Origin of the sequence: Actinomadura kijaniata NBRC 14229 (genome assembly GCF_001552175.1) — a bacterium.
Taxonomy (GTDB): Bacteria; Actinomycetota; Actinomycetes; order Streptosporangiales; family Streptosporangiaceae; genus Spirillospora; species Spirillospora kijaniata.
Map to the genome: position 1 here is coordinate 1 of NZ_BCQR01000031.1, position 83,433 is coordinate 83,433.

The window sequence follows — 83,433 nt, forward strand, 5'->3', positions numbered from 1 at the left end:
GTTCCCGGCGGTGGCCCGCGCCCGGCGGCCCGTGCCGCCCGGGGTCGAGGCGGCACGGGCCGGTCTGGCGGACTACTGAACGGCGGGATCCTGAACGGCGGGGTGGAGCTCCGCCTCGACGTTCCAGGCGTCCTGCCGGACCTCGACGTGCGGGGAACGCCGCAGCTCCTCCAGCAGCTCGCGCCAGCCGCCGTCCCAGCCCGCCGCCGCGCCGTAGGAGCCGACCAGGTTCACCGCCAGCAGGTGGGACGCCAGGTCGCCGCGCCGGACGAGCCTGCGGGCGGCGGGCCGCACCAGCGCCGGGGCGGAGCCGACCTCACGCCGGTACGGCTTGTGCCGCAGCCTGTCGCCGGTACGGGAGGCCAGCACGGGGCGGTCGCGCAGGAGGACGGCGATCGCCTCCACCTCGTCGGCGAGCTCCCCGGCGTCCGGTTCGTCGTCGAGGTACCGGTCGAGGCGGGCGGCGGCCAGGTCCACCGCTTCCTCCAGATGGAGCGGGTCGGCGGCCAGCACGGCCACCGCGCGGCGGAACAGCTCGTCGCGGCCCGGCACCGTCACGAGCACGGAACGGATGCTCCGCGCCACCCCGCCGACGCGCCGGTGGGTGCGGGGGTCGCGTTCGGCGGCCAGGAGCCGGGCCAGGACGTCGCAGACCTCCACCCCGACGACGCCCGCCCGCAGCAGCGCCCCCAGCAGCAGGGACTCCACCTCGCCCTCGGCCGCCGCCGGGTCGGCGACGGCGGCGAGCATGTCAGCGAAGCCGTCCTCGTACCAGCGCGCCCAGCTCCCGAACGCCTTGTTCACCCGGAACCGGACGCCCGGCCCCTCCGCCGCCACGACCAGCCGCCGCATCAGGGCCGCGTACCGGGGCCGGTCCCGCGGCGCGTACTCGGCCGGTGTCGCCTGGCAGAGCGCGCGCAGCATCGGCTCGCTCGCGTAGGGTCCGGCGGCCTCGCCGAGGGCGTCCCAGACGCGGGGGTCCTCGGACATGCGGCGCAGCGCGCCCGCCACGGCGATCCGGACGTCGCGGTGCAGATCCGGGTCGTTCCAGGCGCGCAGCAGCGCGTCGGCCGCGCCGGGCGGGCGGTGGCGCTCCAGCAGCCGCGCGACCTGCTTGCGGACGGTCACCTTGCCCGCAGGTCCGGTCAGCAGCCCGTCGAGCAGGCCGCCCAGCCGGGACGGCGGCAGCGCCGCGCAGCAGCCCGCGAGGGCCGCCACGGCGACGCGGGAGGCGTCACCACGGGCGCGGTCCAGCAGGACCGGCACCGCGCCGTCCGGATGGTCGACGCCGCCCAGCGCCTCCATCGCGGCCTCGGCGAGCACGACCTCGACGTGGCCGGTCCACGGCCGCAGCGCGTCCAGGCCGCCGGGCAGGCGTCCCAGGGACGTGAGCGCGGTGGCACGGGCGGCCACCGGGCGGGTCTCGTCGGCGGCGTCGGCGAGCAGCCGGTCGCGGACCAGGCGCCGCTGCGCCGGGGTCCAGCGTCCGGCGGCCCCGCCCTCGACCGGCGGTGACCAGAGGCGGGCCGCGTCCGCGAGGTTGCCCGCGGCGGGATCGGTGAGCACGCTGTCGAGCAGGCCTGTGTCGAGCAGGCCCGTGTCGAGCAGGTCGGTGCGGCGCGCGGCGACCGCCCGCCACACCTCGGGCAGCACGACGGTGGACGGGTCGGCCGCCACCAGGTCGGCCGGGTCGCCGGACCACAACGCGGCGGCCGCGCGGGCGACCGGCTCGGGAGCGGTCAGGACCGCCGCGCGCAGGTCGTCCTGGAGCTCGCCGAACGCGGCGGCGCGGCGGCCGAGGAACCGCGCGACCGCCACGGCCAACGTGAGGTCGCGTCTCTCCCGCGCGGCGCGCAGGGCCGGGAGCAGCGCCCCGAACAGGTCGCGTTCGCGCTCCCGGGGCACCGCGGGATCCCGCCGGTCCGGCCGTGGGCCTCGCCGCCGTCTCCGGCGGTAGGGATCCGGCTCGGGGTCGGGTGGGGCGAACGCCTCCGCGCCGAAGCGGACCGCCAGCCTCCCGTGGACGCCGACCGCCCAGTCGGCGAGCGCCCCGGACGGGTGGTGGCGCAGCACGCGGCCCGCCAGGGCGAGCAGTGCCCGCACGGTCGTCGGCGAGGTGTCGCGCGCCTCGGCGACGGCGGCGGCGAGGCGTTCCAGCGGTTCGGCGCACGCGTCGTCCAGCAGTCCGGGCGGGACCTTCGCGAGCACGGTGAGCAGTTCGCCCCGCAGCGGGTCCTGCTCGTTGCGGGTGCGGTCGACCAGGTCGGCCAGCAGGGCGCGCAGCCGTCCGGCGTCCCCGGTCCGCGCGGCGCACCGCACGAGCAGGGAGCGGGCGAGCCCGCGGCGGCGCGGGTCCCCGCCGAACGCCGCCGCGGCGAGCGTCCCCTCCGCCTCCTCGTACGGCAGGTGCGAGGCGAGGATCAGGGGCAGGTTCGGGTCGTCCAGCCGGGAGCGGGACGAGTGCCAGACCGAGGCGTGCCAGTCCAGGATCCGGCGCGCCTCGGCCGCCGCCCGGTCGGTGGGCAGCACGTCCAGCAGCCACCGCGCCCCGTCCCCGGCGAACCTGCCCGGGGCGCGCTCGCGCAGCCGGTCCACGACCCCCGCCCGCCGGGACGGCGGCAGCGCCGCGATCGCGGGCCGCGCGCTGTGGGGCTCGGCCGGGAGGGCCGCGCCCAGCGCCTCGTCCGGGCAGGCCCGCAGATGCCGGAGGAACGCGGACGGAACATCCCAGCGGCGGGTCCCGGGGGTGAGCGCCAGGCGCATCGTCCGCACCGGGTCCGCACCGGCCAGCGCCGTGACGGCCGCGGCGGGGAAGGCCCGCGCGCAGGCGCCGAGACGGTGGCGCTCGGCGACCTCCAGGGCCCGTTCGGGTTCGGCGCGGGCGGCCCACGCGAAGCCGTTTCCGCGTCGCCGCCACCACCGGAGGGGGTATCCGGCGCCGGTCAGCTCCCGTCCGGCCTGGTCGAGGAACGCGCCCGGGTGCCGCGCCCCGACCGCGCGCCACGCGGTGACGGCGTGGGCGAGTCCGGGCAGCTCGCGGGCGACGGCCTCGGGGCCGCACGCGGGCAGCAGCGCGGCGGCCTCGCGGTCGCCCCAGCGTTCCCGCACCAGCGGCAGCAGCCGGTCGGCGAGCGCGGAGCGGCCGCCGTGCCGCAGCGCCTTGTAGAACGCGCGGCGCAGGCCGGACGGCGCGTCGTCGAGGACGCGCGCCACCGCGTCGTCGGGGATGGGCAGGGTGCGCACCGCGCGCAGGGCGGCGCGGCGCAGGTCCATGTCGGGGCCGGACAGCACGCCCGCGACGTACGGCAGGTCGCGGGCGGCCATGGCCAGGTGGAGCGCGGTGCGGCGTTCGTAGGGGCCGCCCGCCGACAGCTCGCCGAGCAGGGCGCTCAGGTACGGGGTCCCGGCGTGCGTCCGGGCGTGCAGGGCCAGCTCCCGCATGCGTCGCGGGTGAGGCAGGGGTTCGACGTGCGCGAGAAGCGCGCTCGCAGCCGGTTCCCAGACCGGCGGGGTGGGGCTCAACGGCCCGGGCGGTGACCGCCCTTCCTGAAGATCATGCCGACGATGATGACGGATCGTCCGGCTCCCGGCAACCCCGGACGGCGCGGACGGTCCCCGCGCGTAGACTCCCGCGCATGTTCGTCGGGATCGACATCGGCACCTCGGTGGTCAAGGCCGCGGCCTTCGACCGGGACGGGCGGATCCTCGCCGTCGAACGCGCCAGGGCGCCCCTGGTCGCCGAGGGCGACCGGGTGGAGCAGGACTTCGAGGAGGTCTTCGCGGCCGTGGCCCGGGTCGCGCGGGCCGTGTGCGGCGGCCACGCGCCCGCGCTGGCCGGGATCACCGCGCAGGGCGACGGGGCGTGGCCGGTGGACGCCGCGGGGCGGCCGGTGCGGCGCGGGATCTCCTGGATGGACGGGCGGGCGGCCGGGATCGTCGGGGAGTGGATCGCCGACGGCACCGCCGAGGCGGTCTACCGGGCGACCGGCAACACCGTCTTCCCCGGCTGCGCGGCCCCGCTGCTGGCCTGGCTGGACCGGAACGAGCCCGCCGTGCTGGACGCCGCCGCGACCGCCGCCTACGTCAAGGACGTGGTGTTCCAGCGGCTCACCGGGGTGCGGGCGACCGACGTCAGCGACGCCTCGGTGCCGTTCCTCGACCCGCGCGGCCGGGACTACTCCCCCGCCGTGCTGGAGGCGTGCGGGCTCGGGCACCGCGCGGGGCTGTTCGCGCCGGTCCACGACCCGCTGCCGGGCGCGGCGGCGGTCGCCGGCGCGGTGCTGCCGGCCGGGACGCCGGTGGCCGCCGGGCCGACGGACGTGACGGCCGCGGCGATCGGCGGCGGCGTCGCCGAGCCCGGCGACGGGCTGCTCAACATCGGCACGAGCCTGGTGTGCGACGTGGTCACCGACGTGCTCGACCTGTCCGGGGAGCCGTCGGGGTTCCACTTCGCGACGGCGGAGCCGGACCGGTGGCTGCGGGTGATGGCCGCGATGGTCGGGACCGCCGGGCTGGACTGGGTCCTGGAGACCACCGGCACCTCCCACGGCGAGCTGGACGCGATCCTGGACGGCACCGCGCCCGGCGCCGGGGGCGTGGCGGTGCTGCCGTTCTTCGCGCCCTCCGGGGAGCGGTCGCCGTTCGTCGAGCCGTCCGCGCGCGCCGAGTTCACCGGCGTCAGCCTGCGCACGACCCGCGCCGAGCTGGTGCGCGCCGTCTGCGAGGGGATCGCCTACGCGGCCCGGCACCTGCTGGAGGCGGCGGGCCTGCGCGGCTCGGTGACGGTGTGCGGCGGCGGGACGGGCAGCGCGGCGTGGCTGCGGATGTTCGCCGACGTGCTGGGGCGGCCCGTGCGCGTCGCGGCGGGCCCGGAGACCGGGGCGCGCGGCGCGGTGCTCGCGGCGGCGGCCCGGCACGGCATCGACCTCGACACGGCCGCCTGGACGCGGCCGTCGGCGACGGTCGAGCCCGACCCCGGGCGCGCGGCGTTCCACGAGCGCGGCTACGCCGACCACCTGGACCGGGTGGGGCGCGCCCGGGACCGCTGGGCGGCGCGGGCGCGTCCCTGAGCCCCACGCGCGTCGGCCGGTCGCGGCGCTACCCGACGCGTTCGGCGTTGGAGTCGTAGCCTCCCCCGCCCGGGTAGACCCAGGCTCCGGTGAGGGTGCGGCCGTCGGGGCTGAAGGTGCCCCGGTAGTAGGCGGGGGATCCGCGGTCGCCGGCCCAGATGGTGAGGGTGTCGCCGTCGAGTTCGTAGGTGTAGTCGAGGGTGCTGCCGTCGTCGCCGTAGTAGCGGGACCTGATGTCGGCGCCGGGCTCGGCCGTCAGCGGACGCTCCCGTCCGATGATCTCGAAGCCGTGGGTGTCGCCCAACCGCACGTCCTGATGGAGGAAGAAGTCGTTCAGCCACCGGTAGGTCACCGTGCCCTGGTGCCCGCCGGTGATCTTCCAGGTGCCGACCAGCCGGTCCAGGGCCCGCAGCGCCGGGTCGTGGGTCATCGCCGTCTCCTTCCGGGAGGATCCCGCTTCCGCCGTCCCGCGTCGATGGGGAGAATCATCGCTCTCCCCGACCCGACGGACCAGGCCGGAGCGCCGCCGGTCCGTGGCCGCCCTGTGCCACGGACCGGCGGCGCGCGTCAGTCGGTCACCGCCAGGTCGTGGGCGGCGGCGACGATGGCGTCGGCGTCGAGTCCGGCGGCCCTGAGCTCCTGCTCGGGCGTCGCCGACCCCGGCATGGTCCGCACCGCGAGACGCGTCATGCGGGGCACCGGGCGTCCGTCGGCGAAGGCGTCCATGACCGCGTCGCCGATGCCGCCCTCGGGCCAGTGGTCCTCCACCGTGACGAACCGCCCGGTCGCGTCGGCGGCCTCGTGCAGCGTCGCGGCGTCCACCGGCTTCACCGAGTACAGGTCGACGACGCGGGCGGGCACCCCGGCGGCGGCGAGCCGGTCGGCGGCCTTCAGGGCCTCGTGCACCGTCACCCCGGCCGCGACGATGGTGACCTTGTCCTCGCCGGAGGAGCGCAGCACCCGGCTGCCGCCGATGACGAACTCCTCGTCCGGCCCGTAGACGACCGGGGTCTCGCCGCGGCTGGTGCGCAGGTAGCGGACGCCCTCGGCGTCGGCCATCGCGGCGACCAGCCGGGCGGCCTGGTTGGCGTCGCACGGGTACAGCACGGTGCTGCCGTGCACGGCGCGGAACGCCGCCAGGTCCTCCAGCCCCATCTGCGACGGGCCGTCCTCGCCGATCGCGACGCCCGCGTGCGAGCCGACCAGGTTGAGGTCGGCGCGGCTGACGGCGGCCATCCGCACGAAGTCGTAGGCGCGGGACAGGAACGCCGCGAACGACGACACGTACGGCCGCCAGCCGCGCGCCTGCATCCCGACCGCCGCCGCGACCAGCTGCTGCTCGGCGATGTACATCTCGAAGAACCGGTCGGGGTGCTCCTCGGCGAAGTGCCGGGCCTTGGTGGAGTCGCCGACCTCGCCGTCCAGCGCGACCACGTCGGCGCGGGCGCGGCCCAGGGCCGCCACGGCCCTCCCGTAGGCCTCGCGGGTGGCGACCTGGTCGCCCACGTCGAAGCGCGGCAGCTCCAGGGCACCCGGCTCGGGGCGGGCGGGGTGGTCCTTGGTGTCGGGCAGGCGGGGCTCGACCCGCAGGTTCCGGCGGCCGCCGAGCTCGGCGACCGCCTCCTCGGCGTCCGGCAGCGGCTTGCCGTGCTTGCCCTCCCGGTCCTCCACCGCGCCAACGCCCCGGCCCTTCCTGGTGCGCGCGAGGATCGCGGTGGGGCGGCCGGTGGTCTCGCGCGCCTCCCGGAAGGCGGCGTCGATCGCGGCGACGTCGTGGCCGTCGATCTCGATGGTGTGCCAGCCGAACGCCCCGACGCGCCGGGCGTAGGCGGCGGTGTCCCACCCGTGGCGGGTGGGGCCGCGCTGCCCGAGCCGGTTCACGTCGACGACGGCGGTGAGGTTGTCCAGGCCCTCGTGCCCGGCGTGCTCGAACGCCTCCCACATCGACCCCTCCGCCAGCTCGCTGTCGCCGCACAGCACCCAGATCCGGGCGGGGGTGCGGTCCAGGCGGCGGGCGGCCAGCGCCATCCCGACGCCGACCGGCAGCCCCTGGCCGAGCGAGCCGGTGGCGACCTTCACCCACGGCAGCCGGGGCGTGGGGTGGCCCTCCAGGCGGCTGCCCTCCTTGCGGAAGGTCAGCAGCTCCTCGTCGTCGATCAGCCCGGCGGCGGCGTAGAGGGCGTACAGCAGCGGCGAGGCGTGGCCCTTGGAGAACACCAGCTCGTCGTTGCCGGGGTCGTCGGGGGTCGCGGGGTTCCACCGCAGGTGCCCGGCCAGCAGCACCGCCATCAGGTCGGCCGCCGACATCGACGACGTGGGGTGCCCGGATCCCGCGGCGTCGGCGGCGCGGACCGCGTCGACCCGCAGTTGCTGTCCCAGCTCGCGGAGACGGTCGTAGTCCATGTCCCTCCTCCTCGTGTCGGCACGGACGGACCGTCCCTGCCTACCCGTCCTCGGCGGAGGGATACCCGATCGGCCTGATCAGTGGACGTGGTCGAGCACGGGCGCGCCCGGGTCGTCGATCAGCCGTTCGACGCGTTCGCGGTCCTCCCGCGACACCGGGTGGTAGACGACCATGCGGGCGCCGGGGGTGCCGGACACGTCGAAGGCGGTGGCGCGGGTGGCGACCTCCCCCACCGCCGCGTGCCGGAACACCTTCAGTCGCGTCCCCGTCTCGGCGACGTCCTGCCGGGCCCACAGCCGCGCGAACTCGGGGCTGGCCGCGCACAGCCGCCGCACGAAGTCCCGCCAGCCCGGCTCGCCCAGGTGGCGGCTGTAGCGGTGCCGGAAGGCGGCGACGAACAGCGGTCCCTCCTCGGCGAGGTTGACGAAGGGGTTGCAGCACGGCGGGAGGGTGAAGGTCATCCACAGCGTGTTGCGCTCGGCCTCGGGCGCGTTCACCAGGAACGGGAACAGGGCGGCGTAGCCCTTGTTCCAGGCGAGCACGTCGCTGCGGGCGTTGGTGACGCAGGCGGGCATCGGGTCCAGCCCGGCGAGGATGGCCGGCAGGTCCTCCGGCAGCCCGGCGGCGGGGGCGGGGCGCGGGAGCTCGGGCGTCTCGGCGAGGCGGTACAGGTGGGCGCGTTCGGCGCCGTCGAGGCGCAGCGTGCGGGCGACCGCGTCCAGGACCTGGGGGCTGGCGTTGATCGGGCGGCCCTGCTCCAGCCACGTGTACCAGGTGACGCCGACCCCGGCCAGCTGCGCGACCTCCTCGCGGCGCAGGCCGGGGGTGCGGCGGCGCGGGCCGGGCGGCATGCCCACGTCCTCGGGCGTGATGCGGGCGCGGCGGCTGCGCAGGAACGCCGCCAGCTCGGTGCGCCTGCGGTCCGGCCTGGCCGTCCGGGTCATCGTGCTCACCCCACCACCCTCGGGGATCGGCCCGGCGTGTGCCAGGTGCTGTCGGTACCAGTATCGCGGGGCTCTCGTTACGGGTACCGGAGCGCCCCGACGCTGGAGCCATGACAACGATGACCGACCGGTCGGCGTCCTCTCCTGCGGCGGCGGCCCGGCGGCCCGGCGGGGCGCTGCTCGCGGTGCTGCTGACCGGGCAGTTCATGTCCCTTCTCGACGTCAACATCGTCAACGTGGCGCTGCCGACGCTCCGCGCCGATCTCGGCGCCTCCGGCGCGGGCCTGCAACTGGTGGTCGCCGGATACGTGATCGCCTACGCGGTGCTGCTGGTCACCGGGGCGCGGCTGGGCGCCCTGGCCGGTCCGGGCCGGATGTTCCGGATCGGGGTGACCGCGTTCACCGCGGCGTCGCTGGCGTGCGGGCTCGCGCCCGACACCTGGACGCTGGTGGCGTTCCGGTTCGCGCAGGGCGCGGCGGCGGCGCTGATGCTGCCGCAGGTGATGAGCCTGATCCAGCGCGAGTACACCGGGGCGGCGCGGGCCCGCGCGCTCGGGGTCTTCTCGGCCGTGGTGTCCGGCGGGATCGTCGCCGGGCAGGTCGCGGGAGGGCTGCTGGTGGGCGCGGACGTGCTGGGCGGGTGGCGGCCGGTGTTCCTCGTGAACGTGCCGGTCGGCCTGGCGCTGATGCTCGCCGCGCCGCGCGTGCTGCCGCGCCGGGAGGAGCGCGGGGACGGCGGGCTGGACCTGCCGGGCCTGCTGCTGCTGACCCCGGCCGTGCTGGCGCTGGTGGTGCCGCTGATCCTCGGGCACGAGCTGGGCTGGCCGGTGTGGGGGTGGGTGTCGCTGGCGGCGAGCCCGGTCCTGGTGGCGCTGCTGGTCGTGGTGGAGCGGCGGGTCGCGGCGCGCGGCGGGCGCCCGCTGGTGAACCTGCGGGTGCTGCGCGCGCCGGGAGTGCCGTCCGCCGCCGCGGGGGTGCTGCTGGGACCGTGCACGTGGGCGGCGTTCCTGTTCACCACCACCCTGCACCTCCAGGGCGACCTGGGGTACGGGCCGCTGGCCTCGGGGCTGGCGTTCGTGCCGTGCGTGACGGCGTTCGCGCTGGTGTCGACGCGCTGGCAGCGGCTGCCCGAGCGCTGGCACCGGCCGCTGGTGCCGATCGGGTACGGGGTGGCGGCGCTGGGCTACCTGTTCGTCGGCCCACTGGCCGGGGGCGGCCCGGCCCACCTGCTGCTGACCGTGGTGATCGGGGCGGGCCTCGGCGTGATGCCGATCGCGATGAACGCGACGCTGGCGCACGTCCCCGCCGGGGACGCCGCCGACGGCAGCGGCCTGCTGCTGACGCTCACGCAGCTCGGCCAGGTGATCGGCATCGCGACCGTCGGGACGCTGTTCCTGACCTCGGCCGCCGGGCCGGGGTCCACCCGGCACGCCGAGTACGCGACCGGATGGGCCCTGGCGGCGGTGGCGCTGCTGACCGTGGTGTGCACGCTGCCGCCGGCGCTGCGCCGGAGGGGGCCGCGCATCACGGCTCCAGCAGGATCTTGATCGCGCCGTCCTGCTTCTTCTGGAAGATCTCGTAGGCGTGCGGGGCCCGGTCCAGCGGCAGCCGGTGGGTGGCCAGGTCCGCCACGCCGAGCGGGTCGGCGTCGTCGAGGACCAGCGGCATCAGGTCGTCGATCCAGCGTCTGACGTGCGCCTGCCCCATCCGGAGCGTGACGCCCTTGTCGAACAGCTGGAGCATCGGCATCGGGTCGGCCATGCCGCCGTAGACGCCGGACAGCGAGATGGTGCCGCCGCGCCGCACGATCTCGATGGCCTGGGTGAGGGCGGCCAGCCGGTCCACCCCGGCGCGCGTCATCAGCGGGGCGGCGGCACGGTCGGGCAGCAGCCCGGTGAGCGTCTGGGCGAGCTTGCCGACCGGTGAGCCGTGCGCCTCCATGCCGACCGCGTCGATCACCGAGTCGGTGCCGCGGCCCTGGGTGAGCTGCCGGACCGCGCCGGGGACGTCGTCGGTGACGGCGGCGTCCACGACCTCGGCCCCGTGGCGGCGGGCCATCTCCAGGCGCTCGGGCACCAGGTCCACGCCGATGACGCGGTACCCCAGGTGGCGGGCGACGCGGCAGGACATCTGCCCGATCGGCCCGAGGCCGAGGACGGTGACCGAGCCGCCGTCGGGGACGTCGGCCCACGCCACGGCCTGCCAGGCGGTGGGCAGCACGTCCGACAGGTACACGAACCGCTCGTCGGGCGGCCCCTCGGGCACCTTGACGGGCCCGAACTGGGCCTGCGGGACGCGCAGGTACTCGGCCTGGCCGCCGGGCACCTGCCCGTACAGCTTGGTGTAGCCGAGCAGGGACGCGCCGGTGCCGTGCTCGCGGTTCTGGGTGGTCTCGCACTGGGCGTACAGCTCCAGCCCGCACATGTGGCAGTGCCCGCAGGAGACGTTGAACGGGATGACCACCCGGTCACCAGGCCGGATGTGCGACACCTCCGACCCGACCTCCTCCACGATCCCCATGGGCTCGTGGCCGAGGATGTCGCCCTCCCCCATGAACGGCCCGAGCACCTCGTACAGGTGCAGGTCCGAACCGCAGATCGCGGTCGTGGTGATCTTGACGATGGCGTCGGTGGGCTCCTTGATGGCCGGGTCGGGAACGGTGTCCACGCGCACGTCGCGCCGGCCGTGCCAGGTGACCGCCTTCACGGGCTCCCCCTCTCCTCCGGGATACCGGACGAGGATCGCCCTACCCCCTGCACAACGGCGAAACGCCGCATCCGGACACCCCGGATCCGGAGACCGGGGTGTCCGGCCGCTCCTGGCGGGCAGGAGGGCCGGAGATCACTGGAAGGAGTCCGCATGACCACCTCGTCCCCGCCCCGTCCCGGGCTCGGGCTGCCGGGGGTCGTCCTCGGCGTCGGCCTGGGCGGCTTCGTCGACGGCATCATGCTCCACCAGGTCCTCCAGTGGCACCACATGCTGACCAGCGCCGGCGAGGACCGGCTGGGCCTGCGCCCCTACCCCGCCACGACGGTGTCCGGGCTGGAGATGAACACGCTGTGGGACGGGTTCTTCCACGTCTTCACCTGGGTGGCGGTGCTGACCGGGCTGGCGCTGCTGTACTCCCGGCTGAACCGTGCCGACCGCCCGGTGTGGCGCAGCCGGGCGCTGTGGGGCTGGCTGGCGGTCGGCTGGGGCCTGTTCAACCTGGTGGAGGGCGTGATCGACCACCACCTCCTCGGCGTCCACCACGTGCGCGCCGGCCCGAACCAGACCTGGTGGGACCTGGGCTTCCTGGCGCTGGGCGCGCTGCTGGTCGCCGGCGGCTGGCTGCTCCAGCGCAGGGGTGGGGCGCGGTGACCGTGGCGCACGGCGGCCACGCCCCGGCGGCCGCGCTGCTGCCGCTGGCGGCGGTCGCGCTGGTGCTCGTCGCCTACCTGGCCGCCGCGCTGCGGGAGCAGCGGCACGGCTCGCGCGGCTGGAGCGCGTGGCGCACCGCGGGCTTCTCGGCCGGCGCGGTCCTGCTGATGGTCGCGCTGGCCCCGCCGGTGGCGGCGTTCGCGCACGAGGACTTCCGGGGCCACATGCTGCAACACCTGCTGCTCGGCATGTACGCGCCGCTCGGGCTGGTGCTGGGCGCGCCGGTGACGCTGGCGCTGCGCGCGACCAGCGGGCGCGGCGGCCACCGCCTCGGACGCCTCCTCAACCGGCCCCTGGTCCACGCGCTGACGCACCCGGTGACCGCGCTGGCGCTGAACGCGGGCGGCCTGTACGTCCTGTACGCCACGCCCCTGTACCGGGCGACGACGGCCGACCCGCTGCTGCACGAGCTGGTCCACCTGCACTTCCTGGTGTCGGGCTGCGTGTTCGCCTGGGTGGTCGCCGGGCCCGACCCCGCGCCGCGCCGTCCGTCGGTGCCGTTCCGCCTGGTCGTCCTGGGTGTCGCCGTCGCCGCCCACGCCACCCTCGCGCAACTGCTGTACGCGGGGCTGCTCCCCGTCGCCGCCCCCGCCGAGCAGGTGCGCGGCGGCGCCGAGCTGATGTACTACGGCGGCGACCTCGCCGAGATCCTGCTGGCCCTGGCGCTGATGGCGACCTGGCGCCCGCGCCGGGTCGCGGCCGACCCGGCGCGGGCCGCCTAGGCCCGCCGGTGGCGGGGTGTCAGCGCCTCGCGGGCCGGGGCAGCTTGCAGCCGCGGTCGAGGCGCACGTCGTTGCCGCGGGTCAGGCAGCGCGCCAGCAGGTAGGTCTGCTGGCCGTAGCCGATGCCGCGGCGGACGGTGACCTTTCCGTTCCGGTCGACCTCGCACGGGTTGTTGAGGGTGCACCGCTCGCCGTCGGTGTTGCCGGTGTTGTTGACGCCGACCACGCGCTTGGAACGGGTGTCCACGATCGGGGAGCCGGAGGTGCCGCCGATGATGTCGCACTCGGGCGTGTAGCGGATGGAGTCCTTCCAGGTCCAGCCCGCCTCCTTCATCCGGTACGCGAAACCGTCGATCTTGCAGGTCCACGTGCGCCGCCAGTAGCCGCTGGGGATGGCGATGCGGGTGCCGGCGTGCGGGCGGGCCAGCGAAAGCTTCAGGGCGGAAACGCCGTACCGCTGCCGGATGGTCCGGTAGGTGGTGTTCAGCCGGTAGACCGTGACGTCGGTGTCGGTCATCGTGGCGTACTCGATCCGGGTCGCCCGGAGCTTGCCCAGCACGTTCCTGCCGGTGCGGTCCAGCAGGTCGAACGTGCGGCCGGACGGCCGGTCCACGATCACCTCGCCCGCCTTCGGCATGCCGGTCTCCAGGCAGTGGCCGTTGGTCATCACCAGGGCGGCGTCGGTGTCGCGGCTGAGCGGGCCGCGCACGATCGAGCCCGAGCAGTTGCTGAGGGCGACGATCCCGGTGAAGTCGACCTCGCCCTTCGTGGCGGAGGCGTGGGCGGGGGCGGCGGCCAGCAGGCCGCCGCCGGCGGTGACGGCGGCCAGCGCCGCGCCGAGCAGACGTCGGGTCATGTGACGGGAGATCCTCTCCGGTCGAGGTCAGGAGCACGGCGATGCTAGATGATCATCAGGGTCGGGGAAAGCCTCCGGGCCGTTAGGATCGGACGGTGAGTGACACACCGATCCGCTGGGGAATCCTGGGCACCGGGGGCATCGCCTCCGTCTTCACCGAGGACCTGCTGCGCCTTCCCGGGCACCGGGTCGTCGCCGTCGGGTCGAGGAGCGAGGCGACGGCCGCGGAGTTCGCCGCGCGCCACGGCGTCGCGCGGGCCCACGGCTCCTACGCCGACCTGGCCGCCGACGCGGAGGTGGACGTCGTGTACGTCGCCACGCCGCACCCCATGCACTACGAACCGGCCCGGCTCTGCCTGGAGGGCGGCCGTGCGGTGCTGGTGGAGAAGCCCTTCACCACCTCGGCCGCCGACGCCGAGGCGCTGGCGGCGCTCGCCCGCGACCGCGGCCTGTTCGCGATGGAGGGCATGTGGACGCGGTTCAGCCCCCTGGTGCGCAGGCTCGGCGAGCTGGTCGCCGACGGGGCGATCGGCGAGGTGTCGGCCGTCTACGCGGACTTCTCCATCGCCCCGGCCTACGACCCGGCCGGCCGCCTGTGGTCCGCCGAGCTCGGCGGCGGCGCGCTGCTGGACCTCGGCTGCTACCCGCTGTCGTTCACCTGGCCGCTGCTCGGCCCGCCCGACACCGTCCAGGCCACCGCCGCGCCGGCGCCCACCGGCGTGGACGCCAACACCGGCATCCTGCTCGGCTACCGGTCGGGGGCGGTGGCACTGCTGCACTGCGGGCTGATGGGCGACTCGCCGCACGCGGCGACCGTGGTGGGGTCCAAGGGCCGGATCGAGGTGGCCGGGCCGTTCTACCGGCCGGTGTCGATGACGCTGTACCGGACCGGGGCCGAGCCGGAGACGATGACCGCCGAGCTGGCCGGGCACGGCTACACCTACCAGGCCGAGGAGGTCGCTCGCTGCCTGCGCGCCGGGCTGACCGAGTCGCCGCTGCTGCCGCTGGCCGAGTCGGTGGAGGTCATGCGGGTCATCGACCGGGTACGGGAGCGCCTGGCCTCCGGGTGAGCGCGCGTGACCGGGCGTCCGGCCGCGCACGGCGGTACGGGTGACCGCGCGCGGCCGGACGGGCCGGGTCAGTCGACGTCGACCCAGCCGAAGGTGCGTTCGACGGCCTTGCGCCAGCCCGCGTAACCCTTCTCTCGCTTGTCCTCGTCCCACTGGGGGCGCCAGCGCCTGTCCTCGTTCCAGTTCTGGCGCAGCTCGTCGGTGTTGCGCCAGAACCCCACGGCCAGGCCCGCCGCGTACGCCGCGCCCAGCGCCGTGGTCTCGGCCACCACGGGACGGGACACCGGGACGCCGAGGATGTCGGCCTGCAACTGCATGCACAGCTCGTTGGCGGTGACGCCGCCGTCCACCTTCAGGACGTCCAGGGACACCCCGGAGTCCTCGCGCATCGCCTCCACCACGTCGCGGGACTGGTAGCAGATCGCCTCCAGCGTCGCGCGGGCCAGGTGGGCGTTGGTGTTGTACCGCGACAGCCCGACGATCGCGCCGCGCGCGTCGCTGCGCCAGTAGGGGGCGAACAGGCCGGAGAACGCGGGCACGAAGTACACCCCGCCGTTGTCCTCCACCTGCGCGGCGAGCGCCTCGCTCTGCGACGCGCCGGAGATGATGCCGAGCTGGTCGCGCAGCCACTGCACGGCCGAGCCGGTCACCGCGATGGAGCCTTCCAGCGCGTAGACGGGGGCCTGGTCGCCGAACTTGTAGCAGACGGTGGTGAGCATGCCCGCCTTGGAGCGGACCAGCTCGCCGCCGGTGTTGAGCAGCAGGAAGTTGCCGGTGCCGTAGGTGTTCTTGGCCTCGCCCGGGGAGAAGCAGACCTGCCCGACGGTGGCGGCCTGCTGGTCGCCGAGGTCGCCGCTCAGCGGCACCTCGCCGCCGAACGGCCCGTCGGCGCGGGTCACGCCGTAGGGGTCGGGCGCCGACGACGGCCTGATCTCCGGCAGCATCGCGCGCGGGATCCCGAAGAACGACAGCAGCTGGTCGTCCCAGTCCAGGGTCTCCAGGTCCATCAGCATCGTGCGGCTGGCGTTGGTCGGGTCGGTGACGTGCACGCCGCCGTCGGGGCCGCCGGTGAGGTTCCACAGCACCCAGGTGTCGATGTTGCCGAACACGGCCTCGCCGTTCTCGGCCGCCTCGCGGACGCCGTCGACGTTCTCCAGGATCCACTGGATCTTGCCGCCGGAGAAGTAGGTCGCCGGGGGCAGCCCCGCGCGGTGCCGGATCGTCTCGCCGCGCCCGTCGCGCTCCAGCGCCGAGGCGATCCGGTCGGTGCGGGTGTCCTGCCACACGATGGCGTTGTAGTAGGGGCGGCCGGTGCGGCGGTTCCACACGACGGTCGTCTCGCGCTGGTTGGTGACGCCCACCGCGGCCAGGTCGGACGCCTGGAGGTTCGCCTTGTTCAGGGTGGACTGCACGGTGGCGCGGGTGCGCTCCCAGATCTCGATCGGATCGTGCTCCACCCAGCCGGCCCGGGGCAGGATCTGCTCGTGTTCGAGCTGGTGGCGGGCGACCTCGTTGCCACCGTGGTCGAAGATCATGAATCGGGTGCTGGTGGTGCCCTGGTCCAGCGCACCGACGAAGTCGGCCATCCGACTCTCGCTTTCTGGGGTCGAGGGGATGAGGGGGGTCGGTCAGGGTTTCACGTCGTACTGGGGCTCGGGCCGGGTGGGGTCGGGCCGGGCCGGCTCGGGCAGGTTCCGCCCGACGAGCAGGCCGTACAGCCCGGCGCCGAGCACGCCGCCGACCAGCGGGCCGACGATCGGCACCCAGAAGTACAGGTCACCGTACTGGTCGCGCCACGCGCCGCCGTAACCGGTCAGGAACTGGGCGAGCCTCGGTCCGAAGTCGCGGGCCGGGTTGATGGCGTACCCGGCGTCGGTGCCCCACGCCATGCCGATCGCCACGACCAGGAACCCGATCACCACGGGGGCGAGGTTGGCCAGCGGGGGCTGGTTGCGCAGGTCGGTGAGGGCGACCACGACGAACAGCAGGATCGCGGTGCCGATGATCTGGTCGCGCAGCGCGCCCCAGGTGCTCACCGGCAGGGTGCCGTTGCCGGGCAGGGTGGAGAACACGCCCTGCGACTTGATGGTGTGGCCGGGGTCGAACCGGGCGAGCACCTCGGTGTAGTTCCACCGCACGACCAGCGCCGCGACGAACGCGCCCAGCGTCTGCGCCAGCATGTAGGGCGCGACCTTGCGCCACGGGAAGCCCTTGAACACCGCCAGCGCGAACGTCACGGCCGGGTTGAGGTGCCCGCCGCTGATGGTGGCCGCCACGTACACGCCGAGCGTCACGCCGATGCCCCACGCCCAGGCGATGCTGTCGTGGTCGCCGATGCCGCCCGCGACGACCTGGGCGACCACCCCCACGCCGAACAGGATCAGGATCATCGTTCCGGCGAACTCGGCGGCCATCTCCCGGCCCAGTGGGGGCAGTCTCAGCCGTTCCGCCATGTCTCCTCCTCGGGGCGGTGTGACGTGAGGCACAACTGCCGCGACGGTAAGTAGGGCACGCGAAAACGGTCAACCTGCAAGCGGTGACAACAAAACGCCAATTCGCTGGCACGCTCCAAAGGCTTGGGCCGCGCCGGAACGGGGTACTGACGGGTAGCCGTTTCCGCGGCCGGGCCGATGGCCGGTTCAGCAGCCGGTCCGGCGCCCGGTTCAGTGGCCGCGGAACGCCTCCTCCAGCCACCACGCCGGGCGTTCCCGGGTGACCTTGGCGTCCACCACCAGCGGCCGGTCGCGCGGCCCGGCCAGCCAGTCGGCGACGGCCGACAGGTCCTCGGGGCGCCGCACGGTCGCGGCGGCGCAGCCGTAGCCCCGGCCGACGGCGGCGATGTCCACGGGCGGGAACGTGACGGCGTCCAGGGCGTGCCCGCCGGGCCCGAAGTGGTGGACCTCCGCGCCGTAGGCCTCGTCGTCGTAGACGACGACCAGCAGGCCCGCGCCGAGCAGGGGGCCGAGCCGGACGGCGGTCTCCAGCTCGACGGCCGACATCAGCGCGCCGCCGTCGCCGAGCGCGGCGACCGTCAGCCGGTCGGGGCGGGCCAGCGCCGCGCCGACCGCGGTGGCCAGGCCGAGCCCGACCGACTGGAACGCCTGGGTGAACACCAGCCCGTCGGCGTCGGGGACGTCCAGGTACATGGCGGGGTAGCCCATGAAGTTGCCCGAGTCGACGGCGACGGTGCGCTCGCGCGGCAGCATCTCGTCGAGGGCGATCGACAGCACGCGCGGGTCGATGCGGCCGTCGGCGGGGTCGTCCTCGGGCGGGTGGTCGCGCCAGCGGGACTCGCGGGCCAGGCGTCCGGCCAGCTCGGGCGAGCGGTATCCGGCGGCGGCGTGGCCGCGCGCGGTCAGCTCGGCGAGGACGGCGCGGGCGGTCTCGGCGGCGTCGCCGACCACGCCGAGGTCGAGGGGGTGGTGCGCGCCGAGCGCGGCGGCGTCCAGGTCGACCTGCGCGACGGCCGCGCCCTCGCCGACCAGCGCGCCGTGCCGCAGCGTCCACATGTTCAGCGAGCAGCCCCACCCGACGATGAGGTCGGCGCCCCGGATCAGTTCGGCGGCGGCGGGGGTGGCGAAGCCGCCGCTGACGTCCAGGTCGAACGGGTCGCCGCGGAACAGGCCGCGCGCGACGGCGGAGGTGGCCAGCAGCGCGCCGCAGCGTTCGGCCAGGGCGCGCAGCGGTTCCCCGGCGCGGGCGAGGCGCGCGCCGCGCCCGGCCAGGAACACCGGCCGTTCGGCGTCGGCGAGCAGGTCGGCCAGGCGGCCGACCGCGTGCGGCGGGGGCGGCGGCAGCAACGGCACCGGCGCGCCGTACGCCAGCGACCGGTCGGTGGTGTCGGGCCCGGTGTACTCGGCGGCCTGCACGTCCAGCGGCAGCCCGAGCAGGACCGTGCGGCGCTGGGTGAGGGCGGTGCGGCAGGCGCGGGCGACGTCGGCCAGCGCCGACTGCGGGGAGTGGACGCGTTCGGGGACCGCGCCGACGGCGGTGGCGAGCGCGGCCTGGTCGATCCGGAAGTTGGAGCGGACCGCCGACGCGGCCACCTCGCCCGCCAGCACCAGCAGCGGGGTGCGGCTCTTGGCGGCCTCGGTGACGCCGGTGAGCGCGTTGGTCAGGCCGGGTCCCTGGTGGACCGACACCACGCCGAGCCCGCCGGTCAGCCGGGCGTGGGCGTCGGCCATGGTGGCGGCCCCGCCCTCGTGGCGGGCGGCCACGAACCGCGCGCCGTGGGCGACCAGGGCGTTGGTGACGTGGAAGTTGCCGCTGCCCACCACGCCGAACACGGTGTCGGCGCCGAGCCGGGCCAGCGCCGCCCCGACCGCCTCGGCGACGATCATCGTTCGACCAGCGCCAGCACGCGGGCCGGGCTGCCGGAGCCGCCGACGATCGGCAGCGGCGCGGCGACCAGCACGGCCCCGCGCGCCGGGAGGCGGTCCAGGTTCCGTAGCTGGGTGAGGCCGTACTTGTCCGCGCCGAGCAGGTAGGAGTGGCACGGGAACGGCGGCTCGAAGCCGTGCGCGGCCCCCGCGTCGGTGCCGACGGTCTCCACGCCGATCCCCTGGATCGGGGTCTCCTCGGCCAGCCACCGGGCGCACTCGGCGGAGATCCCGGGGCTGTGGGGGCCGGTCTCGTCGGCGTTGAGGAACGCCGCCTGGTCGCCCGCGCGGGCGTCCCAGCCGGTCCGGTACAGCAGCCAGCCGCCCTCGGGCAGCGGGCCGTGCGCCTTCTCCCAGTCGCGGACGTGGTCGACCTCCAGCAGGAAGTCGGGGTCGTCCGCGGCGTGCGCGGCGGCGTCCAGCACGACGGCGGGGCCGACCAGGCGGCGCGGCGCGACCTGGGAGACGTCCTCGCCGTCGCGGCCGGTGATCCAGTGCACCGGCGCGTCGAAGTGGGTGCCGACGTGCTCTCCGGTGATCACGTCGTTCCAGTACCAGGCGGGGCCCCGGTCGTCGTAGCGGCTGATCTCCCTGAGCTGGAACCGGACGGTGTTGGCGAACGGCTCGGGCAGCTGGAGGATCGGTGTGGCCGACGACAGCGGGGCCGTCAGGTCGACCACCTCGACGCTTCCGTCGGTGAGCGCGGCGAGCAGGGCGTCCAGCACGGACATGGTTCCTCCCGGGGGCGCACGGTGCACCGAACGTACCGACTCGCTCCCCGGGGGTAAAGGTCAGCCGACGAGCCCGCCGAGCCTTCCCTCCAGCAGGAGGAGCAGCTCGCTGAGGCCCCGCGCCATCGCGTCGCGGCGCTCGTCCGGCAGGTCCGACAGCAGCGACGCCTCGTGGGCGAGCTGGGCGGGCAGCAGCCGGTCCACCAGGGCGCGGCCCTCGCCGGTCAGCGCCAGGTGCTGGACGCGGCGGTCGCGGTCGTCGGCGCGGCGCTCGACGAGGCCGCGTCCGGCCAGGGCGCGGACGCGCTTGGTGACGGCGGCGCCGGAGGAGAACGTCTCGCGCGCCAGGCGGCCCGGCGTCACGCCCGGCCCCAGGCGTCGCAGCGCGATGAGGGCGTCGAACTCGGCGCGGGTCAGGCCCGCCCCGGCCAGCGGCGCGTCGGCGGCCTGCTGGAGCAGCGCGGCGCAGCGGTTGATCCGGCCGATCACGGCTATCGGGGCGGTGTCGAGCCCCGGATCGATCTCCCGCCACCGCCGGATGACCCCGGCGACGATGTCGCGCTCCCCTGGGCCGCGCTGCACCGCGCCAGGCTCCACGAGGTCACGCTCCACAGGATCGCGTTCCGCGCGGTCGTGCTCTCCGGGAGTACGTTTCGCCGGATCGTGTTCGGTCACCCGTTGTTCCCCTCCGCCGTGTCCGGCACCGGCTGCGCACGCTCGTAGGGGCGAGGGCGACCGGCGCGCGGTGGCCCTCGCGTTCGGCCCGTTCGACGCGTGCGGCGGTGTGCGTCGCCCAAAAGGTTAGCAAGTATTTCACCAGTAAATTAATGTGGAGCCGGAACCATCTCCCCCGGTGGCAAGTTAGGCTTACCTAAGTACTTTCGAACGAGGGGGACGCATGGCGACACCGACCGAGCGCAGGGCTCCACGGCTCCACGTGGGCACGGTGCTGCGCACCGAGCAGATCACCCCGCACATGATCCGTGTGGTGCTCGGCGGCGAGGGACTGGCGGAGTTCGCCGCCGGCGAGTTCACCGACCACTACGTGAAGCTGCTGTTCCCCCAGCCCGGCGTCGTCTACCCCGAGCCGTTCGACATGGCGCGGATCCGCGAGGAGATGCCGCGCGAGCAGTGGCCGGTGACCCGCACCTACACCGTGCGGGCCTGGGACCCCGGCACGCGCGAGCTGGCCGTCGACTTCGTGTACCACGGCGAGGAGGGCCTGGCCGGGCCGTGGGCCCGGGGCGCCAAGCCCGGCGACCGGATCCGCTTCCTCGGCCCCGGCGGGGCGTACGCGCCCGCCGCCGAGGCCGACTGGCACCTGCTGGTCGGGGACGAGAGCGCGCTGCCCGCCATCGCCGCCTCCCTGGAGCGCCTCCCCGGCGGCGCCCCCGCCCGCGTCTTCCTGGAGGTGGAGGACCCGCTGGAGGAGCAGGACCTGAAGGCCCCCGGCGGCGCGGAGATCGTATGGCTGCACCGGGGCGCGGGCCGGGTCGGCGAGGCGCTGGTGGCGGCCGTGCGGGAGCTGGAGTTCCCGGCGGGACGCGTCCACGCCTTCGTGCACGGCGAGGCCGGGTTCGTCAAGGAGCTGCGCCGCTTCCTGCGGGTGGACCGGGGGCTGCCGCTGGAGCAGCTGTCGATCTCCGGCTACTGGCGCCTCGGCCGCGACGAGGACGGCTGGCAGGCCGGCAAGCGCGAGTGGAACCAGCGGATCGAGGAAGAGGAGGCCAGGGCCCTGACCTCCGCCTAGATCCCGCTCAGGCGGTCTCCTCGCCGCCCTCCTGCCCGGTCTCCTCCGGGTCGTCGGCGAAGCCCGGCAGCCACCGGACCGCCTCGGCCCGGTAGTTCCCCTCGGCCTCCAGCTGGCACAGCACCCCGCCGCAGCTGGCCAGGGCCCGGCTGACCGCCATGTACTGCGGCGGCAGCCGCAGGTGCCGGGCCAGCGCGCCGGGCCGCATGTCGGTCGCCACCCCCATGCCCCGGGTGGTCTCGCGCCGCAGCCACTCCCGGCTGTAGCGGAACCGCTCCCGCGTGAACGGCGTGACGTGCGGGGAGACGATCGCCGCGACCTGCTCGGGGTCCACCTCCCCCTCGGGGGCGAGGAACCCCTCCGCGCGGGCCGCCGCGACCATCTCCTCGCCACTGCCGAGGGTGCCGATGCGCAGCAGCCGCCCGATCGACCACTGCAGCTCGGTCGGGACGTGGGCCGCGCCGCCGAAGTCCATGACGCCGAGGCGGCCGTCGTCCAGCAGCCGGAAGTTGCCGGGGTGCGGATCGATGTGGATCATCTGGCAGCGGGCCGGGCCCGACAGGATGAACCGGAACAGCAGCAGCCCGGCGCGGTCGCGCTCCTCCCGCGTCCCCTCGGCGATGACCCTGGCCAGCGGCGTCCCGTCGAGCCACTCGGTGACCAGCACGTGGCCGGACTGGGCGACGACGGCCGGGACCACGAAGTCGGGGTCGCCCGCGTACGCCTCGTGGAACGCGGTCTGCGCGCGGGCCTCGTCGTCGTAGTCGAGCTCCTTCTCCAGCCGCCGCTTCAGGTCGGCGACCAGCGGCTTGACCTCGACGCCGGGGAACAGCGGGGTGATCAGCCGGCTCAGCCGGGCGATCTGGTTGAAGTCGCTCATCAGCGCCTTGCCCGCGCCGGGGTACTGCACCTTCACCGCGACGGTGCGGCCGTCGTGCCAGACGGCCTTGTGGACCTGGCCGATGGAGGCCGCCGCGGCGGGCCGGTCGTCGAACTCGGCGAACAGGTCCCGCCAGTCCGGGCCGAGCCCCTCGGCCAGCACCCGGTGGGTGGTGGCGGCGGGCATCGGCGGCGCGGACTCCTGGAGCCGGGTGAGGCTGGCGCGGAACGGCCCGGCGACCTCCTCCGGCAGCCCCGCCTCGAAGATCGACAGCAGTTGGCCGACCTTCATCGCGCCGCCCTTGAGCTCCCCGAGCACCGAGAACAGCTGGTCGGCGGTGCGGCGCTGGACCTCCAGCGCCACGGCCTCGGCGGGCCTGCCGATCGTGCGCTTGCCGAACCCGAGGGCGGTGCGCCCGGCGAAGCCGAGGGGCAGCGAGGCCAGTTTCGCGGTGCGCGTCACCGCGCGGCGGGGGATGTCACTCACGATCGTTTCCTTCCCTGCGGCGCTCGGCGCACTCCGCCCTGACCGGACGAACCATAACCTTTCCGCTCACCCCTTGACGCTTTCCCACCGTGAGACAAACATGGCGGATGTCTTGTGAGACACATCACTTGAGTGTCTCGGAGCCGACACTGTGGAGGAGGTCGGCGCCATGAGCCCGACGGTGACGGCTCTAGTGGCGGTCGTGCTCTACTACGTGGGGGCGGCGCTGTTCAAGCGGGCCGGGGCGGGGATGCCGCCGCTGCACGGCAGCCGTCCCGGGCTCCTGCTCCGCACGGTGCTGCGCGACCCGATCTGGCTCACCGGCCTGTTCGTCTTCACGATCGGCATGGAGCTGCAGATCGTCGCGTTCGCCGAACTGCCGCTGGGCATCGCCCAGCCGCTGTTCGCCTCGACCCTGCTGGTGCTGGTGTGGACGGGGACCGCCTTCTTCGGCGAGTGGCTCACCGTCCGCGAGTGGTGCGGCCTCGGACTGTTCGCGCTGTCGACGCTGCTGGTCTGGGCGTCGGTGCGGCCCGAGCAGGCCGGGATCGGCTCGCTGCCGCCGCTGTCCCCGCTGCTCGCGACCACCGCGGCCGCCGTGCTGGTCTCGGTCGCGCTGTTCGTGCTGAACGGCCTGTGCCCCGCCGGGCGGCACGCCCGCCCCTCCACGGGCGTGGCCTACGGCCTGGCCAGCGGGATCGCCCTCGGCGCCGGAGAGGTCGCGATCAAGGGGCTGGCCATCGTCAACGCCGAGCAGGGCACGGGCCCGCACCTGCTGGCCACGCCCTACCCCTACCTGATCGGGCTGACGGTCCCGGTCGGGCTCGCCCAGGCGATGATCGCGATGCAGCGGTGCCGGATGGTGGTGTGCATATCGGTCTGCACGATCGCCGCCAAGACCTACCTGCTGCTGGCCGGGACGCTGCTGTACGGCGGCGACTGGCCCGAGGACCCGCTGTGGGGGGTCCTGCGGATCGGCGCGGCGGCCCTGGCGGTCGGCGCGGTGCTGCTGTTCCCCCGCTACGAGCCCGAGCTGCCGGACGACTCGGACGCCGGGCCGGGCCGCAGCAGCAGCCCGATCACCTCCAGGGCGGTGTCGATCTCCGGGCGGGTGCCGCCCAGGTAGTGGGCGTACATGAACGAGTCGGCGATCCGCACGATCGCCTGCGCCAGCGTCTCGGTGGGGACCGTCACCCGGAGCGCGCCCCGGTCGATCTCCCGTTGCAGCTCCCGGAGCAGCACGGCCTTGGCGCGTTCCTCGACCGGTCCCGGCGCGGCGGCCAGCCGGACGAACAGCCCCGGCTCCCGCGCGGTCAGCGCCTTCAGCGGGGCGGCCTCCACCACCGCGCGCATGAAGCGCTCCAGGGCGTCCAGGATCCGGTCCGCGCCGGTCCCGGTGACCTCCCGCATCACCCGCCGGTAGGTGCGCTCGGTCATCTCGGCGAGGATGGCGCCGAGCAGGCGCTCCCGGCTGCCGACCCAGCGGTACAGCGTCGCCCGGCCCACGCCGAGCTCGGCGGCCAGCGCCGACATCTCGATCGGCTCGCCCGCCAGGTAGTGGGCGGTGGCGGCGGCGACCGCGGCGGCGGGTCCGTCCGCCCGGCCGTTCCCCGTGCCGTCCCCGGCTCGTGGCTGCCCGTTCACGCGCCCAGCATCGCACAGCCCGCTCAGCGGCCCGGGCGCACCAGCGGGAACGCGATCGTCTCGCGGATGGAACGGCCGGTGAGCGCGATCAGCAGCCGGTCCACGCCCATGCCCATGCCGCCCGCCGGGGGCATGCCGTACTCCAGGGCGCGCAGGAAGTCCTCGTCCAGCTCCATCGCCTCGGGGTCGCCGCCCGCCGCAAGCAACGACTGCTCGGTGAGCCGCCGCCGCTGGAGGATCGGGTCGATGAGCTCCGAGTAGGCGGTGCCCAGCTCCATGCCGAACACGATCAGGTCCCACTTCTCGGCCAGCCGCGGGTCGTCGCGGTGCGGCCGGGTCAGCGGGGAGGTCTCGGCCGGGTAGTCGCGCACGAACGTCGGCCATCGCAGCTCGTCCTCGACCAGCGCCTCGTACAGCTCCTGCACCAGGCGGCCCTGGCCCCACTCGGGGACGTCCGCCACGCCGGCGCGGGCGGCGTGGCGGGCCACCGTCGCGCGCGGGGTGTCCGGGGTGATCTCCTCGCCGAGCGCCTCCGACACCGACCCGTACACGGTGATCGCGTGCCAGGGCTCGGCCAGGTCGTACTCGACGCCGTCGCGCGCCACGACCGTGGTGCCGAGCGCGGCGCGGGTCCCGGCCAGGACCAGGTCGCGGGTCAGCGCGGCCATGGTGTCGTAGTCGCCGTAGGGCTCGTACGCCTCCAGCATCGTGAACTCGGGGTTGTGGGTGGCGTCCACGCCCTCGTTGCGGAAGTCGCGGCCCATCTCGAAGACCTTGCCCAGCCCGCCGACCAGCAGCCGCTTGAGGTACAGCTCCGGGGCGATCCGCAGGTACATCCGCATGTTGTAGGCGTTGATGCGGGTGGTGAACGGCCGGGCCGCCGCGCCGCCGTGGACGGGCTGCAGGATCGGGGTCTCGACCTCCAGGTAGCCGCGGTCGCGCAGCACGTCGCGGACGGCCGCCACCGCGTCGCCGCGCATCCGCAGCATCCGCCGGGACTCGTCGTTGACGATCAGGTCGACGGCGCGCAGCCGCACCCGGGCCTCGGGGTCCGACAGCCCGGAGCGCTTGTCGGGCAGCGGGTGCAGCGACTTGGCGGTCAGCGTCCAGGAGTCGGCCAGCACCGACAGCTCGCCCTTGCGGGAGGTGACGACCTCGCCGGCCACGCCGACCTGGTCGCCGAGGTCGACCAGCGACCGCCAGGTGCGCAGGCTCTCCGGCCCCAGCCGGTCGGCGGTCAGCATCACCTGGATGTCGGCGCTCTCGTCGCGCAGGGTCGCGAAGACCAGCCGGCCGTGCTCGCGGGCCAGCATGATCCGCCCGGCGACGGCGGCGCGCTCGCCGGTGTGGGTGTCGGCGGCCAGCCCGGCGTGCCGGGCGCGCAGGTCGGCGGCGAGGGCGGTGCGGTCGAAGCCGAGCGGGTAGGGCTCCATCCCCGCCGCCTCGATCCTGGCGAGCTTGGCGTGCCGGACGCGTTCCTGCTCCGACAGGCGGCGGCGCGGGGCGCGCAGCGCCTCGGCGCTGTCCTCGATCTCCCTGATCCGCGCGACGAGCCCGGCGGAGGGCACCGCACCCGCGGCCTGCTCCAGCCGGCGGCGGCCGAAGCTCGGCAGGAAGCCCTCGGCGACCGCGTAGGCGACGCCGACGCGGATCAGGCCGGTGCTGCCGTGCGGGAAGCAGATGAAGCGCGGCACCCACTCGGGGTGGTACTTGGCGTTGGCCAGGTACAGCGACTCCAGCTGCCAGAAGCGGGAGGCCAGCGACAGCCACCGGTAGGCGAGCCGGACGACGGGCCCGGCGCCGATCTGCTGGCCGCGTTCGAACACCGCCCGCAGCATGGCGAAGTTCAGCGAGACCCGGCGCACGCCGATGGCGCCCGCGCCCTCGGCGAGCTTGGCGACCATGAACTCGTTCAGGCCGTTCTCGGCGGCCCGGTCGCGGCGCATCAGGTCCAGCGACAGCCCGGTGCGGCCCCACGGCACGAAGCTGAGCAGCCCGCGCAGCTCGCCCTGGGCGTCGAACGCCTCCACCATCACGCAGCGCCCGTCGGTGGGGTCGCCGAGCCGGCCGAGGGCCATGGAGAAACCGCGTTCGGTCTCGCCCTCGCGCCAGTGGTCGGCGCGCTGCACGATCGCGGCCATCTCGGCGGCCGGGATCTGCGAGTGGCGGCGGACGCGGACGGTGTACCCGGCGCGCTCGACGCGGCGCACCGCCTGGCGCACCGGCCGCATCTCCCGGCCGTCCAGGTTGAACTCCGACAGGTCGAGGATCGCCTCGTCGCCGAGCTCCAGGACGTTCAGGCCGTGCCTGCGGTACTCGACGGCGGCGCGCTCGCCGGCGCTGACCGCGCCGGGCGTCCAGGAGTGGGCGCGGCACTCGGCCAGCCAGGCCTCGATCGCCTGCCCCCACGACTCGGGATCGCCGAGGGGGTCGCCGCTGGCCAGGCAGACCGAGCCCTGGGCGCGGTAGGCGATGGCGGCCCTGCCGTTGGGCGCGACGATGACGTCCTTGTCGCGGCGCAGCGCGAAGTAGCCGAGGGAGTCGTCCTCGCCGTACTCGGCCAGCAGCCGCCGCGCCGGGAGCTCCTCCTCGGCCGACAGCTGCGCCGGCCGACGGGCGGGCCGGAACAGCGCCCACATGGTCAGCACCAGCAGGCCCGCGCCGACCACGCCGAGGATGAAGTCCACCCAGGCGGGGACCGCGACGTAGACGGTGCTGCCGGTGACGCCCGCGCCCAGCACCGTCTGGAGCACCACGTAGACCGGCTGGGTCCAGAACCCGCCCCGGGGGTCGGTGTCGGTCAGGTGCACCAGCGTCACCCCGACCACGCCGCTGACCAGCACCAGCGCGCCGAAGACGACCAGCGCCAGCCGCCGGTTGGCCCGGTCGGGCAGCGCGGAGAACTCGCGGCGGGCGGCCAGCAGCAGCGTCAGCACCAGCCCGTAGGCGACGGCCGCGATCCACTCGCCCCCGCCGGTCCGCAGCTCCGGGTCCTGCGGCGGTTCCACCGCGTTGAGCAGCACGGTCAGCACCAGCAGCGCGAAGTACGCGCCGATCACCAGGGAGGTGATCCGCCACGCCGACTTCTTGTGCCGCCGGACCCCGGCCGACAGCAGGAGCATCATCAGGCCCCAGGGCAGGCTGGCCCACCAGCCGAAGTACCCGATCCAGCGCAGCACCCACACGCTCGCCAGATCGTCGAACCAGGTGGCCGACAACCGGGCCGACACCCATGCCACGATCGAGACGATCCCCGACACCAGCAGGTACCAGGAGACGATCTCCGGTACCCGCTCGATCACCCTTCCGACGCGCATCTGTCCCCCGGCCCCCGCGTGCCCGGCACGGTCCTCCCCGCTGCCGCACCTGGTCAGGGTACCCGTGGCGTGATCAGCGATAACACCGACGAAAGTCGCGGCGGCGCCCGACCTTGGTCGGGCGCCGCCGCGCCGGAGGTCGCCTCGCGGTCAGGTGCGGGCCGCCGCCGGGACGGGCTCGTCCCCGGTCGCGCCGGGCAGGGCGTGCCGCAGCTTCTCGCCCTCGACGTCGACGTCGGGCAGCAGCCGGTCCAGCCAGCGCGGCAGCCACCACGCCGACCGGCCGAGCAGCGCCATCACGGCCGGGACGATGGTCATGCGGACCACGAACGCGTCGAACGCGACGCCCGCGGCCAGCGCGAACCCGATCATCGTGATCATCGTCTCGTCGGAGGCGACGAACCCGGCGAACACCGCGATCATGATGGCGGCGGCGGCGGTGACGACCCGCGCGCCGTGCCGGAACCCGGCGACCACGGCCTCGCGCGGCGCCGCGCCGTGCACGTACGCCTCGCGCATGCCGGTGACCAGGAACACCTGGTAGTCCATGGCGAGGCCGAACACCACGCCGATCAGCAGGATCGGCAGCAGACTCATGATCGGCCCGGTCTCCGGGACGCCGAACACGTCGGCCAGCCAGCCCCACTGGAACACCGCCACGACCGCGCCGAAGGTGGCGGCGACGGTGAGCAGGAAGCCCGCGGTGGCCTTCAGCGGCACCAGCAGCGACCGGAACACCAGGGTCAGCAGCAGGAACGCCAGCCCGACCACGACCAGCAGGTAGGGGGCGAGGGCGTCCGACAGCTTGGCCGAGATGTCGATGTTCATGGCGGTCGAGCCGGTGACCATGGCGCGCGCGCCGGTGGTCTCGCGCAGGTCGCCGCTCCGGTCGCGGATGGCGGAGACCAGGTCCTCGGTGGCCTTGTCGCTGGGGCCGCTCTTCGGCACGACGGTCAGCAGCGCGGTGTTCCCGGCGGGGTTGGGCGCGGGCGGGGTCACCACGGCCACGTCCCTCATGCGCTGGAGCTCCCCGGCGAAGCGCTGCGCGGGCTCCTGCACGCCGCCGCCGGAGCCGGACTCCACGACGACCATCAGCGGGCCGTTGACTCCCGGGCCGAAGCCCTCGGCGATCAGGTCGTAGGCTTTGCGCTGGGTGGTGTCGGGCGCGGCGACCTCGTCGCCGGGCAGGCCCAGGCGCAGGTCGGTGGCCGGGTAGGCGACCGCGCCCATGGCGGCGACGGCCAGCAGCAGCACCGGCAGCGGGCGCCGCACGACGAACCGGGCCCAGCGCTCGCCCAGCGGAGCCCTCCCCTCGGCGGGGCCGCCGCGCAGGCCGGGGATGCGGCCGCCCAGCACCCGGCGCCCGGCCATGCCGAGCAGGGCGGGCAGCAGGCTGAGCGCGATGAGGACGGCGACGACCACGGCGAACGCGGCGGCCAGCCCCATCTCGGTGAGGATCGGGATGTTCACCACCATCAGCCCGGCCAGCGCGATCACCACGGTGAGGCCGGCGAACACCACGGCCGACCCGGCGGTGCCGACGGCGCGGCCGGCGGCCTCCTCGGGCGCGCGGCCCTCGCGCAGCTCGGCGCGGTAGCGGGAGACGATGAACAGCGAGTAGTCGATGGCCACCGCCAGGCCCAGCATCAGCGCCAGGGTGGAGGTGGTGGAGCTCATCTCGACCAGGCCGGTGGCGGCGGTGATCGTCGCCATCGCGATGCCGACGCCCAGCAGCGCGTTCAGCAGCGGCAGCCCGGCGGCGATCAGCGAGCCGAACGTGATGACCAGCACCAGGGCGGCGACCGCCACACCGATGATCTCGGTGGCGCTCTGCTCGGGGATGCCCTGGGTGGCGCTGCCGCCGTACTCGACGGTCAGCCCGGCGGCGCGGCCCTGCTCGGCCGCGGCCCTCAGGGCGTCGCGGTCGGCGCCGGTGACGTCGATCGGCGACACCTTGTAGGCCACCTGGGCGTAGGCGGTGCGCCCGTCGGGCGAGACGGCCCTGGTCTGGAACGGGTCGGCGACGGAGGCGACCTTCGGGACGGTCCGCAGCCTCGCGACCACCCCGTCCACGGCCGCCTTCGACGCCAGGGCGGTGATCTTCTCACCGCCGGGCGCGCGGAAGACCACGCGGGCGGTCGCGCCGTCGGCGTTGGCCTGCGGCATCCGGTCCTTCAGCAGGTCCATGGCCTGCTGGGACTCGGTGCCGGGCATCGAGAAGTCGTTGGCGGTGGGGCCCTTCAGGGTGGCGGCGCCGACGCCCGCCAGGACGAGCAGGCCCGCCCACAGCGCGGCGACCAGCCATCGCCGCCGGAACGAGAACCGGCCGAGCCGGTACAGGAACGTGGCCACGGGTGTCTTCCCCTCGATGGTTGCCGGACATGCTTGCCTCGCCCGGTGGCGGACCGGCCGCCGGGCCTTCAGGGGTGGGATGGGCCGCCGGGTGCCGTCTCCGGGCCGTGAGGCGGCCGTCCGGCCCGGCGGTCGGGGGTCTAGGCGGGCGCGGTCCCCGCGCCCTCCGGTGGGGCCTCCTCCGCGGACCCGTGGGGGGTGGGCAGCCCGGAGCGAAGCCACAGGAAGGCCTCGTCGACCAGCGTGCCGGGGTCGGCGCCGTCGGGGCCCTCGGCCCACATCGCCATCGCGGTGCGCAGCGCCAGCCCCGCCGCGCCCGCCATCAGGTGCGGGTACACGTCGCGCGCGGGGTCGGTGCCGGAGCGTTCGGCGATCAGCTCGGTGGCGCGCCGCAGCATCTCGTCGAGCCCGGACAGCTCCCGGGCGATCAGGACGGGCTCGGCGAGGACCACGCGGACCAGGGCGAGGGTCTCGGCGCGGTCGCCGAACGAGGCCAGGGCGACCCTGGCGACGTTGTGCAGGGTGTCCCAGAGGGGCTCGTCCGCCGGGCGGGACGCCAGGGTGTCGAGACCGGTCCGCGCCCCGTCGAGGAGCGGGGCGACGATCGCCTCCTCCTTGCCCGGGAAGTAGTTGTGGAAGGTGCGCGCCGACACCCCGGCGGCCTCGGCGACCGCCTCGACCGTCACCCCGGCGACGCCGTGCTCCAGCGCCAGCCGCACGGCGGCGCGGCTGAGCGCCTGCCGGGTCGCGGCCTTCTTGCGTTCACGGAGTCCATGCACGGTCATGCGGACCACGCTAGGACAAACCTGCGTGGTCCGCAAAATTTCCGGATATGCAAAGTTGCGTGATGTGCATCTCAGTGCACATCGGCCCGGGCCACGGGCTACTTCAGGGGCAACCCCGCGTAGTTCTCGGCCAGGGAGGTCATCGCGGCCTGGGAGGAGACGACGTACTCCAGGTGCGAGCGCTGGAGGCGGTGCTCGAACGGGGTGGCCCCGGGGTCGGTGTGCAGCAGCGTCGTCATCCAGTAGGAGAAGTGCTCGGCCCGCCAGACGCGCCTGAGGCAGCGTTCGGAGTAGCCGTCGAGCAGGGTCTCCGAGCCGGAGGCGTAGCGCTCGGTGAGCGCCTCGGCCAGGACCGTCACGTCGGCGACGGCCAGGTTGAGGCCCTTGGCCCCGGTGGGCGGCACGATGTGCGCGGCGTCCCCGGCCAGGAACAGCCTGTCGTGGCGCATCGGCTCGGCGACGAAGCTGCGCATCGGGGTGATCGCCCGGTCGGTGATGGGGCCCTCGCGCAGTTCCCAGCCGTCGTCGGTGGCGAACCGGGCGGCCAGCTCGTCCCAGATCCGGGCGTCGGACCAGGCGCCGAGGTCCTCGTCGGGCGCGACCTGGAGGTACAGGCGGCTGACCTTGGGCGAGCGCAGGCTGTGCAGGGCGAAGCCGCGCTCGTGGCTCGCGTAGATCAGTTCGTCGGTGGACGGCGGGACGTCGGCGAGGATGCCGAGCCAGGCGAACGGGTACTCGCGGGAGAACGTCCGCACGTCCGGGACGGCGGGGCGGCTGACGCCGTGGAAGCCGTCGCACCCGGCGATGTAGTCGCACTCCAGGACGTGCTCGGCGCCGTCCTGGCGGAAGGTGACGCTGGGCGCGGCCGGGTCGACGGCCAGGACCTCGGCCTCGAAGCGGACGTCGCCGCCGTCGGCGAGCCGCCGTTCGACCAGGTCCTTGACGATCTCGGTCTGCGCGTAGATCGTCACGGTGCGGCCGGTCAGGTCGGTGATCGGGACGCGGTGCCCGGCGCCGCCGAACCGCAGCTCCAGGCCGTGGTGGACCAGGCCCTCGCGGTCCAGGCGCCCGCCGACGCCGGTGTCGCGCAGCACGTCGGTGGTGTTCTGCTCCAGCATCCCGGCGCGCTGGCGGCGTTCGACGTAGGCGCGGTCGCGGCTCTCCAGCACCACCGAGTCGATGCCCTGCCGGTGCAGCAGATGGGACAGCAGCAGTCCGGCGGGCCCTGCGCCGATGATCGCGACCTGGGTGCGCATGAGGATCTCCTTGGGTGGGGTCGGGGGTGGGGCGCCGTGGCTCAGGCGGGGGTCGGGCCTGGGTCGGGCGGGGAGCCGGCGGGGGTCGGGCGGAGGGTCAGGCGCTGTCGCGCCGGGCGGCGGGGTCGCCGCGCCAGTGCACGGCCACGTCGCGGGACAGGGCGCGCGCGGCGGTGGTCAGGGGCGGCAGCAGCCGCCGCAGGTCGGCGCTGCGGGTGCGGGCGACCAGCGACAGCGCGGCCACGACGGTACCGTCGGCGGCCCGGACGGGGGCGGCGACCGAGGCCGCGCCGATGGTCATCTCGTCGCGGGTGACGGCGTAGCCGTCGCGGCGGACCTCGGCCAGGCAGTGCCGCAGCCGCTCGGGGTCGGTGATGGTGCGGGGCGTGAGCGCGGGCAGCCCGGCGGCCAGCACCGCCTCGCGTTCCCGTTCGGGCGCGAAGGCCAGCAGCACCTTGCCGACGCCGGTGGCGTGCAGCGGCAGCGCCGCCCCGACGTGGGTCACGATCGGCACCGAGCGGGTGCCACGCAGCCGTTCCAGGTACAGGGCGCTGCCGTCGCGCAGGACGGCGAGCTGGACGTTGTCGTGCGTGGCCTCGTAGAGGTCCTCCATGTGGGGCAGCGCCAGCTCGCGCAGCCCGGTGACGGCCCCGGCCCGGGTCCCGATCCGCCACAGCCGGGTGCCGACGCGGTAGGTGCCGTCGGGGGCGCGTTCCAGGAAGTCGCCCGCCGCCAGCTCGCCGACCAGGCGGTGCCCGGTGGCGGGCGGCAGCCCCGCGCGGCGGCAGATCTCGCTGAGGGTGAGGCGGACCCCGCCGTCGGCGAACGCGTCCAGGATCGCCATCACCTTGCCCGCGACGCTCGGCGGGCGTGTCCGCTCGGCCACTTCGATCACTCCGGTCGTTCCTCGAGCACCCGCTGCGCGACGGCGAAGGCCGCGTTGGCGGCGGGAACCCCACAGTAGACGGCCGTCTGGAGGAGGACCTCCTTGATCTCCTCGGGGGTCAGGCCGTTGCGCAGCGCGGCCCGCACGTGCATCGCCAGCTCCTCCAGGTGGCCGCCGGCGACCAGGGCGGTGAGGGTGACGCAGCTGCGGGTGCGGCGGTCCAGCCCGGGCCGGGTCCAGATCTCGCCCCAGGCGTAGCGGGTGATGAGGTCCTGGAAGTCGGCGGTGAGGTCGCTGGTGCGGGCGACGGCGCGGTCCACGTGGGCGTCGCCGAGCACCTCGCGGCGGACCCTCATGCCCGCGGCGTGCCGCCGCGCGTCGTCCATCGTGCTGTCGTCCGTCGTGCCGCCGTCCATCGTGTCACCGTCCATCGCGGGCTCCCTCCAGATGCTTGATGATCGCTTCGGTGACGGGGCCGGGGCGCTCGGCGTTCGCCAGGTGCCCGGCGGCCTCGACGACCGTGTGGGCCGCGCCGGGAATGCCCTCGGCCAGGACCCGGCCGTGCCCGGCGGGCGGGGTCGGCAGGTCCTCGGCCCCGGAGATCACCAGCGTGGGCGTGGTGATCTCGCCGAGGCGGGCGGTCGCGTCGAACGCGGCCAGCGCGTCGCAGCAGGCCGCGTACCCCTCGGGGTCGGTGGCGCGCAGCATCGCCGCGTAGGGCCCGGCGCCGGTGAAGCCCGGGGTGAACCAGCGGCCCGGCGCGGAGTCGGCGACCGGGCCGACGCCCTCGCGGCGGACCAGCGCGGCCCGGTCCCGCCACGCCCGCGGGTCGCCGAAGCGCGGCGAGGTGCAGCACAGCACGAGGGCGGTGAGGCGTTCGGGGGCGCGCAGCGCCAGGGCCGTGCCGACGGCCCCGCCGAGGGAGACCCCGGCGTAGGCGGCGCGGTCGACGCCGAGCCCGTCCAGGAGCGTCACGACGGCGTCGGCGAGGTCGTCGACGGTGAAGCCGGTCGCGGCCGGGGATGCGCCGTGGCCCGGCAGGTCGTAGCGCACGACCCGGTACCGGGCGGTGAACGCCTCCAGTTGCGGCCGCCACAGGTCGGCGGTGGTGCCCAGGGAGGGGCCGAGGACCAGCGGCGGCGCGTCCGCCGGGCCGTCGACGCGGTGGTGCAGGATCATGCGGGGCTCTTCCGGTAGGTCGCCAGCGCCCGGTCGACCAGCGCGGACGCCGCGCCGGTGTCGGCGGGCCCGCCGTGGTCGGCCAGGACGGTCAGCAGGCCGTCGAGGTTGGCGCGCATCCGGTCGGGGCGGACCTCCAGGCCGGGCAGCAGCTCGGCGGCGGTCGCGGCGGCGCCGCCGGCCAGCCGCAGGCACTCGCGCAGCGGCTGCCACTCGGCGTGCCACTCCCCCGCCGGGCGTTCCAGCGGCGCCGCCTGGGCGGCCAGCAGGATCTGCGCCTGCGCGGGGACCTGGAGCGCGGCCGACCGGATCAGGACGGCCAGGGCGGGGTTGCGCTTGTGCGGCATCGCCGAGGAGCCGCCGCGGCCGGGCCCGGCGGCCTCGGCGACCTCGTCGATCTCGCTCTGCGCCAGCACCGCCACATCGGTGGCGATCTTGCCGAGGGCCCCGGCGACCAGCGCCAGGGCCGCGCCGAGCTCGGCGACCGGGGTGCGGCGGGTGTGCCAGGGCAGGTCGGACCGGGCCAGGCCGGTCTCGGCGGCGAACGCGGCCGTCAGGTCCAGCGCCCGGTCGCCGTAGGCGTCGAGCGTTCCGGCCGCGCCGCCGAGCTGGGCCGGCAGCGCCACGGCGGCCAGGCGGTCGCGGGCCTCCAGCAGGCCGAGCAGCCAGCCCGCCGCCTTCAGCCCGAACGTCACCGGCAGCGCCTGGCGGCCCAGGGTGCGGCCCGCCAGGGGCGTGTCGCGGTGCCGTTCGGCGTGACCGGCCAGCGCGTCCAGTGCCGTTTTCAGGTCGGCGAGGATGACGCGCCTGGTCCGGTCCGCCACCAGCATCGCGGCGGTGTCCACGATGTCCTGGCTGGTCGCGCCCCGGTGGACGTGCTCGCCCGCCGCTCCGGCGAGCGCGCGCAGGTCCTTCACCAGCGGGACGACGGGGTTCCCGGCGCCGCGGGCGCGGCGGGCCAGCGCGGGCAGGTCGATCCGGTCGGCGTCCGCGACGGCGGCGATGGCCTCGGCGGCCTCGGCGGGGATGATCCCGAGGCGGGCCTGGGCGCGGGCCAGCGCCGCCTCGGCGTCCAGCATCGCCTGGAGCCAGGCCCGGTCGCCGGTCGCCGCCTCGGCCCGCGTTCCGGCGCGGACCGGGGACAGCAGGCCGGCGTCGAGGCCGGCGTCGAGGCCGGAAGGGTCAGAAGGCAAAGAAGACCGTCTCCTGTTCGCCCTGCATGTGGATGTCGAAACGGTACGTCCGCTCCCCCTCGGCCGCGGCGACCAGGGTGGCGCGGCGGTCGGCGGGGACCTCGTTCAGCACCGGGTCGGCGGCGTGGGCGGCGGTGTCCTCGGGGAAGTACAGGCGGGTGAACACCTGCCGCAGCAGCCCCCGCATGAACACCTGCACGGCGATGTAGGGCGCCGAGCCGTCGCCGACCGCGCCGGGCCGGACGGTGGTGAAGTGGTAGCGGCCGTCGAGGTCGGTGGGGCAGCGGCCGAAGCCGGAGAACGCGTCGTCCTCGCGGCGCAGCGCGCCCTGCCGGCGGGGGATCCCGCCGTCGCCGTCGGGCTGCCAGATCTCCACGATCGCGTCGGGGACCGGGTCGCCCGCGCCGTCCAGGACGCGGCCGTGCAGCCTGATCGCGTCGGTCCGCCAGCCGGGGACCAGGTCGGGTCCGCCGTCGTAGGGCAGGGCGTAGCCGAAGAAGGGGCCGACGGTCTGCGAGGGGGTGGTCATGCGTCCTCCGTCGGGGTCTGGCCGAGCACGATGTCGAACTGGTAGCCCAGGGCCCACTCCGGCACGGTGGTGTCCAGGTCGAAGCGGGAGACCAGGCGCCGGCGGGCCTTCTCGTCGGGGATCGACTGGAAGATCGGGTCGTGGGCGAACAGCGGGTCGCCCGGGAAGTACATCTGGGTGACGAGCCGCTGGGTGAACGCCGTGCCGAACACCGAGAAGTGGATGTGGGCGGGCCGCCAGGCGTTGTCGTGGTTGCGCCACGGGTAGGCGCCCGGCTTGATCGTCACGAACTCGTAGCGGCCCTGGGCGTCGGTGAGGGCGCGGCCGGCGCCGGTGAAGTTGGGGTCCAGCGGCGCCGGGTGCTGGTCGCGCAGGTGGGCGTAGCGGCCGGCGGCGTTGGCCTGCCAGACCTCGACCAGCGCGCCCGGGACCGGGCGTCCGGTGGAGTCCAGCAGGCGCCCGGTGACGATGATGCGCTCGCCGAGCGGCTCGCCGGAGTGCTGCTTGGTCAGGTCGTTGTCCAGCGCGCCGAGTTCGGCGTGCCCGAACACCGGGGAGGTCAGCTCCACGCTGTCGGGGCCGAGCTTGGGCAGCACCAGCTCCCGCGAGGGGGCCCGCAGGACGGTGCTCTTGTAGGCCGGGGACAGGTACGGGGGGTGGGTCACGGGTGGACCGCCTCCTTCAACGGGGGTTCGGTGGCGGCGCGGATCTCGTCGGGGGTGACGCCGGGTGCGGTCTCCACCAGCACCAGGCCGTCGTCGGTGACGTCCAGCACGCCGAGGTCGGTGATGACGCGGTCGACGCAGCGCGCGCCGGTGAGCGGCAGCGCGCACTCGTTGACGATCTTGGGTGAGCCGTCGCGGGCGGTGTGGTTCATCACCACGATCACCTTGCGGGCGCCGTGCACCAGGTCCATCGCGCCGCCCATCCCCTTGATCATCTTTCCGGGGACCGACCAGTTGGCCAGGTCGCCGCGGGCCGAGACCTGCATGGCGCCGAGCACGGCGATGTCGATGTGGCCGCCGCGGATCATGCCGAACGACAGCGAGGAGTCGAACGCGGCCGCGCCGGGCAGCAGGGTGACGGTCTCCTTGCCCGCGTTGATGAGGTCGGGGTCGACCTCGTCCTCGGTCGGGTAGGGGCCGACGCCGAGGACGCCGTTCTCGGCGTGCAGCACCACCTGGCGCCCCTCGGGCAGGAAGCCGGGGATCAGGGTGGGCAGGCCGATGCCGAGGTTGACGTAGGCGCCGTCGGGGAGTTCGGCGGCGGCGCGGGCGGCGATCTGTTCGCGGGTCCAGGGCATCAGCGCGTCGTCCTCTTCTCGATGGGCTTGTCGGCGGCCTGCTCGGGGGTGAGCGGGAGGACGCGCTGCACGAACACGCCCGGCAGGTGCACGGCGTCGGGGTCGAGGTCGCCGGGCTCGACCAGCTCCTCCACCTCGGCGACCGTGATCCGCCCGGCCATCGCGGCGAGAGGGTTGAAGTTGCGGGCGGCCTGGTGGAACACGAGGTTGCCGTGCCGGTCGCCCCGGGCCGCGCGCACCAGGGCGAAGTCGGTGGTGATGGCCTCCTCCAGCACGTAGGGGCGGCCGCCGAACTCGCGGACCTCCTTGGGCGGGGAGGCGACCGCCACGGTGCCGTCGGCGTGGTAGCGCCAGGGCAGCCCGCCCTCGGCGACCAGGGTGCCGACCCCGGCGGGGGTGTAGAACGCCGGGATGCCCGAGCCCCCGGCGCGCAGCCGTTCGGCGAGGGTGCCCTGCGGCATCAGCTCGACCTCGATCTCGCCGGCCAGGTACTGGCGGGCGAACTCCTTGTTCTCGCCCACGTAGGAGCCCATGGCGCGGGCGATCCGCCCGGCGGCCAGCAGCTGCCCGAGGCCCCGGCCGTCCAGGCCGCAGTTGTTGGACACGACCCGCAGGCCGGTCGAGCCCCGGTCGTACAGGGCGCCGATGAGGACCGCGGGCACGCCGCACAGCCCGAAGCCGCCGACCGCCAGCGACGCCCCGTCGCCGATGTCGGCGACGGCCTGCTCTGCCGAGGCCACGACCTTGTCGAGTGTCACGCCGAGGTGCCCCCTTCCGCTGAGTGGAACAACACCGCCCTCACCTTCCCAGGTTCCCCGGGTGGTGTGGACGGGCGCTTTCCGCTCAGCGGAAAAGGGCGGCTATCCGGCGGGGAGCGCCTCCGGGAGGCCGAAGTAGGGGAACAGCGTGGTGTCGAGGAACGCCGCCACGTGCGAGATCCGCCCGCCCGCGATGGTGACGACCTCCAGCTGGAACGGGTGGTAGGCGCCGTCCGGGCCGCGCCGGTACATCCCGAACGCGGGCTGCCCGTTGGCCGCGGTCGGCACCATGCGCAGCTCGCCGGGCGACGGGGCGCACTGGGCGGCGATGAGCCGGGCGATGTGGTCAATGCCGGAGAACCACTGTGGGAAAGGCGGCATCTCCCAGGTCGCGTCCTGCTTGAACAGCTCGACCAGGGCCGCGATGTCGGCGTCCTCGAACGCCCTGGCGTAGCGCTCCAGCAGGGCGCGCTGCTCGGGGTCGGTGGGCTCGGCCAGCTCGTCGCGTTCGGGGGCGGCCTGCTCCAGCTGGGCGCGGGCGCGCTGCAGGGCGCTGTTGACCGAGGCGACCGAGGTGTCGAACAGCTCGGCGACCTCGGCGGCCTTCCACTTGAGGACGTCCCGCAGGATCAGCACGACCCGCTGCCTGGCGGGCAGGTGCTGGAGCGCGGCGATGAACGCCAGCCGGGTGCTCTCGCGGGCCGCCACGATCGTCGCCGGGTCGGAGGGGTCGGCGTCCAGCACGGTGTCGGGCACCGGCTCCAGCCAGGGCACCTCGGGCGAGGCGAAGACCGGCCGCTCCGGCTCGTCGGTGGGCGCGCCCAGCCCGGACGGCATGGGACGTCTGCCCCGCTGCTCGATGGCGGTCAGGCACGCGTTGGTGGCGATCCGGTACAGCCAGGTCCGCAGCGAGGAGCGCCCCTCGAAGTCGTCGTAGGACCGCCAGGCCCGCAGGTAGGTCTCCTGGAGCAGGTCCTCGGCGTCGTGGATGGAGCCGAGCATCCGGTAGCAGTGCGCCAGCAGCTCGCGCCGGTAGGGGTCGACGAGTTCCTGGAAGGCCCGGTCCTGCTCGATCGTGCTGTTGCCCATGGTCGTCACCTCGGTCTGCTGCACAGCGGCAATGCCCTGTCTCCGACGTTAGGACACCCCACCGACAAAACAGAGGGGAACGACGGCAACCACGGTGGCCTCCCGTGGCCTCAGCGCCGGGAGTGACCAGAATCGAAAAAGCGTTCGAAGTCATGCCGAAGAGCCCCCGGCTTCGCGCCGCCCCCAACCGTGTTCCACGAAGATCACGGCGGAGGGGACGTCACGACACTACGATCTTGCCGGTCTCCCGCCCCCGGTGAAAGAGGCCATCAGTGCTCACCCACTCCGAACTCGTCCGCGTCTTCGGTCCGGACAGCGTCGTCACGCTCGACCGCGATCAGATGGAGGGGCACGGCTTCCGGCCGGAGGACGCCGGGCTGCTGTGCGAGGTCGGCCTGCCGGTCACCGCCGGCATCCTCTTCACAATGCGCGTGGACGGCCCGTTCGACGCCCTGTCGGTCTTCGAGGCCGAGACGCCGGAACGCCCCGCGCGTTTCATGGTCCTCGGCAAGGGCCGTACCGACGACCGGATCCGCTACGCCATGGAGCTGGAGAGCGGCAACGTCCTCCTCCTCGCGCTGGAGGACGGCGTGCCCGCCCCCGAGCCCGAGACCATCAACACCTCGCTCGGCGCGTTCGTGGAGTTCCTGTACCGGGTCGAGCTGTGCGGGCGGGAGATGGGCGGGGCGTCCCTCGAAGCGACGCGCCCCTACGTCGAGAAGCTCATCACCGACCTGAGGGCGTCTGATGAGCGCGCTCTCGCGCCGGACACGTTCTGGAGCGGGCTGATGGACGCCTACCTTCACGGTGGCGTCCCCCGGCCGCGCGAGGGCAGCCGAGCGGCGATCATCGCCGCGCTGGAGGCGCACCTCCCCGAGGACGAACCGCTGCGCTGGGCGACCGGCACCCCGCTGGGCCAAGGCGTCCAGGAGCTGAGCGCGCACCGCGCGGACGGCTACTGGCTGCTCGTCACCTGGGGCTTCAGCGACCTGGACGGCCTGCTCGACGCCGAATCCGAACCGGGCGTCAGCGGCCTCGGCTTCGAGCTGACGATGCGCGTCCCGCGTGACGAGGGCGACGAGCTGCCGCCCGGCTGGGCGCTGGGGACGCTGCGGAGCCTCGGCGAGTACGTGTTCGGCGAGGGTTACCCGTTCGCCGACGGGCACCGGATGGGCGTGGCCGGGCGGCTCGGTCCCGAGACCAGCAGGCTCGACGCGCTGGTCTTCGTCACGGACCCGCACCTGGGCGCGATCGACACCCCGGACGGCGAGGTCGCGTTCATCACCGCCGTGGGCGTCACCCGGGAGGAACTCGCCGAGGCGAAGGCCACCGGCAACGACGCGCTGCTCGTCCGCCTCAACGGAGCGAACGGCGTCCCCGTCACCGACGTCACCCGGTGAACGTCACCACGACGGGCGTAACGCGGAAGGAGCCTGTTCCGGTCGCCGACTGAGCATGGACGCGCGGGCCTCGCGCCGTCACGATTGAGACGGGCGATACGAGGCGGGGTCATGGGCGTTTTCGAGGCCGAGCGGGACGACTCTCCCATGTCCGCCGACGCGGCGGCCTCCCTGGTCGAGGCCGACCGGAGCTCCTGCGCCCCCGAGCAGCGCGCGCTGTTCCGCTACGAGCTGGCGCGGGCGATCGGGGCCGGTTACGGGCGGGTGCTGCTGTTGCGGATCGCGCGGCCGGTACCCGTCCGCGGGGCGGTGCGCGGGCCCGCCGTCCGGGCGTTCCTGCGGCTGGCGGCCCTCGGGGCGTGGCCCTACGCGGTGACCACGGCCATCGGTGCGAACATGACCGTGCGGTCCCACCTGTACGGCGCGCTGCTGTCGGTGGTCTGCACGCTGATGCTGGCGATGGCGTGGGCCGGGTGGCGGTACGCCGAGCGCAGCGCCGCCCCCGTGGGCGAGATGCTGTGCACCTCCCCCGACGCCGAGGCGTTCGTCTCCTGGCTGGGGCGGACGCAGCGCCTCGCGCCGCAGCTCGCGTGCTCGCTGGCGGGGCTGGGCCTCGGCGTGTGCTCGGCGTACGCGAACTTCTCGCGTCCCGGCGGCACCGGCACCTCCGCGCTGGTGTCGTACCTGCCCGCCGCGTGGGCGGGCTTCCTCGGCGGCGGCGTCCTGTACTGGATCTTCGTGCTCGCGCGGGTGCCGCTGCGGCTGCGCCGCGCCGCGCACCTGCGGCTGTCGTGGCTGGACCCGGCGCACACCCCCGGCATCGCGCGGCTGTGCACCTGCTACGTCCTGGTCTCCACGGGTCTCGGGGCGGGGGTCGTCATGATCGAGGCGGCGGGGGTGGCGATCGCGACCGGGCGGTCGCCGAGGCTGCTCGACGCGTTCGTGTTCGGATTCCCGGTCTTCGCCGCGGCGCTCGCCCTGTACGCGGGGGTGCAGCCGTTCTGGACGATGTCGCGGATCGTGCGCTCCTACCAGCAGGAGGCGTTCGGCCCGCTGCTGACTCAGGTGGCGCGCCCCCCGCACGCCCTGCTCTTCGACCCGGCGCTGCGGGAGGCGCTGGAGACCTACCGGAGCCTGCGCGCGCTGCGCACCCTGCCGGTCCGCACGTGGGCGATCCTGCAGTACGTCACCGGCATCCTCGCCTCCCTGATCATCTTCTTCCTCCAGGAGATCCTCAAGTAATTCTCATCTTGAGAAAACTCTGGTCCCCGGTTATCGTCCAAGTGACGACAACAGAGGGGGTCCCGATGGCGGACATCCAGCGGCGGCCGTTCCTGAGCCACCTGCGCGGCGCGCCCACCAGCTACGTGCGGCACCTGCGCGGCGGACGGGTCGCGCACGAGGGCACGGGGATCTCGTTCTGGTTCCGGCCGCTGTCGGCGGCGATCAGCGAGGTTCCGGTGGACGACCGGGAACTGCCGATGCTGTTCCACGCCCGCACCGCCGACTTCCAGGACGTCGCCGTGCAGGCGACCGTCACCTACCGGATCGGCGACCCGGCGCTGGCGGCGCGGCGGCTGGACTTCGCGATCGACCCCGGCACCGGGCGGTGGCGGTCGGCGCCGCTGGACCAGGTCGCCGCGATGCTCACCGAGATCGCCCAGCAGCACGCGCTGACCCGGCTGGCGCGCATCCCGCTGCGGGAGGCGATCACCGACGGTCCCGCCGCCGTCCGCGACGACGTGGCGGCGGGACTGGACGGCGACGCGCGCCTCACCGACACCGGCGTCACCGTGGTCGGCGTGCGGGTCGTCGCGGTGCGGCCCGAGGCCGAGGTGGAGCGGGCGTTGCAGACGCCCGCCCGCGAGCGGGTGCAGCAGGAGGCCGACCGCGCCACCTACGAGCGCCGCGCGCTGGCCGTCGAACGCGAGCGCGCCATCGCCGAGAACGAGATGCAGAACCAGATCGAGCTGGCCGCCCGCGAGCAGGCCCTGGTCGCCCGGCGCGGCGCCAACGACCGGCGCCGCGCCGAGGAGGAGGCCGCGGCCGCGTGGATCGAGGCCGAGGCCCGCGCCGAACGCGACAAGCTCGCCGCCGCCGCGCAGGCCGAGGCCCGGCGCGTGGTGGGCACGGCCGAGGCCGACGCGCAGGCCGCGCAGCTGGCCGCCTACCGCGACGCCGACCCGGCCGTCCTGCTGGCGCTGGCCGCCCGCGCGGTCGCCGAGCACCTGCCGGAGATCGGGCAGCTCCACGTGTCGCCCGACGTGGTGGCCACCGCGCTGGCCAGGCTCGGCGGATCCCGGTGACGCTCGCACCCCGCGCGGTGGTGGTGCACCGCCGCACCGAGTACGACGAGCTGCTGGCCCGGCACGGCACGCGCGGCCAGGCCGCTTTCCACCTGCGCACGCGGGGCCGCGACATCGCCGAGGTGGAAGCGGCCCACACCCGGGTGACGCGGGCGCGGGCCGAGGTCGCCGCGGCCGTTCCACCCCGCTGGCGGCGCGGCGCGGTGGAACGCGCCGACCTGGACCGGTTCCTGTTCGCGCCGGACGACCTGGTGGTGGTCGTCGGCCAGGACGGCCTGGTCGCCAACACCGCCAAGTACCTGGACGGCCAGCCGGTGATCGGCCTGAACCCCGATCCCGGCCGCAACCCCGGCGTGCTCATCCCGCACCCGGTCGCGGCCTGCGCCGACCTGCTGCGGGACGCGGCGGCGGGCCGCGCCGCGACCGAGGACCGGGTGATGGCGGCGGCCGTCACCGACGACCGGCGCTCGCTGACCGCCCTCAACGAGATCTACGTCGGCCACCCCTCCCACCAGTCCGCGCGCTACCGCCTGGCCGGGGAGCGCCAGTCGTCCTCGGGCGTGCTGGTGGCGACCGGCACGGGCGCGACGGGGTGGGCGCGTTCGGTGTGGCGGGAGCGCGGCGGCCCGCCGCTGCCGGAACCGACCGAACGGGGCCTGGCCTGGTTCGTCCGCGAGGCGTGGCCCTCCCCCGCGACCGGGACGGCGTTCACCGAGGGCCGCCTCGGCCCCGGCGAGTCGCTGTCGCTGGTCTGCGAGACCGACGGCCTCGTCGTGTTCGGCGACGGCGTGGAGTCCGACCGCCTCGTCCTGTCCTGGGGCCAGCAGGTGGAGGTCACCCTGGCGTCCCGCACGCTCCGGCTGGTGCGCTAGAACGCGAAGCCGCCGGGACGCCCGTTGCGGTCGGCCAGCAGACCCGCCAGGGTCGCGACCGCGATCTCGGCGGGGGTGCGGGACCCGATGTTGAGCCCGACCGGGCGATGCACACGAGCGATGGCGTCCTCGGAAACGCCCAGGGCGCGCAGCGCCGGAACATGCGGGGCGGGGTGGCGGGGATTGCCCATGACACCGACCCAGCGGACCGGCTGGGCCAGGACGTCCCGCAGCACCTCCCCCAGCTCGGGACGGTGATGGTCGGTGACCACCACATCAGCGGTGCCATCGAGCTCCGGCACGCGCGCCAGAGCGTCCCCGCCCTTGCCCGCAGGATCCACCAGCAGGCAGGTAAAACCCAGGTCGGACCCGTACCGCAGCAGATACTCCGCCACAGGCGAGGCGAACACGGCGACCAGCGTGCGCTCTCCGGCAGAGCCGCCGACACGACCATGCGCCACATCGCACGCGGGATCGTCCTCACGAGAAAGCCCCATGCGAAACAGTCTCCCAAACCAGCCCCCGGACCGGCTTCCCGCCGCCCGCCACTGTGACCGTGTGCGATCGTGGCGGATTCCGACCATCTGACCAGCACCTCAGCGGACCCGCGCAGCAGCGGTCAGGGTCGGGCAAGAGCGGGCGGCATCAACGTCCTGATGGGCGACCTCACCGCCTGCCGTGACGCGGTGGCCGTTCTGGAGGCGCGCGCATCCTTCCTGACCGCGCGGGGACGGCGCGTCGGGGACGCCGACTCCATCGCCCGACGCGCACCGCCGAACGGCACGCGCAGGTGCAGCCCTGTCTGGATGATGTCGCGCGCACGGCGATCGTGGAAGCACAGGCGGGGATCTCCCTGCCCTTCGGTGAGCCGACCACCGCGCCCCCCAACGCAGAGCCGCACAGCGTTCCCGACGACGTTCCATGGACGCTGCTGACCGGCGTGCCGGACGAGGGCATCCCTGTCACCCACCTCGCCGACGCCGACCGCGTCACTCAGGTCTCCCGAGGCCGCTGGCGCGCGATGCCCGAACACGTTCGGTGACTTGTCTACGTCTATGTCTACGCGCGCGCCTGCACGTATGGCGGACAGGCGAGCCGTAGACGAAGACGAAGACAATCACGCAACGTAACGAAAGGATAGTGATGCCAGACGCCGGAACTCGATGACAACGACCGCAAGTGGGCGCATCGCCAAGCCGCCCGCGCACCGAAGCGGACCGACGCGAAATGGCAGCGGATCAACTCGATCGTTCAGGCACCGAGAAGACGCAAGGAGCGGGGACCCTCGGCTGAGGGCCCCCGCTCGCTTTCCAGATCCGGTCAGTCCGCCGGACGCCACAGCGGTTCGAGACGATCGGGGTTCCACCGCGCTCGGCCGTTCGCAGGGTGGAGCAGCACTGAGATCAGCGCCTCCTCGATGTAGGCCCACCGCTCGGGAAGTGTGAGGTTCGGCCACTCCTCACGCAGCCGGACGGGCCGCGCCGCCGCCCCGCACGTGCGGGAGATCCGCTGTGGCCTCGCCCGCCGTGCCGCCGTGAAGTCAGCGATGTTGGCCCGGACCTGAGCCAACTCGGCTTCACGCGACCACGGTTCCGGCTCCTCGTCCCCGCCCCGCCGCCGTGCCCTCCTCCTCGTATTTGGTGATCATCGTTTCCGTGAGTACCGCGTCCACCTTGGGACCGGGGATGCTGATGCCCCCGCAGCCACCTGGGCTTCTGGCAGGGCACGCGTGGTAGAGGGAGGCCGGGAGCCTTCGTCCGGATGGCGTGGGCCTTCACCGCGCGCAGCTTCGCGCCGCAGCCCGGCTTGCCGTAGCGCAGCGTTCCCGTGAACAGGTACTTCCTGCTGTTCCCTCAGCATCCCGATCGGATCACCTGCGCGGTCTGAAGACAGACCACACGGTGTCATCACGATGCGCCACGGAGGCAGCTCCGCGGTGGTCAGCGCAGGTCGCGGCGGAGGAGGAGCATGAGACCGGTACTCTCAAGCCGCAGGGCTCGTTCGTGGCCTATCGGCCGGATGCCATCAACGGCATCGTGCTCGACCGGCGGCGTTACCTCGCCCCGCTCCAGTGGGGACCGGTCGTGGGTGGCCGTAACGTCTTCCAAGGTGAGATTGAGCGCGCCTACCGCGAGGTGGGGATGGAGGTGGACCACATCGACGACTACACCATCCACCACTCCATGGGCGGCGAAATCCACTGCGGGACCAACGCCGTCCGGATGGTCGCGGAACCGTGGTGGAGGAAGTGAGACGCCCCGGTCGTCGCGGTTGACGGCGCGGCACCGATTCCGGGTGAACGACGTCGGGCGCCACCGCCACGGCCGCTGGCACGGCCATCGCCACTGCCGCCATCGCCGCCGCCCCTGCCCGCCCGCAGGCGGTCCAGGTCGCCCCCGACGGTGACGATTCCCATGCCTATTACGAGAACGTCCTGGGAGCTATGCCGACGGCGACGCCTGCTCTAGGCGGTGACACTCCGCCACCCTGGGCGCCCGCCAACGCGGCGTTGGCGGGCGACTTTCTTGACCACTTCTGTGTCGATCCCGGGGTTTTGCACCTGCCGTCACACGGAAGGTAACTCTGCGCAATAAGCAGTTACCTTCTGTATGCGAGGTGTTTCGTGAAAAGTCTCAACGCCGTGGCCCTCACCGCATCGGCACTCCTGTCGGCCGGATTGTTCACCGCCACCGCCAGCGTCACCGCCTCGCCGGCGGCCGCCAGCCCGCAGGCGCCAATCCGCTGCGCCCTGTACACCGCCCACGCCAAGCACACCTCGGTGGCGCATTGCAGCAGATCACGCGCCTACCAGCACTGGGTCAGGTGTCAGGACCCGCGCGGTAAGACCACCGTCGAGATCACCCGCAAGTTCACCGGCACCCGCAGCAAACTGCCCTGCCCCCACACCTACCGACTCCTCAACCACTCCATCGGAGTCTGACCGGCACATTCATCCCAGACGCCATTCACAAATGGAATGAGCCGCAAGTCCGGGCCGCCGATGCAGGGTACGGAGCGTACGACGCCATCCAGCGACCGGGACCGGCCCGAAGAGGCCGTATGCCCGGTCGCCGCGTCCGGCGGCGTGGCGGTGTCGGGGGTCATCGTGCAGGGACTCGTGGGCCTCGCGCGGGCGCGCGCCGCGTCCACAGTGTCGCTGTCGGCTTCGCGTAGCGACCGGGCGGCCTTGGAGGTGGTCAGATGGCGTCGGACCGGGCGGCTCCGAACGGACCGCCCGCGCCCGGGGCATGGTCGAGGCGATCTCGTCCGACACCGATGATGCGGGCGGTTCGGCGCCCTCCGGATGCTGGGCGAGGTCACCGTGCCCGCAGTGCTGCATCCCGAGCTGACCCGCATGGAGATCGTCGGAGGGTTCTTGGGACAGATTCCACCTCTACGACCGCTTGCGCGCCCGAGGGTGCTTCCGGCCGCGGACAAGACAAGATCTCCACTCCCTATGATCACCTATGGCATTGAAGTGCATACATATAGTGATGAAGCCGAGATGGAAGTGCATCCCACCGAAGGAGGAAGTCATGGAAGACATCTGGACCGACAGGACCGGACCGCTGGAGGAGCTGGTGCCGGCCGAGCCGCTGGCGCTGGACCGGCGACCGGGCGGCAACAGCGGCCGCACCTGCAACCTCTCATCCGACGATGAGGCGGCCGAAGAGCCGGCGGAACAGCCGATGAAGGACCCGACAGGGCAACCGGCGGAGCGGCCGGCGCCTCGCCCGGTGACGGAGCCGCAAGAGTAGCTTCCCGGTGACGGTCGAGTTGTGGAGGACAGAGCATCCGGCGATGCACGCCCTGCTGGCGCGCACCAGCCAGGTCGATGTGCTGTGGCGGCGGCTTTTGGACGGCGATCCGGGCCGGGGTCTGGTGCGGGCGGTGGTGGCATGGTCGGCCGGGGCCGCTCTGTCCGACGCCGAGCTGCGCCGGCAGATGGTGCGGGCCCAGCGCGACGCCGCAGACGTCGGTCTGCGGGAACGCAGCCTGGTGCACGCGTTCCATCTGTGCGCCCATCGGCACCACCGCGCCGCCGCCACCCATCTGGCCCGGCACCTGGACCGCTTTGCGGCCGATCCGCTGGCGGTGCCGCTGCTGGGTGCGTTCGAGCAGGCCGAGGACACCGGCCTGATCGAGCAGGGGCGCGCATTGATCGCCCGGCAACACACACTGGCCGGGCCCGACCAGGACTGGGCGTGGGCGGCGGCGCTGGCGGCGGTCCGGGCCGAGCAGCACCGCCTGGACGAAGCCGAACGGCTGGCCCGGCACGCCTTGCGGGTCCAGCCGCGTTCAGGCCCGGCCGCGCACGCCCTGGCGCACGTGATGCACCTGCGCGGCGCCGCAGGCGACTACGTGGCGTTCATCGACGCCTGGCTGCTGGCCGACCCGCATGTTCCCCAGCGTCCGCACCTGCAATGGCACGCCGCCCTGCAATGCCTGGCCGACGGGGATGTACAGCAGGCCCGCCACCGCGCCGACACCGAGCTGGCCGCCGGCGACGTGGGTATGCGCTCGCAGGTCAACTGGCGGCTCCTGTTGACCGGGCACACGCCAGCCCGCACAGTCGAGGCCGACCACGCCCGGCGCCTGCTGACCGAACCCGGCGGCATGGTCAGCATCTTCCACACCTTCCAGCTCGCCCTGGCCTTGGCGGTCGCCGGGGACACCCCGGCACTGGACCGCCTGGCCCGCACCACCGCCGCCGACCCTCGCCCCGCCTGGCGGCAGGTCCTGACCCCGGTGGTGCAGGCACTGGCCGCCATGACCAACGGGCACCCCGGGCGAGCCGCGCTGCTGCTGGAACCGCTCCGCCAGCAGATCACCGAGCTGGGCGGAGTCACCATCGAACGCGAGGTCATCAACGACACCCTCGCCCGCTCGCTGTTGCTGTCCGGCCGCCCCGACCAGGCCGCGGACCTGCTGCACCACCGCCGGACCACCCGCACCCATCACCACTACGAAGATCTCCTGCTCAACTCCGTCACCCGATCCACCCGGTCCGACGGTCAGACCGGCGACGTGTGCGGTGCGGCCGACCACATGCACGCAGCCGTAGACGCAGCGCAAAACAGGGTCGCGCGCATGTCGGCGCCCGGGCCCGAGTTCTGAAGGCCAAGGCGGTAGCGACCGCCCGAGGCCTTGGTGGTCCAATACCCGATGATCACCAAGGTCTTGGCCGACGCCTCCTACCACTCCAAGGTCACCGACCACACCACAGTTCTGGGCACCGATGTGGAGCTGGTGAGGTCAGCTCAGCGTCATTGAGTTGTTGGCGTCGCCGACGAGCAGGTAGCTGCTTCTCCTTCGGCCAGCAGCAGGTTGGCGCCGATGGTGGCGGCGGCATTGCGCTGCCAGGTGCCGGTGAAGGGCTTGCGGGGTGAAGCGGTGATGTCGACGGTGTGGGAGGTGCCGTCGCAGTCGGGGGTGGTGGTGCCCGCGCCGATGCGCTCGTATTTGGGGGTGGTCCTGGTGCGCGGCGGTCGTGCCGCCACCGCCGCCAGGTGGGTGCCTTTGGTGCAGGTTTAGGTGAGATTGACGGTCAGCTGGCGGCCATCGGATCCCACGGTGGCGGTGTTGGCTTTCACACCGCACTCAGGCCACCAGGACGAGTACGCCCTGACCGCGTGATCAACCTTCTCCTTCAGAAGGAACCGCACCCATCCTCTTGCACTGGTCATCGGACAGCTCAGGACGTCGGGTCATGCTGGGCTTGTGCCCGCATGACCCGAGGTCCACCAGAGAGCACCTGGTACTGCCCCGCCCCGTTCCCGCCATCACAAGGTGACCGGCGTCCAGCCCAACCGCATGAGACCTGGCTGGAATCCCGGAATCTTCCAACAATCTACTCACAAAGAGTCATTGAAGTATTTCAGAGGGTAGTTGATGGAGTGCTTGCGGCAACCCGCCGTAGCCCGACCGGCGGATCGACACCTCACCAGATCGTGACGCCGCCGGTGACCGCGCCATCCGCCTGGGTCGGTCTTCCCGCCCGAAAGGAAACCGGCAATGATCACCACCGCTCTGGCCGCCACCGCGCTGGCGGCGCTGCTGGCGGGCGTGCCCGGCACCGCGCCGCCGCCATGCAAGCCCATGGTCAAAGACCGCAAGGCCAGCCTAAAGGTCAACACCGCCACGGTAGGGGCCGATGGCCGACAACTGATCATCAACCTCACCTACACCTGCACCAAAGGCACCAACCTGGCAGCGGTGGCGGCACAACCACCCCGAACCGGAACCACCCCCAAATACGATCGCATCGGCGCAGGCACCATCACTCCCAACTGCGACGGCGCCTCCCACACCAGTGACGTCACCGCCCAACCCCAAAAGCCCTTCACCGGCACCTGGCAGCGCAACACCGCCGCCACCGTCGGCGCCAATCTGCTGCTGGTCGAAGGACAATGCAGCTACCTGCTCATCGCCGACGTCAACAACGCGATGACACTGAGCTGACCCCACCACCCACCGCCAGGTGGTGAGTCGATGTTCGACTCGCCCAGTGATCGCAGCACGCTGCGCTCGAGAAGCGCAGGCCTCAGTTCTTGGTTTCGACTGGCATGACTCCTCATGCCGGCGATCAAGCCGTAGGCGACAGAACAGCCGACGGTACGCCTCAGCGGCACCGAACGGTCAGTTGCTCGATCATCCGGGCTGACCCGCGTTGACACGACATGCTGGAGAGATAGCCCTCAGGGCTTCATACGGCAGAACTGGATCCGGCGCCCGCCCAGGAGGCTGTTATCCATCTGCATGATCATGAAAGGGGTGGAAAACAGCCTCCTGGCAAGGCTTGAGAAGCAGCCCGTCTTGTTCTCAGCGCCACACCTGATGCACACCTTCCCTCCAGCTGGGGTCTGGATTGATACGCGTCATGCACCGAAAGCCAAAAGTGATCTGCCATGGCTTGGAAATCATGAAACTTGATCAGCGGTAGTCGTCACCGGAAGGCGGGCAGGGGCCTGGATAGTCAAGATCGGTCGCCCGTCGAGGGCGCTGCCCGTCAAGAGGTTCCAGTGATCGCTGCCACCATCACCGCTGTATTCGTGACCTTGACAACCGCACCTCCGGCCGCGACAGCATCAGGACTCGCAGCCCGCGCTACGGGAGTGGGCCGGTGAAGCTGCCGCACACAGCCAACGAGCAGAGCTCAGGCTCGCGCGAGAGCATCTGTGCAAGCGGCCGAAACGACCAGGGCACCGCTAAGCGGCGACCGGTTACGACATGGCGAGGTGTCGAACTGTGAAGGCGGAAGAGTTCTTGCTCGCATCACCGCGCGGCACGCTGAGAGCAGCCGGGATGGCGGTCGCAGTTCCACCTCGGGCCGAGCACGGAGGCGCGGAAAAAGTCGCAGTGGGCCTGGAGGATCTCCCCGAACGAGTCGACGGCGTACTGAGTGCTGCGCTGGCGTCCGGGCGCTCAGCGCCGATCGTGGTGGGAGCGATTCCGTTCGCTGGCGATACGCATCCGTACCTGTTTGTCCCCCAATACGTGCGCTATGGCCCTGCGCCGGAACCGGGCCGCAATGGCAGTGGGGCGGACTTCGGCAGCACTCCCCATCCGACTTGCGGCACGGTCACTGGTGCGCTGTCCGGTGCCGAGCCCGCTCCGCCGGACTGGCGGGCGGTACCTTCGCCTCACGGTTACCTTGAGGCGGTCCGCCAGGCCGTGGGCCGGATGCGCGCCGGCGAGCTGGACAAAGTGGTACTGGCCCGTTCGTTGAGCGTCCCGTTCACCGGTGAAGTGGCCCCACTGCTGCAGGCCCTGTCCGAACGCAATCCCCACGCCTACACCTTCGCCGCGCCGCTGCCCGGTGGTCGTATTCTGCTGGGCGCCAGCCCTGAGCTGCTGGTGTCACGCTCGGGACGCAGGGTGGTCGCCAATCCGCTGGCCGGTTCGCTACCGCGCGACCATGATCCGGCCACCCTGATGACCTCGGCCAAGGACCGTTATGAGCACTCCGTCGTCGTGGACGCGGTCGCCAGGAGGCTTCGTCCCTACTGCGCTCGGTTGTCGGTGCCACCGCACCCCACCCCGGTGGCGGCCGGATCCGTGTGGCATCTGTCCACCCAGATCACCGGCGAGCTGACCGATCCGGCCACGACATCCCTGCACCTGGCCGCCGCCCTCCACCCCACCCCGGCCGTCTGCGGCACACCTACCAGCGCGGCCCGGCGGCTGATCGCTGATCTGGAGCCGTTCGACCGCGGTTTCTATACCGGTCTGGTCGGTTGGCAGGATGCCGTCGGCGACGGCGCATGGGTGATTGCCTTGCGTTGTGCTGTCGCCGGGGACCAGGCCCTCACGTTCTACGCTGGCGCGGGCATCGTCGCCGACAGCGACCCGCACGCCGAACTGGCCGAGACTTGCGCCAAGTTCCGCACCGCCCTGAGCGCCCTGAGCCCAGCCGCAGCGAACCTGGCCGCACAGCCGTCCACTTCCCGGCCTTCAGCCCGCCACACGGCCACCAGATAGAGGCCACCGGACAACACTTATGCAGCAGGCCGCTGGAGACGGACCGGCCATACTCCCCCGAGAACTACTATCAGTAGTTATCCAATCACGTTAAAGAGACCGTGGAGGCAGCCGATGCTGGAGGTCATTGGAGTGGGGTTCGGCCGGACCGGCACGGTGTCCCTGACGGCCGCCGTCGAGGAGCTGGGGTTCGGCCCTTGCTATCACCTGAGAAAGATGTTCGAGCGTCCCGAACAGGTCCAGATATGGCGACGGGCGGGCCGAGGCGAACCGGTGAACTGGAACCAGGTCTTCGACGGCTACGGATCCAGCGTGGGCTGGCCGGGGACCCGGTTCTGGCGTGAGCTGGTCCACTGGTTCCCTCAGGCCAAGGTGGTGCTGACCACCCGCGATCCCGATCTCTGGTACGACAGCGCCAAGCACACCATCTTCGATGCCGACCTGGTTCCTCCCCCCGGGACGGTGGAGTCCCACCTGGCTCCGATGATGAGCCTGGTGGAGGAACTCATCTTCGATGCGGTGTTCGACGGGCGGCTGGACGATCCCGATCGCGCCATCGCCGCGTTCAACCGTCACAACGACGCCGTCCGCCAGCTAGTGCCCGCCGAACGGCTATTGGAGTTCGATGTCACCCAAGGGTGGGAGCCACTTTGCCACTTCCTGGATGTACCGGTTCCCGACCGCCCCTTCCCGCGGCGCAACGACCGCAAGCAGTTCGCTACGTTCATCCAGGCCAAACGTCGGCAACTCTCTGCGGACGACATCGCGCACCGAACCTCAGCACCACCCAGAAACGACGGCATCGCCTGATACGCCCATCGCATCCCGCATCGCAGCGATCAACCACCGATGCACGCAGGGCGATCCCGCTGTTCGACGGGCAAGGATGCCGGTTCATGCTCAGCTGTCGAGCAATATCGCGGAGACCGTCAAGCCAACGCCACGGCAGACGACCACCTCACCACCGTGTGCATCTATATGCTCACCTCTCGTGAGGATGATCAACGGAAACCGGAAGACATCTGACCTCGACGCCGCCACCGAGGTGTTCTGCCTGCTGGGCGGCTTCAAGATCTCTCAAGCGTTGTACGTGGTCGCGCGGCTGGGCGTGGCCGACCATCTTCTGAACGGCCCTCGTAGGGTGGCCGACCTCAGCGACGAGGTCGGCGCCCGGCCCGACATGTTGCGCCGGCTGCTGCGTGTCCTGACCGCCGAGGGGATCTTCCTGCTGGAACAGGACACCGACCGGGTGGCCTTGGGCCCCCTGGGTGGGCCGCTGGCCTCCAGCACACACAACTCGCTACGCAACCTGGCGATGATGTGGATGGAGACGCACTACGCCTCCTTCGCAGACCTGTGGAAGACCGTCCATGACGGCCGTCCCGCCATGGAGCATCACCACGGTGTCCCCTTCTTCGACTGGCTCGGCCAGCGGCCAGACCAGGTCACCCAGTTCTCCCGTGCCATGAACGACACCCTGCGCGTATTCCGCATGGACACGCTGCGCCGTATCGACCTGTCCGGTGTGGACACCGTGGTCGACGTCGGTGGCGCTGACGGAGCGGTGTTGGCCGAACTCGCCACTTTGCATCCACACCTGCGCGGCGTTGTCTTCGACCTCCCAGAAGTCGTCGTCGATGCCACCCGACGACTGTCGCTGGCCGGTGTGTCCGACCGCATCACCACCGCAGCAGGTGACTTCTTCGAGGCGGTGCCCGCTGGAGCGGATCTCTACCTTGCCTGCATGATCCTGCACGACTGGAACGACGAACAAGCCACCCGCATCCTGCGCGCCATTCACACCGCCGCCCCGCCGGGCGCCCGCCTGCAGTTGATGGACATCGTCCTGCCCGAGAAGGAGATCTCACGCCCTGTCTGCTTGATGGACCTGACCATGATGGGCACTGTCGGCGGCCGCGAACGCACCGAGCACGACTGGCGCACCCTGCTGACCGCGGCCGGCTTCACACTGAACCGCATTCTGCGGTCACCCACGCCGTTCACCCTGCTGGAGGCCACCCGCACCAGTTCCTCAGAAATGCCCCACCCCGCCCCGCACACCAGCCAGCCAACGACAAGCCCCACCCACAGAACCCGAGCAACCGAATGAGCGGGACTCCGCGCTCAGATCGCGTGCTGGAAGCGTGTTGAGGGTCGATCGCCATGCTTGCTCCCCGATGATCAATACCCTCCTCGATCCGCATGCGCTGCTCGCACAGATCAATCGGAACGATCTGCGACACGCGTGTTCAACGTGCGTCTGCTCCCGGCTACGGCCCTGCAATGCCCCCGAGGTCGTCCCGATGGTGGAGGGCGTGCTGCGGCACCGCACCGACGCCACCATCGACCGCTAGGGCGTGTCCCGTGATCTTTGATGGCGGTTTGTTGTAGATGATCCGTGTGGATGAGGAGCGTCTGAAGCGTCATGACCTGACGGACGAGGAGTGGGCGCGGCTGGCGCCGCTGCTCCCTATGCAGAACGTGCACGGGGCTAGGTGGAGCGATCATCGGATGGTGATCAACGGGGTGTTCTTCCGGACCCGGGCGAGCTGCGCCTGGCGGGACCTGCCGCCGTGTTACGGCAGGTGGAAGACGGTCTACAACCGGCATCGCCGGTGGTCGCTGGACGGGACGTGGGAGCGGATCCTCGACGGGCTGCGCGCCGGGTGCGACGAAGCCGAGGGCGAGGACTGGACGGTCAGCGCCGACTCCACGATCGTGCGGGCGCACCAGCACGCGGCCGGGGCGCGGCACGCCCCGGCCGTCGACATCACCCAAAAGGGGCCAGTAAAGATCACGAGCGGGTGACGAACGGCGGTCGCGAAGCGCTTGGCCGGTCCCGGGGTGGTCTGACCACGAAGATTCACCTGGTCGCCGATCGGCGGTGCCGTCCGATCGCCCGGCTCACCTCGCCCGGACAGCACGCCGACTGCCCGAAGTTCATCGCGCTGATGGAGTCCATCCGCATCCCGCGCCGCGGCGTTGGCCGTCCTCGCAAGAAGCCGGCACCCGCCTTGGCTGACAAGGCGTATTCCTCCCGCGCCAACCGTCGCTACCTGCGGCGACGCGGTATCAAGGCCGTTATCCCGGTCAAGAAAGACCAGGCCGCCCATCGCGCCGGCCGCGGCTCTAAGGGCGGACGGCCGCCGGTCTTCGACCGTGACGCCTACAAAGAACGCAACACCGTCGAACGCTGCGTCAACAAGCTCCGCCAGCACCGCGCCGTCGCCACCCGCTACGACAAGAGAGAACGCATCTACCAGGGCACCATCGACGTCGCCTCGATCCGCATCTGGCTCCGCCACCCCGCCAAATGATCAAGGGGCAGTCCCTAGTGGAGGCGTGCCAGCAAGTGGGCGTCGAGGAAGCCCCGTTCGGAGGCCGGATCGTGGAGCAGCCTGGCGAACGTGACAAGCCCGACCCCGGCCAGCAACTCGGCGAGCCGGTCCACCGGCCAGCTATAGGCGGGCGTCACCTTGTGGTCGAAGCGGACCGGCTCCGGTCCGTTGGTCGCGAAGAACGAGACCAGGAGCAGGCCCCCTGGGGCCAGGACACGTGCCTGCTCGGCGAGGAGCGCGGGCATTTCCCCAGGAGGGGTGTGGATCATCGAGTAGTGGGCCAGCACGCCGCCGAGAGCGCCGTCCTCGACCGGCAAGGCCTCCATCCGCGCCTCGTCAAACCGCAGCGCCGGATGGGCCCTCCGGGCGTGTTCGACCATGCCCGGGGAGAGGTCGAGCCCGAAGGCGTCCAGCTCCAGATCGTGCAGCATGGCCGTCAGATGTCCTGGCCCGCACCCGACGTCGGCTACCCGCGGCTTCCCGATCCCGCGCACCAACTCAGCGAAGGTGCCGATCATGTTCCGCGAGAACGGCTGATCCTCCAACCGATCGGCGAACATCGACGCATACAGCTCGACGACCCCGTCATAGGCCGCTCTGGTCTCGTCCTGGTACTCCGTCACGGGAAGGGAAACTAACACCCGCGCACCTCCGCACCTTCTCCGGGCCCTATGCCGACCCCGCCCCTGGAGCCTGACCGTCCCAACACATGATCACGGGACAGGCCCTAGGGCCGAAAGGTCCACCGAACGGCCTTGAGCGCTCGACAGCTGTCAGGAAGGGTTGTGCCGTCGGGAGGCGGCTTTCAACCCCGACACTGTCGCAGCAACTGAGCTGGCATGCGCCGGTGGAGTTCCGCTTGGAACGGCGCGTCCCGGCTACGGGCGCACCCGCTCTCCACCGGAACGACGCCGCGGGATTCGCCGACGTGGTCGCCGAACTGTGCCGCGAGCTGGGGATCGACCGGCTCACCGCCGCGGTGGACCAGTCGGCTGGCGGCCCCACCGCCATCGCGCTCGCCGCCCACCACCCCGACCTGGTCGAACGGCTCCTTCTACAGAGCGCCGTGGATTTTGAGCCCTGGTCCGTCGAGCACCTGAGATCGCGTTGCGGTTGCTGATGCGCGACCTGACGCTCCGTTCAGCAGGGGGCGTTCGTCGCCAGGCTCACCTCCGAGCGCCTCGCTCTGCGGCTGAGGCTGTTCGCGCAACTGCGCTCGGGCACCGGTTTCGCCGCCGACCTGAAGCACACGACCGCGGCCCCCCTCGCCCATGCCCAGGCATGGGCCGCCGCGATCCCGCGCGCTCGGCTGGTCACCAGCTCCGCAACCGGTCACTTCATCTGGCTCGGTGACGACCACCCCGCGACCGCCGAACCATCCTCGGGCTCCTTGCCCCTGATACCGCCCGTCGCTGAAGGGCGCGGCGCCGGTCACGTTCCGATCAGGTTCCGCACGACGAGCACGTACAGTCCCCAGACCGAGACGGCGGCGATGAGCGCGTACTCCCGCCAGGCGAGCCCGGGCCGCGCCTGGATGGCGAACGACATGAGCTTGACCGGCGGGAAGGGGCTCCGGGGCGACTTGTCCTCCGGGAGGGGTGGATGAAGCGGTGGAAGTACACCTGGATGAGGCTCATCCCAACGAAGAGTCCGGTGAGGAAACTGAGATGGTGCGCCCCGCTCGCGAACAGCAGGCGACCAGGAGGATCTGGACGGCCAGGGTGACGTCGTCGTAGACGGCGATGACCTTGTGGTCCTTGGCGTGGTTCCGCTCCATCTGCCGGATCCGCTTGTCGTAGGGCAGCAGGAAGTGGATCGCGAACCGGACGAGCGCCTGCACGCAGTAGAGGACCAGAAGGATCTTCAGCGCCAGCTCCATCGTCAGCCTTCTCTCTCTCGCCGGGGTGGGTCGAACCAGGCGTGGAGAGCGGACGGATCGACGATGTGGATCGACCCGGGGGCGACGCCGAGGATCCGTTCCAGGGCGACCGTATAGGCGGCGACCGTCCGATCGACGGTACTCAGGTCGGCACGTCCCTCCTCGCGGGCGGAGAACAGATCGCCGAGACGTTCGTTGAGGTCCTGGACCAGGGACACCAGGACCTGCCCGAACCCGACGGCGGTCGGCAGGGTGAAGACGCCGTCCCGCACACCCTGCTCGACCACCCGCTCGAACAGCGGCGCGAGCCGCTCGGCGATGCCGACACGGGTCCTGTGCCGCATCAACGCGTTGCCGTCGGAGTTCCAGACGCGCAGCAGGGCGACCAGCCGATCGCGGTGCTCCGCCTTCCAGCCCGCGAGCGCCTGGAAGATCTGGTTGAGCTTGCCAAGGGCGTCGGAGCCCGGGGCTTCGGCCGCCTCGGTGAGACGCTCTTCGATCTGGTCCGCCGTCCGGTCGACGATGCCGGCCAGCAGTGCCTGCTTCGAGCCGAAGTAGTGGTAGAGCGCGCCTTTGGATATACCCAGCTCATCCAGGACGTCCTGCACGCTCATCTGCTCGTAGCCGCGGGCCTCCACCAGTCGCTGGGCGACGTCGAGGATCTGTCGCCGCCGCATCGCGTGCGCCGCCTGGTCGACCGTCCGGGCCATCTCCACTCCTCTATTATTAAACCGACCGTCGGTTTAATAATAGAGGCGGACGTGCCCGCATGCTGTCACCGCGGCATCGAGCCAGCCCTCCGGACCGGCCCGATGCCGCGGGTCAGGTCATCGCTGGGCGGGTTCGGCTTCGGTTTCGCGGGGGCGGTCGCGGAAGTAGTCGCGGGTCTCGCGGTAGACCAGCGGGGACAGGATGAGCAGGCCGACGAGGTTGGGCAGGGCCATCAGGCCGTTCATGACGTCGGAGAAGGTCCACACGGTGGTGAGGGTGGTGGTGGAGCCGACGTAAACCACCGCGATGAACAGCAGCCGGTAGGGCAGGACCGAGCGGCGGCCGAACAGGTACACCATGCAGCGTTCGCCGTAGTAGGACCAGCCGAGGACGGTGGAATAGGCGAAGAAGATCACGCTGATGGTGACGATCACGCTTCCCCACTCGCCGGGCAGGCCCTCGTCGAAGGCGCGGCCGGTGAACTTGGCGGCGTCCTCCTTGCCCGCCTCCTTCCACACGCCGGTGACGATGATGGTCAGGGCGGTGAAGGAGACGACCACCAGGGTGTCGATGAAGGTCTGGGTCATCGAGACCAGGGCCTGGCGGACGGGGTGGGTGGTCTTGGCCGCGGCGGCGGCGATGCCGCCGGTGCCGAGGCCCGACTCGTTGGAGAAGATGCCGCGTGCCACGCCGTAGCGGATGGCGGCGGCGACGGCGGCGCCGGTGAAGCCGCCGGTGGCGGCGGTGCCGGTGAAGGCGTCGGTGAAGATCAGGCCCAGGGCGGCGGGCACCTCGCCGATGTTGAACGCCAGGACGGCGGCGGCGCCGAGCACGTACAGAACGATCATCACGGGGACGAAGGCGGCGGTGACGCGACCGATGTTCTTGATGCCGCCCAGGATGACGGCGGCGGTCAGCAGGGTGATGATGGCGCCGGTGCCCCAGGTGGGCACGCCCCACTCGTCGTGGACGTTGGCGGCCACGGTGTTGGCCTGGGTCATGTTGCCGATGCCGAAGGCGGCGATGGCGCCGGCGATGGCGAAGAAGCCGCCGAGGAAGACGCCGAGGGGGCCCTTGATGCCGTGGCGCAGGTAGTACATGGGGCCGCCGCTCTGCTCGCCGACGGCGTCGGCGCGGCGGAAGCGGACGCCCAGGAACGCCTCGCTGTACTTGGTGGCCATGCCGAGCATGCCGGTGACCCACATCCACAGCACCGCGCCGGGGCCGCCCAGGGCGATGGCGGTGGCGACACCGGCGATGTTGCCGACGCCGACGGTGGCGGCGAGCGCCGTGGCCAGGGCCTGGTAGTGGGAGATGTCACCGGCGGCGCCGCCGTCGCTGCGCTTGATGAAGGCGAGCCAGAAGGCGAGGCGGAAGCGGCGGATCTGGAGAGCGCGGAGCAGGACGGTGAGGTAGAGGCCGGTGAGCAGTAGCAGGGGGATGAGCAGCCAGGGGCCTCAGACGAAGTCGCTTGCGTTGGTGAGGATGTCGTTGACGGTATCCACGTCACCACCGTTGGCAGAGGGAGCGGGCTGGTCACCAAGGAAACTAAGGAGACGGTCGGTGACTTGGAAGACCTGGGACGAAGAGTTACGAAATCATGTTGGTTCGACGTCGGAAAAATCGGCGACGGGCGCTGTCACGTTCGAGGCGGACCGGGTTCGCTCAGCAGGTCGCCCCGGATGATGCGATGCGGCCCCCGGTCGTCGGAGAGTTCTCCCCGAGCGTCGGGATGGGCGTGGTAGTAGCGCAGGGCGTGCCACAGCAGCGCCGGATCGACGTTGAGCGTCTGGGCGTGAAGCTCGATGCGCGAGCGTGGGAGGAATCTCCGGGGACCGGACTCCTCTGAAAGGAGCAAGACGATGAACTGCGTGTTGTTCGCCCCTTGAGCGGTGATCTCTCGGATCTTCTGCCAGGGCACGGCACGCGGATCGGGTTTTCGCTCCAGGACGACGGCGGCCGGGGTCAGGATCACTCGGCGTGTGCGCCGCGGTCGGCCGGTGGCGAGGCGGGCCGACAGAACCACGCCGACGCCGAGGAAGACCAATGCGATGGCGACGAGTAGGGGATCGCCACGGGTTCCGGAGGTGGTGGAGAACGCCAGGGCTCCCGCCGCCGTTCCCGTCCCCAGCGTGTAAAGGACGCTCGTCGGGCCCCCGGTTCCCGCCCGGTAGGGGAAGACGACGCCCGTCCCGTCGTGGCGGACCGCCGTGCGGTCGCGTGCGAGGACCGTCAGCCGTGCGGCGGTCAGGCACATCAGGCCGAAGACGGTGGTCGCGGTGGCGAGTGCGGGATCGAAGGACGAGTCGCCGCCGGCGGCCGGCGCCCCCGCCGCAAGGCAGAGCACACCGAACACGGTGACGACGGCGGCGCGAGGCCGTCCGGCCGCTTTCGGCAGGGACCAGGCCAGGGGCCAGGGAAGTCCGGACGGGCTCAGGCGGTCGCGTGTCATCGGGTCACCGGACCCGGTGGTTGCCGTTGGAGGGGAGGGCGGCGGCGCGTTCGATGGCCTGCTCGACGGACCCCACCCGGTCAGCGAGCAGATGGATCGCGCGGGCCACCGAGTCGTCGTCGCCGAGAGCCTGCGCGCGCTGGTGGGCGGCCTTCACCTCGGCCCAGCGGCGCTGCTGGACGGCGGTCATCAGGCCGCGCAGCCCGGCGAGCTTGAGCAGGTTCGCCTCGGCGTCGGAGGTGAGGGTCTGGGCTTCGGCCTGGTAGTGGTCGGTGATCGTGTTTTCCAGTTCGTCGTCGTTCATCACCGGGACGATGCGTTCGGCCAGCTTGTTCATGTCGCGGTAGGAGCCCTGGAGCCGGAAGGGCGGTTCGGTGCGGGAGGCGTCGGTCTGGGCCGCCGAGGCGATGTAGGCGCGGTTGACGGTCAGGACCGTTCTCTGGACGCGCAGGAGCTTGTCCAGGACCGCGAGGATCTGGCCCAGTTCGGCCTGCTGGTAGGGGTGTGTCAGGCGGTCGGGGCGGACGGTGTCGTCGCCCGCGGCCATGCGGACCAGCAGGTCGATGTCGCCACGGTCACGCGTCGACAGCGGGGCCAGGACCGGGTTGGAGGTCAGGGCGTTCTCAACGTAGCTGAGGGCGAACAGGTCCTCCCTGCCCGACAGCACGTCGCCGAGGTTCCACACGTCGGCGCGGTTGGCGAGCATGTCGGGGACGTGGAAGCGGGTGCCCGACCCGGTGTAGGGGTTGCCCGCCATGCAGACCGCGAAGCGCCTGCCCCGCAGGTCGAACGTGCGGGGCTCTCCGTCGCGGACGCCCTCGATCCGGCGCTGCGCGTCGCACAGCGGGATGAAGCGTTGGAGCAGTTCGGGTGAGGTGTGCTGGATGTCGTCCAGGTAGAGCAGGACGTTGTCGCCTAGCTCCAGCGCGAAGTTGATCTTCTCGACCTCGCGGCGGGCGGCGGCGTCGGGGGCTCGGGCGGGATCGAGGGAGGTGACGCCGTGGCCGAGGGCGGGGCCGTCCACCTTGAGCAGGAGCAGCCCCAGGCGGTCGGCGACGTACTCCATCAGCATGGTCTTGCCGTAGCCGGGCGGGGAGAGCTGCAGAAGCAGGCCCATCCGGTCGGTGCGCCTGTCGTTTCCCGCCGCGCCGAGCTGCTTGGCGAGGTTGTCGCCGACGAGGGGCAGGTAGACCTCGTCGATCAGCCGGTTGCGGACGAAGGAGCTCATCACCTTCGGCTTGTACTCGGCCAGGCGCAGGCGTCTGCTCTCGGCGGCGACCAGGGCGTTGCGGCGCTTCTGGTAGGCGCGGAACGCCGGGACCCGCTCGGTGCGGAAGCGGTGGACGCGGGACAGCACCTCGTCCAGGCGGAGGTCCAGGACACGATCGGTGACGCGGGGGTGCGTGCCCAGCAGGTCGGCGACGGTCGCGGTGAGGACGGCTTCGGAGTCGTGGCGCGGGAACGCTTCCCCGCACAGCGTCACCGCGACCGCCTCGGGCAGATCGGCCGGGTTCCCGAACGAGGCCAGCCACGCCTCGGCGAGCTGGCGGCGGGCTTCCAGGTCGTCGCCGAGAGCGTTCAGATCCTTGTGGAAGTCGGCGCGGGCCTCCCCCATCGCCTCGTCGAAGTCGCGCAGCAGTGTTCGCGCCCCCACGCTGGTGACGAAACCGACAGGGGTGCTGGCCAGCTCTTCGACCAGGTATTCGGCGGCCAGCGAGGCGTGTGGACCGCCGATGGCGGCGGCCAGTTCGCCGACCAGGTCGGTCACGGGTCCGGTGCGGCCGAACGCCTGGCGCGCCCTGACCAGGGACGCGGCGCGTGTCGCCCACCTCGCGCGGGCGGACTCGTCGAGGTCGAACGCCCAGAACAGCTGAGCGGCGGCTCGCGCGTGGGTGGAATAACGCAGCAGCCCCGCGTCCTGCCGCAGACGGAGCAGCGCTTCCAGGATCCTGGCGGCGTCGTGGTCGTGGACGCCGCGTTCGTAACCCTCGTCATAGCGCGCGGCGGCGGCGGTGCGGACCAGGTGGAGGAGATCGTCGCCGGGCGCGGCTTCGTCGAGCAGGGTGACGGCCAGGTATTCGGCCCGGTACACCTCGGCGTTCTCCGACGGCAGCGTCTGGGTGCAGAACTCCCGCGTCTCCGCGAACGCCGCGTCCCGCACGGGCGACCGGTAGCCGGTCCCGGTCACGGTGAACGCCATCGCGTCGCCGTCCGGGACCAGCGTCAGCTCGATCGGCTGGGTGTTGACGGCGAACCGGTGCCGCCCCAGGCGGATGGTGTCGCCGCCGTCGCCGTACAGGTCGAGCCGGTCGCGCAGGGACCGTCCGGCCTCCTGCCGGGCCCCCTTGACGCGGCCGTCCAGCTCCTCGGCGCGGGCCTGGTCGCCGAGGCCGCGCAGCTCGTCGGCGACGGTGCGCAGCCGCGTGACCATCGCGTCGGTGGCGAAGAAGGCGTTGATCTCCTCCAGGGAGGCCAGCATGGCCGCACGCCGCCGTACGCCCGCCAGGATGCGGTCGGCCGACTCGGTCAGCCGGGCCGCCTGCCGGGCGCGGTCGTCCAGCAACGACTGCTTGCGCGCCGAGAACGCCTCGTAGAGGTCGGTGCGCTTGCTCTCCAGCTCCGCCAGGAAGTCGTCGAAGTCGGCGAAGCGCGACTCCAGCGACTCGATCTGGAGCAGCAGCCGTCCCAATTGTTCGTCGCAGCGCCCGGGGGTGTCGGCGGTGGCCAGCGCCCCGGCGATCGCCTGCTCCAGCAGCGCGAACTCCGCTCCGAACGCCGCCCGTCCCTCGACGTCGAGGAGTTCGCGGCGGCGGTTGTCCAGCACGGCCCAGGCCCGGTTGACGCCTCCCAGGACCTCCCCGACGCGTTCGAGGATGGCGGTGCGGACGGTCGCGTCGGCGATGTCGAGGGAGCCGACGACCTCGGTGACGACCTCCAGGCCCTCGGTCTGCGCCGCGAGCCGTTCGGCGACCGGCGTCGCCTCGGCGGCGGTCGTGATGGCGGCGGCGTCGGCGGTGAGGCGTTCGATGGCGGCGTGGTAACCGGTGAACGCGTCCGCGCCCCGCAGGAACTCCACCGCGTCGCGTCCGGCGGCCTCCAACGCGCTGGTCAGCGACGCCACGAGCTCGTCGATGCGCCCGGTGTCGGCGTACCGGATGTCGCGCAGCGTCTCCACGCGGCCCTGTTCCCGCCGGAGCTCGGCCAGCAACGCCACCCAGCCGTCGGCGCTGTCGGGAGCCTCGCCCGCCGCGCGCCGTATCAGTGCTCCGACCGCGTCGGCGGCCTCGTTCACGGCGGTCTCGGCCTGCGCGGTCAGTGCCCGGACCTTCTCGTACTCGTCGAGCGCCAGCGCGGCGGTCCGGCGGACCTGTTCCATGGGGGCGCGCAGGTCGTCCAGTTCGGTGTCGCCGAGCCAGTGGTGCCGGTCGGCGGCCCGCGCGCACGCGGCGATCAGCGCCTGGAACACCTCGGCGGAGGGTTCCATGTCCCGGACCATGCGGGTGATCGCCAGGCTGTCGGCGATGCCGCGTACCAGGTCGGCGTTGCCGACGCGCTCCAGCGGGCCGGTCCCGGCGGACTGGGCGGCGGCATGGGCGTCCGAGACGAACGGCGTCGTCCACACCTGCATCGGATGCACGCGGGTCGGTTCGTCGCCGAACGCCCGCAGCGCCACCAGCGTGCCGTCGTCGAACAGCGCGAAACCGTGGCAGACGATCGGGCTGGCGACCTGTTCGCGGACGGTGTTGTAGGGCAGGAGCAGGCAACGGCCGTCGTCGCGGGAGTGGAAGACGTACAGGACGTCCTCACCGTTGGGAGAGCGCACGGCCCGCTCGTACTCCAGGCCCGTGACGTCGGTGTCGAAGGTCTTGGCGGCGCCGGTGTCCAGGTAGTAGCCGCCGGGGAAGATGACGCCCCGGTCGTCGGGGAGCCTGCGGCACGCCTGCTCGATCCCATCGAGCCGGACGACCTGCCCGGCACGGGTGTTGAAGACCAGGTGCCGCCAGGCGGTCTCGTTGTAGGGGCGGATCCGCAGCAGGATCAGCGCACCGACGCGGGCGTGCAGCACGTCGGCGTCGGCGAGGCTCTGCAACGGCTCGTCCACCGGCTCGGCGTAGACGCCCGCGTCCGACTCGGTGTCGTTCTCGGTCTTGACGGTGAGGGTGCCGCCGAGGGTGTCGACGAACACCTCGCCGCCGATCGAGATGTGCGGGAAGCGGCCCGGCACGTGGTCGTCGCGGGTGGTCTCGGTCCAGGTGAAGTCGTGCGGGTCGGGGAGGACGTGGTCGCGTTCGCCCCGGTTGTCCTCGTAGGCGATGGTGCCGTCGGCGCCGGTCCGCCAGCGCAGCACCCGGATGTCGGTCAGCCGCGGGCCGGTCTGGAAGACCGCCAGCAACCGCCCCTCGACGCGCCGCAGCCGCAACAGCCGCGCCTGCCGGTAGTACCGGTACATCTCGGCGAAGTCGCGGCGGAAGCCGGGATCGTCCAGCAGCCCCGGCACCGCCTCCGGCGCGACCTCGGCGAACACGGTCCGCCCGCCGTCTCCGCGTGTATGGCGATGCAACGCGAACACGTCGGCGACCTCGGTCTCGGTTCTCACGCCAAGGGAGGGGTTGGAGCCGAACAGCATCAGCCCGCCGACGGCGACGACGTCGCGGGGCACGCAGTCGTGGTCGGTGCGGACGCGCTCGGTGTCGACCAGGCGCAGCTCGGTGCCGCCGAACGTGGCCAGGCGGCGCGCGTTCAACGTCTCGGCGCGTTCGGCCAGCTCGGCGGCGTGGCCCGCCAGGCGGGAGCGCAGCACCTCGTAGGTGCCGTGATCGAGCCCGGCCTCGCCGGTGGGAACCGTCTCCCGGCTCACGTCTCCTCCTCGCGACGGGGCGGCGGCGTCCCGGTCCGCGGAACGCCGCCGTGTCAGGGGTCGTCAGTTCTGGGCGGGGACGGCGCCGTTGGCCGCGGTGGCGGTCGGCGGGGCGGCGTTCAGCGGGGCGTCGGCGACGCCCAGCTCGCGCGCGGTGTCCAGCAGCTCCCGGAGACGTCCGGTCTCGGGGCCGCCCGCCTTGATCAGCCGCAGCAGCAGCGCCGACAGGGTCAGGTCCCGAACGCCCGAGGCGTCCAGCGATCCCAGCAGCCTGCCCAGGTCGTCGGTGAGGCTGCCGGTGCCGTCCAGCCACGGCCCGGCCACCCCCTGGACGACCTGCGAGCCGTTCACGAACCCGTCCACGCTCTTGCCGAGCGCGATCGAGCCGACGAGCCGGTCGAAGAACACACTGTCGCCGCCGACGATGTCGATGTCGGCCTTCTCCAGCCCGGTCGCCACGATCCTGGCCTGCGCCTCGGCGACCCGCCGCTGGGTCTCCAGCCCGGCCAGCCGCAGGTCCTTCTCCGCCTCCAGCCGCAGCCGGTACTCCTCGTGCTGGCGGGTGGCGTCGTCGAGCGCGGCCATCGCGGCGGCCTTGTCGGTCAGCCCCTCGGCCTCGGCCTTGAGCTTGGCGCGGATCGCCTCGGCCTCGGCCAGCGCGAGCTCCTGCGCGGCGGCGGCGTTGGCGCGGCCGACCTTCTCGATCGCCTCGGCGTCACGCTCGCGCACCCGCACCTCGGCCAGGCCGGGCGCGGCGGCCTCGGCCTGGACGCCCTCGGCCAGGGTCCTCTTGGCGGTGGCCTCCAGCTCGGCGGTCTGCTGCCGCGCCTCGGCCAGCACCAGCCGCTCGCGCGCCCGGTGCCGGGCGGCGGCCTCGGCCGCCTCGGCGGCCTTGATGTCCTTGACCAGGTTCTCCTGCGCCTCGGCCTCGGCACGGATGATGATCTGCTGGCGTTCGCGCTCGGCCTCCTCGGTGGCGCGCAGCCGCTTGATGGACTCCTCCTGCTCGGCCACGGTCCGCTCCACCGCGATCCGCTCCCGGACCACGTCGGCGATCTCCCGCTTCTCGCCCTCGATCTCCTTGTCGGCGGCGATCCGGGTCAGGCCGGTCTCACGTTCGCGGGCGATGACCTCCAGCAGCCGGTCCTTCGCGATCCGCTCCGACTCGATGGCGATGACGCGTTCGCGGTTCTTCTCGGCGACGGCGATCTCACGGTTCTTGTTCTCGGTCTGCACGCCGAGCTGCTCGTCGGTGCGGATGTGCGCGGTCTGGGCGCGCAGCCGCTCCTCGGCCTGGACGCGTTCGATCTCGGCCTGCTCGCGGGCCCGCACCGTCTCGACCTCGCGCCGCTGGCGGATCTCGGCGTCGGCCTGGCGGCGCTCCAGCTCCAGGATCGCCTCGCGCGCCTCGACGTTCTGCCGGGTGATCTCCTTCTCCTCGGTGCGGGCGTGCTCGTTGGTCGCCACATGCTGGATCGCGGTCAGCTCGGTGATCTTCCGGATGCCCTGGGCGTCGAGGATGTTGTTCTTGTCCAGCGACAGCAGCGGCGTCTGCTCCAGGTGGTCGATCGCCGCGTCCTCCAGGCTGTAGCCGTTCAGGTCGGTACCGATGACCTCGATGATGTGGTCACGGAACTCGTTGCGCCGGGTGTAGAGGTCCTCGAAGTCCAGGTGCTTGCCGACGGTCTTCAGCGCCTCGGAGAACTTGGCGGCGAACAGCTCCTGCAACGTCTCCTGGTTGCTGGCTCGCTGTGCGCCGATCGCCTGGGCGACCTTGATGACGTCCTCGGCGGTCTTGTTGACCCGCACGAAGAACGTGATGCGGATGTCGGCGCGGATGTTGTCCTTGCAGATCAGGCCGTCGCGGCCGGTGCGCTCGATCTCGATCGTCTTCACCGAGATGTCCATCACCTCGGCCTTGTGCAGCACCGGCAGCACCACCGCGCCGGTGAACGTCACGTCCACCGACCGCGTCTTGGAGATGATCAGCGCCTGGCCCTGCGGCACCTTGCGGAACAACCGCGTCACCACCAGCACCAGGCCGAGCGCCACCAGCAGCGCCAACGCCACCAGCACGCCGATCCCTATGGTCAGGGCATCCATCGAAAAGTCCCGTCTGTGAGGGGAAAGGAGAGGACGCGGGGAGGTCAGCGGCCCGGGTCGAGCGCCGTGTCGTACGGCATGACCAGGAAGACCTCGCCGATCGCGTCGTAGTCGAAGATCAGAGCGGTGGCGCCGGACAGGAGCGCCACCGCGTCGCCGTCAGGTACGCGGATCTGCACCACGGCCGTCGAACCGTCGGCGGCGGTGACCTCGGCCTGCCCGAAGCCGGCCGTCACCCGTCCGGTCCGGACGACGCAGAGGCGGCCGACGAAGTCGCGGCGCGACGGCGCGACGTCCGCGGGGAACACCCTGCGCAACGGCCGCACCAGCGCCCGCGTCACGAGCCAGGCCCCGGCCACCGCCGCCACCAGCACCGGCACCGTCACCCAGGCATGCGCAACGCCCACCAGCACCTGGCCCACCAGGCTGAGGAACCAGGCCAGCGCCACCAGCAGCGACAGCGCGACCGTCACCGGCACACCGCCGAGCCCGGCCCAGGCCATCAGGTCGCCGAGACCGCCGCCCTCGCCGCCGTCGCCAGCCCCCGCATCGGCGTCGACGTCGAGGGCGTCGGTCCCCAACGCCCCGAACAACACCAGCACCCAGTACCCGGCCACGACCATCAGCACGAAGCTGAAAAGAACGGCCGGAAAACCGAGCGCGGCGTCCAGGAATTCACCCATGACAAACACGCTCTTCCGCATTTATGGCAGCAGTCGTCGAGCCAATGGCGACCGCAGGGAATGCGGCTACCCGGCTTGTGAGAAAGACAGCGGAGTCTTCAGAGCAAGAGTCCGCGGCCGAACGCGGTCACGGACTATCAGGGAAGGCGCGCGCCAACAGCACGCAGCGCATGAGTGAGGTTCGAGATGAAGGTGCCATCAGGTCCCCGTCGGCCGTGGACGCACCCCAACAGCACGTCTCCCAATGCCGACCAGACTTCCCGGCTCACCTGACGGTGATATTAGCGCATCCTTTACAGGGACGAAAGAGGGTTGCGCGCAGTTCCGCCCATAAGGACGCCTCGTGCGGGCAGCACGTTCGCCACAAGGACGGATGCCACCTGCTCGTCGCGCCACTCCTCCCGCACCAGGATGAGGCGATTGCGGAGATACGTAGCAGATAAAGCCACAGATGGTGAGGAACTTCCTGGGGAAACCATGGAAGCTTGAGACCCCAAGGACCGGCGGTCGCTCTCCACGCCAAAGAGCCGTCGATCACGAGAGGACTTCATATCATCACTCTATGTGACCGCCGGAGGCGTACCTCTGCGCGACTGCCCAGCGTGCCGGTGGGCACGAACTGCAAGGGATCATGGCGGATGATGCACCCACGAGACGTCTGACCTGCGGAAGCAGGAACACGGGATACGACAGAACATCTCATAACACGCAGGATGCGGCACTGCTAATGCGGTGTGGTTTCACGCCCATCGAGGATTCAGATCCCTCATCCTCCACTACTACCAGCGCCTCGCTGAGGATCATCCCCTCGGCGAGGCGTTTGTGGTCTCTGGCGTGGCCATCGCGGCGATGGGCACCACGGACGCCACCGCCAGGGCGTCGTGGAAGTAGGCGACCATCTTGGGCTCGGCCTCCGAGCCGGAGGAGCCAGGATCCGGGCGGCCCCGTCGGGGCCGGGCGGGGACGAAGTCGCGGCCGTCGGCGCCGGCCAGGTCCGTCCAGGGCACGCCGTCCGGCGGAGGGTCCTGCGGCCCGGCGGCGCCCCGGCCGACCGGGAACGGCAACGCCACCGCGCCCGCGGCCGCCGCCCCCGGCTCGGCGACGACCGCGTCCCGGCCGTTGGGCAGCTGGACGCCGACGCCCAGCCGCCGCAGTCCCGCCGCGGCGGCCCGGACCAGCCGGTCCAGCTCGGCGCAGGTGAGCGTCCCGTCTCGCCGACGACCGCGACGCGGCCGGGATCGGCGCAGCGGTGCGCCCGGAACCGGGCGTACAGATCCGGGTCGGGGCAGACGCCCTCGGCCGCCAATGGTTCGTCACCGAGCCGCGCCGACCTGGCCCTCGTCCTGGCCCTCGTCCTGGCCCGCATCTCCGGCGCGCCACCCGCCAGGACCGTCCTGTCGGTGCTGCTCGTCCCCACGTCGGCACCGCGCGCACTGTGAACACGATGCGGTCGTTGGCGTTGCCGCCGGTCACCACCAGTGCCGATGGTCGGTCGCGCCCATCGCAGGCCAGGTGAAGTTCGCTGGTCAGCCCACCTTGTGATCGTCCGAGCGCGTGGTGGCGGCACCTGCTTCTGGTGCTCCGGCGGCGCCTTGGTGGGCTCGCGCGATGGTGAAGTCCACCGCCATTGGCCAGGCGACAGCCGCTACCGCGACACCGGCCCCTGGACCTCGACGCCCCGGTGCGGGTGACGATTGCAGCCAACGGCATCAGGGGCCGCCGTCCGTTGCTCCCGTTCCCGGCTCTGCCACCCCACCCCCGGCACTGCGCGATGTGACATGAGGACGGGGCATACCCTTCGCCCCGTTCCGCACCCCGAAAGGCCGCACCCAGCGAAAGCGCAGGAAGGAAAGCGCGCGACCACGCCCTGGCCCCGCCGTACCGGACGGTATCCCAAGCCGATCGTCTCCGACCGCGGCAAGATCCGCAGCCGCGGCGTCACCGGAGTGACCGTCCGGCAGCAGAAGCAGCCGGCCAGGGCCATCAGGAACGCCCGTGCGATGGCGCTGCCCCCTCCTACGCTCCGGGCCCGCGACAAAGCCGGTGACCTGAGCTCCACCGTTCCGTCCGGCTCACGGCATCTCGGCCGACACGAAAGCGCTCGCCGCCGTCCGCCGCGGCGGATCGGACCCGCACGCAGCGATCCGCCCAAGAACCAGTCGACAGGCTCGTGTCGTCGTGCGTCATCCCCTCCGACCTGCCCGCGCGCCTGACACGGCCTCTCCGCGCCTCCGGGCGCCATCGACGCCGGTATGGCGATGCGATAGTGATAATGATTATCATCTCCGAATATGTCCCCCCGGATGGAGACCGCATGAGCGTGTCCCGAGACCGCCACGTTCGGTGGCGCAGGTCGACCCACCGCTCCGACGTGACGCCTGCCGGTTTCGAGGGCATCGGACGGCTCCGGCGGGCGCGCCCGGGCAGGAGTGCTCGACACGCCCGGAAGATGCCGGTTCCGTCCCATGACCGCCTCCCTGGCGCGGTACTCGCAGGCAGGGCCGCTGAGGCCGCCAGCCGTGACCGGTGACCCTCGCGAGCTGCGAGCCCGTGGCATCTCCGCCACGCCGCGGCGGCTGGCGGTGCTCGCGGCCCTGGAGCGGCAGGACGGGCCGTGCAGCGCGCACGACCTCTACAGCAGCCTGCGCGCGGAAGGTACCGCCATCAGCCTGACCACCACCTACCGCACGCTTGCGGTCCTGGCCCAGGGCGGGCTGGTGCACGCCCTGGAACACGGCGGCGAGACCGTCTATCTGGCCTGCGGCGACGAGCGGCACGCGCATCTGGTGTGCCGCGCCTGCGGGCTGGTGCTGGAGGCCGAACCGGTGCGGCTGCGCGACCGGTTCGCCGGGCCGCCGGAGGCCGCCGCCTTCCTGATCGAAGAGGTCTACGGCGTGTGCGGCTCCTGCCGGACCGCTCCGCCGATCTGATCCCGACCTTGTTGAGGAGCGTCATGGAACGCAGACAGCACGCCGTCGTCATCGGCGGTGGCATCGCGGGGCTCGCCGTGGCGGGGGCGCTGGCCGGTCGCTTCCGGCGGGTGACCGTCGTCGAACGTGACGCGTCGGCCGACGGCGCGGCCTTCCGTGCCGGGGTGCCGCAGAGCCGTCATCTGCATTCGCTGATGGGTGCCGGGCAACGCGCGTTGGACGATCTGTTGCCCGGATTCACCGACGGGTTGTACGCGGCGGGGGCGGTGCCGTTGCGCACCCCCTACGACCATCTGTGGCTGAGCCCGGCGGGATGGTGCCACCGGTTCCCGCCGTCCCACACCGTCCCGTCGGCGAGCCGCGAGCTGGTGGAGTGGGTCCTCCGCCGCCGGGTGTCGGGCCTGCCGGACATGGTGGTCCGCGACCGGCTGGAGGTGACGGGCCTGGTCGCCGACGACGAACGCGTCACGGGTGTGCGCGTGGCCCGGCGCGATGGGAGCGGCGCCGAGGAGGTCACGGCCGATCTGGTGGTGGACGCGTCGGGGCGCCGCTCCCACGCCGCGCGGTGGCTCGCCGCTCTCGGCCACGGCGAGACCGGAACGACGCTGGTGGACTCCCGCGCCGGGTATGCCAGCCGCTGCTACGCCGTTCCCGAGGGGTTCGCCGACGAATGGCGGGTGATCTCGATCCAGCCGGGGCCCGGGCAGCCGACGCGCGGTGGTGCCCTGGTGCAGGTGGAGGGCGGCCGCTGGCTGGTGTCGCTGTACGGGTACCTCGGCGACCACCCGCCGACGGACGAGGACGGTTTCCTGGCGTTCGCCGCGAGCCTGCGGCATCCCGTGCTGCACGACGTGGTCCGGGACGCCGAGCCCCTGGGGCCGGTCCACGGTTTCCGGCACATGGCCAACGAACGCCGCCACTTCGAGGATCTGCCCCGCTGGCCGCAGGGGCTGCTGGTGGTCGGCGACGCCGCGTGCGCGCTCAACCCGGTCTACGCGCAGGGCATGTCGGTCGCGGCGATGACGGCGCGGCGGCTGCGCGCGCTGCTCGACGAGGGCGTGGACGACTGCGCCGCGCTCCAGAAGGAGACGGCGGCGGGCAACGACCGGGCCTGGCGGATCGCCGTCGGCGCCGACCTGGCCTATCTGGGCGAGGCGCCCGTGGACGAGCGGGCGCGGCGCGAGGCCGGGCGCATGGGGCGGCTGCTGGAGCTGGCGATGGTCGACGCCGAGGTCAACCGGGTCTTCTTCGACGTGATGATGATGCTCGCCGAACCCGACGCCCTCGCCACGCCCGCGCTGGCCGCGCGGCTGGCCCAGGGCCCGGCCCGGCCGTGACGGCGCATCGGGCCGGGCTGGCCGCGCTCGGGAACACCCCGCTGGGCGACGTCCCCGGCGACGTCCGCCGCCTCGACCTGGCCGTGCTGACCGGCATCGCCGCCTTCCTCGGTTCGAGGCTGCCCGAAGGCGGGCCGTGGACGGCCGACCAGGTCGCGGACGCGCTGGGCGCGGCGCCCCGGCACCGTTGGATACCGGGCCGCTGGCTGACGGTCCTGGCGGACGAGGCGCTGGTGGAGTCCTCCGCCCCTGGGCGGTACCACCGTCCACGGCGTTACCGGCGCGCCGAGCTGGCCGCTGTCCGGGACACCCTGGACCGTGCGCGGCGCGGGCTCGGCTACCCCGAGACGCTGACCCGGTACCTGCTGGAGTCGCTGCGCCTGCTGCCCGAGCAGTTGCGCGACGAGGTGAGCGCGCAGACGCTGCTGTTCCCGGACGGGGAGTTCGGCGTCGCCGCCGCCGCGTACCGCGACAACCTCGTCAACGCCTATCTCAACGCCGCCGCCGTCGAGTACGTGCGGCGGCTGGCACCCGGCCGGACCCTGGAGCTGGGCGCGGGCACCGGGTCGCTGACGGTCGGGCTGCTGCCCGTTCTGCGCGGGTGCGCCACCGAGTACCTGTTCACCGACCTGTCGGCGTTCTTCCTGGAGGAGGCGCGCGTGCGGTTCGGCGGGTACGCGTTCCTGCGGGCCGAGGTTCTCGACTTCTCCCAGGATCTCGCCGCGCAGTGCGGCCCGGGACCGTTCGACCTGGTCATCGCGGTGAACGCGGCGCACAACGCCCCCCATGTCGGCGAACTGCTCGCGCGGATCCGCGGCCTGCTGGCGCCCGGCGGCGCGCTGCTGCTCGTCGAGACGTGCCGGGAGCACCACCAGTCGCTGACCTCGATGCCGTTCCTGCTGTCGGCGCGTCCCGGCGGCACCCGTCCCGAACGCCGCGACACCCGCGCCGGAACCGACCGCACCTATCTCACCCGCGAGGAGTGGCGGGACTCCCTGGCCGCCGCCGGGCTGACGCCGCGCCTCGACCTTCCCCCCGTCGACCACCCCCTGGCGGCGTTCTCACAGCGCCTGTTCGTCGCCGCACGCAACCCGTGAGGAGCACCATGACCCCCCTCCCCTCCCCCGCCCGGGATCTCACGCGGATCTGGGCCGAACTGCTCGGCCTCGACCCCGGCGAGATCGGCCCCGACGCGAGCTTCCTGCGGCTCGGCGGCGACTCCGTGCTGGCCGTGCGGATGTCGGCGCTGGTCCGCAAGCGTCTGGGGGTGGAGCTGGCGCTGTCGGACGTCACCGTGGAGATCACCCTGTCGGCGCTGGCCGACCTGGTGGCGCGGCGCGGCGGCGACGGCGGCACGGCCGGACGGGCCCTCCCGGTGGACATCCGGCGGCGGCCCGACCCCGACGCGCCGTTCCCGCTGATGCCGCTGCAACAGGGCTACTTCGTGGGCCAGCACGACGGCTGGGAGCTGTCCTACGACTCGGCGCACTTCTACGGCGACATGGCCCTGCGGGACATGGACGCCGACGAGGCCGAGGAGACCCTCGCCGACGCGCTGCACCGGCTGGCGCTCCACCAGCCGACCCTGCGCGCCCGGATCACGCCCGACGGCATGCAGCACGTCCTGCCGCCCGACGCGCCCGGCGCGATCCCGCGCCCCCGGGTCCACGACCTGCGCGGGGCGGGCGAGGAGGAGATCCGCGCCACGCTGGAGACCGTGCGGCACGAGATGGCCACGACCGGCCCGGACCCGCTGACCGGCCCGGGGCTGGACGTGCGGCTCACCCTGCTGCCGGGCGACCGGGGCCGCCTGCACACCGCCATGAGCCTGATCGCGATGGACGGCTGGTCGGCCACGCTGCTCAACCGCGAGCTGCTGGCGCTGGCCGCCGACTGGAACGCCGTCCCGGCGCCGCTGGAGGTCGACTTCGGCGACTACGTCACCTCGATCGGGCGGCTGCGCGCGACCGGGCAGTGGGCGGCCGACCGCGACTGGTGGTGGGACCGGCTCGACGACGCCCCGCCGCCGCCCGCCCTGCCGCTGCGCGCCGACCCCCGGGACGTGGCGCCGACGCTGATGGACACCCGGGAGGCGCGGCTGGACGCGGCGCGCTGGGCCGCGCTGCGGGAGGCGTGCGCCGCGCACGGCGTCACCCCCTCGGCGGCGATGCTCACCGCGTTCTCCGTCGTTCTGGCGCGCTGGGCCGGGCACCGGCGCATGCTGCTCAACACGTTGCAGCTCAACCGGTTGCCGCTGCACCCCGACATCCACCGCACGATCGGGGCGTTCGCCTCCACGCTGCTGGTGCCGGTCGCGCTGGACGCCGGCCGCACGTTCGCGGAGCTGGCGGTCGAGCGGCAGCGGTCGTTCGGCGAGCACGCCGGGCACAGCCTGATCTCCGGCGTGGAGGTGGCGCGCGAGCTGGCGCGGCGGCGCGGCACCACCCGGCCCGTCGCGCCGGTGGTGTTCCAGAGCACCCTGGGCATGGACGCGGCGGTCGGGGAACGGCAGGCCCGGTCGGCCGGGCCGCTCGGCGAGCTCGACTTCGCCGACTTCTACCACCAGCTCCGCACGCCGCAGGTGGCGCTGGAGGCGCGGTTCTGGGAGATGAACGCCGAGATGGTCTTCGCGTTCTCCCTGGTCGCCGAGGTGTTCGAGGCCGATCAGGTCGACGCGGCGTTCCGCGGGCTGGTGGAGCTGGTCGAGGCGCTGGCCGACGGCTCCGGCTGGGAGCGGGTCGTGGAGCTGCCGGGCGCGGTGGACGCGCCGCGCGACGGACGGCTGTCGCTCGGCGGCCCGGCCGCGGCGGAGACCGCCGTGGCGGCCGGACCGCCGCGCGACGAGCTGGAGCAGCGGATCGCGCTGCTGTGGGAGGAGATCCTCGACGTGCCCGTGCTGGACCGCGCCACGTCGTTCTTCTCCGTGGGCGGCGACTCGCTGCTGGCGGTGCGGACCCTGGCGCGGCTGGCCAAGGACGTGGGCGTGGCCATGCGGGTCCGCCGGTTCCTGGACGCGCCGACCGTCGCGGGCCTGGCCGAGGCCGTGCGGGAGCGGGGCGCGGCGCAATGACCGTGATCGGGGTGCTGGGCGGCGCGGGCGCCGTCGGCGGGGTCGTCGTCGACCGGCTGGCCGCCCGGCGGCCGGGAACGCTGCGGATCGGCGGACGCGACCGGGAACGGGCCGCCGCGGTGTGCGCCAAGGCGCGCGCGGACGTGCCGGGGGCCGTCGTCGAGGCGGTGCGCGTCGACCTCGCCGACGACGCCGGGCTGCGCGCGTTCTGCGACGGCTGCGACGTGGTGGTCAACTGCGCGGGGCCGTCGTACCGGGTGCTGGACCGGGTGGCGCGGGCCGCGCTGGCGGCCGGGGCGGGGTACGTCGACGCGGCGGGCGACACGGTGGCGCTGGACGCGCTGCGCGAAGCGCCGGTGGCGGCCGACCGTCCCGCGGTCTTCTCCGCCGGGTTGATGCCGGGGCTGTCCGGTCTGCTGCCCCGGCTGCTGGCGGCCGACGGCGGGCCGGCGCGGCTGGACGTCTACGTCGGGGGCGCGGCGGCGATCGGGCCGTTGTCGGCGGTGGACGCCCTGCTGACGCGGGGACCGGGGTTCGGTACCGCCCTGGCGGCGTGGCGGGGCGGCGAGGTCGTGCCGAACGCGCTGCGTCCGCTGCGTTCGGTGGCCCTGCCGGGATTCCGGGGGCGGGTGCACGCCTGGCCGTTCCTGTCGGTGGAGGCCGCCCGGCTGGCCGCCGACCTGGGCGTGGACGAGCTGCGCAACTACACCGTCTACGTCACCGAGGAGATCCCGCGCGCCCTCGCGTCCGCCTGGGCGGACGGCGACGGGCCTCTCGAACGGCATGTTCCGGCGGTGGTGGCCGCCGCCGAGGCCGACCTGGCGGCCACCGGCCCGTACTACACGATGCTGTTCCAGGCCGTGCCTCGCGACCCGGCGTCCGGCGGCCCTCGCCGCCTGATGCTGCACACGCCCGACTCCTACGCGCTGAGCGGGGTCGTCGCGGCCGTGGCCGTCCGCGACCTGCTGGCCGGGCGGATCCCGCCCGGCGCGCACCTGGCCGCCGAGGTGCTCGACCCGCGCGCCACCGCGGACCTGCTGGCCGACGACCCCCTGGTCACCGGCCTCCACCTGAGCTGAGAAGGAGCATCCGACCGTGACCGAGAACGTGACCACCGACGAGGTGAACCGGGCCGAACGCGGTGAGGGCTACGCCGTCAACGCCCCCTACTACGACCTGATCCTGCCCGGCGACCACTGGGACCGCCTGGCCGGCGCGCTGCGGACGCTGCTGCCCGACGCGCGCTCGGTCGCCGAGATCGGCGCGGGGACCGGCCACTTCACCGAGGCGATGCTGGGCTTCCTGCCCGCCGACGCCGAGATCTTCGCCATCGAGCCGGCCCGCGTCATGCGGGCCGCGCTGGTCACCCGGCTGGCCCGCATCCCCGGCGCGCACCACCGGGTGACCGTCCTGGCCGAGGACGCCCTGACCGCCGAGCCGCCCGTCCCCCTGGACGCGGTCGTGCTGCTCAACCTGGTCATGCACTTCGCGCCGCACCAGCGCCCCCGGCTGTGGCACCGGTGGGCCGAACGGCTGCGACCCGGCGGCGTGCTGGTGGTCGAGACGCAGTACCCGCAAAAGGCCGAACCGGTACCGCCCACCACGGTCCCCGGCCGCGTTCTGGGCCGCCGCCGCTACGAGACGGTGACCCGGGCCGACGTCGTGGGCGACGACATGGTCCGGTGGGTCAACGCCTACCGGACGTGGGAGGGCGACCGGCTCGTCAGCGAGGAGGCCGCCGAGTTCGACTGCCATGTCGTCTCCGACGAGAGACTGGCCGGTGAGCTGGCGGCGGCGGGCCTGACGGCCGTGCCGGACGCGCCCGCGGGCGTGCACGCCTGGCGGCGCTGAGCTCACCCGCTCCCGGTGAGCACCCGCCGCAGCGCCGCCAGCACCGCGTGGCGCTGCGGCGCCAGGTAGAAGTGATCGCCGGGGAAGACCTCCAGCCGGGTCGCGGCGCGCGTGGCGGTCCGCCAGCGCGCCGCCTCCTCCGGCGTCAGGTCCGGGTCGCGGTCGCCCAGGAACACCGTGACGGGGCAGTCCAGCGGCGGCAGCGGGCGCGGGCGGTAGGTCTCGATCAGGCGGTAGTCGGCGCGCACGTACCGGAAGATCATCGCGCGGAGGCCGGGATCGGCCAGCACCTCCGGGTCGGTCGCGCCGAGCCGCATCAGCTCGGCGTACAGCGCCTCGTCGTCGCCCCGGTGCACGTCGCCGCCCTTCTCGTCGTGCGGGGCCTCGCGGGCGGACGCCACCAGGTGGACCGGCCCGCGCAGGCCGCGCCGCCGCGCCTCCTGGGCGACCTCGTAGGCGACGGTCGCGCCCATGCTGTGCCCGAACAGCGCGTACGGGCGGTCCGCGACGGTCGCGACCGCGTCGGTGAGCGCGGCGACCAGCTCGTCCATGGCGCGCGGCATCGGGTCGTCCAGGCGGTCCTCGCGGCCGGGGTACTGCACGGCGAGAAGCTCGATCCCGGGCGGCAGCAGCTCGGTCCAGCCCAGGAACGCGCTCGCCCCGCCGCCGCCGTGCGGCACGCACACCAGCCGGAGCCCGGCGTCCGGGCGGGGCGGGGCCAGGCGGCGCAGCCACCGGCCGGATTCGTTTCCCACGGCGTCTCCCCTCGACATTCAGAACATGATAATCATTTCCATATGGATGGCGACATGTACGACGTGATCGTGGTGGGCGGCGGGCCGGCCGGGCTGAGCGCCGCCCTGGTGTTCGGGCGGCAGCGCCGCCGGGTGCTGGTGGTCGACGGGGGCCGGGTCCGCAACGCCCCCGCCACGGAGATGCACATGTACCTGAGCCGGGACGGCTTTCCCCCGGCCCGGCTGCTGGAGATCGGCCGCGAGGAGCTGGCGGCCTACCCCTCGGTGGAACTGCGCCAGGGCACCGTGCTGGCCGCCCGGGGGGCCAAGGACGACTTCGAGGTCGAGCTGGCCGACGGCGCCCGGGAGCGGGCCCGGCGGCTGGTGCTGGCGACCGGGCAGGTCGACGAGCCCTACGACATCCCGGGCCTGGCCGAGCGGTTCGGCCGCGGCGTCTTCCACTGCCCGTTCTGCCACGGCTGGGAGACCACGGGCAGGACGCTCGCCGTCATCACCACCGAGCCGCACGAGGCGATGCTCGCGCTGTACGTGGCCGACCGGTTCAGCGACGACGTGGTGCTGTGCACCCACGGCCCGCTCGACCTGCCCGACGAGATCGCCAAGAAGCTCGACGAGCGCGGCATCCAGGTGCGGTCCGAGCGCGTCACCGAGGTGTCCGGCGAGCCCGGCGACGTGACCGTCCACTTCGCCGACGGGAGCGCGCTGCGCCGCCAGGCGGTCTACCACCGCGCCCCCACCCGCCAGCACTCCGAGCTGGCCGCCCGGCTCGGCTGCGAGATCCTCGACGACGGCACCGTGCGCGTCAACGAACTGCAGGAGACGACCGTGCCGGGGGTGGCCGCGGCGGGCGACACCGCCAAGCTCCCGGCCGTGCCCGACGCCGCGACCCTGGTGTCGCTGGGCGCCGCCGACGGCGTCCGCGCGGCGCTGTGGATGGAGGGCGACCTGTTCCGCTCCGACCTCGGCATGACTCCCGCGCGGTGACCGGGACGTGGGCGGAGCCTTCGGGGCTCCGCCCACGTCGATCCGCTACGAGCGGCGCGCCACGTAGAGCCTGAGCCCGGCGTCCGCCAGAGGGTGGGCGTCGCGCGGCAACGTGAACCACGGCCGCAGTCCCGCGTCCTCCATCTGCTCGCGCCACTCCTCGTCGGTCAGGAAGACGCGGTCGCCGCCGAACCGGGGATCGCCGGGGCGCAGCCGTTCCTCGCCGGGCCGCGCCGACATGAGGAACTGCATCGAGGTGAGGATCGAATACAGCTCACGGCTCGTCTCGACGAACACGAACAGGCCGCCGGGCGCGAGCAGGCCGCCCAGCCCCGTCAGGGTGTCGGGCACGTGGCGGGCGTTGTGCAGGACGTTCGCCGACAGCACCACGTCGCACAAGCCCGGTTCCACGCCTTGGGCGGCGGCGTCGGCGTTGATGTCGAAGAGGGAGAACCGGACGCCCGCGCGCTCGCCGAAACGGTCCCGGCCAAGGGACAGGAAGTAGCGCGAGACGTCGGTGAACAGGTAGTCGATCTCGGCGTCGGCCAGGGCGGCGAGCGCGTCGGCCGTGGTTCCCCCGACGCCCGCGCCCAGCTCCAGCACCCGCAGCGGCCCGTCGTGCCGCCGGTTCTCCCGCGCCCACCGCATCACCTCGGCGACGGCGCCGTTGAGGTGGCGGTTGACGGCGTTCTCCCGGTACGCGCCGTCGGCGGCCCCGGTGTCGTCGCCGCCGAACAGCAACGCCCGCGGCGACAGGTCGTCGCGCAGCAGCTCGGGGAGCCGCGCCATCGCCGACAGCAGGAAACGGCAGGTCTCCGGCGGGTAGCCGACCGCGCCACCCGCCGCCGCCAGCCCGTCGGCCGCGGCGGCGACCTCGCGCCGCGCCACCGGCCGCAGTCCGCCGAAGCGCCCGTCGTCGCGGCGGGCGAGCATGCCGTTCTCCACCAGGACATCGAGCCAGCGGCGCGCGATCCAGCGGTGGCGTCCGGCCACGCGCAGCGCGCCGGCGATCTCCTCGGCGGTGAGCGGGCGGTCGGCCAGCCCGGACGGCCGCAGCGCCGAGGCCATCGCCAGCAGCGCCACCCCGTCCAGCCGCCGCAGGAACGCGGGCAACCCGGCCGGATCCGTGCCGACCTCCGTGCCGACCCCCGTGCCGGTCACGGTGCCGGTCACGGTGCCGGTCACGATGCCGGTCGCGGTGGCCGCCGCGCGCTCGGCGCGTTCCGGCAGCTCGGAGTCGAGCACGACCGTCAGCTCGGGGCGGCGCAGGACGGCGCGGGCGATCTCGGTGAGACGGCGACGGGTGAACGGGACGAACGGGTCGTGGGCCGTGCCCGGACGCCCGGGGATCTCCTCCACCGGCACGGCCGCCGCCTCCGGCGGGGCGACCACGCCGAGCGCGGCGGGGTCGGCGGGGTCCATGACGACGGCGGCCCCCTGCCCCGCCAGCTCCCGCAGCCGGGCGGCCGACACCTCGGAACGCGGGACACCGCGCACGCGCACCGGACGTTCCCGCAGAAGGGCGGCGGACCCGTCCCAGCGGACCGGCGGCGGCCCGTCCACCGGCGGGGCGTCGACGTGGAGGACGGCGTCGAAGCGGTAGCGGGTCAGCTCGGTGTCGTCGCGCATCGTCTTGGGGTGCACGCTCATCCGCACCGTCCGGCCCGTCGCGGCGGCGGTGCGGGCGGCCAGGTCGGCGAGCAGCGGCGGGTCGAAGAGCAGTTCGGGGTCGCGTTCGGCGCGCCGCGCGGCGCGGCGTCCCAGCTCGCCGGGGTCGGCGCCCGGGTCCCGGGCCTGTTCGATCCACCGGCAGAAGCCGGGGAGCAGGCGGGCGTCCCGCACGTCGCCGACGACGACCGTGCCGCCCGGCGCGACCAGGTCCACGGTGTCGCGGACGACGGCGGCCAGGTAGCCGACGCCGGGGAAGCACTGCGTCACCGAGTTCACCAGGACGCAGTCGGGCCGGGCGTCGGGGAATCCCAGCTTCTCCATGGCGGCGCGGACCCGCGGCGACCCGGCCTCGTGGGCGGCGGCCCGGACGAAGGCGGTGTCCGGCCACGCTTCGGCGGCCGGCCCGCGCACGGCGGCTTCGGCGACGTCCGTGCCGACGTACCCGGAGACGTGGCCGCGCAGCCGGTGCGCGAGCAGTCCGGTGCCGCAGCCCAGTTCGAGGATCCGGGTCGGGCGCAGGGAGAGCACGAGGTCGACGGTGTGGTCCACCCACGCGCGCATGTGCTCCACCGGCAGCGGGCGGCCGGTGTCGGAGGCCCGCCATCCCGACAGGTCGAGGTCATCGGCGTGGCGTCCCTCCGCCGTGGAGTACGTCCAGTCGTAGACCTCGCCCCAGTGGTCGAGGAACTCCTCGGCCAGCCCCTCCCGGGCGGACGGGGCCGGGCGGACGCCGACGGCCCCGCCGGGGACGAGGCGGGCGTCGTCGATCCAGGGATGGCGGCGGAGCGGTTCCAGCAGGTCGTCGGTGAGATCCTCGGTGGGGGCGGCGGCGCGTTCGTCAGTGGGCACGGCTGTCGGACTCCGTTCGCGTGAGGGTGTGGTCGTGGACGTGCAGGACGCGGTCGGCGCACGCCGCCACGGCGCGGTCGTGCGTCACCAGCAGGACCGTCAGTCCGCCGGCGCGCAGGTCCGCCAGCAGCCGCAGGATCGCGGCGGCGGACGCGGCGTCCAGCGCGGCGGTGATCTCGTCGGCGAGCAGCACGTCGGGTCCGGCGGCCAGCGCGCGGGCCAGCGCCACGCGCTGCCGCTGGCCGCCCGACAGCCGTCCCGGACGGCGCGCGGCCAGTTCCGGGTCGAGGCCGACGGCGCGCAGCAGGTCGGGTACCCGGGCGCGCGCCTGCTCCCGCGTCAGCCCGGCCGTCCGGCGCAGGGGCCGGGACAGCAGGGTCGCGACCCGGTGGGCGGGGTTGAGAGCGCCCGCCGGGTCCTGCCCGACCAGCTGCACCGCGCGCAGGTCGGCGCGGTCGCGGCGGTCCAGCGGCCACGGCCGCGCGCGTCCGTCCAGGACGAGACGGCCGCGTTCCGGCGGGTGCAGACCGGCCAGGGCGCGCAGCAGCGTGCTCTTGCCGCTGCCGGACGGGCCGGTGACGGCGACGAGTTCCCCGCGCCGCAGCGCCAGCCGCCCGACGTCGAGCAGCGGCGCGCCGCCGTGCGCGAGAACGAGGTCGGTGGCCACCAGGACCTCCGCCGTCCCGGCACCGCCGGATCGGGGCGGCGGTGTGGCGGCGGGGACGCCGGGCGGGGTGAGGTCGACGGTCCGGTCGGCGACGCGGGCCGCGAAGTCGCGGTCGTGGGTGACCACCAGCGTGACGGACCGGCCGTCGGCGCGGCGGCGCGCCAGGACGTCCACCAGCAGTTCCAGCGCGGCGGGGTCGAGGCCGCCGGTGGGTTCGTCGAGCACCAGCAGCGCGGGATCGGCCAGCAGCGCGCGGGCGAGGGCGACGCGTTGCGCCTGCCCGCCCGACAGGCGATGCGCGCGCCGCGACCAGAGGCGGGACGCGTCGAGCCCGAGGCTCCGCAGCGCCTCCCGGGCGGCGGGCTCCCGGCCGCGACGGCCGTCGAGCACGGCCGCCCCCACGGTCAGCAGCGGGTCGAGCGAGGAGACCGGGTCCTGCTCGACGATCCCGACGTTCGCGCGCCGCCAGCGGCGAGCGGCCCGCGGGTTCCCGGGGCCCAGCAGGTCGAGCACGGCGCGCGTCGCGGTGGTCTTGCCGCCGCCCGACGGTCCCACGACCGCGACGACCTCACCGGGCCCGGCGCGCAGGCCGAAGCCGGTGACCAGCGGCCGTCCCCCCTCGTCGGTCACGGTGAGACCGGCCACGGTGAGGACGCCGCCCGCGAGCCTCGCCTCGCCCGTGGTCGCCAACCGTCCCGGGCGCGGCGCGGGCGGGCGCGCCAGCAGCGCGGCCGTGACGGCGAGGACGGCCAGCGCGGTGGCGGGCGCGGCGAGCGCGAGGGGGTTCAGTCCCGCGCCGGGCAGGTTCTCGCGCAGCATCAGCCCCCAGTCGGGGGCGGGCGGCGCGGGGCCGAGGCCGAGCATCCCGAACGCCGCCGCCAGTTGCAGCGCCAGGACGAACCGCGCCACCAGGTCGGCGGTGACGGCACCGGCCAGGGACGGCAGGACCTCGCCAGCCAGGATCACCGCGGCGGGCTCGCCCCGGCACCGGGCCGCCTCCACATAGCCCGACCGGCGCGCCCGGAGCGTCAGGTCGCGGACCACCCGCAGGCCGAGCGGGGCGCCGCCGCAGACCGTCCCGGCGACCACGGCGGCGGGCGCGGGCAGGGCGACGGCCAGCACCATCGCCTGGAGCAGGAACGGCACCGCCAGCAGCAGGTCGGCCAGGCCGGTCAGGGCGCGGTCGGTCCGGCCGCCCGCCCATCCGGCGGCCAGCCCGCCCGCCGTCCCGAGC

The 83,433-nt window shown here is 73.3% G+C and carries 70 protein-coding genes; 31 read left to right on the plus strand and 39 right to left on the minus strand.

Going from position 1 to position 83,433, the window contains the following annotated elements:
• Positions 1-72 precede the first annotated feature (72 nt).
• Entirely contained in the window at positions 73-3,441 is a 3,369-nt protein-coding gene (locus tag AKI01S_RS11305; protein ID WP_067814760.1) for a hypothetical protein, read from the minus strand.
• Positions 3,442-3,635: 194 nt separating this feature from the next.
• On the opposite strand from AKI01S_RS11305, the gene AKI01S_RS11310 reads away from it, so the two are divergent.
• Positions 3,636-5,069 carry an FGGY family carbohydrate kinase gene (locus AKI01S_RS11310; RefSeq protein ID WP_067814762.1) on the plus strand — a complete coding sequence of 478 codons (1,434 nt, stop codon included), beginning with the start codon at positions 3,636-3,638 and terminating at the stop codon, positions 5,067-5,069.
• A gap of 28 nt (positions 5,070-5,097) precedes the next feature.
• On the opposite strand, the gene AKI01S_RS11315 is transcribed toward AKI01S_RS11310, so the two are convergent.
• From AKI01S_RS11315 to AKI01S_RS11325, 3 genes are all read right to left on the minus strand, one after another.
• Complete coding sequence (locus AKI01S_RS11315; protein WP_067814764.1) at positions 5,098-5,499, minus strand: hypothetical protein; 402 nt, start codon at positions 5,497-5,499, stop codon at positions 5,098-5,100.
• A gap of 137 nt (positions 5,500-5,636) precedes the next feature.
• Positions 5,637-7,535 (minus strand): transketolase, encoded by a 1,899-nt coding sequence (locus AKI01S_RS11320; protein ID WP_281186043.1) that lies wholly within the window; start codon positions 7,533-7,535, stop codon positions 5,637-5,639.
• 15 nt (positions 7,536-7,550) lie between these two features.
• Entirely contained in the window at positions 7,551-8,417 is an 867-nt protein-coding gene (locus tag AKI01S_RS11325; protein WP_067814768.1) for a helix-turn-helix transcriptional regulator, read from the minus strand.
• A gap of 110 nt (positions 8,418-8,527) precedes the next feature.
• On the opposite strand from AKI01S_RS11325, the gene AKI01S_RS11330 reads away from it, so the two are divergent.
• Positions 8,528-9,964: an MFS transporter gene (locus AKI01S_RS11330; RefSeq protein ID WP_067814770.1), complete on the plus strand. Its 1,437-nt coding sequence runs from the start codon at positions 8,528-8,530 to the stop codon at positions 9,962-9,964.
• On the opposite strand, the gene AKI01S_RS11335 is transcribed toward AKI01S_RS11330, so the two are convergent.
• Entirely contained in the window at positions 9,942-11,123 is a 1,182-nt protein-coding gene (locus AKI01S_RS11335) for a zinc-dependent alcohol dehydrogenase (RefSeq protein ID WP_067814772.1), read from the minus strand. The genes AKI01S_RS11330 and AKI01S_RS11335 overlap by 23 nt on opposite strands.
• A 153-nt stretch (positions 11,124-11,276) precedes the next feature.
• On the opposite strand from AKI01S_RS11335, the gene AKI01S_RS11340 reads away from it, so the two are divergent.
• Both AKI01S_RS11340 and AKI01S_RS11345 read left to right on the plus strand, forming a co-directional pair.
• Positions 11,277-11,777 (plus strand): DUF2243 domain-containing protein, encoded by a 501-nt coding sequence (locus tag AKI01S_RS11340; RefSeq protein ID WP_067814774.1) that lies wholly within the window; start codon positions 11,277-11,279, stop codon positions 11,775-11,777.
• Positions 11,774-12,559, plus strand: a complete 786-nt coding sequence (locus tag AKI01S_RS11345) for a cytochrome c oxidase assembly protein (protein ID WP_067814776.1) — start codon at positions 11,774-11,776, stop codon at positions 12,557-12,559. Before AKI01S_RS11340 ends, AKI01S_RS11345 begins: the two co-directional genes overlap by 4 nt.
• A 19-nt stretch (positions 12,560-12,578) precedes the next feature.
• Here AKI01S_RS11345 and AKI01S_RS11350 read toward each other — a convergent pair whose 3' ends face one another.
• Positions 12,579-13,415 carry a S1 family peptidase gene (locus AKI01S_RS11350; protein ID WP_067814778.1) on the minus strand — a complete coding sequence of 279 codons (837 nt, stop codon included), beginning with the start codon at positions 13,413-13,415 and terminating at the stop codon, positions 12,579-12,581.
• 95 nt (positions 13,416-13,510) lie between these two features.
• Here AKI01S_RS11350 and AKI01S_RS11355 point away from each other — a divergent pair, with 95 nt between their 5' ends.
• On the plus strand, positions 13,511-14,485 hold the full coding sequence (locus AKI01S_RS11355) for a Gfo/Idh/MocA family protein (RefSeq protein ID WP_067814780.1): 975 nt from the start codon (positions 13,511-13,513) through the stop codon (positions 14,483-14,485).
• A gap of 68 nt (positions 14,486-14,553) precedes the next feature.
• On the opposite strand, the gene glpK is transcribed toward AKI01S_RS11355, so the two are convergent.
• From glpK to AKI01S_RS11380, 5 genes are all read right to left on the minus strand, one after another.
• Positions 14,554-16,071, minus strand: coding sequence for a glycerol kinase GlpK (gene glpK, locus AKI01S_RS11360; protein WP_067814782.1), 1,518 nt, complete (start codon positions 16,069-16,071; stop codon positions 14,554-14,556).
• Positions 16,072-16,113: 42 nt separating this feature from the next.
• Complete coding sequence (locus AKI01S_RS11365; RefSeq protein WP_067814784.1) at positions 16,114-16,938, minus strand: MIP/aquaporin family protein; 825 nt, start codon at positions 16,936-16,938, stop codon at positions 16,114-16,116.
• A 210-nt stretch (positions 16,939-17,148) separates the two neighbouring features.
• On the minus strand, positions 17,149-18,825 hold the full coding sequence (locus AKI01S_RS11370) for a thiamine pyrophosphate-binding protein (protein ID WP_067814786.1): 1,677 nt from the start codon (positions 18,823-18,825) through the stop codon (positions 17,149-17,151).
• The gene (locus AKI01S_RS11375; protein ID WP_067814787.1) at positions 18,822-19,595 is read right to left on the minus strand and encodes a cyclase family protein; all 774 of its coding nucleotides are present in this window, start codon (positions 19,593-19,595) and stop codon (positions 18,822-18,824) included. Before AKI01S_RS11375 ends, AKI01S_RS11370 begins: the two co-directional genes overlap by 4 nt.
• Before the next feature lie 60 nt (positions 19,596-19,655).
• Complete coding sequence (locus AKI01S_RS11380; protein WP_245681575.1) at positions 19,656-20,192, minus strand: MarR family winged helix-turn-helix transcriptional regulator; 537 nt, start codon at positions 20,190-20,192, stop codon at positions 19,656-19,658.
• 301 nt (positions 20,193-20,493) lie between these two features.
• Between AKI01S_RS11380 and AKI01S_RS11385 the strand changes: the two genes are divergently transcribed.
• Complete coding sequence (locus AKI01S_RS11385) at positions 20,494-21,345, plus strand: siderophore-interacting protein (RefSeq protein ID WP_067814789.1); 852 nt, start codon at positions 20,494-20,496, stop codon at positions 21,343-21,345.
• Positions 21,346-21,352: 7 nt separating this feature from the next.
• Here AKI01S_RS11385 and AKI01S_RS11390 read toward each other — a convergent pair whose 3' ends face one another.
• Positions 21,353-22,711, minus strand: a complete 1,359-nt coding sequence (locus AKI01S_RS11390; protein ID WP_067814791.1) for an ABC1 kinase family protein — start codon at positions 22,709-22,711, stop codon at positions 21,353-21,355.
• A gap of 169 nt (positions 22,712-22,880) precedes the next feature.
• Between AKI01S_RS11390 and AKI01S_RS11395 the strand changes: the two genes are divergently transcribed.
• Positions 22,881-23,837 carry a hypothetical protein gene (locus AKI01S_RS11395; RefSeq protein WP_157419775.1) on the plus strand — a complete coding sequence of 319 codons (957 nt, stop codon included), beginning with the start codon at positions 22,881-22,883 and terminating at the stop codon, positions 23,835-23,837.
• Here the strand turns inward: AKI01S_RS11395 and AKI01S_RS11400 are convergent.
• The 14 genes from AKI01S_RS11400 to AKI01S_RS11460 all read right to left on the minus strand — a co-directional run bounded on the left by AKI01S_RS11400 (position 23,732) and on the right by AKI01S_RS11460 (position 39,002).
• Entirely contained in the window at positions 23,732-24,355 is a 624-nt protein-coding gene (locus AKI01S_RS11400) for a QsdR family transcriptional regulator (RefSeq protein ID WP_083999360.1), read from the minus strand. The genes AKI01S_RS11395 and AKI01S_RS11400 overlap by 106 nt on opposite strands.
• Positions 24,356-24,378: 23 nt before the next feature.
• Complete coding sequence (gene lysX, locus AKI01S_RS11405; protein ID WP_157419776.1) at positions 24,379-27,672, minus strand: bifunctional lysylphosphatidylglycerol synthetase/lysine--tRNA ligase LysX; 3,294 nt, start codon at positions 27,670-27,672, stop codon at positions 24,379-24,381.
• Positions 27,673-27,822: 150 nt separating this feature from the next.
• Positions 27,823-30,024, minus strand: a complete 2,202-nt coding sequence (locus AKI01S_RS11410; RefSeq protein WP_067814795.1) for an MMPL family transporter — start codon at positions 30,022-30,024, stop codon at positions 27,823-27,825.
• A gap of 140 nt (positions 30,025-30,164) precedes the next feature.
• A complete protein-coding gene (locus AKI01S_RS11415) occupies positions 30,165-30,809 on the minus strand; it encodes a TetR/AcrR family transcriptional regulator (protein WP_067814931.1) in 645 nt (214 codons plus the stop codon).
• Positions 30,810-30,907: 98 nt separating this feature from the next.
• The gene (locus tag AKI01S_RS11420; RefSeq protein WP_067814797.1) at positions 30,908-32,065 is read right to left on the minus strand and encodes a 4-hydroxybenzoate 3-monooxygenase; all 1,158 of its coding nucleotides are present in this window, start codon (positions 32,063-32,065) and stop codon (positions 30,908-30,910) included.
• Positions 32,066-32,162: 97 nt separating this feature from the next.
• On the minus strand, positions 32,163-32,960 hold the full coding sequence (locus tag AKI01S_RS11425) for an IclR family transcriptional regulator (RefSeq protein ID WP_245681576.1): 798 nt from the start codon (positions 32,958-32,960) through the stop codon (positions 32,163-32,165).
• Positions 32,957-33,382, minus strand: coding sequence for a 4-carboxymuconolactone decarboxylase (gene pcaC, locus AKI01S_RS54645; RefSeq protein ID WP_369688713.1), 426 nt, complete (start codon positions 33,380-33,382; stop codon positions 32,957-32,959). Before pcaC ends, AKI01S_RS11425 begins: the two co-directional genes overlap by 4 nt.
• Positions 33,372-34,130: a 3-oxoadipate enol-lactonase gene (pcaD, locus tag AKI01S_RS54650; RefSeq protein ID WP_369688714.1), complete on the minus strand. Its 759-nt coding sequence runs from the start codon at positions 34,128-34,130 to the stop codon at positions 33,372-33,374. The genes pcaC and pcaD overlap by 11 nt, the downstream gene beginning before the upstream one ends.
• Positions 34,127-35,323 (minus strand): 3-carboxy-cis,cis-muconate cycloisomerase, encoded by a 1,197-nt coding sequence (pcaB, locus tag AKI01S_RS11435; RefSeq protein WP_067814799.1) that lies wholly within the window; start codon positions 35,321-35,323, stop codon positions 34,127-34,129. The genes pcaD and pcaB overlap by 4 nt, the downstream gene beginning before the upstream one ends.
• A complete protein-coding gene (gene pcaG, locus AKI01S_RS11440) occupies positions 35,313-35,852 on the minus strand; it encodes a protocatechuate 3,4-dioxygenase subunit alpha (protein ID WP_067814801.1) in 540 nt (179 codons plus the stop codon). Before pcaG ends, pcaB begins: the two co-directional genes overlap by 11 nt.
• Positions 35,849-36,517 carry a protocatechuate 3,4-dioxygenase subunit beta gene (gene pcaH, locus AKI01S_RS11445; protein WP_067814803.1) on the minus strand — a complete coding sequence of 223 codons (669 nt, stop codon included), beginning with the start codon at positions 36,515-36,517 and terminating at the stop codon, positions 35,849-35,851. The genes pcaG and pcaH overlap by 4 nt, the downstream gene beginning before the upstream one ends.
• Positions 36,514-37,155 (minus strand): CoA transferase subunit B, encoded by a 642-nt coding sequence (locus AKI01S_RS11450; RefSeq protein ID WP_067814805.1) that lies wholly within the window; start codon positions 37,153-37,155, stop codon positions 36,514-36,516. Before AKI01S_RS11450 ends, pcaH begins: the two co-directional genes overlap by 4 nt.
• Complete coding sequence (locus tag AKI01S_RS11455) at positions 37,155-37,913, minus strand: CoA transferase subunit A (protein ID WP_067814819.1); 759 nt, start codon at positions 37,911-37,913, stop codon at positions 37,155-37,157. Before AKI01S_RS11455 ends, AKI01S_RS11450 begins: the two co-directional genes overlap by 1 nt.
• A gap of 102 nt (positions 37,914-38,015) precedes the next feature.
• Complete coding sequence (locus AKI01S_RS11460) at positions 38,016-39,002, minus strand: sigma-70 family RNA polymerase sigma factor (protein WP_067814936.1); 987 nt, start codon at positions 39,000-39,002, stop codon at positions 38,016-38,018.
• A 272-nt stretch (positions 39,003-39,274) separates the two neighbouring features.
• Between AKI01S_RS11460 and AKI01S_RS11465 the strand changes: the two genes are divergently transcribed.
• The 4 genes from AKI01S_RS11465 (at position 39,275) to AKI01S_RS11480 (ending at position 43,580) form a co-directional block, all read left to right on the plus strand.
• The gene (locus tag AKI01S_RS11465) at positions 39,275-40,402 is read left to right on the plus strand and encodes a suppressor of fused domain protein (protein ID WP_067814822.1); all 1,128 of its coding nucleotides are present in this window, start codon (positions 39,275-39,277) and stop codon (positions 40,400-40,402) included.
• A gap of 111 nt (positions 40,403-40,513) precedes the next feature.
• The gene (locus AKI01S_RS11470) at positions 40,514-41,644 is read left to right on the plus strand and encodes a hypothetical protein (RefSeq protein ID WP_067814824.1); all 1,131 of its coding nucleotides are present in this window, start codon (positions 40,514-40,516) and stop codon (positions 41,642-41,644) included.
• Between the two features lie 65 nt (positions 41,645-41,709).
• Positions 41,710-42,708: an SPFH domain-containing protein gene (locus AKI01S_RS11475; RefSeq protein ID WP_067814825.1), complete on the plus strand. Its 999-nt coding sequence runs from the start codon at positions 41,710-41,712 to the stop codon at positions 42,706-42,708.
• Positions 42,705-43,580 carry a diacylglycerol kinase catalytic domain-containing protein gene (locus AKI01S_RS11480; protein WP_067814827.1) on the plus strand — a complete coding sequence of 292 codons (876 nt, stop codon included), beginning with the start codon at positions 42,705-42,707 and terminating at the stop codon, positions 43,578-43,580. Before AKI01S_RS11475 ends, AKI01S_RS11480 begins: the two co-directional genes overlap by 4 nt.
• On the opposite strand, the gene AKI01S_RS11485 is transcribed toward AKI01S_RS11480, so the two are convergent.
• Positions 43,577-44,077, minus strand: coding sequence for an XdhC family protein (locus tag AKI01S_RS11485; RefSeq protein ID WP_067814829.1), 501 nt, complete (start codon positions 44,075-44,077; stop codon positions 43,577-43,579). The genes AKI01S_RS11480 and AKI01S_RS11485 overlap by 4 nt on opposite strands.
• A 332-nt stretch (positions 44,078-44,409) precedes the next feature.
• Between AKI01S_RS11485 and AKI01S_RS50375 the strand changes: the two genes are divergently transcribed.
• The 5 genes from AKI01S_RS50375 (at position 44,410) to AKI01S_RS11510 (ending at position 48,698) form a co-directional block, all read left to right on the plus strand.
• Entirely contained in the window at positions 44,410-44,622 is a 213-nt protein-coding gene (locus tag AKI01S_RS50375) for a hypothetical protein (protein ID WP_157419777.1), read from the plus strand.
• Positions 44,623-45,481: 859 nt separating this feature from the next.
• Positions 45,482-45,832 carry a protein-arginine deiminase family protein gene (locus AKI01S_RS51650; protein WP_281186047.1) on the plus strand — a complete coding sequence of 117 codons (351 nt, stop codon included), beginning with the start codon at positions 45,482-45,484 and terminating at the stop codon, positions 45,830-45,832.
• A 371-nt stretch (positions 45,833-46,203) separates the two neighbouring features.
• Positions 46,204-46,521, plus strand: coding sequence for a hypothetical protein (locus tag AKI01S_RS11500; RefSeq protein ID WP_157419778.1), 318 nt, complete (start codon positions 46,204-46,206; stop codon positions 46,519-46,521).
• Between the two features lie 595 nt (positions 46,522-47,116).
• Complete coding sequence (locus AKI01S_RS11505) at positions 47,117-47,338, plus strand: hypothetical protein (protein ID WP_067814840.1); 222 nt, start codon at positions 47,117-47,119, stop codon at positions 47,336-47,338.
• A gap of 43 nt (positions 47,339-47,381) precedes the next feature.
• Positions 47,382-48,698, plus strand: coding sequence for a tetratricopeptide repeat protein (locus AKI01S_RS11510; protein WP_067814843.1), 1,317 nt, complete (start codon positions 47,382-47,384; stop codon positions 48,696-48,698).
• A gap of 149 nt (positions 48,699-48,847) precedes the next feature.
• On the opposite strand, the gene AKI01S_RS50380 is transcribed toward AKI01S_RS11510, so the two are convergent.
• Complete coding sequence (locus AKI01S_RS50380) at positions 48,848-49,081, minus strand: hypothetical protein (protein WP_157419779.1); 234 nt, start codon at positions 49,079-49,081, stop codon at positions 48,848-48,850.
• A 514-nt stretch (positions 49,082-49,595) separates the two neighbouring features.
• Between AKI01S_RS50380 and AKI01S_RS11520 the strand changes: the two genes are divergently transcribed.
• From AKI01S_RS11520 to AKI01S_RS49050, 5 genes are all read left to right on the plus strand, one after another.
• Positions 49,596-50,042: a hypothetical protein gene (locus AKI01S_RS11520; protein ID WP_067814851.1), complete on the plus strand. Its 447-nt coding sequence runs from the start codon at positions 49,596-49,598 to the stop codon at positions 50,040-50,042.
• Positions 50,043-50,828: 786 nt separating this feature from the next.
• The gene (locus AKI01S_RS49045; protein ID WP_218009636.1) at positions 50,829-52,061 is read left to right on the plus strand and encodes an isochorismate synthase; all 1,233 of its coding nucleotides are present in this window, start codon (positions 50,829-50,831) and stop codon (positions 52,059-52,061) included.
• A 114-nt stretch (positions 52,062-52,175) separates the two neighbouring features.
• The gene (locus AKI01S_RS11530; RefSeq protein ID WP_067814862.1) at positions 52,176-52,871 is read left to right on the plus strand and encodes a sulfotransferase family protein; all 696 of its coding nucleotides are present in this window, start codon (positions 52,176-52,178) and stop codon (positions 52,869-52,871) included.
• Between the two features lie 187 nt (positions 52,872-53,058).
• Positions 53,059-54,171, plus strand: a complete 1,113-nt coding sequence (locus AKI01S_RS11535; protein WP_067814864.1) for a methyltransferase — start codon at positions 53,059-53,061, stop codon at positions 54,169-54,171.
• 305 nt (positions 54,172-54,476) lie between these two features.
• A protein-coding gene (locus AKI01S_RS49050; protein WP_439951665.1) for an IS5 family transposase occupies positions 54,477-55,378 on the plus strand; the annotation gives its coding sequence in 2 pieces (ribosomal slippage) (positions 54,477-54,812 and positions 54,815-55,378; 900 coding nt in all).
• 14 nt (positions 55,379-55,392) lie between these two features.
• On the opposite strand, the gene AKI01S_RS11550 is transcribed toward AKI01S_RS49050, so the two are convergent.
• A complete protein-coding gene (locus AKI01S_RS11550) occupies positions 55,393-56,022 on the minus strand; it encodes a class I SAM-dependent methyltransferase (protein WP_067814880.1) in 630 nt (209 codons plus the stop codon).
• A gap of 224 nt (positions 56,023-56,246) precedes the next feature.
• Between AKI01S_RS11550 and AKI01S_RS50385 the strand changes: the two genes are divergently transcribed.
• A complete protein-coding gene (locus AKI01S_RS50385; protein ID WP_067814881.1) occupies positions 56,247-56,519 on the plus strand; it encodes an alpha/beta fold hydrolase in 273 nt (90 codons plus the stop codon).
• 513 nt (positions 56,520-57,032) lie between these two features.
• On the opposite strand, the gene AKI01S_RS11560 is transcribed toward AKI01S_RS50385, so the two are convergent.
• The 7 genes from AKI01S_RS11560 to AKI01S_RS11590 form a co-directional block, all read right to left on the minus strand.
• Positions 57,033-57,278 (minus strand): hypothetical protein, encoded by a 246-nt coding sequence (locus tag AKI01S_RS11560; protein ID WP_067814882.1) that lies wholly within the window; start codon positions 57,276-57,278, stop codon positions 57,033-57,035.
• A 2-nt stretch (positions 57,279-57,280) separates the two neighbouring features.
• Positions 57,281-57,988 carry a TetR/AcrR family transcriptional regulator gene (locus AKI01S_RS11565; RefSeq protein ID WP_067814883.1) on the minus strand — a complete coding sequence of 236 codons (708 nt, stop codon included), beginning with the start codon at positions 57,986-57,988 and terminating at the stop codon, positions 57,281-57,283.
• Between the two features lie 117 nt (positions 57,989-58,105).
• Positions 58,106-59,437 carry an alanine/glycine:cation symporter family protein gene (locus AKI01S_RS11570; protein WP_218009639.1) on the minus strand — a complete coding sequence of 444 codons (1,332 nt, stop codon included), beginning with the start codon at positions 59,435-59,437 and terminating at the stop codon, positions 58,106-58,108.
• A gap of 191 nt (positions 59,438-59,628) precedes the next feature.
• Positions 59,629-60,441, minus strand: coding sequence for a hypothetical protein (locus AKI01S_RS11575; RefSeq protein ID WP_157419780.1), 813 nt, complete (start codon positions 60,439-60,441; stop codon positions 59,629-59,631).
• A 4-nt stretch (positions 60,442-60,445) separates the two neighbouring features.
• Entirely contained in the window at positions 60,446-65,299 is a 4,854-nt protein-coding gene (locus AKI01S_RS11580; protein WP_067814889.1) for a DNA repair ATPase, read from the minus strand.
• A gap of 63 nt (positions 65,300-65,362) precedes the next feature.
• The gene (locus AKI01S_RS11585) at positions 65,363-67,402 is read right to left on the minus strand and encodes a flotillin family protein (RefSeq protein ID WP_067814891.1); all 2,040 of its coding nucleotides are present in this window, start codon (positions 67,400-67,402) and stop codon (positions 65,363-65,365) included.
• Between the two features lie 44 nt (positions 67,403-67,446).
• The gene (locus tag AKI01S_RS11590; protein WP_067814894.1) at positions 67,447-68,085 is read right to left on the minus strand and encodes an OB-fold-containig protein; all 639 of its coding nucleotides are present in this window, start codon (positions 68,083-68,085) and stop codon (positions 67,447-67,449) included.
• An 881-nt stretch (positions 68,086-68,966) separates the two neighbouring features.
• On the opposite strand from AKI01S_RS11590, the gene AKI01S_RS52765 reads away from it, so the two are divergent.
• From AKI01S_RS52765 to AKI01S_RS11625, 8 genes are all read left to right on the plus strand, one after another.
• Positions 68,967-69,524 carry a hypothetical protein gene (locus tag AKI01S_RS52765; RefSeq protein WP_218009637.1) on the plus strand — a complete coding sequence of 186 codons (558 nt, stop codon included), beginning with the start codon at positions 68,967-68,969 and terminating at the stop codon, positions 69,522-69,524.
• Between the two features lie 339 nt (positions 69,525-69,863).
• Positions 69,864-70,298 carry a bS18 family ribosomal protein gene (gene rpsR / locus AKI01S_RS54830; RefSeq protein ID WP_083999372.1) on the plus strand — a complete coding sequence of 145 codons (435 nt, stop codon included), beginning with the start codon at positions 69,864-69,866 and terminating at the stop codon, positions 70,296-70,298.
• Positions 70,299-70,604: 306 nt separating this feature from the next.
• Positions 70,605-71,015: a Fur family transcriptional regulator gene (locus AKI01S_RS11600; RefSeq protein WP_169813945.1), complete on the plus strand. Its 411-nt coding sequence runs from the start codon at positions 70,605-70,607 to the stop codon at positions 71,013-71,015.
• A gap of 23 nt (positions 71,016-71,038) precedes the next feature.
• The gene (locus AKI01S_RS11605; RefSeq protein WP_067814901.1) at positions 71,039-72,352 is read left to right on the plus strand and encodes an FAD-dependent oxidoreductase; all 1,314 of its coding nucleotides are present in this window, start codon (positions 71,039-71,041) and stop codon (positions 72,350-72,352) included.
• Positions 72,349-73,449 (plus strand): class I SAM-dependent methyltransferase, encoded by a 1,101-nt coding sequence (locus AKI01S_RS51655; RefSeq protein WP_067814904.1) that lies wholly within the window; start codon positions 72,349-72,351, stop codon positions 73,447-73,449. Before AKI01S_RS11605 ends, AKI01S_RS51655 begins: the two co-directional genes overlap by 4 nt.
• Positions 73,450-73,457: 8 nt before the next feature.
• Positions 73,458-75,422, plus strand: coding sequence for a phosphopantetheine-binding protein (locus AKI01S_RS11615; RefSeq protein WP_067814906.1), 1,965 nt, complete (start codon positions 73,458-73,460; stop codon positions 75,420-75,422).
• A complete protein-coding gene (locus AKI01S_RS11620; RefSeq protein ID WP_067814910.1) occupies positions 75,419-76,501 on the plus strand; it encodes a saccharopine dehydrogenase NADP-binding domain-containing protein in 1,083 nt (360 codons plus the stop codon). Before AKI01S_RS11615 ends, AKI01S_RS11620 begins: the two co-directional genes overlap by 4 nt.
• Positions 76,502-76,517: 16 nt before the next feature.
• Positions 76,518-77,273 (plus strand): class I SAM-dependent methyltransferase, encoded by a 756-nt coding sequence (locus AKI01S_RS11625; RefSeq protein WP_067814913.1) that lies wholly within the window; start codon positions 76,518-76,520, stop codon positions 77,271-77,273.
• 2 nt (positions 77,274-77,275) lie between these two features.
• Here the strand turns inward: AKI01S_RS11625 and AKI01S_RS11630 are convergent, their stop codons facing one another.
• Positions 77,276-78,028 (minus strand): thioesterase II family protein, encoded by a 753-nt coding sequence (locus AKI01S_RS11630; protein WP_245681577.1) that lies wholly within the window; start codon positions 78,026-78,028, stop codon positions 77,276-77,278.
• 42 nt (positions 78,029-78,070) lie between these two features.
• Here AKI01S_RS11630 and AKI01S_RS11635 point away from each other — a divergent pair, with 42 nt between their 5' ends.
• A complete protein-coding gene (locus tag AKI01S_RS11635; protein WP_245681578.1) occupies positions 78,071-79,012 on the plus strand; it encodes an NAD(P)/FAD-dependent oxidoreductase in 942 nt (313 codons plus the stop codon).
• Between the two features lie 45 nt (positions 79,013-79,057).
• Here AKI01S_RS11635 and AKI01S_RS11640 read toward each other — a convergent pair whose 3' ends face one another.
• Entirely contained in the window at positions 79,058-81,532 is a 2,475-nt protein-coding gene (locus AKI01S_RS11640; RefSeq protein WP_067814921.1) for a methyltransferase, read from the minus strand.
• Positions 81,522-83,433, minus strand: a 1,912-nt coding sequence (locus AKI01S_RS11645) for an ATP-binding cassette domain-containing protein (protein WP_245681579.1), incomplete at its 5' end; no start/stop codon positions are given. The genes AKI01S_RS11645 and AKI01S_RS11640, both read right to left, overlap by 11 nt.

Coding starts and splice junctions, on each gene's coding strand:
- AKI01S_RS11305 (WP_067814760.1), bottom strand. CDS start 3,441: ATGCGGGAGCTGGCCCTGCACGCCCGGACGCACGCCGGGACCCCGTAC.
- AKI01S_RS11310 (WP_067814762.1), top strand. CDS start 3,636: ATGTTCGTCGGGATCGACATCGGCACCTCGGTGGTCAAGGCCGCGGCC.
- AKI01S_RS11315 (WP_067814764.1), bottom strand. CDS start 5,499: ATGACCCACGACCCGGCGCTGCGGGCCCTGGACCGGCTGGTCGGCACC.
- AKI01S_RS11325 (WP_067814768.1), bottom strand. CDS start 8,417: ATGACCCGGACGGCCAGGCCGGACCGCAGGCGCACCGAGCTGGCGGCG.
- AKI01S_RS11330 (WP_067814770.1), top strand. CDS start 8,528: ATGACAACGATGACCGACCGGTCGGCGTCCTCTCCTGCGGCGGCGGCC.
- AKI01S_RS11340 (WP_067814774.1), top strand. CDS start 11,277: ATGACCACCTCGTCCCCGCCCCGTCCCGGGCTCGGGCTGCCGGGGGTC.
- AKI01S_RS11350 (WP_067814778.1), bottom strand. CDS start 13,415: ATGACCCGACGTCTGCTCGGCGCGGCGCTGGCCGCCGTCACCGCCGGC.
- glpK (WP_067814782.1), bottom strand. CDS start 16,071: ATGGCCGACTTCGTCGGTGCGCTGGACCAGGGCACCACCAGCACCCGA.
- AKI01S_RS11365 (WP_067814784.1), bottom strand. CDS start 16,938: ATGGCGGAACGGCTGAGACTGCCCCCACTGGGCCGGGAGATGGCCGCC.
- AKI01S_RS11370 (WP_067814786.1), bottom strand. CDS start 18,825: ATGATCGTCGCCGAGGCGGTCGGGGCGGCGCTGGCCCGGCTCGGCGCC.
- AKI01S_RS11375 (WP_067814787.1), bottom strand. CDS start 19,595: ATGTCCGTGCTGGACGCCCTGCTCGCCGCGCTCACCGACGGAAGCGTC.
- AKI01S_RS11385 (WP_067814789.1), top strand. CDS start 20,494: ATGGCGACACCGACCGAGCGCAGGGCTCCACGGCTCCACGTGGGCACG.
- AKI01S_RS11395 (WP_157419775.1), top strand. CDS start 22,881: ATGAGCCCGACGGTGACGGCTCTAGTGGCGGTCGTGCTCTACTACGTG.
- lysX (WP_157419776.1), bottom strand. CDS start 27,672: ATGCGCGTCGGAAGGGTGATCGAGCGGGTACCGGAGATCGTCTCCTGG.
- AKI01S_RS11415 (WP_067814931.1), bottom strand. CDS start 30,809: ATGACCGTGCATGGACTCCGTGAACGCAAGAAGGCCGCGACCCGGCAG.
- AKI01S_RS11420 (WP_067814797.1), bottom strand. CDS start 32,065: ATGCGCACCCAGGTCGCGATCATCGGCGCAGGGCCCGCCGGACTGCTG.
- pcaC (WP_369688713.1), bottom strand. CDS start 33,382: ATGGACGGTGACACGATGGACGGCGGCACGACGGACGACAGCACGATG.
- pcaD (WP_369688714.1), bottom strand. CDS start 34,130: ATGATCCTGCACCACCGCGTCGACGGCCCGGCGGACGCGCCGCCGCTG.
- pcaG (WP_067814801.1), bottom strand. CDS start 35,852: ATGACCACCCCCTCGCAGACCGTCGGCCCCTTCTTCGGCTACGCCCTG.
- AKI01S_RS11450 (WP_067814805.1), bottom strand. CDS start 37,155: ATGCCCTGGACCCGCGAACAGATCGCCGCCCGCGCCGCCGCCGAACTC.
- AKI01S_RS11460 (WP_067814936.1), bottom strand. CDS start 39,002: ATGGGCAACAGCACGATCGAGCAGGACCGGGCCTTCCAGGAACTCGTC.
- AKI01S_RS11470 (WP_067814824.1), top strand. CDS start 40,514: ATGGGCGTTTTCGAGGCCGAGCGGGACGACTCTCCCATGTCCGCCGAC.
- AKI01S_RS11475 (WP_067814825.1), top strand. CDS start 41,710: ATGGCGGACATCCAGCGGCGGCCGTTCCTGAGCCACCTGCGCGGCGCG.
- AKI01S_RS11485 (WP_067814829.1), bottom strand. CDS start 44,077: ATGGGGCTTTCTCGTGAGGACGATCCCGCGTGCGATGTGGCGCATGGT.
- AKI01S_RS11505 (WP_067814840.1), top strand. CDS start 47,117: ATGGAAGACATCTGGACCGACAGGACCGGACCGCTGGAGGAGCTGGTG.
- AKI01S_RS11510 (WP_067814843.1), top strand. CDS start 47,382: ATGCACGCCCTGCTGGCGCGCACCAGCCAGGTCGATGTGCTGTGGCGG.
- AKI01S_RS11520 (WP_067814851.1), top strand. CDS start 49,596: ATGATCACCACCGCTCTGGCCGCCACCGCGCTGGCGGCGCTGCTGGCG.
- AKI01S_RS11530 (WP_067814862.1), top strand. CDS start 52,176: ATGCTGGAGGTCATTGGAGTGGGGTTCGGCCGGACCGGCACGGTGTCC.
- AKI01S_RS11535 (WP_067814864.1), top strand. CDS start 53,059: ATGATCAACGGAAACCGGAAGACATCTGACCTCGACGCCGCCACCGAG.
- AKI01S_RS11560 (WP_067814882.1), bottom strand. CDS start 57,278: ATGGAGCTGGCGCTGAAGATCCTTCTGGTCCTCTACTGCGTGCAGGCG.
- AKI01S_RS11565 (WP_067814883.1), bottom strand. CDS start 57,988: ATGGCCCGGACGGTCGACCAGGCGGCGCACGCGATGCGGCGGCGACAG.
- AKI01S_RS11575 (WP_157419780.1), bottom strand. CDS start 60,441: ATGACACGCGACCGCCTGAGCCCGTCCGGACTTCCCTGGCCCCTGGCC.
- AKI01S_RS11585 (WP_067814891.1), bottom strand. CDS start 67,402: ATGGATGCCCTGACCATAGGGATCGGCGTGCTGGTGGCGTTGGCGCTG.
- AKI01S_RS11590 (WP_067814894.1), bottom strand. CDS start 68,085: ATGGGTGAATTCCTGGACGCCGCGCTCGGTTTTCCGGCCGTTCTTTTC.
- rpsR (WP_083999372.1), top strand. CDS start 69,864: ATGAGGACGGGGCATACCCTTCGCCCCGTTCCGCACCCCGAAAGGCCG.
- AKI01S_RS11605 (WP_067814901.1), top strand. CDS start 71,039: ATGGAACGCAGACAGCACGCCGTCGTCATCGGCGGTGGCATCGCGGGG.
- AKI01S_RS11615 (WP_067814906.1), top strand. CDS start 73,458: ATGACCCCCCTCCCCTCCCCCGCCCGGGATCTCACGCGGATCTGGGCC.
- AKI01S_RS11620 (WP_067814910.1), top strand. CDS start 75,419: ATGACCGTGATCGGGGTGCTGGGCGGCGCGGGCGCCGTCGGCGGGGTC.
- AKI01S_RS11635 (WP_245681578.1), top strand. CDS start 78,071: ATGGATGGCGACATGTACGACGTGATCGTGGTGGGCGGCGGGCCGGCC.